We start from the raw sequence: 112710 nt of genomic DNA, 5'->3' as shown, positions 1-112710 counted from the left end.
GCCCGGGGGCCCGGTACCGCTCTGCCGACCGGGAGGGGTGAGACAGCCGTATCGCGGACGGGGTCCGGTACCAGTGCAGGGGCCGGAGCCTGGGCCTGAGCCGACGAAGGGACAGGATCTGTCACCGGGACGGGCCCCGGCGTCGGATCCGGCGCCGGAGCGGACACGGTCTTCGTCAGAGACGGTGGTGCGGCGGCCTCCGGCGCAGGGGAGACAGCCGCTTCCCCGGCCCTGGCCCCTGCCCCAGCTCCGGCGCGGGCCGCACGGACCTCGGCCCGGCGTGCCTCCCGTACCGCCTTCCAGCGGGCCAGGGTCCCCAGGGCCCAGACCGTCAGCACCGCGAGGACCATCAGCTGGCCGATCACCAGGCCCCAGAACAGCCCGTACCGCGGCAGCTCCCCCGCGGGAGTGGCGGGCCAGGCGGCGGGCAGATCCTGGGGTGCCGAGATCAGGGAGCGTACGGCCAGTGGCGCGTTCTCGAAGGTGACGGCCGTGGGCCAGGAGCCGTGGGCCAGGAGGCCCGCCAGGCCCGTCCCGGTCCAGATCAGTACCAGTGCGGAGGCCCCCAGCGCGAGCAGGCCCAGCAGCAGGCCGTCCGGGACGCCTCCGGCGCCCCCCTGACCCGGGCGGCGCTGTTCCGGTTCGCGCATCTCATGCCACCGTCGACTCGGACGACCCGTTGAATCGGGCCGCGCGCTGTTCGGTCTCCCACTCCGCGGCGGCCAAGTCCTCGGACAGCGTGGGTGCCGAGGCTTCCGTCATGGCCCGGTCGGTGAAGACCAGCGGCCGTTCCGCCTCGGTGATCAGATGTTTGACGACCTGCACATTGCCGTTGACGTCCCAGACCGCGATACCCGGGGTGAGCGTCGGAATGATCTCGACGGCCCAGCGGGGCAGCCCCAGCACCCGGCCGGTCGCCCTGGCCTCGTCGGCTTTCTGGGCGTAGACCGTACGGGTGGACGCCATCTTCAGGATCGCCGCGGCTTCCCGCGCCGCCGCGCCGTCCACGACATCGGAGAGATGGTGGACGACGGCGACGAAGGAGAGGCCGAGCCGGCGGCCGAACTTCAGCAGCCGTTGGAAGAGCTGGGCGACGAAGGGCGAGTTGATGATGTGCCATGCCTCTTCGACGAGGAAGATGCGCTTCTTCCGGTCCGGGCGGATCCAGGTGTGTTCCAGCCATACCCCGACGATCGCCATCAGGATCGGCATGGCGATGGAGTTGCGGTCGATATGGGAGAGGTCGAAGACGATCAGCGGGGCGTCCAGATCGATGCCCACGGTCGTCGGGCCGTCGAACATGCCGCGCAGGTCGCCGTCGACCAGCCGGTCCAGCACCAGCGCGACATCCAGGCCCCAGGCCCGTACATCGTCTATGTCGACGTTCATCGCCTCCGCCGACTCCGCCTCCGGGTGGCGCAGCTGTTCGACGATATCGGTCAGCACCGGCTGGCGGTTGGTGATGGTCTCGTTGACGTAGGCGTGGGCGACCTTGAGGGCGAAGCCGGAACGTTCGTCCAGGCCATGGCCCATCGCGACTTCGATGATCGTACGGAGCAGGGCGAGCTGGCCCGTGGAGGTGATCGCGGGGTCGAGCGGATTGAGCCGGATGCCGCCGTCGAGGGCGGTCATGGGGTCGAGCCGGATGGGGGTTATCCCCAGCTCCTGTGCGATGAGATTCCACTCGCCCACCCCGTCCTCGCCCTGGGCGTCGAGGACGACGACCTGGCGGTCGCGGAAGCGGAGCTGGCGCAGGACGTAGGTCTTCTCCAGCGCCGATTTGCCGTTGCCGGACTCGCCGAGGACCAGCCAGTGGGGTGCGGGCAGCTGTTGGCCGTACAGCTGGAACGGGTCGTAGATATAGCCCTTTCCGCTGTAGACCTCACGGCCGATGATCACGCCTGAGTCGCCGAGGCCCGGCGCCGCGGTCGGCAGATAGACGGCCTGCGCCTGCCCGGTGGAGGTGCGCACGGGCAGCCGGGTCGTCTCCACCTTCCCGAGGACGAAGGAGGTGAAGGCCTCGGTGAGGGCGGACAGCGGATCTCGCATCAGGATCAAGGCCCCTAACGGCGGATGCCGGTCGCGAACGGCAAGGTGTTCACAAAGGCCCGGTGGTGCTCGCGGTCGCACCACTCCAGCTTCAGATACGACTTACCGGCCGAGGCCCTGATCGTCCGCTTGTCCCTGGCCAGCGCCTCGGGCGAGCGGGACGACACAGTGATGTACCCGACGAGGTTGACGCCTGCCGCACCACTGGCGAGATCTTCACCCCGCTGGTCGAGCCGTCCGTGCGCGGCGATGTCGCGGGGGTCGACCGTACGGTTCATCTTGGCGGCGCGGCTGGCGTCGGCTTCGTCGTTGGTCTTCTCGGTGAGCATGCGTTCGATGGCGACCTCGGTGGGTTCGAGGTCCATGGTGACCGCGACCGTACGGATCACATCGGGGGTGTGGACGAGGAGCGGGGCGAGGAAGTTGACGCCGACCGGGGTCATCGGCCACTCCTTCACCCAGGCGGTGGCATGGCACCAGGGCGCGCGGGTGGAGGACTCACGGGTCTTGGCCTGGAGGTAGGTGGGCTCCATGGCGTCGAGCTCGGCGGGCCAGGCGTTCCGCTTGGTCATCGCCTGGATGTGGTCGATGGGGTGGTCGGGGTCGTACATGGAGTGCACCAGCGAGGCGAGCCGGCCCTGGCCGAGCGGCTGACGGACCCGGATGTCGGCCTCGGCGAGCCGGGCGCAGATGTCGGTCAGCTCACGGGCCATGACGACGGCCAGGCCCGCGTCCTTGTCGAGCTTGCGGGACTTGGTGGCCGCGCGGGTGGCGCGGGCCATGGCGTGGGCCTCGGCGGCGAGCTCGCGGGTGTAGTGCATACAGGCGACGAGATAGGCGCGGTGCTGCTCGCTGGAGGTGGAGACCATCGACTGGAGCTGGTCGTAGGAGTCGCGCAGCCAGGGGGGGGCCTGGGCGTCTCCGCGCTGGGCGACGTCCTTGGCGTGGGCGTCGGGGTCGGCGGGGAGGGTGCGGGCGAGCATCTGGATGCGGGTGACGAAGCCGTCGCCGTTGGCGACGTGCTTGAGCAGGGTGCCGAAGCGGTCGACGAGGGCTTCCTGGTCCTCGCTGTCGCGCAGTCCGACGCCGGGGCCCTCGATCTCGATGGCGGCGGTGACGGTACGGCGGTCGGCGTGGAGGAGTACGGCGATCTCGTCGGGGCCGAAGGGGGCGGCGAGCCAGTTGATCCGGCCGATGCCCGGGGGCGGGCCGACCTCCACCTCGCGGCCGTCGAGCCGGGTGCCGGCTTCGACGGCGGTGGAGCGGTAGGCGGTGCCGCGGCGCACGGTCCGCTTGAAGCTGCGGTTGATCTCGAACCACTTGTAGAAGGTGCGGTGCTTGTACGGCACGTACACGGCGGCGAGCGCGAGCAGCGGAAAGCCCATCAGCAGCACGATCCGCAGGGTGAGCACGGGGACCAGCAGTCCGCTCATCATGCCGAGGAACCCGCCGGCGACGATCAGGGCGATCTCGCCGGTCTCGCGGTTCTTGCCGACGATCGCGTTCGGCCGGGCCCGGCCGATCAGATAGGTACGGCGGGGCGCGATGGGATGGGAGTGGGTGGTCAACGCCCTCCACCTCCTGTGCTCTTGCGGTTGCTGTGCGGGGTGTTGGTGGCGGGGTTGCCGCTACGCGGCGGCGGGGCGGCGGCTCCCGAGGGGGCGGCCGGTGCGGCGGCGGTTCCGGTGGGGCGGCTGCTGTGGGCGGCGACGCCGCCGCCGATGGGATTGGCGGGGCGGGCGGCGCCTCCGCCGGAGCCGCTGTCGCCTCCGCCGCCGGTGTTGCCCCGGGCGCTGTGGGTCTTGATGCCCTGGGAGACCAGGGCGGCGGGGGAGCTGATGACGGCGGCGGCGCGGTTCTCGACTCCGCCCTGGACGCGGTTGTTGCGGGAGGCGACGATCTCGTCGCCGAAGCCCGGGACGAAGCGGTAGATCATCCCGGAGGCGATGATCGCGAGGATGATGATCGCGAGTCCGGAGACGATCGCGGAGATGCCGTCGGGGTCCTCGGCGTTGGTGAGGGCGCCGGCGAGGCCGAGCACGATGGCGATGACCGGTTTGACCAGGATGATCGCGATCATGATGCCGGCCCAGCGGCGGATGTTGCCCCACATGTTTTTGTCGACGAGTCCGGAGTAGACGACGACGCCGAGGAGCGCACCGACGTAGAGGACGATCGCGCGGATGAACAGTTCGAGGTAGAGGACGCCCGCCGCGACGATGGTGACGAGCGAGACGACGATCTGCATGATCGGTCCGCCGCCGATGTCATTGCCTTGTTTCAGGGCGGCGGAGAAGGTCCCGAAGAACTTGTCGGTGGTGTCGGTGTTCCCGCCGATGATGACCTCGGTGACGCTGTCGGTGGCGGAGACGAGCGTGTAGAGGATCAGCGGGGTGAAGGCGGAGGCGAGGACGGTCAGCCAGAGGAAGCCGATGGCCTCGGAGAGGGCGGTGGTGAGGGGGACGCCCCGGATGGCCCGCTTGGCGATGGCGAGGAGCCAGAGAAGCAGGGTGAGGACGGTGGTGGCGGCGAAGACGATGGCGTACTGGGAGAGGAAGGTGGTGTTGGTGAAGTCGACGGAGGCGGTGGAGTTGACCGCCTTGGAGAGGGTGTCGACGGTCCAGGACGCGGCGTCGGCGCAGGCGCGGCCGAGGGCGGCGAGGGGGTCGGCGGCGCTGGTGGGGTCGAGGGTGGAGCGGCTGGTGCCACCCGGCTCGCCGTCGTTGCAGAAGTCCTGGGCTGGGCCACGAATCAGATCGCACGATCCGTCGCTCTGGCTCGGAGACGGAGACGGGGAACCGGACTGAGTGGGATTCGGGGTGGGAGTCGGAGCCGCTGCCGCCTTGGCGGCCAGGACCACTGCTGATGCCTGGAGGCCGGCGAGTACAGCGGACAGCGACACGGCACGGCGACGACTACCGGGCATAAGTGAACCCTCCGAACTGCTCGACGGCATCGGCCATCTCCTCGGCGTCGGAAGCTCTCTGATCGCGGCCGACCGGCACGGGACCGTCCTTCTGCGTGTAGTCGATGACCTTCCAGTCACCGTCTGTCCACGTCAGCTGGAACGTGTTCGTGTACCAGCTCTGGCTGACCGGGGTCTTGGAGCTCTCGCCCGCCATCCCGAACAGAGCTGAGTACCAGACGGAGACGCGCGCGGTCTCGCGGCTGAAACTCTCGACTTTGGTCCCCAAAGGGTTGAAGCGTGAGACGAAGAGCATGCCGCTCGGGGCTGTCCCATCGGGCTGCAGTCCGATGCCGGTGAGGAATTTCTCGTCGGAGTACACCTGGTCCAGGTCGTCACGGCGGGCATCGGCCACGCTGGGGGCGTAGACCGTGTTCACGATCGGGTCACGCAGACTCTTGTCGTACATCCCGTCGGACCCCAGCGCCACCGCGTAGTTCGCCGCCGCGCTCTGCGCCCCCTGCTCGTCCCGGGCGTATCCGGTGGGGATTCCGCCCGATTTCCCCTTCACCGGCTTTACCCCCGTGGCCGCCGTCGGGTCCGCGCCGCCCGGCTTGGCGCCGGCGGGGGAGTCGCTGTCGTCGCCGCCTCGGTTCGCGAAGGCGATCGCCGCGATCAGGAGGACGATGACCCCCACCACCGCGATCAGTGAGCGGGAGCCCCGGGGCCGGCGGCGGGGGGCGCCGTAGGCGTCGGTGTCCGCGGTGCCGGGGAGGCGAGTGCGGGTCTGGCCTGTGCCGCCGAAGTCGTCGTCCCCGCGGCCGCCCGTGTCGCCGCGGTAGCCGTGGTCGTCGCCGAGGCTCATTTCGCTTGTTTCCCCTCGCTCCGCTGGGGGAGACGTCCTCCCTCAACCAGATGCGGATCCGTGTCGTATGGCTGCGCCGGCTCCGTGTCGCATGACAGGGAGTCATACGACGACGGTAGTCGTGCTGCGTTCCGCGCGGGCGCGGTGTGGTGACTCGACATCAGGGAGACGCAACCTCTGAGGGTGGGCCGGGCACGCGGTGGGGGGAGGGGATGGGGCCGGGGAGAGCGGGGAGGCGCGAGGTCGGGTCAGACGGCCATCCCGTACACGATCGTGAATACGGTCCCCAGTGAGCCGATGATGAAGACGCCGGTCAGTCCGGCGACGATCAGGCCCTTGCCCTGCTCCGCGCTGAAGGTGTCGCGCAGCGCCGTCGCGCCGATGCGCTGTTTGGCCGCGCCCCAGATCGCGATGCCGAGGCAGAGCAGGATGGCCACCGCCATCACCACCTCGATCATCACCCGGGCCTCGTTCCCCAGGCCTCCGAAAGGCCCCCAGTTTGGAGCGATTCCGCCAATGATGGTGGTGATGTCGCCCTTTTCGGCTGCCAGGATCATGTGTAACTCACCGCCCCTGTCGGGTTGTTCGCCGCCCGTGCCCCTCGGCACGGGTCATCGCTCTATCTTCGCTGATGAAACCGCCCGCGTATGCCGACTTGGCGGGTCTCTTTACCCGATCTCCGCACGTATGACCGATCCCGCTGCTCCGGCCTGCGGAGAACAGGGCCAGATCACTGAGAGGGGTTCACTTTCGTCACTCTGTGTATCACGGAGCGTGACTCCGGGCAATGACTGTCGTTGTTCCACCTTTGGGGCGCTACTCACGTTTCGGACGGGTGATGTCCGCTTTGGCGTCCTCCTCCGGTCGGGGCGCGCGGGGTCCCGCCGCCGTGGGTTTCCGGACGGCCGGCGGGGTCTGTTCCGCGCAACGCCTTCCCCCGGGCGGCTCCTTGGATACGTTGTCCGGCGTGACTGGAAACGAGGACATACGCGAGCGGATCGACACCACGCGCCCGCACACCGCCCGTATCTGGAACTACTGGCTCGGCGGGAAGGACAACTACCCCGTCGACCGTGAAGCCGGTGACCAGATACGGGCGATCCATCCCGGCATAGGGGATTACGCCCTCGCTGACCGGCTCTTCCTCGGGCGGGCCGTGCACCATCTGGTCGGCCGCGCCGGCGTCCGGCAGTTCCTCGACATCGGCACCGGGCTGCCCAGCGCCGACAACACCCACGAGGTCGCCCAGCGGACCGCGCCCGACGCCCGGGTCGTGTACGTGGACAACGACCCGCTGGTCCTCACCCATGCGCGGGCCATGCTCACCAGCACCTTCGAGGGCCGGACCGACTATCTCGACGCCGACCTGCGCGATGTGGACGCGATCCTGGAGCGGGCGGCGGGGACGCTCGACTTCTCCGAGCCCGTCGCGCTGATGATGCTGGGCGTGGTGATCTTCGTCGAGGATCACCAGGAGTCGTACGACGTCGTACGCCGCTTCATGGCCGCGCTCCCCTCCGGCAGCCATCTGGTCCTCTCCCATACGATCACCAGCCCGTCGATGCCGGAGGTGGACGCGGCGGTCGCGTTCTGGAACGAGCACGGCACGCCCCGGCTCACCCAGCGCACACCCGCGCAGGTCGAGCGGTACTTCGACGGGCTGGAGCTGCTCGAACCGGGGGTGGTGTCCTGCTCCCGCTGGCGGCCGGAGTCGGCGTCCGGGTCGGGGTCGCCGTCCGGATCGGGGTCGCCGTCCGGATCCGGATCGGGATCGGGGCCGGAGGACGTACGGGAGCGGGGAGCGGCCGAGCCCGACGAGGTGGCGATGTTCGGGGGCGTGGCCAGGAAGCCGTAGGGCCGCGGGAGTCCGGCCGGACGCCCCGGGCCGGAACGCCGTACGGCCGCGGGGCCCGCCCGGCCGGACACCCGATGCCGTCCCCTTCGTCCACCTCCTGAATCACCCTTCCCCCACCTACACTGGCGCAGGGTGCGTACTCCCCAGGGGTGAAGGGCGGTTGACGGTGCGTAAGGCGTGGCTGGTCGTGGTGGTGTCCCTCGGGACCGCCCTGGCGTTTGTCGCACTGCTCGTGATCGGCACCTTCTCCGCAGCCGCCGGGCTCTTCGGCGCGAACGCCGGGACCAAGGGGGCCGTCGGGCTCGCCAAGGGCGCGGTGCCCGCCCGGTATCAGCCGCTGGTGCAGAAGTGGGTCAATCTCTGCCCGGCCATCAACCCCGCGCTGCTGGCCGCCCAGCTCTACCAGGAGAGCGGCTGGAACCCCCAGGCGCAGAGCCAGGCGGCAGCACAGGGCATCGCTCAGTTCATCCCCGGGACCTGGGCCGTGCACGGCGTCGACGGGGACAAGGACGGGGACCGCGATGTCTGGGATCCGTCCGACGCGATTCCGTCGGCCGCCTCATACAACTGTTCGCTGGCCAAATATGTGAAGAAGGCGCCGGGCGATCCCACGAACAACATGCTCGCCGCCTACAACGCGGGCCCGTACGCGGTGATCAAATACGGCGGTGTCCCCCCCTATAAGGAGACACAGAACTATGTGAAGGTCATCCGCACCCTGGAGAAGAGCTTCGCCCGGCCCATCGGGCGGGTCGATCCCTCACGGCAGGCCGCCGGGGCGATCGCCTTCGCCCAGCAGAAGCTCGGCACAAAGTATCTGTGGGGCGGCAACGGCACCGCTGAGCAGGACGGACGCTTCGACTGCTCCGGGCTGACCCAGGCCGCGTACCGCACGGTGGACATCGAGCTGCCCCGGGTGGCCAATGATCAGTACAACGCCGGACCGCATCCCTCCCGTGCGGAACTGCTCCCCGGCGATCTGGTCTTCTTCTCCGACGACCTCACGAACTCCAGGGCCATCCGGCACGTCGGCCTCTATGTCGGCGGCGGATATATGATCAACGCTCCCCGTCCCGGAGCCGTGATCCGCTTCGACAAGATCGACACTCCGGACTACTTCGGGGCCACCCGGGTCACCGAGGACGGCGCGAAATCGCTGCCCACGCTGCCTCCGGCGGCCTGACAGGGTGTTCCGGACGGCCGGCGCGTCTCTGTTGAGTCAAGGCCCTGAGCTGCGGCGACGTATTTCTCTTCGATAACGTCATGGTGATCGTTCAGTGGAGAGTGGAACGCCGGCGGGAGTCAGGCCGTTCCCTGGACGGAGCAGCCGCGCCGGTCCCGCAGCAGTCACCGGACAGTCAGCACAGGCCGGCGGCAGCGGTGCGTCCCGCGATGCGCCGCGACCGTGCCGGAGCGGGCGAGGGCGCGGGCGCACGCAGACATAGAGCAGTTCAGGGCGACGGAAGGCAAGGGGCCGCAGCAGATGGCTGGACTCGCAATGGGGATCCCCCTCGCGGAGCCAAAGGCGGGGCTCTCCCTCGCGGATGCGAGCGGAGGGCCGGGACCCGATCTCAGTCTGCTCTACGACATCAACGGGCTGTCCAAGGCCGCCCCGCCCTGGGTCGACCGCATCATGGGGTTCGTCGGCGAGTACGGAATCATGTTCGGGCTCGTCGTCGTCGGGCTCTGGTCCTGGTGGAGCGTCCGCCGCAGCGGCACCCGCGAGGACTCGATCGCGGCCGTCACCGGACTGGTGTGGGCCCCGCTCGCCGCCGCTGTCGCCGTGGTGGTCAACATCCCCATCCGCGGCTTCGTGGAGAGACCGCGGCCGTTCGTCGACCATGACGGCCTGGAGGTCCTGGTCTCCGGCAAGACCGACTTCTCCTTCGTCAGCGATCACTCCACCATGGCCATGGCGATAGCCGTGGGGATCTTCCTCGCGCACCGGAAGCTCGGCTTCGCCGCGCTCGGGCTCGCGGTCACCGAGGGCTTCCTCCGGGTGTACATGGGAGTGCACTACCCGACCGACGTCATCGGCGGGTTCGCGCTCGGCACGGCGGTCACCCTGCTGCTCGCTCCGCTGGCGATGGCGCTGCTGACCCCGCTGGTGTCCGCGATCGCCGGTTCCAAGGCGGGTGTGCTCGTACGGGCGAAGCGCCCGGGGCGCGGCGGCGGGCGGTCCGGACGGCTGGGCATCCCCGAGCCGAGGGCCGAGGGCCCCGGGCAGAAGGATCTCGCCGCCTGAAGCCGCCTGACAGCCGTCTGAATCTGCCTGAACCTGCCAGGCCCCTCTGAGTCATCGGCCCCCCGCGCACCGCCCCCGAGCCATCGGCCCGGGCGGCGGGTGCACGGGGGGCCGGTTCGTTCAGCGACGGTCGCGACGGCGGTCCCGGCCGCGCCGCTGATGGCGGCGGACGATCACGACTGTGCTCAGGGCGGCCAGCGCTCCCGTCGCGGCGACGGAGAGCGAGCTTTCGATCGGACCCTCCGGCTTCGCGGCGGCGGGCAGGAACAAGGGCGGGGGCCCGGGCGGGGACACGGGCGCGGCGGCGGGAGGGAGGAGGGAGGCGGCACCGGCGGCTGTGCCGAGGGGGAGTACGAGGGTGACGGCCGTGGCCGCGGTGAGCACGGCTATTCGTCCGCCGTGGAGTGCGCGGCGGAATGTGGAGCGCTTCATGGCATGACGTCCTGAGGTCGATGTCCGGTGCGGGTGCGATGCCCGGGGGCGGGGAGTTCTTGTGAACAAGCGCACCGCCTCAGCGGGCGGGAGGCCATCCGGACGCCTCCATACGGGTCATGGCGCCCGCGGACTCCGTGATTCCGTACCGACCGGATTCCGTACCGACCTAGGCGGACCGGTGTGTCAGGGCGTCCGCGCGCGCTCGGTCGCGGGAGCGGCGGGCCGGGCCCGCCCAGCCGCAGGAGCAGCGGGCCACGGTGAAGGAGCCGCGTTCGTCGGTGGTCGTCCGGTGCGGCCCGGGAGTGTCGGCCGGGGCGTCTTGCAGAAGCACGGCACCACGGTACTGGGCAGGGTCCGCAGGGGGATCACCGCGTGACGACGGGCCCCGGTTCTCGTTAGGCGAGACGGGCTGAGGTCCCTGAGAAGCGGCGGTTGTGGTGTCAGGGGGTTGGCGGACGATGGTGCGGCAGCACGGACTCAGGGGCGCGGCGGTCTCCGCCGTCGCCGTACTGGGGGCGATGGCGATGGGCGGCTGCTCGGTGGACGGGCGGGGTGCCGATGAGCGGCCGGCGCTCGGCGGCGTACCGGGGCAGACGGGCCGGGTGGAGCAGGCGGGGCGGGCGGCGGGTGGGCCCGTGGCGGAGGTGCGCGCGGCGGCCGACGCGCTGGTCGCTGCGGGCAGCGCCAGGGCGCGTACGTCGATGGAGACGGCCGCCGGGGGCACCCGGGTGACGATCCGGGGAGCGGGCGGCTATGACTTCGTCCGCCGTACGGGCCGGCTCACGGTCGTGCTGCCCAGCGATCCGGCTGGCGCGGACGAGCACCGTCCGGTGACCGAGCTGATGACGCCCGGGGCGCTGTACATGAAGAACCGGGGCGCGGGGGTGCCCGCCGACAAATGGGTGCGGGTCGATACGACCACGCTGGCGGACGGGAATCTGGTCACCGGCGGCGCGACCGATCCGCTCGCCGCGGCCGAGCTGCTGCGCGGCGCCCGGGAGGTGACGTATGCGGGGGATGAGGAGTTCGAGGGCGCCGCGGTGCGGCACTACCGGGGCGAGGCCGACATCGGGCAGGCGGCGGCCCGGATGGCGACATCGCCCGCGAGGGCCTCGATGGCGGCGGCGGCGAAAGGGTTCGCCAGGGACACCGTGCCGTTCGACGTCTATCTGGATGACGAGGGCCGTATCCGGAAGGTGATCCACCGCTTCAGCTTCAGCCATGGCGGCGGCACGGTCGCGGTCACCTCGACCACGGTGCTCCATGACTTCGGGACTCCGGTCGCCGTACGTCTGCCCGAACGGCAGGACATTTACGCCGGAAGGATCAGGGGCTCAATGGTCCGGACGTGCCATGCGCCGTCCGTTCGTCGCTCCTACGCTAGGAAGTCGGTACCGGCAGGAAGAGGTGAATGCACGTGGCTCCGCCCAGTACGACATTGGTCCAGGACCACGTGGCCCTCGCCGAGATCGAGCTGTGCGGCGATTTGATCATCGCAGCCTCGGCCGCGGACGGGGAACGGCTCAGCTTCGACCGTATCGACGAGGTGCTGAAGGTGGCGGGCGAGCGCTCCGCGCTCCAGGTCCACCAGGGGCAGCAGGTCCAGCAGGGGTGACCACGGCGGGGCCGGGGCGACGGTGCGCCCCGGCCCCAAGCCGGTTCCCGGCCGCGCGCCGGCTCCCGGCCCCAAGCTGGCTCCCGGTCCCGCTTCGCCTCCGGCGGCCCGTCCCGCGATGCCGCCGGAGGCTGAGCGTCCCGGGCGGCTCGGGCGGGCTCAGGTGCGCAGCAGTCGGGCGATGGCCTTCGTCGCCTCTTCCACCTTGGCGTCGATCTCGTCGCCGCCCTTCACGGCCGCGTCGGCGACGCAGTGGCGCAGATGCTCTTCGAGCAGCTGGAGCGCGAAGGACTGAAGGGCCTTCGTGGACGCGGAGACCTGAGTGAGTATGTCGATGCAGTAGACGTCCTCGTCGACCATCCGCTGCAGGCCCCGGACCTGCCCCTCGATCCGGCGCAGTCGCTTGAGGTGCTCGTCCTTCTGCTTGTGGTAGCCGTGGGTGCCGCGGTCCTGGTCGGCGGACGACGCGCAGTCGATGGCTGCGGCGGTGTCCGTGACCGGGGCGCCGGCCGCCTCGGTGGTCGTCATCGGGTCCTCCCGTTGTCCTGCGGTGTGTATCCGGAAAGATCTAACGTCCGGAAAGGTCTGTGTCCGGAAAAGAGTGGTCCACGACGCGAGGCCATATACCCCTCACGGGTATATGTTACCGAACAGCGCGGCATCGGCGCCCGCCCGCGCCGCCGGGCCCCCTGCTCAGCTCTCTGCCCGATGGGCGACACTGAGGAACACCGGTTGGCCGTGGCCGGATGAATGCGCCTAGCATCAGCGTGTCCGAACCCAGAGCCCCCGAGGACTCCACGTGCGATTTCGTCTGACCCCCAGGGAGACGAGCTTCTACGACATGTTCGCCGCATCCGCGGACAACATCGTCACGGGCTCCAAGCTCCTCATGGAACTGCTCGGGGCCGAACCCTCCGCACGTGCCGAGATCGCGGAGCGCATGCGGGCGGCGGAACACGCGGGCGACGACGCCACCCATGCCATCTTCCACCAGCTGAACTCCTCGTTCATCACACCATTCGATCGCGAGGACATCTATAAGCTCGCGTCCTCTCTCGACGACATCATGGACTTCATGGAGGAGGCCGTCGACCTCGTCGTCCTCTACCAGGTCGAGGAACTGCCCAAGGGCGTCGAGCAGCAGATCGAGGTACTGGCGCGGGCCGCGGAGCTGACGGCGGAGGCCATGCCCCATCTGCGGACCATGGACGATCTCACCGAGTACTGGATCGAGGTCAACCGCCTGGAGAACCAGGCCGACCAGATCCACCGCAAGCTTCTCGCGACGCTCTTCAACGGCAAGTACGACGCGATCGAGGTGCTCAAGCTCAAGCAGATCGTGGATGTGCTGGAAGAGGCGGCCGACGCCTTCGAACATGTGGCGAACACCGTGGAGACCATCGCGGTCAAGGAGTCCTGACGCTTGTGGACACCTTCGCTCTGATCGTGACCATCGGTGTCGCGCTCGGATTCACGTACACCAATGGGTTCCACGACTCCGCGAACGCGATCGCTACATCCGTCTCCACCCGGGCACTGACGCCGAAGGCCGCGCTGGCCATGGCCGCGGTCATGAACCTGGGGGGCGCTTTCCTCGGTCAGGGCGTGGCCAAGACGGTCAGCGAGGGGCTGATCGAGACGCCGCACGGCAGCAAGGGGATGGGCATCCTCTTCGCCGCGCTGCTGGGCGCGATCGTATGGAACCTGGTCACCTGGTACTTCGGCCTGCCGTCGTCCTCGTCGCACGCCCTCTTCGGCGGGATGGTGGGCGCGGCGCTCGCGGGCGGCACGGAGGTGATCTGGTCCGGGGTGCTGGAGAAGGTCGTCATCCCGATGTTCGTCTCGCCGCTGGTCGGGCTGGTCGCGGGCTATCTGGTGATGGTCGCCATCCTGTGGATGTTCCGCAAGGTCAATCCGCACAAGGCCAAGCGGGGCTTCCGGATCGCCCAGACGGTCTCGGCCGCCGCGATGGCGCTGGGCCATGGCCTCCAGGACGCTCAGAAGACGATGGGCATCGTGGTGATGGCGCTGGTCATCGCCGATGTGGAGCAGCAGGGCGACGAGATCCCGGTGTGGGTGAAGATCGCGTGCGCGGTGATGCTGTCGCTGGGTACGTACGCGGGCGGCTGGCGGATCATGAGGACGCTGGGCCGCAAGATCATCGAGCTGGACCCGCCGCAGGGGTTCGCCGCGGAGACGACCGGGGCCTCGATCATGTTCGGATCGGCGTTCCTCTTCCAGGCGCCGATCTCCACCACCCATGTGATCACCTCGGCGATCATGGGTGTGGGGGCGACGAAGCGGGTGAACGCGGTCCGCTGGGGGGTCGCGAAGAACATCGTCCTGGGGTGGTTCATCACGATGCCCGCGGCGGCGGCCGTGGCGGCGATGAGCTACGGCGTGGTGTGGCTGGTCTTCGGCTGAGACTGAGGCTGAGGCTCAGGCCGGAGTCCGCCGGGCGTTGTCAGTGCCGTCCCCTACTGTTCCCGTAGGGCGCTGAGGCCGTCCTGGGGCGTCCGTGGCACGGCCTGGGGTCCGGTGCCGGGAGGCGCCCGGCGGGGGTGTGGCGGGTCGGGCGCGGGGTCCTCGGGGGCGGTCGGCGCTCGTGCCCTGGCGGGGATGCGAGTGGGCCCGCCCCCGGGGAGGGAGGGCGGGCCCTTCGTCTTGCGGTGGCACCGCCATGCAGCACCGCGAGACGTTCTCAGAGCGCGGACCGGATCCGCACCGTGCGGCCCCGGCAGCGCGGACCTACCGCGCCCCCGGCCGCCCGGTGGCACGGACCCGGCTCCGCCCCCGGCCGCCGGCGGCATCGGGGCGGTGCTCGTCGCCGGTGCTCGGCGTCGGCGCTCGGCGTCGGTGCTCGGCGTCGGTGCTCGGCGTCGGGGTGCGGGCGTGGGGCTCAGCCGAAGCGGCCGGAGATGTAGTCCTCGGTCGCCTGCACCGACGGGTTGGCGAAGATGCGCTCCGTCTCGTCTATCTCGATCAGCCTCCCCGGCTGGCCCACCGCCGCCAGGTTGAAGAACGCCGTACGGTCCGAGACCCGGGCCGCCTGCTGCATGTTGTGGGTCACGATCACGATCGTGAACCGCTCCTTCAGCTCACCGATCAGGTCCTCGATCGCCAGCGTCGAGATCGGGTCCAGCGCCGAGCAGGGCTCGTCCATCAGCAGGACCTCAGGCTCGACGGCGATGGCGCGGGCGATGCAGAGGCGCTGCTGCTGGCCGCCGGAGAGGCCCGAGCCGGGCTTGTTCAGACGGTCCTTGACCTCGTTCCAGAGGTTGGCGCCCCGCAGGGACTTCTCGACGACGTCCGCGAGCTGGTTCTTCTTGTACGAGCCGTTCAGCCGCAGGCCCGCCGCCACATTGTCGAAGATCGACATGGTGGGGAAGGGGTTCGGGCGCTGGAAGACCATGCCGACCGTGCGGCGCACCGCGACCGGGTCGACGTTGGACCCGTACAGATTCTCGTCGTCGAGCATCACCTTGCCCTCGACCCGGCCCCCGGGGGTGACCTCGTGCATCCGGTTCAGGGTGCGCAGGAAGGTCGACTTGCCACAGCCGGAGGGTCCGATGAAGGCCGTCACCGAGCGCGGCTCCACCGTCATCGAGATGTCCTCGATCGCCTTGTGGGCGCTGTAGTAGGCGGTCAGTCCGCTGACGTCGATTCGCTTGGCCATCTTCTTAGATCACTTCCAGGAGGCCGCGGTCAGCGGCCGGTCTTGGGGGCCTTCCAGCGGGCGATGCCGCGGGCCACCAGGTTGAGGAGCATGACGAAGGCGATCAGGACCAGAGCGGCGGCCCAGGCGCGGTCGTACGACGCCTCGCTGCCGACCCGGTACTGCTCCCAGATGTAGAAGGGCAGTGAGGACTGCGCGCCTTCGAAGGGGTTGGCGTTGATCAGCTGGCTGCCGAAGACCAGCAGCATGATCGGTGCGGTCTCGCCGGCGATCCGCGCGACCGCCAGCATCACGCCGGTGGTGATCCCGCCGAGCGCGGTCGGGACGACCACCTTCACGATCGTGCGCCACTTCGGGACGCCCAGGGCGAGTGCCGCCTCGCGCAGCTCGTTCGGCACGAGCTTGAGCATCTCCTCGGTGGAGCGGACCACGACCGGGATCATCAGGATCGCCAGCGCCAGCGCGCCCATCAGACCGGACGGGCTCAGCTGGAACATCAGCATGATCGAGAGGATGAAGAGACCGGCGACGATCGACGGGATGCCCGTCATCACGTCGACGAAGAAGGTCACGGCCTTGGCCAGCGCGCCCTTGCCGTACTCGACCAGATAGACCGCGGTCAGCAGGCCGATCGGCACGGAGATCACGGTGGCGAGGCCGACCTGCTCCAGGGTGCCGATGATCGCGTGGTAGACGCCGCCGCCCGCCTCGAAGCCCGGCACACCGGCCATGGAGTGGGTCAGGAAGTAGGTGTCGAGCACCTTTATGCCACGGCTGACGGTCACCCAGATCAGCGACAGCAGCGGCACCACGGCCAGGATGAAGCACACCCAGACGACGCTGGTGGCCAGCCGGTCCTTGGCCTGCCGCTTGTTCTCGACCGCCGAGGTCACGGTGTAGGAGATGAGGACGAAGAACAGGGCGGATACCAGACCCCACTGCGTTCTGCTCTCCCAGCCGGCCAGCGCGCCCAGGCCGCAGCCCAGCGCGATCGAGGCGGCGGCGAAGCCCACGGGGGCCCAGCGGGGCAGGGCCCGGCTGCTGAGCGGGGACTTCGGGGAGGGCGGCACGGGGGCGGGCCGGTCCTGTACGGCTGTCTGGCTCATGCGTTGGCCCCCGAGTACTCCTTGCGGCGGGCGATGATGAGGCGGGCCGCGCCATTGACCAGCAGGGTGAGGATGAACAGCACGAGGCCGGAGGCGATCAGGGCGTCCCGCCCGAGCTCATTGGCCTCGTCGAACTTCGCGGCGATGTTCTGGGCGAAGGTGCCGCCGCCCGGGTTGAGCAGATGGAACGAGATCACAAAGCTCGGCGACAGGACCGTGGCCACGGCCATCGTCTCGCCGAGCGCGCGGCCGAGCCCCAGCATCGAGGCGGAGATGACTCCGGAGCGGCCGAAGGGGAGGACCGACATCCGGATGACCTCCCAGCGGGTCGCGCCGAGCGCCAGGGCGGCTTCCTCGTTCATCCGCGGGACCTGGAGGAACACCTCCCGGCTGACGCTGGTCACGATCGGCAGGATCATGATCGCGAGCAGAATGCCCACGGTGAAGAGCGAGCGGGCGACTCCGACCTCGGTCTTCTCGAAGAGGTACGTCCACGCGAAGAACTCGTCCAGCCAGAGGTTGAGCCCTTCGAGGTACGGCACCAGGAAGAGCGCGCCCCAGATGCCGTAGATGATCGACGGGACGGCCGCCAGCAGATCGACCACATACGCGAGGGGCGCGGCGAGTCTGCGCGGCGCGTAGTGCGAGATGAACAGCGCGATGCCCACGGCGATCGGCACGGCGATCACCATCGCGATGACGGAGCTGACGACGGTGCCGAAGAGCAGGACCGCGATGCCGAAGACCGGCGGGTCGCCGGCCGGGTCCCAGTCGAAGGTGGTGAGGAAGTTGCCTTCGTCGGCCGAGATGGCGATCGCGGAGCGGTAGGCGAGGAACCCGGCTATCGACGCCATGATCGCCAGGAGCAGAATGCCCGAGCCGCGCGAGAGGGCGAGGAAGATCTTGTCGCCCGCGCGGCCGGTGGAGGTGCTCTTCTCCGTGGCGACCGGCGGAGCCTGCGTCGGGGGAGGAGAGTCTATGGGTGTGGTTGATGCCATGGTCTTTCCGGTCTGTGTGGGGGAGCGGCGGCTCCCCTGGCGGCGGTGCACCGGAGGGGGCGGCGGGCGGGGGCCGGCCCCCGCCCGCCCGCCCGGGTTACTTCAGACCCGCGACCGTCTCGCGGACCTTGGCGTTGATCTCGGCGGGGATCGGGGCGTACCCGGCGTCGGTGAGGACCTTCTGGCCCGCGTCGCTCGCGGTGTAGGTCAGGAAGGACTTGACCGTGTCCAGCGTCTCCGGCTTGTTGCCGGTGTCGCAGACGACCTCGTACGTCACCAGGACGATCGGGTAGGCGCCGTCGGCCTTGGTGGCGTAGTCCAGTTCGAGGGCGAGGTCCTTGCCCGCGCCCTTGACCTGGGCGGCGGCGATCGCCTTGGAGGCGTTCTCGGAGGTGGCCTCGACCGGGGCGGAGGCGCCGGTGTCGATGCGCACGGTCGGGATGGACTGCGAGGTCGCGTACGAGAGCTCGAAGTAGCCGATCGCGCCGTCGACCTGCTTGACCTGGGCGGCGACGCCGGAGGAGCCGGAGGCGGCCTGGCCGCCGGGGGCGGGCCACTTCTTCTCGGCCTCGTACGGCCAGTCGGACTTCGCGGTGGCGCCCAGGTACTTGCCGAGGTTCTGGGTGGTGCCGGAGTCCTCGGAGCGGTGGAACGCCTGGATCGCCTTGTCCGGGAGCTCGACGTCCTCGTTGAGCTTCTCGATCGCCGGGTCGTTCCAGTTCTTGATCTTGCCGTTGAAGATCTTGGCGATCGTGGCGGCGTCCAGGTTCAGGTCTTCGACGCCGGAGAGGTTGTACCCGATCGCGATGGGTCCGCCGGCCATCGGCAGATTGATGCCCTGGCCGCCCTTGCAGATCTTCTTGGACTCGGTGACCTCTTCGGGCTTGAGCGCCGAGTCGGAGCCGGCGAACCCGACCGTGCCCTGGTTGAAGGCGACGATGCCCTCACCGGAGGAGGACGACTTGTAGTTGATCTCCACGCCCGAGCAGGCCGCCATGTAGTTCTTGACCCACAGGTCCATGGCGTTCTTCTGTGCGCTGGAACCGGATGCGAGCAGCTTGCCCTTCGCGCCTTCGCACGAGATGTCCGAGGCGGCGTTGGTCTTGCCGTCGTTGCCGCCGGTGCTCGCGGCGTTGTCGTCCGAACCACACGCCGTGAGGACCAGGGCGCCGGTGACGGCGAGCGCGCCGAGCGCGGTGGCGCGCAGCCCGTTCTTGCGCTGAAGCTTCACTTTCGGGTGTTCCTTCCAGAAGCCGCCCGGAGGGCGACCGTTGTCGGACGCTCTGTGGCGGCGTGTGTCGGGTGGGGGAGCCGGCCTGTGCCGGTCACCTCGTAAGTCTGAAATTAGGCAGATCAGGTGAAGCTGCCCATGGGGGAGAGTGAACGGGAGGTGAACCGTGTCGGGCGGCTGGGTACCCGGCCCCGACAGGTCCGGACCATGACCGTCCGGTCGCCCCGGCATCCGGGCATGGATGTACGCCTGGGGGGTTACCGCTGGTCGGGGGCGGTACGTATGTGCTCCCCGGCGAGCGGTGGGCCGGCGGGGGACTCATGACGGTCGGTGGTGGGGGTGTGACGAACAGGCATGATTCGCGACCGTACACCGGTTGCCCGGCGGGCTGCTCCCCGGCCATCCGGCGTACGGGGTACGGTCGTTGGCGGTTGAGCTGGCTGAAGTGCAGGCGTTGGTCGCACAACATTCCGGGTGTTGATCGCTCAATATGATGAACCGCCCGGTGGCTCCGGTCGGTCCGTCAGTGGGCGCAGGTCTGTCAGCGGCTGCCGGACGCCGGACGCAGCGTGCTGAGGAAGGCCGTCACCAGATCCCGGTCCCGCGGCTGGGTGGCCCGGGCGCGCGCGGCGGCGGGGGAGAGCCACAGCACCTGGTCGACTTCGTCGTTCGGGATGAAGGACCCGCCGGTGGCCCGTGCCGCCCAGTAGCGGACCTCCTTGGGGCGGCCGTCGACCGGATAGCGGACGGTGGGCAGCTCGGTGCCGAGCGAGCAGGTCGCGCCGGTCTCCTCCAGCACCTCCCGCAGTGCGCCCCGCCGGGCGTCCTCACCGCGCTTGAGCTTGCCTTTCGGGTGCGACCAGTCGTCGTATCGGGGGCGGTGCACAAGACAGATCTCCACCCGGCCGTCGCCGCGCGGGGAGTGCCGCCACAGCACACAGCCCGCCGCCAGCACGACCCGGTCCGCCGTCATCGCGGACGCTCCGGGGACGGGACGACAGGCGGTGCCTTCGCGATCGGAATGGCCGAAACCGCTATCGGGGACACGGAAAACCTCCCTACAGGGCCGCCTGTACCGCGATCGACCCCTGCCAGATCTCCTGGAAGGCGAACCGGGCCGCCTCCACCTCATGACGCTGGTCGGCGTGGAGCACTCCCAGCGCGTACGCCGTCGCCGGGGCGATCCTCGGCGTACGGGCCGCCGCTGCCGCCGCCGCGGCGGCCTCGGACGCGTCCCGGTGCCGGTCCAGCACCTGCCCCGCCCGGTCCAGCACCGGATTCCGCTCCGGGCCCAGCACCTCCAGGGCGTACCGGTGGAGCCTCAGCAGGGTGCGGACCCGGTGCCAGGGCTCGTCCTGGATCTCTTCGGCCGACGCGGTGGCCAGCCCGTTCAGCAGGGCCTCCGCGTTGTACGGATGCCCCGCGCGGGCCAGCGGAAGCGCCGCGACCGCGTCGAGCAGCCGCCGTTCGGCGGCTGCGTCGGCCTCGGCCGGCAGGGGGAGCGCCCCGGCCGCCGGAGCCGGCGGCAGCTCGGACGTGAGGACCGCGACGGCGTCCGCGACCGCGTGGCAGCGGGCGGAGCCCAGCGCCTGGAGCGTCGCCGAGTGGGCCCGGGTCCTGGCCAGGGTCAGCCGGCGCTCCAGCAGCGCGGCGGCGCGGGCCGCGCCCACGGTGAGCGCCCCGCGCCCGGGACCGCCCCCCGCCGCACCGGTACCAGAGGCTGCCCCGGTCCCGGCCCCCGCCTCCGCCCCCGTCGCCGTGCCCGAGAGCCGGGCCAGCGCGTCGAGCAGCCGGTTCAGCCGTGCCGTGGAGGCGTGTTCCTGGGCCAGCGTGCCGGACAGCCAGGACAGCTCGGTACGGAGCCCGTCCGCCCAGACCGGGTCGAGCAGCGGCCGGAAGGTGTGCAGGGTGCCGCCGATCCGCCGCGCGGTCATCCGCAGGGAGCGGGCGGCCTCCGTCGCCGCCGCCGTGTCCGCGCCGGAGTCGCCGTACAGCCGCAGACCGCGCAGGAATTCACCCGCCCGTGCATGCAGATACGCGGTGAGCGCGACCGTGACCGCGACCGCGGCTCCGTCCCCTCCGGCCTGAGCCTGGGCCTGGGCCTGAGCCGGAGGAGATCCCTGCGCGGGGACACGGGACAGATCAGGGCTGTGCACGCCTTCGCCTCCGGGCGTCGATGAGCATCTCCTGGACATTGCGCAGCGGCTGGCCCTCGGGGTCGGTCGCATGGCGGGTCCAGGCGCCGTCCGGGCCCAGATGCCAGGAGGACGTGGAATCGGACATACCGGTCTCCATGAGCCGGGTGAGCGCCGCACGGTGGGCCGGATCGGTGACCCGTACCAGCGCCTCTATGCGGCGGTCGAGATTGCGGTGCATCATGTCGGCGCTGCCGAGCCAGACCTCGGGCTCCCCTCCGTTGCCGAAGGAGAAGATCCGGGAGTGTTCCAGGAAGCGTCCCAGCACGGAGCGTACCCGGATGTTCTCGGAGAGTCCGGTCACCCCGGGGCGGATCGCACAGATGCCCCGTACCCAGATCTCCACCGGCACGCCCGCCATCGACGCCCGGTAGCAGGCGTCGATGATCGCCTCGTCCACCATCGAGTTGACCTTGATGCGGACATAGGCGGGCCGCCCGGCGCGATGGTGCGCGACCTCCTTGTTGATGCGCGAGACCAGTCCGTCGCGCAGCGACTTGGGGGCGACCAGCAGCCGCCGGTAGGTCTCGCGCCGGGAGTATCCCGACAGCCGGTTGAAGAGATCGGAGAGGTCGGCGCCGACCTGCGGGTCCGCGGTCAGCAGCCCCAGATCCTCGTAGAGCCGGGCCGTCTTCGGGTGGTAGTTGCCGGTGCCGACATGGGAGTAGCGGCGCAGCAGCTCGCCCTCCTGGCGTACCACCAGGGAGAGCTTGCAGTGGGTCTTGAGGCCGACGAGCCCGTAGACCACATGGCAGCCCGACTCCTCCAGCTTCCGCGCCCATTTGATGTTGGCCTGCTCGTCGAAGCGGGCCTTGATCTCGACCAGGACGAGCACCTGCTTGCCGGATTCGGCGGCGTCGATCAGCGCGTCGACTATGGGGGAGTCGCCGGAGGTGCGGTAGAGCGTCTGCTTGATCGCCAGTACGTCGGGGTCGCCCGCCGCCTGCTCCAGGAATGCCTGTACGGAGGTGGAGAACGAGTCGTACGGGTGGTGCAGCAGCACATCGCGCTCACGGAGCGCCATGAAGATGTCGGGCGCGGACGCCGACTCGACCTCGGCGAGATCGCGGTGGGTCCCGGCGATGAACTTGGGGTACTTCAGCTCGGGCCGGTCCAGGGCCGCGATCCCGAAGAGGCCGGTCAGATCGAGCGGGCCGGGCAGCGGATAGACCTCGGCGTCGGACACCTTCAGCTCGCGGACCAGCAGATCGAGGACGTACGGGTCGATGGACTCCTCGACCTCCAGGCGCACCGGGGGCCCGAAGCGCCGCCGCATCAGCTCCTTCTCCAGGGCCTTGAGGAGATTCTCGGCGTCGTCCTCCTCGACCTCCAGATCCTCGTTCCTGGTCACCCGGAACATATGGTGCGCGAGCACCTCCATGCCGGGGAACAGCTCTTCCAGATGCGCGGCGATGACGTCTTCGAGGGGGACGTACCGCTGGGGCGACGCCTCCAGGAAGCGGGAGAGCAGCGGCGGGACCTTGACCCGGGCGAAGTGGCGGTGGCCGCTGACGGGGTTGCGGACCACGACGGCGAGGTTCAGCGAGAGGCCGGAGATGTACGGGAAGGGGTGCGCCGGGTCCACGGCCAGCGGGGTCAGCACCGGGAAGATCCGCTGCCGGAACAGGGTGAAGAGGCGTGCCTGCTCCTTCTCGGTCAGATCGGGCCAGCGGATGAGATGGACGCCCTCCTCGGCGAGGGCGGGGGACACATCCTGCTGGAAGGCGGCGGCGTGCCGGGCCATGAGCTCACGTGAGCGGGTCCAGATCAGATCCAGCACCTCGCGGGGCTGGAGGCCGGAGGCGGAGCGGGTGGCGACCCCGGTCGCGATGCGCCGTTTGAGGCCGGCGACCCGGACCATGAAGAACTCGTCCAGATTGGACGCGAAGATCGCGAGGAAGTTGGCCCGTTCGAGGAGCGGGGTCGCGGGGTCCTCGGCGAGTTCCAGTACGCGTTCGTTGAAGGCGAGCCAACTGCGCTCGCGGTCCAGGAAGCGGCCCTGGGGCAGCTCGGCTCCGGAGCCCCGTTCCTCCTCGTACGCGTCGAGGTCCGCGTCGAGGTCGGGCTCCAGATCGGAGACCGTGGCGGCGACGGTATGCGGCCGGTGCGCTGCTATGGAGCCGACGGACGGCTGGGGATGCTGGACCGAGGCCTCGGCGGGCTGCTGACTCATGAACCCATTCTTCCGCGTAGTGGGGAAGAGAGGCGCGTCGGAGCGAGCGGAAGCGATCTTCCCACTGCGGGAGGAGGGTGTGGAGGCGGGCCGAGCGGGCTGCATGGGGCGAGGGTCGCAGCGCTGTCTGAATGGCCGGTGACGACGACATGACGCAGGGGAAGCGGGCGGGGGGCGGAGGGCTGACCTGCGCGGTCGGCTCGGGGGGCCTGAGGCGTCCCGTGCTCACGGGATCTGCGCTCACGGCCCTGTTCTCACGGCCCCGTGCTCAGGCCCCCGCGCCCACGGGATGCTCAGCAGCCCCCTGCGCTCGACATGCCCCGGCCCGGCCCGCGCTCGACACGCCCCGGCCCGCCCCCCGCCTCAGGACTCCGTCCGGTACATCAGATCGACCTCGTGCGTGGTGAAGCCCAGCCGCTCGTACACCGTGACGGCGGGCGTGTTGTCCGCGTCCACGTACAGCATCGCGGTCGGCAGCCCCTGCGCCGCCAGATGGCGCAGCCCGGCGGCGGTGAGCGCCCTGCCGAGCCCGCCGCCCTGGGCGTCGGGGCGGATGCCGATCACATAGACCTCGCCGAGCTGCTCGGCGGCGTGCACCTTCGTCCAGTGGAAGCCGATGAGCTCGCCGTCGCGCTCGGCGAGGAAGAAGCCCTGGGGGTCGAACCACGGTTCGCTCTTGCGGTCGTCCAGATCCCGCTGGGTCAGCGAGCCCTGCTCGGGGTGGTGCGCGAACGCGGCGGCGTTCACCGCCAGCCAGGCGGCGTCGTCCTGGCCGGGGACGAAGGTCCGTACGGTGACCCCGGGCGGAAAGACCGGTTCGGCGATGTCCAGCGGCTCCAGCGACCGGCGCAGCTGCCGCAGCTCGCGGAAGAGGGTCAGCCCGAGCACCTGCGCCAGATGCCGGGCGGCGGACCTCCCGCCGTGCGCCCAGACCCGCAGCCGCTTGCCGGAGGCCGCAAGCAGCGCGCTGCCCAGGGCCCGGCCGTGGCCGCAGCCGCGGCGCGAGGGGTGGACGACGAGTTCGGCCGCGGGGGCCTCGACCGGGTCGACGTCCTCCAGCTGCGCGTATCCGGTCAGCTCCCCGCCGACGGTGAGGAGGAAGTGCCGTACGCCCTCCCGCTTGCCGCCGCGCAACTGGAGCCGTCCCTGTTCCGAGACGGCCTGTGTCCCGTCCGACTCGGCGGCGTCGGCGAGCAGGGCGAGGACGGCCTCCGCCTGCTGGGCCGACAGCTCGTCAAGGCTCTCGATCTCCCTGCCGGGCCCCGGATTCACTGCGTCAGTCGTCATGGGAAGAGCCTACGACCGTGGATGCCGTGCACGGCGGCCCCGCCCCGGCACAACAGTGCGACGGCCGTCTCAATCGAACGGGTGGGCCGTGGCAGAGTGTGGCCGCACACTTACCTACGGAAGGGGAGGCACGCCATGCCGCCGAGGAGCTATCCGACCGCCCGGCAGCGGCGGTTGGGGGCGGAGTTGCGGAAGCTGCGGGAGCGGGCGGGGATGTCCGGCAGCACGGCGGCGGCCTTCCTGGGCGGCGAACGAGCGCAGATCAGCCATATCGAGTCGGGCCGCTACGGGGTCAGCGCCGAACGCGTCCGCCGGCTCGCCGCCCACTACTCGGCGACCGACAAACACCTGGTCGACGCCCTGGCGAGCATGGCCGAGGAGCGGACGAAGGGCTGGTGGGAGGCGTATCGGGGGGTGCTGTCGCCCGGCTTTCTGGACCTCGCGGAGCTGGAGCACCACGCCACCAGCCTCCGTCAGATCGAGATGCTGCACATCCCCGGACTGCTCCAGATCAGGGAGTACGCCCGGGAGTTGATGCTCGGCGGGATCGCCGCGCTGCCCCCGGCCGAGGCGGGCCCGCGGGTCGAGCACCGGATGGCCCGCCGGGGGGTCTTCGACCGCCCGGTGCCCATGGAGTACGAGGCGCTGGTGCACGAGGCGGCGCTGCGGATGCGCTACTGCGCGGGCGGCGTCGTGCGCGAGCAGCTCGACTTCATGCACGAGGTCTCGCAGTGGCCCAGTGTGACGCTGCGCATCATCCCCTTCGAGGCGCAGATCACCGGCTCGGTGCATTCGGCGATGTATGTGGGCGCGACGATTCCGCAGCTGGACACGGTTCAGCTGGACAGCGCCTTCGGCAGTGGCTTCCTGGACGCCGAGGCCCAGCTGGCGCGCTACCGGCTGCTGTTCGACTCGGTCAGGGCCGCCGCGCTCGATCCGGACGCCTCGCGCGCGGTCCTGCGGCGCATAGCTCGGGAACGGTGAGTCGGAACCCATGGGCGAGCGCATCAGCGACCACGTCGGCGACCGGCCGGACAGGCGTGTCACCTGGCAGAAGTCATCGTTCTCAGGGTCGGACGAGAGCCAGAACTGTGTGGAGATGGCGGGCGTCGACGGGGTGATCAAGCTACGGGAGAGCGAGGATCCCGACCGGGTCATCACCATTCCCGTCGAACGGCTCCGGGCGTTCATCCTCGGTGTCAAGGCGGGGGAGTTCGATCATCTGGTCCATTAGGGCCTCGCACGGGGGCGGAGGGGTGAATTTCGGTTGCAACAGTGTGCCGTCCCACTGTTGCACCTCGCTCTTCGTGGCGGTACGGTCGCTGTGTGTCGTCACTCGGGGTCGACTCCCGGCCCCTGCCACCGTGACAGGAGGCGAGACATGCTCGCACCGTCCCACTTGGCGATCTTCGAAGGAACGGATCGGCTTCCGCGTCCGGTCCGCCCGCCGTTGCTGCGCTCCGGCCTCTGGTACGAGCTGCTGCTCCACCATCCCTGCGGCGAGGAGGAGAACGAACGGAGCCCGGAGCCGTGCGAGCTGTCCGCGCCCGGCAGCCCGCGCCAGGCGATCCGTATGCTCCGTGACTCCGTCCGCACCCGGGCCGGGCAGCTGACCTCGCGCGACCGGCACGCGATCCTCGAAGCGCTCGACGATCACAGCGACGACGGACTCTCCGGGGATGTGCAGGCGGTCGCCGCGCTCCACCGGGGGCTGCCGGTCGGGTTCGCCTTCACCGCGCTCAACGGCGAGCATTTTGAATGGTCCGTGCGTCCGGTGAGGTTTCTGACGCTGGTGTGAGAGGTGCGGCAGTCCTCAGCGCCGGTCCTCAGCGCGCGTCCTCGGCCCCGGCTCCGTCGCAGAATTCGGCTTCCACGATGCTCACGGGCATGGCCCAGTCCCCGTTGAAGTTGTACGAGAGCTGTCTGCGGCCGTCCCCGGTGGTGGCGGCCTCGGTGACCGAGCCCACGCCGCGTCCGCCGTGGCCCCACAGCCGGGTGCCGCAGCTCGTCCGGTAGGTGTGGACGCCGAGGCCGTACTCGCTGCCGGGGAGGTAATCCGGGCTGGGCACGGTGGTCTTCATCGCGGTGAGCTGCTTCTTCGGCAGCAGCTTCCCGCCCATCAGCGCGCTGAAGAACCGGTTGAGGTCCCCGGTGGTGGAGATGATGTCCCCGCCCGCCCAGCTCCGGGACCCGTGGATCTCCGTCACGTCCCAGATCTCCGGCGTGTTCTGCCGCGAGAGTTTCGAGTAGGCCCGGCCGCTGGGCTTCGGCAGCTGGGCGCTGTCGCCGGGGTTGGTGGTGTGCCGCAGCTTCAGCGGCTTGATGATCCGCTCGCGGACCTCGTCCTCGTAGCTGTCGCCGCCGACCTTCTCGATGACCATCCCGGCCAGCACATAGCCGGTGTTGGAGTACGAGTGCCGGGCCCCTGGCGCGAAGTCCGGCCGGTGCCCCATGGCCACCTTGATCTTCGTCTCGGGCGACACGGCGTCGTAACGATGCTTCAGAAAGTTCTCGCCCGCGAGGTACTTCTTCGCGTACTCCGGGTCGGAGGAGTAGCTGTAGAGCCCGCTGGTGTGGTTGAGCAGCTGCCGTACGGTGATCTTGCTGCCGTCGTTGCCGTTGCCCCGGACGACCCCGGGGAGATGGCGCTCCACGGTGTCGTCGAGGTCGAGCTCCCCCTCGGCCTCCATCTGGAGCAGCACGGTCGCGACGAAGGTCTTGGTGATGCTGGCTATCCGGAAGCGGTCGTTCGAGCCGCGTGCCCTGCCGGTCTCGCGGTCGGCGACGCCCGACGCGCCCTGCCAGACGCCGTGCGCGTCCCGGGTCCGGGCGAGCGCGCCGGGGATGCCGGCCGCCACCGTGGCGTCGAGCGCCCGCTGGGTGGCCTGGTGCCGCTGCTGCTCCGTGGTGCTGGTGTCGGCCTGCGCCGGGGCGGTGAACACGGCGACGGCGACCGCCGCCGCGGCGATGCCCGCCACGCTGGTACGGGTGAGCTGTCGTGTCGTCATACGGTGCTCCTCTCGTAACGTGTCGTCATGACATCGTGCCCCGGCGGAGGATCTTCGGCGTGTTCTACGATGCGGTCTTCGCGGCGGCCTTCGTCTCGGCCTTCGGCATGGTCTTCAGCGTGGTCTTCAGTGCGGCCCCCGGCGCGGTCTTCGGCGCGGCCTTCGGTTCGGCCTTCGCCTTGGCGCCGCAGAACCCTGCTTCCACCACCCCCAGCAGATCCTTGCCCTCCCAGTCGCCGTTGGTGTTGAAGGCGAGCTGACGGCCGCCGTCCTCGGTGGAGTACGCGACGGAGAGACTGCCGATCCAGCCGCCGGTGTGCCCCCACACCTCGACATCGCAGCTCAGCTTCATCTTCTCCAGCGCGAGGCCATAGCCCGAACCGCCCTCGACGGAGTGCGGACTGAGCGTCTTCATCGCGGTGAGCTGCTTCTCCGGCAGCAGCTTGCCGCGGAGCAGGGCGCGGTAGAACCGGTTGAGATCGTTCGAGCTGGAGATCATGTCGCCCTCGGCCCAGGACTGGGAGGCGTTCTGGCGGGTGACGTCGTAGATCTTGGTGGCCGCGGGGTCCTCGGTCAGCTTGGAGTACGCGCGGCTGCTGGGCTTCGGCATCGCGGAGCTGTCGCCCGGGGCGGTGGTGTGCCGCAGCTTCAGCGGCTTGACGATCCGCTCGCGCACTTCGTGCTCGTAGCTGTTCCCGGTGAGCTTCTCCATGATCAGCGCGGCGAGGACATAGTTGGTGTTGGAGTACCGGAAGCCCGTGCCGGGGGCGAAGTACGGCCGGTGGGTCATCGCCACGTCCACGGCGACCTGCGGCGACCGGTAGTCGTAGCGGTGCTTGAGGAAGCCGTCGCCCAGCATGTACTTCTTCATGTACTCCGGGTCCTGGAGATAGTCGTAGATCCCGCTGCTGTGGTTGAGCAGCTGCCGTACGGTGATCTCGCCGCCGTCGTTGCCGTTGCCGGTCACCGCCCCGGGGAGATGGCGCTCCACCGTGTCGTCCAGGCTGAGCCTCCCCTCGGCCTCCAGCTGGAGCATGACGGTGGCCACGAAGGTCTTGGTGATGCTGGCGACGCGGAAGAGGTCGTTCTTGCCGCGGGCCTTGCCGGTTCTGAGGTCGCCGACGCCCGAGGCACCGTTCCAGACGGCCCGGCCGTCTCTCGTCTGAGCGGTGACTCCGGGGACGCCGCCGGTCACCACGGTGTCCAACGCGCGCTGGACGGCCTGGTGCCGCTGCCGTTCCGTGGTGCTGGTGTCGGCCTGGACCGGTGCGGCGAACGCGGCGACCGCCACCGCCGCCGCGATCCCCGCCGCGCCGGTACGTGCCATGCCTCGTGCTGTCATGCCCTGCTCCTCACTCTTCCCCGCGTTCCGCGGGGTCCGCGGGGTCCGCGGTAGCCGTGCTGGTGCTGCTGGGCCGTGCGGTGTCGGCCTCCCGGCGCTGCCTGGCTCGGGCGGTCCCGGGGGCGACGTGTGACCGTGACCTGACCTCGGATCCCGCCACGAGCCGGCATCGCCTGAAGTGACCGCGCACGGGGGCGCGCAGGTTGACCGCCGTGCCGCCGAATGGCCGAAGACCGATGTTGGCTGAAAAGGGACTTTTAGTGGGAAGTGACAAGGAACGACGGGAGAAGGCAACCAGGTCGTGACCTCATCCCTCTGTCGCGCTACGCGCGTTGACCCTAGGCTGCCGCTCGCAGCCCTCATATCCGCCGCTCAATCAGCAAGGGGAGCGATGTCAGCCAGACCGCACAGGACCGGCCCGTCCGCCAACCGCCGCATACTCACCGCCGTCGCCGGACTGGCCACCGTCGGCGCGCTCGTCGCCGCGATGCCCGCCGGGTCCCCCGAGGCGCGAGAGCGCAGCCACGGCCACGGCCGCACGGTCGATGTGCAGCTGCTCTCCTTCAACGACTTCCACGGAAACCTCCAGCCGCCGTCCGGTTCGGGCGGCCGGGTGACCCACACCAACCCCGATGGCACCACCAGGACCATCGACGCGGGCGGCGTCGAGTATCTCGCGACCCATCTGCGCGACGCGCGCGAGGGCAACCGGTACTCCGTCACCGCCGCGGCGGGCGATCTGATCGGCGCGACGCCGATGCTCTCCGGGCTCTTCCACGACGAGCCCACCGTCGAGGCGCTGAACAAGCTGGACCTCGACGTGTCCTCGGTCGGCAACCACGAGTTCGACGAGGGCGCCAGGGAACTGGCCCGTATCCAGGACGGCGGCTGCCACCCCACCGAGGGCTGCTACGAGCAGGGGAAGAAGTTCAAGGGCGCGGACTTCCCCTATCTCACCGCCAATGTGACCCATGAGAAGTCGGGCCGGCCGCTGCTGGACCCGTACTTCGTCTGGAAGAAGAACGGCGTCAAGATCGGCTTCATCGGGGTGACCCTGGAAGGCACCCCGGACATCGTCAACGCGGAGGGCATCAAGGGCCTGACGTTCGGCGACGAGATCGAGGCGATCAACAAGTACACGAAGATCCTGGAGCGCAAGGGCGTCAAGGCGATCGTCGCGCTGCTGCACGAGGGCGGGGCTCCCGCGTCCTCCTCGTACAACTACGACTGCGACAGCCCCGGCCCCGGCGACGGGATCTCCGGGCCGATCGTGGACATCGCGAAGAAGGTCAGCCCGCAGGTCGACGCGCTGGTCACCGGCCACACCCACCAGGCGTACGCGTGCACGGTGCCGGACCCGTCCGGCAAGCCGCGCACCGTCACATCGGCGGCGTCCGCCGGCCGGCTGTACACCGACACCACGCTGACCTACGACCGCCGGACCAAGGACGTGGTCCGCACCTCGGTGGAGTCGGCGAACCACGTCGTCACCCGCGATGTGCCCAAGGCCGCGGACATGACGCAGCTGATCGACCGCTGGAACACGCTGGCCGCCCCGGTCGCCAACCGGCCGGTCGGCCATGTCTCCGCCGACATCGAGAACCCGGCCGCCCCGGAGCGCCCGCTGGGCAATCTGATCGCGGACGCCCAGCTCGAAGCGCTCGCTCCGGCCGACAAGGGCGGCGCGCAGCTCGCGCTGATGAACCCGGGCGGGATTCGCGCGCCGTTGACGTACACGGCGTCCGGCGCTGAGGGCGACGGTGTGGTGACCTATGGCGAGGCATTCACGGTGCAGCCGTTCACCAACATGATGAATGTGGTCGACCTGACCGGCGCCCAGCTGATCACCGCGCTTCAGCAGCAGGTCAGCGGGGCGAACCAGGGCTCGCCGAAGATCCTTCAGGTGTCCGAGGGCTTCACCTACACCCTGGATATGACCAAGACGGGCGCGGACCGGGTGGTGACCGGCTCGGTGAAGCTGAACGGTGCGGCGATCGACCCGGCGAAGACGTACCGGGTCGCGATGAACGAGTTCCTCTCGGGCGGCGGCGACGGCTTCTCCGTGCTGAAGGAGCACCGCAACAAGGTCGTGGGCGCGTCCGATCTGGACGTGTTCATCGGCTATCTGGCCGCGCACTCCAGCGCGTCTTCTCCGCTGGCCCCGCCGGCGACCGGGCGGATCACGGTCGTGAAGTAACGGCCTCGGCAGTACGACAGCCGGTCCCTGCCCGCTCGGCGGGGACCTCGGCAGTGGGGCGGCGGGAGAAGGCGACCCGCCGCCCTTCCAAAGACTTGCTCTTTGACGTGTACGCGACATAATCCCGTCATGGAGAGCCCCCTGAACCCGCAGCGCCCCGCCGGACGGTCCATGCGCCGGCGCGGCTTTCTCACGGCCGCCGCCGCGCTGACCGCGACCGCCCTCGTCCCCGCGCCCGCCGTGCGGGCGGCGGCCCCCCGCTCGCCCCAGGACTGGATGGCGGGCCACCCCGACGCCACGGCCCTCCAGCGGCTGACCATCCCCGGTACCCATGACTCGGGCGCGCGCTTCGGAGGGTTATGGGCCGAGTGCCAGAACACCACCGTCGCCGACCAGCTGAACAGCGGAATCCGCTTCCTGGACATCCGCTGCCGGATCACCGGCGACTCCTACGCCATCCACCACGGGGCCGCGTACCAGAACATGATGTTCGGGGACGTACTCATCGCCTGCCGTGACTTCCTCGCGGCACGCCCCTCCGAAACCGTGCTGATGCGGGTCAAACAGGAGTACTCCACGGAGTCCGACGCCGCGTTCCGCCGGGTCTTCGATCTCTATCTCGACCAGAAGGGCTGGCGGTCGCTGTTCCGGATCGGCGACGGCATCCCCTCGCTCGGGGCGTCCCGCGGCCGGGTCGTCCTCCTCGGCGACAACGGCGGACTGCCCGGGGTGCGCTACGCCGACAGCGCGCTCTTCGACATCCAGGACGACTGGAACGCCGCGCCCGGCGCCAAGTACCCCAAGATCGAGGAGCACTTCCGCAGAGCGGTCCAGCAGCCGGGCAAGCTCTTCGTCAACTACGTCAGCACCTCCGCACTGCTGCCGCCGCGCTGGAACTCGGACAGCCTCAACCCCCGGACGCACACGTTCCTCGACTCCACCGCGAGCGGATGGCGCGGCCTCGGGATCGTCCCGCTGGACTTCCCCGCCACCCGCCCGGGCCTGGTCGACTCCCTCATCCGCCACAACTAGACGGCCCGGCGCATGCCGCCGCACGCCCCCGCCTCAGAGCTGCGACGGCGGCGGATGCGAGGCCCCCGGCAGCCGGATCACCGCCAGGGTGCCGCCGCCCGCCGCCGGTTCCAGCCGGATCTCACCGCCCGCCTGCTGAACCGTGCGCGCCACGATCGACAGACCGAGCCCCGACCCCGGCAGCGACCGCGCGGAGGAGGAGCGCCAGAACCGTTCGAAGACATGCGGCAGCTCATCGGCCGTGATGCCGGGGCCGTGGTCGCGCACCGTCAGCTCGCCGCCCTTGAGCCGCACCTCGACCGTGCCGTCCGGCGGCGAGAACTTCACCGCGTTGTCCAGCACATTGACCAGCGCCCGCTCCAGCGCCGCGGCCTCGCCCCGGACGTACCAGGGCCCGAGATCGGTCGAGAACTCCAGCTCGGGGCCGCGCAGCCGGGCCCGGGCGAGCGCCGCCTCGGTGATCTCGTGCAGCGCGATCACCGTCAGCGGCCCGCCGTGGACGGCGTCCGGCCGCGACAGCTCCTGGAGATCGCCGATCAGCGACGCCAGCTCGGCCATCTGCGCCTTCACCGACGCCATCAGCGCCTGCCGGTCGGCGGCCGGGATCGCCCGGCCGGTCTGCTCGCTCCGCGCCAGCAGCTCGATATTGGTCCGCAGCGAGGTCAGCGGCGTACGCAGCTCGTGGCCCGCGTCCGCGATCAGCCGGGCCTGGCGGTCCCGCGAGGAGGCGAGCGCGGCGGTCATCGAGTTGAAGGAGCGCGACAGCCGGGCGATCTCGTCCTCGCCGTCCGCGGGGATGCGCACGGTCAGATCCTCCGTACGCGCCACATGCTCCACCGCCTCGGTGAGCCGGTCGACCGGCCGCAGCCCGGTCTGCGCGACCAGCAGGCCCGCCGCGCCCGCGCCGATGACCCCGACGCCCGCGAGACCGGTGAGCAGCAGGGCGAGCCGGTTGAGCGAGGTGCTGATCTCGTCGAGCGGCCGGGACACGGAGATCGCGATCCGGGTGCCGTCCCCGAGCAGCTCCTGGGTGGTGTGCACCCGCACCGGGTCGCCGTCGTCGGTGACGCTGTTGTGCAGGGTGGTCCCCTTGGCGCCCCGGGCGACGGCGATGTCCGTGGGCTGCACCCTGACCGGCTCGGAGTACGGGCTGACGCAGCGGTTGCCGTTGACGTCGATGAGCTGGATGTACGCGAAGGACGGGGAGTTCTTGCGGTCCGTACGCTGCTGGGAGCAGTTGTCGTACGCCTCCTGCACCATCCCCGCCGGGGCGGTGGTGTTACGCAGGGTGTTGTTGAGCTCCTCGTAGAGCTGGGCCCGGGTCAGCAGCCAGGAGACGACGGCGACGGCCGCGACGGCGACCGCGACGGCGGTGGCCACCAGCAGCGCCAGCCGGGATCTCAGGGGCAGCGTACGGAACCGTCCGGTGCGTCCCGTCACCCGTCACCGCCGCCCGAGCGCAGGACGTACCCCACGCCGCGCACCGTGTGCACCAGACGGGGTTCACCGCCGGCCTCCGTCTTGCGGCGCAGATACATCACATACACATCCAGCGAATTGGAGGTGGGCTCGAAATCGAAGCCCCAGACCGATTTGAGGATCTGCTCCCGGGTCAGCACCTGCCGGGGGTGGGCCAGCAGCAGTTCGAGCAGGGTGAACTCGGTACGGGTCAGCTCGACCGGGCGGCTGCCCCGGTGGACCTCGCGGGTGGCCAGATCCATACGGAGATCGCCGAAGGAGAGCACCTCGTGCCCGTAGTCGATCCCGGCGGCGCCGGCCGCCGTGGCGTAGGAGCGCCGCCGCAGCAGGGCGCGGATACGGGCGAAGAGCTCGTCGAGCTCGAACGGCTTGACCAGATAGTCATCGGCTCCGACGTCCAGGCCGGTGACCCGGTCGCCCACGGTGTCACGGGCGGTGAGCATCAGAATGGGCACGGTGGAGCCCCCGCCGCGGATACGGCGGGCGGCGGTCAGCCCGTCCATCCTCGGCATCTGGATGTCCAGGACGATCAGATCCGGGCCGTAGGACTCCGCCTTGGCGAGGGCGTCGACGCCGTCGACGGCGACCTCGGTCTCATAGCCCTCGAAGGCGAGACTGCGCCGGAGCGCCTCGCGGACGGCCGGCTCGTCGTCGACGATGAGGATGCGCTCGCCTTCACGGGGGTCGCCTTCACGGGGAGTCGTCATGACACCAGCCTCGCACGGGCCGCTGTCCGGGTGCGGCTCAGCCGTCGCCGTCGCGGAGATCGCCGAGGACGCTCTTGACGGTGTCGACGGGGATGGCGAAGCCGAGGCCCACGCTGCCCGTGCCGGAGTCGCCCGAGGTGCTGGTGCTGGGGGAGTACATCGCGGAATTGATGCCGATGATCTCGCCGCGCATATTGATCAGCGCGCCGCCGGAGTTGCCCGGGTTGAGGGAGGCGTCGGTCTGGATGGCCTTGTAGGTGGTCCTGGAGTCGCCGGTGTCGCCGTTGAACTCCCGCCCGCCGAATTCGAAGGGCCAGCCGCCGCTCGGCGGCTGACCTCGGCCGGGCTCCTTGGCCACGGTCACATCGCGGTCGACCGCGGAGACGATTCCGCTGGTGACGGTCCCGGTCAGACCCCCGGGGGAGCCGATGGCGACGACTTCCTCACCGACCTTGAGCGTGCTGGAGTCGCCGAGGGTCGCGGCCTGGAGACCCCGGACCCCCTGGAGCTTGACCAGGGCGAGATCAAGGTCGGGGTCGGTGCCGATCACGTCGGCGGTGTGGGTGCTGCCGTCGTTGAGCCGGACCTTGACGGTGTCGGCCCCGGCGACGACGTGGTTGTTGGTGATGACCTCGCCGTCGGAGGTGATGATCACCCCGGACCCGGTGGACTGCCCGGAGGCGTTGTCGGCCTGGATCTCTACGGTGCTCGGCATCAGGGCCTGGGCGACCCCGGCGACGGTTCCTGAGCTGCTGGCGGACACATTGGTCCCGCTGATCCCGTTCCCGCCGCCCCCGCCGGGCTCCCCCGTCACCCGGTCGAGCAGTACGGAGGTGCCGCCTCCGACAGCGGCGGCGGCGATGGCGACGGCGACGAGCAGCGCGACGGGCCGCCTGGCCCTGGCCCGGTGCGGGTGGGGCGGCTGGGCGGGCGGCGGCGGGTAGGCGGAGTCGTATGCCTGGGGGTGGTAGGGCTCGGGCTGGGGCTGCTCGTCGTGGTGGAGGTCCGTCATGGGAACGACTGTCCCGGCCGGAGATGAGAGGAGTCTGAGCTGCCACTGAGAACCGGGCGAGAAGTGCGTAGGGCCCGGATAAGGTCAAATCGCCCTCATGCTCCGGGTCCGCTCGGTATTACCCGGCGTGACCTGCCGGACCGGTAGGGGTCCTGGAAGACCGTCCATCCCGCCCGGCCCGCGTCAGCGGCGACAAGGCGTACAGCTCCCGCCGAGATCGCCGCTGGCTCCGGGCGTGAACGGTGAGGGTCCGCCTGCGGAGGGCAGAGCCCATCGTGGTGTGCTGCCGACGAGGTCAGCTCGGCTGGTCTCCGGTGTAGCGGTAGATCGCGCCGGCGGAGTTGACGCACCACGCGGTGCCGTCGGCGGCGACGCCGATGTCGACGGCGCTGCCCGGGATGTTGGTCCACGGCTTCGCGTCGTGGCCCGTGTACCGGTACAGCGCGTCCGAGGAGTTGACGCCCCAGACGTGGGTCCTGGACCCGGCCGAGATGCGGGACAGGCTGCCGGAGATGTTGACCCAGTCGGTCGAGCTCTGGTCTCCGGTGTAGCGGTAGATTGCGCCGGCGGAGTTGACGCACCACACGGTGCCGTCGGCGGCGACGCCGATGTCGACGGCACTGCCCGGGATGTTGATCCAGGGGTTCGCGTCGTGACCGGTGTACCGGTACAGCGCGTTCGATGAGTTGACGCCCCAGACGTGGGTTCTGGACCCGACCGAGATCGCCGAGAGACTGCCGGAGATGTTCTTCCAATCAGCCATTCATGTGCCCTTCGCTTTGGACTGTCGCAACGGGTACTTGGCGCGTGCCGATGGCATATAAACACCTCTGCATGCCGACGAGGTGCTCGAATAATCTGAAAATGAACGTTTATTTCTGCCCGTTCGACTGGTGTACAAGGTCCGGGTGGTCTCTGCGGTGCATACAAGGCCGAAACTGCCGTAACCCACAAGAGTGATAGGTGGGCATCCCGTTGGCGTCCGAGCTCAGGGTGGCGAAAATAGCCGCCCCGCCACTCCTCCTGAGGGGAGCGACGGGGCGGGCTTGGTCAGGCGCTTGTGTGCTTGGCCAGGGTGACGAGTCCGGCGAAGGCGGTGGGGGAGAGCATCAGCACCGGTCCGGAGCGCCGCTTGGAGTCCCGGACCGGGACCACGCCGGTGTAGTCGTCGGAGATCGATGCCTGCACCCTCTACCGGTGCCATCCGGGCGGGCACAACTTCCAGTGCGCCGACCCGGAGTACGAGGCGCTCCGCACCGGTCCCGCGTACGCACGGCTCGCCGCCGCGATCCACGGCCGCCTGGCCGCGACGGACCGAACCGCCGTCGCCGGTGATCGCATATGAGGCGAGCGACGGCCTGCCGCCGCAAGGGCCCCCGCGAGGGCCCCCGCAGGGACTACCCGCAGCCGCACGACCTCCGGATCACCAGGCCCGAGGGGAACTGGCGCACCCGCTCGCGGCGGGAGCCCGCCAGCCGGAGGCTCTCGTCCAGGACCAGATCGACGGCCGCCCGCGCCATCGCCGGGCGGTCGGAGGCGACGGTGGTGAGCGGCGGGTCGGTCAGATGGGCTTCCTTCACATCGTCGAAGCCCGCGACGGCCAGCTCCCCGGGTACGTCGATCCGCAGCTCCCGGGCCGCCCGCAGCACCCCGATCGCCTGGTCGTCCGTGGAGCAGAAGATCGCCGGCGGGCGCTCCGGGCCCGCCAGCAGCTTCAGCGCGACCTGATACGCCTCGTACCGGTTGAACGGGGCCTTGAAGAGCCGGCCCTCCACCGAGCGGCCCGACTCCAGCATCGCCCGGCGCCAGCCCTCCACATGGTCCGTCACCGGGTCGCCGACCGGCGGCGTCGTGTCCGGGCCGCCGAGGCAGGCGACATACGCGTTCCCGTGCTCCAGCAGATGACGGGTGGCGAGCTGCGCGCCGCCGATGTCGTCCGTGACCACGGCCACGTCGTCCATCGCCTCCGGGCGCTCGTGCAGCAGCACCACCCGGGCGTCCCACGCCTCGATCTCCTGCGCCGCCTGCTCGGTCAGCCCCTGGCTCACCAGGATCAGTCCGGCCACCCGCATGCCGAGGAAGGCCCGCAGATAGTGGACCTCCCGCTCACGGCGGTAGTCGGAATTCCCGACCAGAACCATTTTTCCGCGCTCGGCCGCCGCCTGTTCGACCGCGTGCGCCATCTCCGCGAAGAAGGGCTGCCGAGCGTCCGGCACGATCATGCCTATGAGGTCGGTACGCCGCGACGCCATCGCCTGGGCGACCCGGTCCGGCCGGTACCCCAGCTCCTTGATGGCTGCGAGCACCCGCTCGCGCGTGGCCGGGGCGACCGGCCTCGGTCCGTTGTTGATGACATAGCTGACGACGGCGGTCGAAGTCCCCGCCAGTCGCGCAACATCGTCCCGCGTCACCTTGGCCACGCGCGGCAGTCTACGCGGGGTGACCTACCTCTGGGCAGGGCGTACGGCGGCTTTCTGCTGTTCGGCGGCCTCCTCCGAACGAGCGACGGCCGATACGGCCTCCGCCGCCTCCCGTTCGGCCTTCTCCGGCACCCCGAACCGGTAGCCGACGTTCCGTCCGGTTCCGATGAGGGACTCGTGCTCCGGGCCGAGCTTGGCGCGCAGCCGCCGGACATGGACGTCCACCGTGCGCGTGCCGCCGAAGTAGTCGTAGCCCCAGACCTCCTGGAGCAGCTGCGCCCGGGTGAAGACCCGGCCCGGGTGCTGCGCCAGATACTTCAGCAGCTCGAACTCCTTGAAGGTCAGATCCAGGACCCGGCCCTTCAGTCTGGCGCTGTAGGTCGCCTCGTCCACGGAGAGATCGCCGTTGCGGATCTCCATGGGGGAATCGTCCATGGAGATCTGCTGGCGGCCCATCGCGAGCCGCAGCCGTGCCTCGACCTCCGCCGGTCCGGCCGTGTCGAGGAGTACGTCGTCGATGCCCCAGTCGGCGGTGACGGCGGCGAGTCCGCCCTCGGTCACCACGAGGATCAGCGGACAGCCGGGCCCGGTGGACCTCAGCAGCTGGCAGAGCGACCGCACCTGGGGCAGATCGCGGCGGCCGTCGATCAGGATCACATCGGCGCCCGGGGTGTCGACCAGGGCCGGGCCCTCGGCGGGGGCCACCCGCACGCTGTGCAGCAGCAGCCCGAGAGCGGGGAGCACCTCCGTCGACGGCTGGAGGGCATTGGTCAGCAGCAGCAGCGAGCTCATCGCACACCGCCTGTCTGCGCGCGGTTCGTCGTCTCGGGGTGGTGCACGGTTCGCTCGCCCATTGCGTCGGTTCCTCCTCGGTCCCTGCGAGGACATGGTGCTGCGGCCCTGCTTCGTACGGTTGGTTCACCTGCCTGTAACAACAGGCCGGAAACACAAAAGGACCCGGGGGCTGCTTCGCCCGGATCCTCTTCCGAGCAGAATAACCCACATGACTTCTGAGCCAGCGGGCCGATTTCACACTGTGGACGGTTCCATGGCCCGTTCCGGCTCTAGGTACAAAACTACCCGTACCACCCTTATCGCCGCTGATGGCGTCCGCATCGACGCGGAGTACCGGCCGTCTGCGGAGGGAACCTCCGCCACCGCCGTGGTGCTCGCCCACGGCCTCACCCACTCGCTCGACCGGCCCGCCGTACGGCGGGCGGCAGCCGTGTTCGCCCAGCGTGCGGCGGTGGTGACCTTCTCCTTCCGGGGCCATGGCCGCTCCGGCGGACGCTCCACGGTCGGCGATCGGGAGGTGCTCGATCTCGCGGCGGCCGTGCGCTGGGCGCGCACTCTCGGCCACCCCCGGGTGGTGACGGTCGGCTTCTCCATGGGCGGCTCGGTCGTCCTGCGCCACGCGGCGCTCTCCACGGACGGCCGGGGGCCGGCGGCCGGGACGGACCGGGGGCGTATCGAAGCACGGACGGCGCGGGAGGGAGCGCGCGCCCGGTTCCCCGCCCCCACGGAGGCCGCCACGACCGCCTCCGAGGCCGCCCCGGAAGCCGTCATGGCCGCCCCCGGGCCGGAGCCCTCGGCCCACCCCGACGCCGTGGTCTCCGTGAGCGCCCCCGCCCGCTGGTACTACCGGGGCACGGCCCCGATGCGGCGGCTCCACTGGATGATCACCCACCCGCTGGGCCGCCTGGTGGGCCGCTACGGGCTGCGCACCAGAATCCAGGGCCGGGCCTGGGACCCCGTACCGCTCTCCCCGGTCGCGGCGGTCCCGCTGATCGCCCCCGTCCCGCTGCTGATCGTGCACGGCGACCGCGACCCCTACTTCCCCCTGGACCACCCCCGCGCGCTCGCGGCGGCCGGCCCCGCCGAGCTGTGGATCGAGCCGGGCATGGGCCACACCTCCTACGCCCGCAAGGCGTCGGGGGACCCCCGGAACGCCGACGACGACCGGCTGTTCGCCCGTATCGCGCAGTGGCTCGCTGCCCCGGAGCCGCCCGCCCATGGCCCATGATGGAGGCCGACGAAAGGAGTCGCCCATGCCGGCGGGGACGATCCGCTACTGGGCCGCGGCCAAGGCCGCGACCGGGACGGCCGAGGAGCCCTATGCGGCGGAGACGCTCGCCGAGGCGCTCGCCGAGGCACGCGGGAGGCACCCCGGGGAGCTGACCCGCGTCCTGCTCCGGTGCTCGTTCCTGGTGGACGGCGATCCGGTGGGGACCCGGGACCATGAGACCGTACGGCTTGCCGAGGGCGGCACGGTCGAGGTGCTCCCGCCGTTCGCAGGAGGGTGAACCGCACACCATGAGCAGCGATCAGCAGTATCCGTACGATCCCTACGCGCCGCAGCCGCCGCAGCCGCCGCAGCAGCAGTATCAGGCGTACGACGCGTACGACCCGTACGCCCAGAACCAGGGGCAGTACAGCCAGGGACAGGGGCAGTACGGCCAGGACCAGGGGCAGTACGCGGAAGGCCAGGCCCAGGGCCCGTACGCCCAGCAGGGATATCCGCAGCAGCCCGGCCACCACCAGGACGCCGCCCAGACCTGGGAGGGCGAGACCTGGGACACCACGTACCAGCCCGTCGTCCCGCCGCTGCCGGCCGCCGCCGAGGAGACCGCGTACCTTCCGCCGGTCACCGCCGGCCATCCGCTGCCTCCCGAGGCCCCCGCCGGGCCGTACGCACCGGCCCCGCACCCCGCCCCACAGGCCCCGCCCGCCCCACAGGCCCCCGCCGCCGAGGGCTACAGCGCCCCCACCATGGGCGGCAACACCCGGGTCACCGACGCTCAGCGCGCCCGCGCCGAGGGCCGTTCCCCGATCATCGCCCCGGGTATCCAGCCCGCCGCCCTGACCGCCGTGCTCGCGCTGCTGCTCGCGGCCGGCGCGGCCGTCGGCCCCTTCGGCCTGGTCGTGCCGCTGGTACTGCTCCAGGCCGTCACCGCCGCCGGATGGTTCCGGCTCAACGGCATGTGGCCCGCCCGGCAGGGCATCGCGCTCGCCTTCGCGGGCGGACTGACCGCCGACGCCGTCCTGCTCTCCGTGGGCCGGGAGAACGCCCCGCTCGCCCTGCTCGGCACCCTGGGCGTCTGGGTGCTGATCACCCTCGTGCTCCAGCTCCGCAGCCACGCCGGGGCCGATGAGCGGATGTACGGACTGATGGCCACGGTCGCGTCGGCCGCCCTCGCCGTCATCGCCGCCGGGCATCTCGCGGCGGCGGACGACGCCGTGGTGGTCGGCGCGATCGCGGTCGCCGCCGCCGTCGTGGTCCGCGCGCTGCCGCTGCCGGGGGCCGTGTCCGTCGCGGCGGCGCTGCTCGCCGCCGGATTCATGGGCTTCGTCGCGGGCGGGATGACGGACCTCCCCACCGCCGGGAGCGGACTGCTCGGTCTCGCCGCGGGCGTGCTCGCGCTGGTCGGGCTGCGGGTGGCGAGCTATGACTATCCGTCGCGGTTCGTCCACTTCACGGCCGGGGTGGCGCTGCCGCTGACGGCCGCCGCGCCCGCCGTCTATCTGATCGGCCGGGTCCTGGTCTGAGCCGTCCGGCGTGCCCGCTCCGCTTTCCGCTTCGCGAAGATCATCGACGCCCGGCCGGGGAACCAAACCCCCCGACCGGGCGTCGGTGTCTGAGGACAGGCGTCACAGTCCGGGCCCGGTCTCCGCCGGACTCAGGACCGGAAAGGGGCGCGTAGACGGATGAATCAGGCAGGGGACCTCCGGCCATGCGTGCACTGCGAATAACTCTGATCATCGCCGTGATTCTGGGCGTGGTGTTCACCGCGCTGGACCGGATCGCGGTCAACTTCGCCGAATCCGAGGCGGCGGAGAAGATCAGAACCAGTCAGGGGCTGTCCTCCGCTCCCGAGGTGTCCATCAACGGCTTCCCCTTTCTCACCCAGGTCGTGGGCAAGCAGCTCGACGACGTCGACATCAGCCTCTCCGGCGTCGCCGCCCTCGCGGGCGAGCGGGTCGTGAGGGTCTCCGAGGTCCGGGCGGAGCTCTCCGAGGTGACGATCGACAGCGGCTACACCTCCGCCGTCGCGGCGCGCGCGGAAGGCTCCGCCCGGATCTCGTACGAGGACCTCGCCCAGGCCGCCCCCGAGGGCGCTGTCGTCGGCTACGCGGGCCCCGAGCGGGCCGCCAAGAACCAGGTCAAGGTCACCGGCCCGCTGGTGAAGATGCTGGAGGGCGCGGGCCTGCGGCTCCCGGACACCGCGAGCGCCCTGCTCGGCGACCGCACCGTCACCGCCTACAGCACGGTCGAGATCGCCGGCGGGGACGCGGTCCGGCTGAAGGCCGAATCGCTGCCGGAGCTGCCCGTGCCGGGCTTCGACGCCGATCTGCGCCGGGCCATGGACTACGAGCTGGACATCGAGGGGATCCCCGTGAGCCTGAGGCTGAACCAGGTGACGGCGGACGAGAAGGGGCTGAAGGTCATGGGCACGGGCCAGGGCGTGACCCTGGTCGGCTGACGCCTTCCGCTGTCGTCTTCCGTTGACGGCTTCCGCACGGATCGGGCCGGGCCCTCGTGGGCCCGGCCCGTCGCACATCGGCTCAGGGGCTCAGGGGCTCAGGGGCTCAGGGCGTCAGCCGAAGCAGGCGGCCCCGCCAGGAGAGAAAAACGGCTGATGGCCGCATTCTGAGACGGCTCTGTCCGATGGGCAGAAGATTCCCGGGACGGGGGCCTCCGGGACGCCCGGCGCGACGGCCTCGCCCCGGAATCTGTCCCGCATGGCGGACGATCGCATCTCAATATGCGAAACACCGGTGACATGGCGGCCGACACGTCCCTACGATCGGACGCATGAAGCAGCGACAGGCGGATCTCACGAAGCGGCGGGCAGTCGATCTGTGCCGCGTCGCCGCCATGCTCTGTCGCGCCGTCTGAGCGGGAGCCCTCACCTCTTCCGCCCCCCGGCCCTTCGACCTCTGATCAGGGCCGCCCCCTCGCGGTACGCCGCGTCTGACGCGTATCCGCGTACCTCTTCTTCGCACTTCTTTGCACTTCTTCGCACCAAACCGCCGCACACTGCCCCGGAGGAGAAAAGCATGAGCCGCAGCGACGTCCTGGTCGACGCCGACTGGGTCGAGGCACACCTCGACGACCCTCAGGTCGCCATCGTCGAGGTCGACGAGGACACCTCGGCGTACGAGAAGAACCACATCAAGAACGCGATCCGGATCGACTGGACCAAGGACCTCCAGGACCCGGTCCGCCGAGACTTCATCGACCAGGCGGGCTTCGAGCAGCTGCTCTCCGCCAAGGGCATCGCGAACGACACCACCGTCGTCCTCTACGGCGGCAACAACAACTGGTTCGCGTCCTACGCCTACTGGTACTTCAAGCTCTACGGCCACGACAGCGTCAAGCTCCTCGACGGCGGCCGTAAGAAGTGGGAGCTGGACTCCCGCGACCTGGTCGACGGCGACGAGGTGCCGCAGCGCGCCGCCACCGCGTACCAGGCCAAGCCGCAGGACAGCTCGATCCGCGCCTTCCGCGACGACGTGGTCGCCGCCATCGGCGCGCAGAACCTGGTCGACGTGCGCTCCCCCGACGAGTTCAGCGGCAAGCTGCTCGCCCCGGCGCACCTGCCGCAGGAGCAGTCGCAGCGCCCCGGCCATGTGCCGAGCGCCCGCAACATCCCGTGGTCCAAGAACGCCAACGACGACGGCACCTTCAAGTCGGACGACGAGCTCAAGGCGCTCTACGTCGACGAGCAGGTCGACCTGGCGAAGGACACCATCGCCTACTGCCGTATCGGTGAGCGCTCGGCCCTGACCTGGTTTGTGCTGCACGAGCTGCTCGGCGTCCAGAACGTCAAGAACTACGACGGCTCCTGGACCGAGTACGGCTCCCTGGTCGGTGTGCCGATCGAGCTCGGCTCCGGCAAGTAATTTCTGAACCGCGGACATTTGGAGAGCTGTATGTGTGGAGCGAAGGCCGGCGGCCCCGACGCCTCGACGATCAAGCCCGGTGAGACGACGATCCAGGGCCAGGTGACCCGCGACGGCGAGCCCATCACCGGCTACGTCCGGCTGCTGGACTCGACGGGCGAGTTCACCGCCGAGGTGCCGACCTCGGCGACCGGGCAGTTCCGCTTCTACGCGGCGGAGGGCACCTGGACCGTGCGTGCCCTGGTGCCGGGCGGCACGGCGGACCGTACGGTCGTCGCGCAGACGGGCGGTCTCGCGGAGGTCGCCATCGCGGTCTGAGCGCCGTCGTCACGGTCTGAGCGCCGGGACGCTGCTCTGAGCACCGTCGTCACGGTCTGAGCACCGTCACCGCGATCACGGGCCGCGGCATCGCTTGATCGCCGCGGCCCGCTCGAACGGCCGAAGGGCCGCATCCCCGGGGGTTGGACGCCACTGGATCGGGGTGCGGCCCTTCGGTCGTGCTCACGCCCGTGCCCATGCCGTACGGGGCGCGGGGTACGGCCCCGCCGCCGTACGCTGGAAGCATGTACGCACGGCGACGGCGTGCCTATTTCCTGCTGATGGGCGGATGCCTGTTTCTCTTCGTCTCCGCCTGGGCCGTCGTGCGGCTCTGGTCGGTCCCGGTGGCCGTCGGCATGTGCGTGGTCGCCATGATCATCCCGCCGGTCGCGGCGGTGGTCGCCAATCGGCGGGGGCCGGACGACCGCTGGTGGGACGACCCCTCCGGGGACCCCGAGTCCGATCGCTGGTGGGACGAGCTGGACGGCAAACGCCGCCGCTGACCCGGGGCCGATGTCCGATGCCTGGGGCTCCGGGTCAGTAGACGAGCGCCTGGACGCCGTCCGCCATGATCTCGCTGACGAACACCTGAGCCCCCGCGATGCGTACGCCGTCGAGCACATCCTTCTCCGTGATCTCCCGGCGTGCCGCGCACTGGGTGCACAGGGTGATCTGCCCGGCCGCCTGGATTGCCTCGATGAGATCCGGCAGCGGAGCGGCGTGCGGCAGCGCGAACTCCGCCGCCCGGCCGGGCAGCGCGAACCACGAAGCCTCGCCGGTCAGCCAGAGCGACACCGTCACCCCGCTGGCCGCGGCGACGGACGCCACGGTGAATGCCTGGGAGCAGCGCTCGGGCGCGTCGGCGCCTGCGGTCACCTTGATCACGAGCTTTTTCGCCATGACCGAACTGTAATCCGGGCCCGCCGTGCCTCCGCCGTGCCTCCACCGGTCCGGGGCACGCGCCGTACCTCACAGAGATCACCGGGCCCCCACCCATTAGGCTGGGGCCCGGACCCTGTCCGCAGGGTATTGCCCACCGCATCATCCGAGGAGCACCCCGTGCTTGAGGCATTCTTCGAAGCCCTGCTGGTCCTGGTCTGCATCGGCGTCGCCGCCTTTATGGGCCTGACCGTGAAGAAGCTGTACCAGGGCCAGCGCTGATCCCCGACGCCGTCCCCCCCCCCCGCACCTAACAGATCGCCAGAGCTGACCATGATCGAGATTCCGTCCGACCTGAACCCGGACCTCGTCCCCCTCGCCTTCCTCCTCGGCACCTGGGAGGGCGCGGGCGTGTCCGACTTCCCCGGCTCCGAGAAGTGCAACTTCGGCCAGTCCGTCACCTTCAGCCACGACGGCCGTGACTTCATCGAGTACGTCTCCCACAGCTGGGTGCTCGACGCCGAGGGCAACAAGGTCCGCCCTCTGGAGAGCGAGAGCGGCTACTGGCGGATCGACAAGGACCGCAAGGTCGAGGTCGTCATGGTCCGCGACCAGGGCATCGTGGAGATCTGGTACGGCGAGCTGGCCGACCAGAAGCCGCAGATCGACCTGGTGACCGACGCCGTCGCGCGCACCGCCGCCTCCGGCCCGTACAGCGGCGGCAAGCGGCTGTACGGCTATGTCAAGAGCGATCTGATGTGGGTGGGCGAGAAGTCCACCCCCGAGGTGCCGCTGCGGCCGTACATGTCGGCGCATCTGAAGAAGGTCGTCACCCCGGAGCAGGTCGCGGCCTGGGCCAAGGACCTCGGAGACCTCCCGGACGACGGAATCGCCTTCTTCAAGTAGGCGCTTCCCGGGGCCGCCGCAAGCAGGCCGCCGCAAGCAGGCCGTTTCAAGCAGGACGCCTCAAGTAGGCCGCTTCCCTCCCTGGGCGGTTTCCGCCGCCTGCCTACACTGGGAGCGTGGTGAGCACCGACTGGAAGAGCGATCTGCGGCAGCGAGGCTATCGGCTGACTCCGCAGCGCCAGCTTGTCCTGGAGGCCGTCGACACGCTGGGGCACGCGACGCCCGACGACATTCTCTGCGAGGTCCGCAGAACCGCGTCGGGTGTCAACGTCTCCACGGTCTACCGGACGCTGGAGCTGCTGGAGGAGCTGGGCCTGGTCTCCCATGCCCATCTCGGCCATGGCGCGCCCACCTACCATCTCGCCGACCGGCACCACCATCTCCATCTGGTCTGCCGGGACTGCGAAGGGGTCATCGAGGCGGATGTCGAGGTGGCCGACGACTTCACCGCCAAGCTCCGTGAGACCTTCGGATTCCACACGGACCTGAAGCACTTCGCGATCTTCGGCCGATGCGGCGGCTGCACGGCTGAGGCTTCAACTACCGAGTCGTAGGCTTTCCCCATGGCCACTGTGAAGAGCCCTCTGCTGTCCCAGCCCGGCGCCGTACCCGCCGAGGGAGCCGATGACGGCGTCGCCGCGCACTACGGCGACCTTTTCCGAGAACAGCGCGCCCTCGCCGAAGGCGCCGGCCTGGTCGATCTGTCGCATCGCGGCGTGATCGCCGTGACCGGCGACGACCGGCTCGGCTGGCTGCATCTGCTGCTCACCCAGCATGTGAGCGAACTCCCGGTCGGCGTGGCCACCGAAGCGCTGATCCTCTCCGCCCACGGTCATATCGAGCACGCGCTCTATCTCGTCGACGACGGGAGCACGGTCTGGGCGCATGTCGAGCCCGGCTCACAGGGCGAGATCATCGCCTATCTGGAGTCGATGAAGTTCTTCTACCGGGTCGAGGTCGCCGACCGCACCGGCGACTTCGCGGTGGTCCACCTCCCCGCGGGCTCCATCGCCGAGGTGCCGGACGGTGTGGTCGTACGGGAGACCGCCCACGGCCGTGATCTGTTTCTGCCCCGCGCCGACCTGGAGTCCTACGCCCTCGCGCAGGGGCCGCTGGCCGGGATCCTGGCGTACGAGGCACTGCGCGTCGAGTCCCACCGCCCCCGCGTCGGCTTCGAGACCGACCACCGCACCATCCCGCACGAGCTCGGCTGGATCGGCACCGCCGTCCACCTCCAGAAGGGCTGCTACCGAGGCCAGGAGACCGTCGCCCGGGTGCAGAACCTCGGCAAGCCGCCGCGCCGGCTGGTCTTTCTGCATCTCGACGGCAGCGAGGTGCATCTGCCGGTGCCCGGCACCCCGATCCGGCTCGCCGCCGATGGCGAGGACGGCCGCAAGCTGGGCTTCGTCACCACCTCGGCACGCCATCACGAGCTGGGGCCGATCGCCCTGGCGCTGGTGAAGCGGAACGTTCCGGTGGACGCGGAGCTGATGGCCGGGAACACGGCGGCGGCGCAGGAGACGGTCGTCGAGCCGTGAGCTCCCCGGGGCCCGCCCCGCGTACCGGATCCCCGACATCCGGAAGCCTGCGTTCTGTACGGATCGGGCCGGGCCGGCCCGATCCGTACAGAACGCCTAGATGTCCAGCAGCACCGTGAACGGGCCCTGGTTCGTCAGCGAGACCCGCATGTCCGCGCCGAAGCTGCCCGTCTCCACCCGTGCGCCCAGCGCCCGCAGCTGGGCGCACACCTCATCGACCAGCGGCTCCGCCACCGGCCCGGGGGCCGCCGCGTTCCACGTCGGGCGGCGGCCTTTCCGGGCGTCCCCGTAGAGAGTGAACTGCGAAATCACCAGCAAGGGCGCATGCACATCCGAGCAGGACTTCTCGCCCTCCAGAATCCTCAGCGACCAGAGCTTTCGGGCCAGCTGCGCCGCCTTCTGAGGGGTGTCCTCATGGGTGACCCCCACCAGCACACACAGTCCCTCGCCGATGATCTCGCCGACCGTTCTCGTACCGGCTCCGTCTGTCACGGCGACGCTCGCGCCGTCGACTCTCTGCACCACTGCACGCATACAGACCAACCTATCTGGGGCTGAACGGGTGCAGAGCGCCTGCGTCGGACGGCGGGGGAGTGGCACGATGCACGGAGGCGGTGCGTCCCTGTGGCCCTCCGGGCCCCGGGATATCCCATGCACCGGTCGAGGGGACGGACATACGCTTATGAGCACATCTGGAACCAGGCGGCCGACGGGTCCCGTATCGACTCCGGCGCTCCCGCTGCCGACCGCACCAGCCGTTCCGGTCGCGCCGTCGGTCACCGTGACGGCGACCGCGACCGCCCATCCGCTGCCCGGCGCCGCACCCGGCGTCCCAGCGGCCGTCGCCCACCCTCCGCACTCCCCGCACCCGGTGGCCCCGGCGCACGCCCCGCGCCCCCCGCAGCCGCGCGCCACCGTGGACGCGCTCCCCGACCCCCCGCACCACGATCTGCCCACACTCCGCCTGCCCGAGCTGCGCACCCTGCGCCGGGACTCCCAGCGCGACGAAGCCGACCTCAGCTATGTGCGCCGGCTGCTCCACGGCCGGATCGACATCCTCCGGGCCGAGCTGGCCCGGCGTACCGAACCGCGGACCCCCGTCGTGGACCGGCTCACGGTCGAGCGGCTCTCCGTCGAGCGGCTCTCCGAGATCCTCGCCGACGCCCCCTCCCGGCACCGCGCCTCCGCCCGCCATGTGACGCTCTCCACCCCGCACGGCGAGGAGTACCGGCGGCTGGCCGCCGACATGCTCGCCGATGTGGAGCTCTCCGACCTCGACGCCCGTACGGACGACGAGCTGCACGCGGGCATGGGGCGGCTGATCCGCTATGAACAGCAGGTATCCCGCCGCCGCCAGCTGATCCAGCGCACGGCCGACGATTGCAGTGCGGAGATTGCGCGCAGGTACCGTGAAGGAGAAGCACAAGTAGACGACCTGCTGACCTGAAGCGACCCTTCCGGAAGCGGGTTCCCGCCCGCCCCGGAGGCCGACCATGACCCCTGCCGCAACCGCCATATCCCCGGTCCTCGCCGAGGTCGTACGCTCAGGCTTCGTCGAGGGCCGGCACCGCGGTTCCCTGGTCGTCCTGGCCGCCGACGGCAGTGTGGAGCTCTCCCTCGGCGATCCCGCCGCCCCCGTCTTCCCGCGCTCGGCCAATAAGCCCTTCCAGGCCGCCGCCGTCCTCCGCGCCGGTCTCGACCTGGCCGGAGAGCAGCTCGCCCTGGCCGCCGCCAGCCACTCCGGGGAGCGCTTCCACCGCGATCTCGTCCACACCATGCTCACCGAGCAGGGGATATCCGCCGATGAGCTCCAGACCCCGCCCGATCTGCCGCTCGACCCGGTCGAGGCGGAGCACTATCTCGCGGCCGGCGGCGTCCGGGACCGCGTCACCATGAACTGCTCCGGCAAGCACACGGCGATGCTGGCCGCCTGCGCGCTCAACGGCTGGGACCGCACCTCCTATCTCGACCCCGGTCACCCGCTCCAGCTGCTGACCCGGTCGGTGATCGAGGAGGCGGCGGGCGAGCGGGTCGCCGCGATGGGCACGGACGGCTGTGGCGCGCCCCTGGCGGCGATCAGCCTGACCGGGCTGGCGCGGGCCTTCCGCTCCCTGGTCCTCGCGGAGCCCGGCTCGGCCGGGGGGCGGGTCGCGGACGCGATGCGCGCGCACCCCGAGTATGTGGCGGGCACCCGCCGCGCGGACACCTGGCTGATGCGCGAGCTGCCGGGCACGCTCTCCAAGATGGGCGCGGAGGCCGTGCAGGCGGTGGCGCTCGCCGACGGCCGCGCGCTCGCCTTCAAGGTCGACGACGGTTCGCTCCGGGCGCTCGGCCCGGTGCTCGGCCGGGCGCTCGAACTGCTGGGCGTCGACTCCCCGGTGGTGGGGCGGATCGGGCGGGCCCCGCTGCTGGGCGGCGGCGCGGAGGTCGGGGAGATCCGTACGGCGTTCTGAGCTCAAGGCCGTTGAGCCCGTTCGCCCCGCCTGTCCGAAGCGGCCGTCCGAAGCGGCCGTCCGAAGCGGCCGTCCGAAGCGGCCGCTTCGAATTTAACTTTTACGTACAACCGTTCACCTGTTTAGTGTGTCTGGAATCGGTGAGTCGGCTGACTCACCGATATCCCGGGCACCCCGTTTGGCATGCGCCTGACGCCTCGGAGCCCCCTCAGAACTGGGAAGTACATGCGCACTCGTGCAACCGTCGCCGTGGCTACCGGCGCTCTGGCTCTCACCGCTCTGGCCGTCCCCGCCGCCCAGGCGGACGAGCAGCCCAGCGAGAAGGCCCTGCGCTCGGCACTCGCCGCGCCGTTCGCGGCTGCTCCCGCCGGCAACGGAACGTTCTCCAGCGTCTCGGTCAACGGCGGCAAGCCGGTGGTGCTCGGCGTCTCCGCCGTGAAGACGTTCAACCTCACCTTCAAGGCGTCCGACCGGGACAAGGTCTACGACGCCCTTCCGATGCTGTGGCGCGGCGGCTCCGCCGACAAGCCGGACTTCGCCTACCTGACGGAGTCCAAGGACGGCACGGCGGCCTGTGGCCAGGCCACGACCGTGACCTGCAAGGCCAAGTTCAAGATCAACCCCCAGCACCTGTTCCTGAACGACGCGGCGGGCACGCACAACGTCGCCCTCGCGTCCGTCGACTTCAACGGCTCGATCACCAGGAAGGACAAGGCCAAGACCTTCTTCCTCCAGCGTGCGTCCAAGCTCAGCGTCGACGCCGCCCCGGAGCCGGTCGAGAAGGGCGAGAGCCTGACCGTCAAGGGCACCCTGAGCCGCGCCAACTGGGAGACCCTGACCTACCAGGGCTACACCAACCAGCCGGTGAAGCTTCAGTTCCGTAAGAGCGGTTCGAAGACCTACACCACCGTCAAGACGGTCACCACCGACAGCAAGGGCAAGCTGTCGACCACGGTGAAGGCGACCTCGGACGGCGTCTACCGCTACAGCTTCGCCGGCACCACCACCACCCAGGCCATGAACGCGGTCGGCGACACCGTCGACGTGAAGTGAGCCCCACCGCCCAGCCCGAGGCCCCGGCCCCTTACGGACGCCGTTGAGCGCCTCGACCGGGTGAGCGCGGCGGAGTCCGCCTCCGCCGCGCCCACCCGCCGGCCCGTCCGGCCGGGGTCCGCACCAGGGCCCTGGCCGGACGGGCTTTCGCGTCAGCGCGCCGCGAGCTCGGCGAGCAGCTCGGCGGCGGGCTTCGGGTGGGCGAGCCAGCGCAGATGGCTCCCTTCGAGGGTCCGCACCTCGAAGGGGTTGTCGGGGGTGAGCGCGTCGGCTTCGCGGATCATGCGGTCCTGCATGGCGAGCGGAATGCTGGCGTCGGCGGCCAGGCGCACATAGGTCTTGGGAATCCGGCCCCAGGTCGCAGCCTGTGCCCGGTCGGCGGACGTGCCGGCGTCCAGGTTCTCATCGGGCTGGAAGGTGTTGAGGAACGTCCGGAACTCGTCATCGGTGAGGTCGGCGGAGATGGCCTGCTTGAAGGCGGCGAGCACCGCCGGGTCGGCGGTGCGGAAGTTGGTCCGGAGCAGACCGAGCTCGGCCGGGTTCCCGACGAACGCCGGAGCGATGGCGCCCGGGTCGGTGCCCGCCATCTCCGGCTCGGCGTAATAGTCCTGGACGTTCAGGTCGACCGGGCACCAGGCGGAGACATAGACGATCCGGTCGATCAGCTCAGGCCGGGCGTTGCCGGCCGCGGTGATCGTGATGCCGCCCCTGCTGTGGCCGACGAGGATGGTCGGCCCGTTCCGCTTCGCCCGTTCGAGGACTTCGATCACACGGGCGGCGTTGCCGGCGAGCGTGACTCCCTTGATGCTCCCCGGCTCCACGGCGAGCGCGTTCAGGTCCTGAGGGGCCTGGTAGGCCGCGGGGAAGGTCGCCTCGAACCCATGCCCCGGAAGGTCGACCGCGACCGAGCGGTGCCCGAGCAGGGCGAGCTCGGCCTGGAGCGGCGCGAACGAGAACGAGTTCGCGAACGCTCCGTGAACAAAGACGAATGTCGGTGGAGTCTGCATGTCTCAGCCTCCAACAGGACGATCTTCGGAGCAAGATCAAGCGGTTCAAGAGGGCTTCGGCGTCTCCGGCCGTGGTCGCTCGCGCATGGCCGGGACGGAGCCGTACACGCCTGCGGTGGCCGGGGCCGGGGCCGAGGCCGGGCCGTGGTCGACGGCCGGGCCGGTGCCTGGTGCCTGGTGCCTGCACGAGTCCGGAGAGCGCGGCGAGCACGGCGCGGTGCAGCGGTTCGGCGGTCCAGCGATCCAGCGGTTCGGCGGTCCAGCGATCCAGCGGTTCGGCGGTCCAGCGGTTCGGCGTTCAGCTCGTCGCGGAGGAGTCTCCCGTATTCCCCGTGGCGAGCACATCGGTGATCATGAAGCATGCACCCTGACGACTGGTACCTCACCGAAGACGTCGACGACTTTCTCGCCCGAGCCGGGGAGTTCCTGCGCTCGCGGCCCGGCCCGCACGTCATGCAGCTGACGTGGGCCGAGAGAGTGCGAAAGCGTGGGGCGGACGCGTTCGGCGCCGAAGCCCCCGTCTTCGGCGTGCTGGAGCGAGCGGGCGAGGTCCGCGCCACCTTCTACCGCCTCCCGCCCCGTGTTCTGGGCCTTTCCCCGCTCTCGCCCGAGCAGGCCGACTCCCTCGCCGCCCGCCTGGCCGCCCTCGGGCACTCCCTTGGCTCCGTCAGCGCGGACCACAGCACCGCCACCGCTTTCGCCGGGGCCTGGCAGCGGCACACCGGGGCGACGCCGAAAATCCGCGACACAAGGCTCCGTCTGTACCGCCTCGGCACACTCACCCCACCGGAGCCGATGCCGGCGGGCCGGGGCCGCGTCCTGGGCGAGCAGGATCTTGAGCAAGTCATGTTCTGGTGCGGAGAGTTCGCCAAGGCCGTCGGGGAAGTCGTCTCCATCGACGCCGACTCCTGGGCGAGCACGCGCTACGCCGACAAGCGCTACACGCTCTGGGAGACCCCGGACGGCGCTCCCGTCTCCATCGCGGGCATGAACCCGTTGATCGGCGGCCAGATCCAGGTGGATGTCGTCTACACCCCGGCCGACCTGCGCGGTCGCGGCTACGCGGCCGCCGCGACGGTGGAGGTGAGCCGGGCCGCGCTGGCCGCGGGCGCGAGGGATGTCGTGCTGTTCGCGGACGCGGCCAACCCCACCAGCAACGCCCTCTACCAGCGCCTCGGATATCGCACGCTCGCAGACTGGGGCACGTATGAATTCGCGTGTGCCGAACCGGAAGTCGGCCAGGAAGGCGACAGGCAGGCTGACCGCGTCATCGGGTGACCGCGCCCGCCGAGACCTGATCCGGCTGGTCATCCCTTCTGCATCCGCCGAAGCTGACTGGGGGCGGCAGGAGGGCCGCCCCGGTCTCCGGTCAGCTGGCGGCGAGGAGTTCGAGCGTATCGATCACGCGGTTCGAGAAGCCCCACTCGTTGTCGTACCAGGCGACCACCTTGACGTGGCGGCCGTCGACGCGGGTGAGAGCCGAGTCGAAGACCGCCGAGGCGGGATTGCCCGTGATGTCGGACGACACGAGCGGGTCATCCGAGTACTCGAGTACGCCGGCGAGCGGCCCCTGCGCCGCGGCGCGGTATGCCGCCAGCACGTCCTCGCGCGTCACGTCGCGGGCGACGGTCGTGTTGAGTTCGACGATCGATCCCACCGGAACCGGCACGCGGATCGAGTCGCCCGACAGCTTGCCGTCGAGGTTCGGCAGCACGAGGCCGATCGCCTTGGCGGCGCCTGTCGTGGTCGGCACGATGTTGACGGCGGCGGCGCGGGCGCGGCGGGCGTCGCGGTGCGGACCGTCCTGGAGGTTCTGCTCCTGCGTGTAGGCGTGCACCGTCGTCATGAAGCCGTGCTCGATGCCGGCGAGATCGTCGAGCACCTTGGCCAGCGGGGCAAGCGCGTTGGTCGTGCACGAGGCGTTCGAGACGATCGTGTGCACGGCGGGGTCGTACGCGTCGGTGTTGACCCCGAACGCGAGTGTGACATCGGCGCCGTCCGCCGGCGCGCTGACGAGTACCCTTTTCGCGCCCGCGTCGATGTGGGCGCGGGCGGCCGTGGCCGATGTGAAGCGGCCGGTCGCCTCAAGCACGATGTCGACGCCGAGCTCGGCCCACGGCAGCCGCACCGGTTCGCGCTCGGCGAGCACGGTGATGCGACGGCCGTCCACCACGAGGGCGTCCCCGTCGACAGTCACCGGGCGGCCGAGCCGGCCCGCCGTCGTGTCGTAGGCGAGCAGCCGCGCGAGGGTGGCGGGCTCCGTGAGGTCGTTGACGGCGACGACCTCCAGGCTGCTGTCGCGTTCGAGCAGTGCGCGCAGCACATTGCGTCCGATGCGGCCGAATCCGTTGATGGCGATGCGAGTCATGAGTGGTGTCCCTTGTTCGGTTCGCCATCAGGCTCTCGTGCGGCATCCGCCGGTGACAGCGGCGTGATCGCCACGGTCCGAAAGGATCACGCCACGTGGCAGTGGGCTACTCGCCCTGGGTGAAGGTGCGCCGGTACTCGCTCGGTGTGGTGCCGAGGATGCGCTGGAAGTGCAGCCGCAGATTCGCGCCGGTGCCGAGACCGGCGTCGGCGGCGATCTGCTCGATGCCCCGCTGCGAACGCTCCAGCAGCTCACGGGCCACGTCGATGCGAGCGCGCATGACCCACTGCATCGGCGTGTACCCGGTGTCCTCGACGAAGCGCCGCGAGAACGTACGCGGCGACACCGCCGCATGCCGGGCGAGCACGTCAAGGGTGAGGGGCTCGCCGAGCCGGTGCAGCGCCCACTCGCGGGTGGCGGCGAACCGCTCGCCGAGCGGCTCGGGCACGCTGTACGGCACATACTGCGCCTGACCGCCGCTGCGGTAGGGGGCCGCGACCAGGCGCCGGGCCGCGTGGTTCGACGCGGCCACCCCGAGATCGCCGCGCAGAATGTGCAGGCACAGGTCGATGCCCGAGGCGGCGCCGGCCGACGTCAGCACGCTGCCCTCGTCGACGAACAGAACGTTCTTGTCGACCTGGACGAGCGGACGCTTCGCCGCGAGTGCTCGCGTGTAGTGCCAGTGCGTCGTGGCGCGCTTGCCGTCGAGCAGGCCCGTGGCGGCGAGCGCGAAGGCGCCCGTCGAGATGGCGGCGAGCCGCGCGCCCCGGTCATGGGCGGCGATCAGCGCGTCGACGACGGCCTGCGGCGGGTCGTCGCGGTCCGGGAACCGGTAGCCGGGGACGAAGACGATGTCGGCCCACGCAAGTGCGTCGAGGTCGTGGGCGACGTGGTACGACAGGCCGTCGCCGCCGGTCACGGGACCGGTCGCCGCGCCGCACACCCGCACCTCGTACGGCATGCTCGCGCGGGTCGTGAACACCTGCGCGGGAATACCGACATCGAGAGGCTTCGCACCTTCGAGCACGAGGACGGCGACGTGATGCAGGGGTGAGGCTGGCACGGGGAAGAGGGTACGCAGGGGTGCGGGCGGGGTGCATCAGCCCGGTTCCCAGAGGTGTGCAGGTCCGCCGGAACCGTGTCGGCACGGGCGCGGACATCGCCCGGTTCCGGCATGCGTGACCAGGGTCCGACTGACGCGTCACGGCTCAGCGTGGCGTGTGACACTGTTGCAAGCACTTGCTTGCAATAGTTAGCGGGGCGGGGCACCATCGGGGCATGGCATCACTCAACGTCGGCAATCTCGGTGAGTACCTCCGCGAGCAGCGGCGCAACGCCCAGCTCTCGCTTCGGCAGCTCGCCGACGCCGCCGGGGTGTCCAATCCGTATCTGAGCCAGATCGAGCGCGGGCTGCGCAAGCCGAGCGCGGAGGTCCTTCAGCAGGTCGCCAAGGCGCTGCGGATCTCCGCCGAGACGCTGTACGTGCGGGCCGGGATCCTCGACGAGCGGGACCGGGACGAACTGGAGACGCGGGCGGTCATCATCGCCGACCCCTCCATAAACGAGCGGCAGAAGGCCGTGCTGCTCCAGATCTACGAGTCCTTCCGCAAGGAGAACGGATTCGAGAGCGCACCGGGGACGGACGACCCGAGCGCGCCCCAGCGACCGGACCAGGAGCCGGACGCGGACTCCGGCCCGGAGCCGGAATCGGACACCGCTGTTGACGGCCCCCGCACGGCCGGCGGCAGTGATGCCGGCCAACCCTCACCCTGAGATGCGTTCCAGGAGGACGACAGTCATGGCCATCACCGATGACCTCCGTAAGACGTTCACCGACCCGACCCCCCTCTACTTCGCCGCCGGCACGGCGGACCTCGCCGTCCAGCAGGCCCTGAAGGTGCCCGCGCTGCTCGAACAGCTCGCCGCGGAAGCGCCCGGACGGATCGAGGCCGTGCGCAACGCCGACCCCAAGGCCGTGCAGTCCAAGGTGACCAGCCAGGCCAAGGAGGCCCAGGCCACCGTGCAGGCCAAGGTCACCGAGGTGCTCGGCGGGTTCGACGCCGACTTCAAGAAGATCGGCGAGACCGCTCAGGACCTGGCCCTGCGCGGGGTGGGCGTCGCCGCCGAGTACGCCGTCAAGGCCCGGGAGACCTACGACAAGGTCGCCGAGCACGGTGAGCAGACCGTGCGTTCCTGGCGCGGCGAGGCGGCCGAGGAGATCACCGAGATCGCCGTCGCCGTCGAGCCCGAGCCGAAGAAGGCGGAGCAGGCCAGGCCCACGACGGTGAGGTCGGAGCCCGCCGCGCGGACCCGGCAGGCCCGGATCGCCGAGCCGAGGAGCGAGGCGGAGCCCGCGTCCACCGGAACCGGCGAGAAGCCCGCCGCCCGCAAGCCCGTCGCGCGCAAGACCACCGCCCGCAAGCCGGCCGCGAAGAAGGACACCCCGCCCGTCGAGTGAGGGCGCGGAGCGACAATGGACCGGGCAGCTTCCAGCGTGCCCGGTCCATTCTCCGGGTACCGTGGCGGCGAGGTGCTCCCATCACCCACTAGGCGTAGGCGGTGCTCACGATGTTGCGCGCGAATTTCGAATTCACCCTCTGGCTCGTACTGAACCTGTTCTTCCTGGTCTCTTCGGTGACCGCGCTGATCATGGCCGCGTTCGCGCGGGAGGACGCCTACCGCGCCGCCGACAAGCAGACGAAGGCTTTCTGGCTGGTCATCCTCGGTGTCACGGTCGCGGTGAACCTGTTCGTCTCCATGCTCTTCCTGTCCATCGCCGGACTGATCGCCACCATCGTCTTCTTCGTCGATGTACGGCCCGCGCTGGCGCAGGTGTCCGGCGGCGGCCGTGGCCGGCGCGGCGGATCCAGCAGCGACGGCCCCTACGGCCCGTACAACGGCGGCCGGTAACCGCCGACGCCGTCAGCCCCTGCTCAGCAGGAGCACCGCCACATCGTCGGTCAGCTCCCCGCCGTTGAGCTCGCGCACCCGGGTCACCGCCGACTCCAGCAGCGCCTCCCCCGCCAGGCCCGCCGTCAGCTGTTCATTGACCACGTCCAGCATTCCGCCGTCGCCCAGACGCTCCCGCGCATCCGGGCCCGAGCGCCCCTCGATCAGCCCGTCCGTGTAGAGCATCAGACTCCAGGCCGGGCCCAGCTCCACCTGCCGTCGCGGCCAGCGGGCCCGCGGCAGCAGCCCCAGGGCCGGCCCTCCGCCCTCGTAGGGAAGCAGCCGCGCGCTCCCCGGGCCGCTGGTGAGCAGCGGGGCCGGATGGCCCGCCAGCGACAGCCCCGCCCGCAGACCGTCCGGCGCGATGTCGACCGCGCACAGCGTCGCGAAGATCTCCTCGCTCTCCCGCTCATGCTCCAGCACCTGCTGAAGCGTCGAGAGCAGCTCGTCCCCGCTCAGCCCCGCGAGGGTCAGCGCCCGCCACGCTATCCGCAGCTCGACGCCGAGCGCGGCCTCGTCCGGGCCATGGCCGCAGACATCGCCGATCATGGCGTGGACCGTGCCGTCCGGGGTGCGGACCGTGTCATAGAAGTCGCCGCCGAGCAGCGCGCGGGAGCGGCCGGGCCGGTAGTGCGCGGCGAATCGCAGATCCGAGCCCTGGAGCAGGGGGGTGGGCAGCAGCCCGCGCTCCAGCCGGGCGTTCTCCTGGGCGCGCAGCCGGGACTCGGCCAGCTTCCGCTGGGCGGTGTCGGCGCGCTTGCGCTCCACCGCGTACCGGACGGTGCGGCTCAGCAGCCGCTCGTCCAGTTCATCGCGGAAGAGATGGTCCTGCGCGCCCATCCGCACCGCGTCGGCCGCGCGCTCCGCGTCGCCCGAGGAGGTCAGCGCCAGTACCGCGTGCCGGGGCGCGAGCCGCAGCACCTGTCTCAGCGGGGCCAGCTCGTCGCCGTCCGCGCCGCCGGGGAGCGCGAGATCGACCAGAACGCAGTGGACGTCGTCGGTGAGCAGCCGCTCGGCCTCGGTGAGATTGCGCGCGCTGCGGATGCGGACCCGGGAGCCGCCCGTGCCGCCGGGCAGCTCGGGGAGGGAGAAGGCGCCTGTGGGGTCGTCCTCGATCACCAGCAGGGTGAGGTCACCGCCGGCGGCGCTTCGTGTGGCGCTCTCCGCGACCGGCGCGCTGCGCTGTCGCGGTACGGGTGCGGGTACGGGCATGGGTCCGGGTTCCTTCCCTCCCCCCGGGTATGCGGCGGGGACGACGGTCTACACCCCCGCCAGTCGGGGACCCTAGCGGCAGCCTCCGCCCCGGTGGAATGAGCGGGGGAGGGTGAAGAGCCCATATGACGGGCATCGGGGGGCACTTGGCGCTCGACTCATGACGAACATCACGCCTCCGGCGACCCCGGGTCGCCATGCGGCTACAGCAGGCGACCGGTCAGCCGCCCGGGCGGACGACGCCGAGGATCTTCATGGAGCCCGCGCCCGCCGTGGTCACATTCCGGCCCGGCCGCGGCGCGTGCACGATCGTCCCGTCGCCTATGTACATCCCGACATGGCTCGCGTCCGCGTGGTAGACGATCAGATCGCCGGGTCGCAGGTCGTCCACCGGCACCCGGGGCAGCTGCCGCCACTGCTCCTGCGAGGTGCGCGGTATGGTGCGCCCGGCCGCCGCCCATGCCTGGGAGGTCAGTCCCGAACAGTCGTAGGAGCCGGGGCCCTCGGCACCCCACTGATACGGCTTGCCCAGCTGCGCCGTCGCGAACTCCACCGCCTCCGCGCCCCGGCCGGTGGCCTCTCCGCCCGTCCCAGCGCCCGTCTCCGCGTCCGCCTTCCCGGCCGTGTCGCCCAGCGCGCCGCTCTTCAGCCACTCGGCCTGCGCCTCTGCCGCCGCCTCGCGCTCCAGCTCCCGGATCCGGTCCCGCTCCTCCTTCTCCAGCCGGTTCTCTATCTTCTCCGCGGCTGCGATCTTGGCTTTGATCTCCTTCTTGGCCTTGGCCTGCTTGACGCGGCTCGCCTCCAGCTTGCGCCACTGGGCGCTCGCGTCACTGGTGTAGGACTCCAGCTCGGACTGGGTCTGCTCCAGCTCGTCCAGCAGATCCTTGGTGGCCTTCATGCCCTGCTGGACCCTGTCGATCCCGTCGAGGAAGAGCCGGGGGTCGTCGGTGAGCGCCAGCTGGGCCCCCGGCGGCAGTCCGCCGCCCTGGTACTGGGCGCGGGCCGTCGCCCCGGCGAGGTCCTTGAGGTCTTCGATGCGCTCCTGGCCATCGGCTATCTCCTGCGCCAGCTTGACGATCTCGCTCGACTGCCGCTCCGCCCGCTCTTTGGCGAGGTTGTACGCGTCCGTCGCGGAGACGGCCTGGTGGTAGAGGTCCTCTATCCGCAGCCGCACCTCGTCGAGCGACTTCTCCGCGGCGCCGTCCGGCGGCTCGGGCGCGGCCGGGGTCCGGGGCAGCAGCGGCGCCTCGGCCGGGGCCGCGGGGGCGAGGGGGCTCGCGAAGGCGGTGCCGGGGGACGCCAGCACGGTCAGGGCGCAGACCAGGGTGATCGCGGCGGTGGCACAGCGGCGTCGGTTCACGACTCCCCCTCCATCGTTAGCTGATTTACCGTCAGTAACTTATGGGCGCTGACGAGATGGTGCCACGGCACGCTCCAAAGCGACAGGGTCCGCCGGCGGATCCTCCCCACGTGCAATTACGAACAGAGCGCCCCGGGCGTTCCCGATGCACGCCCTCTTCACCCGGACGGGTGGAAACCGGGCACGCTACCCGGAGCGGGGGGCGAGCGCCGCCCAGTCGACCGTGACCTCTCCCTGCCGCCATCTCCGCCGGTCGTCCTTGAGCGGCCAGTCCGCCGCCAGCTCCCGTACCGCCTTGATCCAGCGCTGCCGCGCGCCGAGCGAGGCGTACGGCGCCGCCGCCGCCCACGCGCGGTCGAAGTCCCGCAGAAACGCGTGCACCGCCTCGCCCGGGACATTGCGGTGGATCAGCGCCTTCGGAAGCCGTTCCGCCAGATCGGAGGGGCGGTCCAGGGAGCCGAGCCGGGTCGCGAAGGTCACCGTGCGCGGGCCCTCGGGCCCCAGCGCGACCCACACATGCCGCCGCCCGACTTCGTCACATGTGCCCTCGACCAGCAGTCCGCCCGGCGCGAGGCGTCCGCACAGCCGCGCCCAGACGGCGGCGACCTCGCCCTCGTCGTACTGCCGCAGCACATTCGCCGCGCGGATCAGCGTCGGCGGGCCCGCCACCGGAAGCTCGAAGCCGCCGTGGCGGAAGCTCAGCCCCTCGCACTCGTACGGCTTCGCCGCCGCGACCCGCCCGGGGTCGATCTCGATGCCGACCACCTCGCAGCGGGGGGCGGCGGTGCGCAGCTGCCGCATCAGTTCGAGGGTGGTCCAGGGGGCCGCGCCGTATCCGAGGTCGACGGCGACCGGCCGGTCGCTGCGGCGCAGCGCCTGGCCGTGTGCGGCGGCGATCCAGCGGTCCATCCGGCGCAGCCGGTTGGGGTTGGTCGTCCCGCGGGTCGGAGTGCCGACGGGACGGGTCATGCCAACGAGCGTAAGCGCTCCCGGCCCCTGCCCCGCCGACCGACCCCGGCCCCCGCCCCGGCTCAAGCCCTGCACCGGACTGCCCCCGCCCCGGACCTCCCCGCCAGGGACGGATGCCGCGCCCCCCTTGGCGCGAGGGCGGCGGGAGGGGGCCACCCTGCCCTGCGCGGGCCCTTGTCGGGGGCCAGCCCCCGAACCCCCGCGCCTCAAACGCCGGCGAGGCTGAATTTGGCTCCCCGCTCCTCAATCTCCCCCAGACTTCGTCCGGGGGGACCCCCAAGGGGCTGGTTCTGCCGGGATAGACGGCGGGCGGGTTGAGGTCTCATGGGAGGGGGCCGCGCAGGGGTGGTGCCGGGACGTAAAACGTGATTTTGTGGCGCAAAGGAGGCCCGCCATCAAACAGGGACTGGAAACGCGCCGTAAATCATGAGTCCCGGCACCACCCCGGAGCGGCCCCCGGACCCCAGCACACCGCCGCCCAGCCCGAAGCACCCCGAAGCCCCCGGCCCACCCCTGAGCGCCCCCCGACCGTAATGATTTGGCAAACTGACGAAGTGCGGGAAATGGAAGCGCGGACTCCGCTGTTGAGTGCCGGTGGAGAGAAGGCCCTGCCCGACTCGCCCCACCCAGAACCCCGGCCGTGCGCATCGCCGGAACGAGGAGGAACGCCGACGTGAGCCAGTACGGCCAGTACGTCTCCCGCCTCGGCAGCGGCTTCGCCGCGCCCCGGATCCGGTTCCCCGGCGGCCAGCGCAAGCCCCGCCGGATCGCCATGCTCAGCGTCCACACCTCCCCGCTGCACCAGCCGGGCACCGGCGACGCGGGCGGGATGAACGTCTACATCGTCGAGCTGGCCTCCCGGCTCGCCGCCATCAACATCGAGGTCGAGATCTTCACCCGCGCCACCGAGGGCGGACTCCCCTCCTCCGTGGAGCTCGCCCCCGGCGTTCTCGTACGCCATATCGACGCGGGCCCCTACGAGGGCCTCGCCAAGGAAGACCTCCCCGGCCAGCTCTGCGCCTTCACCCACGGGGTGATGCGGGCCTGGGCCCGCAGGCGGCCCGGCCACTACGACCTGGTCCACTCCCACTACTGGCTCTCCGGCCATGTCGGCTGGCTCGCCGCCGAGCGCTGGGGCGTGCCGCTCGTCCACGCCATGCACACCATGGCGAAGGTCAAGAACGCCTCCCTCGCCTCGGGCGACACCCCCGAACCCGCCTCCCGGGTCATCGGCGAGACCCAGATCGTCAACGCCTCCGACCGGCTGATCGCCAACACCGCCGAAGAGGCGGATGAGCTCATCCGCTTCTATGACGCCGACCCCGCGAGGGTCGCCGTCGTCCACCCCGGGGTCAATCTCGACCGCTTCCGCCCGGCGGACGGCCGCGCCGCGGCGCGTGCCCGCCTCGGGATCCCGCAGAACGCCTTCGTACCGCTCTTCGCGGGCCGGATACAGCCGCTGAAGGCCCCCGACATCCTGCTCCGCGCGGTCGCCCGGCTGCTGACGGACCACCCCTCGCTCCGCTCCCGGGTCCATGTTCCGGTCGTCGGCGGCCCCAGCGGCAGCGGTCTCGCCCGCCCCGAGGGCCTCCAGAAGCTCGCGGCGAGCCTCGGGATCGCGGATGTCGTCCACTTCCAGCCGCCGGTGGCCCAGGAGGCGCTCGCCGACTGCTTCCGCGCCGCGTCCACGCTGGTGATGCCCTCGTACAGCGAATCGTTCGGCCTGGTCGCGATCGAGGCGCAGGCCGCGGGCACCCCGGTGGTGGCGGCCGAGGTCGGCGGCCTCCCGGTCGCCGTACGCGACGGGGACACCGGAATCCTCGTCGCCGGCCACGACCCGGCCGACTACGCGCGCGCCCTGCACCGGCTGATCGCCGACCCGGCGCTCACCGCCCGGATGGGCGAGAAGGCCGCCCGGCACGCCGAGTCCTTCGGCTGGGACCGGGCCGCATCGGCCACGGCGGACGTGTACGCCGCAGCCCTGTGCGAACACCGCCGCCGGGTACGCTCGGTCCATGTCTGACGTACGGCAGTCGCCCACCCAGATCATCGAGCGGGCCCTCACGGACGCGGATCTCGAATGGGAGAGCCCGGAGCCCGGGTCGTACGCGGTCAAACTGCCCGGCACCCGGAAGCTGTCGACGACCTGTTCCCTGCGCGTCGGCGCGCACTCCCTCTCGGTGAACGCGTTCGTCGTACGCCACCCCGACGAGAACGACGCGGCGGTGCACCGCTGGCTGCTGGAGCGGAATCTGCGGCTGTACGGGGTGGGTTACGCGATCGATCATCTCGGCGACATCTATCTGACCGGCCGGCTCCCGCTCTCGGTGATCACCCCGGAGGAGCTGGACCGGCTGCTGGGCTCGGTTCTGGAAGCGGCCGACGGGGCGTTCAACACCCTGCTGGAGCTGGGGTTCGCGAGCGCCATCCGGAAGGAGTACGCCTGGCGGGTGTCGCGCGGAGAGTCCACCCGCAATCTGGACGCGTTCACCAGCCTGACCGGCAAGGGGCGGCAGCCCGGGGAGCCCACCGGCTGACGGGCCCGGGTAGACACCGGCCCAACCCGGATGGACACCGGCCCAACCCGGATGGACACCGACCCGGATAGCCACCAGCCCGGATCCCCGCCCGTCGCGGGCAGCTCCTCGTACCCCCGTCGCCCGCCCCCTTCCCGTGCCCGCGACCACATGGCATGCTCGCGCCCATCGACGCACATATGAACGCTGTTCATATCCGTGGAGGTGAGGCTCATGGAGAGAGACCGGCGCTCCGCAGGCGGACGCACCCCGCTCGCCAGACGCACCCTGCTCGGCGGCGCCACCGCCGTCGCGACGGCATGGATCACCGGCGGCCCCGCTGCCGCCGCCGCCCGGACGGCGCCGGGCCCAGCCAGCCGCCCGGGCCCAGTCGCCCGCCCGGCCCCGGCCGCCGCCGCTCCGGTGAGCTCCGCCCTCTGGCGCGAGTATCTGCGCACCCCCTTCACCCACCCCCAGATCCCCTTCGTGGGCCGGGCGGGCAGTCGCAGCCGTGCCCGCAGACCCCGTACCGTCCGCGCCCTCGACTACGGCGCGGACCCCAGCGGCTCCACCGACTCCGCCCCCGCCCTCAACCGCGCCATCGCCGACGCCGGCGAGCGCGGCGGCGGCACGGTCCTGCTGCCCGCCGGCGTCTACCGCATCGACGATCTCATCCGCATCGGCCACAGCAACGTCGTCCTCAAGGGCGCGGGCAGCGCCCGCACCAGGCTGTACGCCACCAAGCACCTCACCGAGCTCATCGGCCCGTACGGCAGCCGGTACGGCGGAGACAAATCGTCCTGGTCCTGGGCCGGCGGGCTCATCTGGCTCTGCCCCCGGGACCGCTGGGCCGCGCTGACCGACGCCATCAGGGCGAAGGACTGGCCCTTCGAGGGCTGGACCGGCAATGCGCGCGACGCCTGGCGCACCCTCACCACCGTGCGGCCCGCGCGTCGCGGGGACCGTGTCATCACCGTGCGCGACCCCCGGGCGGTGCGCCGGGGGCAGCTGGTCCTGCTGCGGATCGCCGATGACGCGGACCACACCCTGCTGGAGCACATGGCGGGCGGCGGGCCGGGCCCCGAGGCGTATCACTGGGCCGACAAGACCAAGCTGACCAGCTATGTCCCCTATGAGTGGCCGGTGCGGGCCGTCTCCGTCCAGGGGAACGAGATCACCCTCGAACGGCCGCTGCCGCTGGATCTGCGGCCCGAATGGGACCCCCGGCTGGTCACCCCCGTCACCCCGCTCACCGACTCGGGCGTCGAGGGGCTGACCCTGGAGGCGGTGGAGACCCCGCAGTCCCCCCACCTCCTGGACAAGGGCTACAACGGCGTCACCTTCCAGTGCGCGTACGACTGCTGGGCCGAGGACGTCACCGTCCGCCACGCCGACAACGGCTTCGGGCTGGTCGCCGCCTCCGCGTGCACCCTGCGCCGGACCCGGGTGGAGGGCCGCGGCTCCCACCATCCGTACTTCTGCCGCGAGGGCGCGCACGACAATCTCATCGAGGACTTCGTCATCGCCCAAGCGACGGTCCCCGCTCCCTCGGGCACTCAGCTGCACGGGATCAACGTCGAGGGACTCTCCAGCCATAACGTCTGGTCGCGGGGGGTGATGGAGACGGGGACCTTCGACACGCACCGAGGGATGCCGTTCGCCAACGTCCGCACCGAGGTCACGGTGAACAACGAAGGACGCCATGGCGGCGACGCGAGCGCCGGACCGCTCTACGGTGCCCGCTTCACCCACTGGAACATCACCGTCACCAATGGGCGGGCGGGGCTGGTCAAGATCGACGAGGTCGCTCCGTACAGCGCGACCGTCGCCATCTCCACGGTCCGCGAGTTCGGCCAGATCGACAAGCCCGACTTCACCGGGGCGCTGAACTCCCGGCTGGAGGCGTACGGCACACCGGACGGCGTCTGGCCGCGCAATCTGTACGAGGCGCAGCGCGCCCTCCGGCTCGGCTGACCCGGCTGGGCCGTCGGGGCTGGCTGGGCCGTCGGGACTTCCCCCCTCTCCGGGTGTGCGCGAGGCCCCGGAGAGGGGGAGAATCCCGGCATGACCGACATTTCGGGAAGGGCTGGAGATGCGATGGGCCCCGGCCCGACCGCGGCTGACCCATCGGCAGGACCCACCGGACCCACGGGCCCTGCCCGACCCACGGGCCCTGCCCGACCCACGGGCCCTGCCCGACCGGCGGGCGGCTCCGAACCGGCGGCGGCGTGGGGCGGTGCGAACGGTCCGGCCGCGGCGCGAGGCGGGACGAACCAGACCCTGGCGCTCGCGGCGATGATGTTCGCCGTGGCGATGACCTTCATCGACCAGACCGTCGTCTCCATCGCCGCCCCGGACATCACCAGCGAACTCGGCCTCACCTCCGGCGGCATCCGCTGGGTCGTCAACTCCTATCTGCTCGCCCTCGCGGCGTGCTTCGCGCTCGGCGGCAGACTCGCCGACATCCATGGCCACCGCAGGGTCATGCTGATCGGCACCCTGATCTTCGTCATCGCGTCGGTGCTCTGCGGCTCTGCCCCGGCGGGGAGTTCCGCCCAGACCTGGATGATCACCTTCCGGGTGGTTCAGGGGGTGGGCGCCGCGCTGCTGTTCCCCGCCGCGCTCGCCGTGGTCGTCGCGGTCTTCCCGGTGGAGCGCCGGGGCCGGGCCCTCGCCCTCTTCTTCGGCCTCTCCGGCGGTCTCACCGCGATCGGCCCCCTGCTGGGCGGCCTGCTCACCGCCTGGACCTGGCGGGCGATCTTCTGGGTGAACGTCCCGGTCGCCATGATCGCGATCACCCTGACGGTGCTGGCCCGGATCCCCGACACCGTACGGAGGGAGCGCCTGGATCTGCCCGGCGCCGCGCTGGCGGCCTGCGGCATGGGGCTGAGCGTGCTGGGTCTTCAGCAGGCATCCGAATGGGGCTGGGCCGCCACCGCCACCTGGGCCTGCATCATCGGCGGCCTCGCCCTGCTGGCGGTCTTCTGCTGGTACGAACTCCGCTTCCCACGGCACCCGCTGATCAAGCTGAGGGTCTTCCGCGACCGGGCCTTCACCGTCGACACGGCGGTCCTCTTCTTCGCGATGCTCGCCTTCGTCCCGCTGTTCTTCTTCGCCTCGGTGTACGCGCAGGTCTCGCTCGGCGAGTCGCCGAGCGGGGCCGCGCTCTATCTCCTCTACTTCTTCCTCGGCTTCGTCTTCGCCTCCCAGGCCGGCGGCCGGATGCTGGACAAAAGGGGGGCCCGGCCGCCCATGGTGCTCGGCGCGGCGCTGGGGACGGCCGGATTCGCCCTGTGGGCGGTGAAGCTGACGGATCTGTCCATCGGGGCCCAGTGGCCTTACGTGGTGCTGGCGGGCGCGGGCATCGGCTTTCTGCTCGCTCCGGCGTCGACGGACTCGGTGAACCGGGCGATCGACGCGTCCTACGGCGAGGTCACCGGCATCACCCAGACGACCCGCAACTACGCGGCGGCGGTGGGGCTCGCGGTCTACGGGACGGTGCTCAGCCATGTCACGGTCGACCGGGTGGGGCAGACGCTTCAGTCGCGGGGCGTGTCCGAAGCGGCGGCGAGGGACGCGGCGCACGGGATCGCCCGGTCGGTCTCGGGGCACGGAGAGCGGGAGGCGACGGGGAAGGGGGCGGGGGAGGGGCCGGTGGCCGCCGGGCTCCGGGACGCGGAGCAGGCGATCCGGCTGGACTTCGCCGAGGCCAATCAGTGGGTGCTCTACGGGATGGCCGCCGCGCTGGCCGCCGCTTTCCTCTGCGCGCTGGCGCATCCCGGGACGAGAGTGACGGAGGTGCCGCCCCTCGGGCGGTGACTCAGACCTGTTCGGCGACCGCCTGCCGCTCCCCGCCGCCCTGGCCCTGCACCTGCACCGCCGCACCCTCGGTCGCCGTGCCCTGGACCGCCGTGCCCTTGGTCCCCGGGCCCTGCACCGCCCCGCCCGGCCCGGAGTCGGCTTGCCCCGAGACCTCGTCGTCGTCCCGCGAGAGGTTCCGCATCAGCGCCCAGTACCCGAGCCCGGCCACCGTCCCCAGCGCGGCGCACATGCCCCACAGCCACGCGGAGCCGAACCGGTCGATGACGAAGCCCGCCGCCAGCGGTGCGATCAGCGTGGCGACCGACCAGGTCATGGTGTACATGCCCTGATAGCGGCCCCGGCCGTGCACCGGGGAGAGCCGGACCACCAGACCGGTCTGCGTCGGCGCGTTGACGATCTCGGCCAGCGTCCACACCACCACGGTCAGCGCGTAGAACCCGATCGACCCGGCGAAGGCGGTGAGCCCGAAGCCGTACCCCGCGAGCAGCGAGGAGATGATCAGCAGCCGGCGCGGATCGCGGTGCTCGATGAAGCGGGTGACGGGGATCTGGAGCACCACGATCAGCAGACCGTTCAGCGCCATCACGGTGCCGAAGTCGGAGGCGGAGAGTCCGTCCGCGCCCATCGCCAGCGGCACTCCCACATGGCCCTGCATGAAGATCAGCGCGATCAGGAACGACAGTCCGACCACGCTCATGAACCGCCCGTCGCGCACCACGGTCATCAGACTGACCTCCGCCGCGCCGTCCCCGGCCGTCCCGGTCTGCTCCGGCCGGGACTCGCGCACCTTGACGAAGACCAGGATCGCGCAGAGCAGCGTCATGGCGGCCTCGCCCAGGAAGCCCGCCATATAGCTGTACTCGGCGATGAAACCGGCGGCGATCGCGGAGACCGCGAAGCCGAGGTTGATGGCCCAGTAGTTGAGCGAGAACGCCCGCACCCGGTCCTCGGGACGGACGATGTCCGCCATCATCGCCTGCACGGCGGGCCGGGAGGCGTTGGTGGCCATGCCCACCAGACAGGCCACGGCCGCGATCGCCACCGGATGGTGGACAAAGGCGAGCGCGGCCACGGACAGCGCCGTGGAGGTCTGGGCGATCAGCAGCGTGGGCCGCCGCCCCAGCCGGTCGGCCATCACCCCGCCGCCGAGGGAGGAGACCACCCCGCCGAGTCCGTACAGGGAGACCACGAGCCCCGCGTACGCCGCGGAATAGCCCTGGTCGGAGGTGAGATAAAGGACCAGGAAGGTGGCGACGAAGCCCCCGAGCCGGTTGACCAGGGTGCTCGTCCACAGCCACCAGAACTCGCGGGGCAGCCCCGACACGCTTTCCCGAACGGCGCGGCGCAGACCGGCGACAGGCATGGATCCCCCCAGGACCTTCAGCAGATAATGTAAGTGGCACAGCTAGAAATCGAGCATTACATATGCCTCGGCTGGGGGGCTAGTCGATTGACGCGGACCGTCAAACGGAACAGGGCTCGAACGGAGACCGCACACCCGTCCATTAGGCTCGGACGCATGGCCGACGCACCGTACAAGCTGATCCTCCTCCGCCACGGCGAGAGCGAATGGAACGCGAAGAACCTGTTCACCGGCTGGGTGGACGTCAATCTCACCGAGAAGGGCGAGAAGGAGGCGGTCCGCGGCGGTGAGCTGCTCAAGGACGCCGGTCTGCTCCCCGATGTGCTGCACACCTCGCTCCAGCGGCGGGCCATCCGCACCGCCCAGCTCGCGCTGGACTCCGCGGACCGCCACTGGATCCCCGTCCACCGCTCCTGGCGGCTGAACGAGCGCCACTACGGCGCGCTCCAGGGCAAGGACAAGGCGCAGACGCTCGCCGAGTTCGGCGAGGAGCAGTTCATGCTCTGGCGCCGTTCCTACGACACCCCGCCGCCGGCCCTCGCGGACGGCACGGAGTTCTCCCAGAGCGACGACGCCCGCTACGCCACCATCCCGCCGGAGCTGCGCCCGCGCACCGAGTGCCTGAAGGACGTCGTCGTCCGGATGCTGCCGTACTGGTACGACGGCATCGTCCCGGACCTGCTGGCGGGCCGCACGGTCCTGGTCGCCGCCCATGGGAACTCGCTGCGTGCGCTGGTCAAGCACCTCGACGGCGTCTCCGACGAGGACATCGCGGGTCTGAACATCCCGACCGGCATCCCGCTCGTCTATGAGCTGGACGCCGACTTCAAGCCGCTCAAGCCGGGCGGTACCTACCTCGACCCGGACGCCGCCGCCGCAGCCATCGAGGCCGTGAAGAACCAGGGCAAGAAGAAGTAGCCCCACTCTCCGGTCGAGCCCCCTGCCCGTGGATCCCCGCAGGCAGGGGGCTCATCGCTGCCCGGGTACGGGCGGCTCGGACGCCGGCCGGGTCAGTCCAGCGGTCCGTCGGCCAGTACTCCGTGCCGGAAGGCGGACCACTCGTCCGCGGTGAAGCGCAGGGGCTGTCGCCCGGGGGACTTCGAGTCCCGGAGCGCTATCGCGCCCCCCGGCAGCCGGGCGATCTCGACGCATTGAGTAAGGCTGTAGGAGCTCTTCGTCCACACTGCGTGTGCGAGGTCCGTGGCGTCCATCGATTCCTCCTGGGGTGGGTGCCGGGGAGATGGCTGCCCCGGAGCAGCCCTCCGAACCCCGGAAGCCCGCACTCCGGCGGCTCCGTCCGGTGGGACGGAGCCGCCGGACACTTCCTCGCGGCTACCCGCAGCCCCCGCCGCACTGGCAGGACCCGCCCGACTGGCAGCCGCAGCTGCACCCCGGTCCGCAGGTGCAGCCGCTGAGCAGCGGCAGCGGAACAGGCTCCGCCGGGGTCTTTCGCTGGGTGGCCTTTGTGGGGGATTCAGTCATATGTCCCTCCTGGTGAGCGTATGGTCCGTACGGGGCGTTGATCCGCACGCGGTGCACAAGACGCACAAGACGCGCACGGTGCACAAGGGTGTACGGGGCGTACAGGACGTGGCGTAGGGGACGTACGGGACGTGCGGAAGGCGTCCGCACGGCGTCGGAGCGGGACGGGCTCCCTGCCCGGCTGTACGGGACGGGTGCGCACCGGGCGTACGGGACGGACAGGGCGTACGGGCGCGCGCGACCGCCGCCCCCGCCCATTCCACGCCTGCCGCGACGGGCGCGTCAACAGCGCGCGGAGGCACGCCGCCGGTCGCCGGAATCCGGCCGCTACGCGCCCTCCACCGAATTCGTCGACTGGATCTCGTCCGCGTGCTCGCCCGTCACCAGATAGACCACGCGCTTCGCCACCGACACTGCGTGATCGGCGAACCGCTCGTAGTAACGGCCCAGCAGCGTGACATCGACCGCCGTCTCGATGCCGTGCTTCCAGCGGTCGTCCATCAGATGCTGGAAGAGCGTGCGGTGCAGCAGATCCATCTCGTCGTCGTCCGTCTCCAGCTGAAGCGCCAGATCGACGTCCTTGGTGATGATCACCTCCGCGGCCTTCGCCATCAGCCGCTGTGCCAGCTGCCCCATCTCCAGAATGGTGGCCTGGAGATCGCGGGGCACCGGGGACTCCGGGAAGCGCAGCCGGGCGAGCTTCGCCACATGCTGGGCCAGATCGCCCGAGCGCTCCAGATCGGCGCTCATCCGCAGCGAGGTCACCACGATCCGCAGATCCGTGGCCACCGGCTGCTGTCTGGCGAGCAGGGCGATGGCCCGTGCCTCCAGGTCGTGCTGGAGATCGTCCACCCGCTGATCGGCGGCAATCACATTTTCGGCCAACTTCAGATCGGCGTCGAGCATGGCCGTGGTGGCGCGTCCTATCGCCGACCCGACCAGCCGGGCCATTTCGACCAGACCCTCGCCGATCGAGTCGAGTTCCTCGTGGTACGCGTCCCGCATCGAGTTCCCTTTCTACCTGTGAACAGAGGTCCGGGTGGGCTCTCGGACCCCCACGCTCCCACGGTCCGTCCGGAACACGTCCTGCGCCTCCCGGCCAAATGAACCGGTCTCATCCCCTCGGTGAACTCTGGGCGACGACTGCCGGGGGCGCGGCCCGATCGGTGGTGAGCATGTCCGTGGCCACGCATAACCTGGATGCATGGACGTGAACGCGGCAGTCGCCGCTGTGGCTGCGATCGCCGGTCTGCTGACCGGCGTGATTGCCATGCTGGCGTTCCGCTGGAGCGAGCGGGAGCAGCGCAGACCCACCCGCAGCTCGCTGCACACGGACGCCGTGCTCCCGCCCGGAGTGGACACGGTGCTCTCCGTGCTGCGCTCCTCCGCGGTGGTCCTCGACGAAGGCGACTCCGTGGTGAAGGCCAGCTCCGCGGCCTATGCGCTCGGCCTGGTCCGTGGCGGAAAACTGACCGTCGAGGCCATGCTTCAGATGGCACGTGACACCCGCCGTGATGGAGAGATACGCCAGGTCGAACTGGACCTGCCGCGCCGTGGCACCGGCCGGGGCGAGGCCCTCGCCGTCTCCGCGCGGGTCGCCCCGCTCGGCTCCCGGCTGGTGCTCCTGCTGGTCGAGGATCTCACCGAGGCCCGCAGGATCGAAGCCGTACGGCGCGATTTCGTCGCCAATGTCAGCCATGAGCTCAAGACCCCGGTCGGCGCGCTCTCCCTGCTCTCCGAGGCGGTCATGGACGCCTCCGACGACCCCGAGGCGGTCTCCCGCTTCGCGGGCCGGATGCAGATCGAGGCGACCCGGCTCACCAATCTCGTCCAGGAGCTGATCGATCTCTCCCGGGTCCAGAACGACGATCCGCTGGAGGACGCCGAGCCCGTCCGCGTGGAGGAGCTGGTGGCCGAGGCCATCGACCGTTCCCGGCATCCCGCCTCCACCAAACAGATCACTATGGCCAGCGGAGGCGCCTCAGGGCTGTATATCTGGGGTAATCGCGGCAAACTCGCCGCGGCCCTGGGCAATCTGGTGGAGAACGCCGTGAACTACTCCCCGGCCCGCACCCGCGTCGGCATCTCCGCCCGCCGGATCGCGATGCCGGGCACCAGCGGCGTCACCCAGCCGAGAGGCACCGCCGGACTGATCGAGATCGCCGTCACGGACCAGGGCATCGGAATATCCGAGAAGGACCGGGAAAGGATCTTCGAGCGGTTCTACCGGGTCGATCCCGCCCGCTCCCGTGCCACCGGGGGCACCGGCCTCGGCCTGGCGATCGTCAAACATGTGGCCGCGTCGCACGGTGGGGAGGTCACGGTGTGGAGCACCGAGGGGCAAGGGTCCACGTTCACCCTGCGCCTTCCGGAAGCGGGCTCCACGCGGGACCGTGCGTCCACCGGCTCCGACCAGGCGCCCGGTGACCACGCGCCCGCCGGCCAGACGTCCGCCGACCGGGCTCCGGACCTTGGGCCCGATCCCGGGCCCGATCCCGACTCCCGCTCCGACGACGGCCCGGATCCCGTATCCGGGCCGGACACGGTCCCCGACCCAGCCTCAGCCTCAGCCCCAGGTCCGTCCCCCCACGGCGGATCCGGCGACCTCCCGGCTCGCGACCACCGCGACCGGCCGCACCACACCGATCCACCCACCGACATCCCTGCCCCGGAGGTCCTTCCGTGACCCGAGTGCTCGTCGTCGAGGATGAGGAATCCTTCAGCGACGCCCTGTCCTACATGCTCCGTAAGGAGGGTTTCGAAGTCGCCGTGGCGACCACGGGCCCCGAGGGGCTCGACGAGTTCGAGCGCAACGGCGCCGACCTCGTACTCCTCGATCTGATGCTCCCCGGTCTGCCCGGCACCGAGGTCTGCCGCCAGCTGCGCGGCCGGTCCAATGTCCCGGTGATCATGGTCACCGCCAAGGACAGCGAGATCGACAAGGTCGTGGGGCTGGAGATAGGGGCGGACGACTATGTCACCAAGCCCTTCTCCTCGCGGGAGCTGGTCGCCCGCATCCGCGCGGTGCTGCGCCGCCGCGGGGAGCCGGAGGAGGTCACACCGGCCGCCCTGGAGGCCGGACCGGTCCGGATGGACGTGGACCGCCATGTGGTCACCGTCTCCGGCGGCAAGATCGATCTCCCGCTGAAGGAGTTCGACCTGCTGGAGATGCTGCTGCGGAACGCGGGCCGGGTGCTCACCCGGATGCAGCTCATCGACCGGGTGTGGGGCGCGGACTACGTGGGCGACACCAAGACCCTGGACGTCCACGTCAAACGTCTGCGCGCCAAGATCGAGCCGGACCCGGGGGCGCCGCGCTATCTGGTGACGGTGCGCGGGCTCGGCTACAAGTTCGAACCGTAGAGACACCCGGGCCCGCCCCGGCCGGCCGTTCGGCGGGCCCTGAGGACGGAGCATGAAGAAGCGGGGCCCCGCCGGATCTCCGGCGGGGCCCCGCTTCTGTCTCCAGGCCGGGACCGGCTCGCGGTCCCGGCCTCGGATGTCAGTGGGCGGTCTCGCCCTCAGCGCCGGTCTCGGTCTCGGCCTCGGTGCCGGTCTCAGCGCCGGTCCCGGTCTCAGCCTCAGCCCCGGCGTCGGTCTCGGACGCCTCGCCCTCGCTGCCCGGACGGCCGCTCGCCGCCTTCGAGGCGGCCTCGGCGGGCTTGCCCGAAGCGCCGGGCGACTGCGCCGTGGCCGGCGGCGTCGGCAGGCTGCTCGGACCGAAGTCCTTGAAGTCGCCGGTCGCGGGCATCACGAACGACTTGAGCTCCACATCACCGGTCTCGCTGAAGCGGAAGACCGTCTTCTGCACCCCGCCGATGTTCTGCGTCAGCGCCGTACCGTCGTCGATCACCGCGGTGGCGTTGCCCTTGCCGCCGATGACGATGGAGCCCAGCGCGGGCACGATCAGCGGGCCGGAGCCCTTCGCGGGGGAGAGCTTCACCGCGCCGGTGCCGCCCGGCAGCGTGATCGACTCGATGGTCTGGTCCTTGTCGCCCTTGTTGAAGACGGTCGCGGAGACGACCGCCGGGCCCGCGGTCCCGGCCTCCGGCTGGGTGATCACATTCGCGTTCTGGACGCTGATCGTGTCGACCGTCACCGCTGCGGTGTCCGGCTTGACGCCGAGGGACTGCGCGTTGTTGCCCGCACCGCAGGCGGTGAGAACGGTGAACGACAGCACGACGGCGGTCACGGCGAGGGCGCCGCGTCGAAGGCCGGGGGCGCCCCCGGACGGAGTTTGGGGGAGGCTCACGACGGCGGCATCTCCTTGTCGTACGGACTGGCGGTGGACGGGTCGGTCGAACCGGCGCAATGTCGGCCCGGTCCGCGTCAGTTCGCGATACCGTCCGAGATCACTTCAGTTCGCGGACAGATTACAGAGCCGCCGCTCCGCACTCGCACCCGACCCGCCCCTTCGAGCCACGGCGGCGCGCGGCGCAACTCCCCCGGGCGTCCGTGCGGCTGTCCGCGATGCCTTCCTGCCGTCTTCCGGAGGTCTTCCCCGAGGTCTTACCCGCGCTGTTCCGCCGCCGTTCCCGCGCCGTTCTCCGAGGTCTTCTGCACCGTCTCCCGCGCCGTCTTCCGAGAGTCGTTCAGTACACGTCACACGGAAGTCATGGTGGAAGTCACGGCGAAGTCGCGCCAGAAGTCCCGTCCGGAGTTCTGCCCGAAGTCCTGATGTCGCCGTTCGCCGCTCCGCGCGCTTATCGCGGTGATCAATTTCCCGGCCGTCCCGCGCATTCCGTCGATATCTTCGGCGTGACTTCGTTGATCAATTCCAGATTCTCCGCCACGAGCGTCCGGACGGGTGACCGACCGCCGAACGGAGTACGGGAAGTTCACCGCCGCGAACCCGGCAAATCGGGACGTTCGCCCATGCGGAGAGGCCCCTCGGCGGGTGTATCGTCCCCGATTCCCTTCCCCTGCGTAACCGCTCCCACCTGCGAATACCGTCTTCCGGATGCCGTCCGCAGCACGTCCCCGTTGCTGTTGTCAAGCCCCGAGATATGCCCTGACCTGCGAAAACGCCATTCAGAAGAAGCTGTATCCGTGTTACCCTGGATAGCCACGGAAGGGGTACCTGTCACATGACGTTCAAGGTTGGCGACACCGTGGTCTATCCCCATCACGGGGCCGCGCTGATCGAGGCCATCGAAACTCGCCAGATCAAAGGCGTGGACAAGACCTACTTGGTGCTCAAGGTCGCCCAGGGCGACCTGACGGTTCGTGTGCCGGCGGACAATGCTGAGTTCGTCGGTGTGCGGGATGTGGTCGGCCAGGACGGGCTCGACCGGGTCTTCGAGGTGCTGCGCGCGCCGTATGCCGAAGAGCCGACGAACTGGTCGCGTCGCTACAAGGCAAACCTGGAGAAGCTCGCCTCGGGCGATGTCATCAAGGTCGCCGAAGTCGTGCGCGACCTGTGGCGTCGTGAGCGTGAGCGTGGGCTTTCCGCAGGTGAGAAGCGGATGCTCGCCAAGGCTCGCCAGATCCTGGTGAGCGAGCTCGCCCTCGCGGAGAACACCAACGAAGACAAGGCCGAGGCTCTTCTCGACGAGGTCCTCGCGTCCTGACGCATGACGCACCAATGCCGCGGTGCCCGCTGACATGCCATGATCATCTTTGACCATGGAACTGTCGCCGGGCGCTGCGGCATGTTCATATCCCACGCACAGGGGCCCCTGACACAGCAGCACCTGACCCCTGTGGTGTGCCGGGCCCGGGCGGCTGGCGCAGACCAGTAGTCACGGAAGGGTCCGTCAAGGCGTCGCGCCCGGCACGCTGTGGCCATACCCATGTCGGCCGAGGAAACAAACCTGCCGGAGTGCAACCGATGACAGACGAACCGCTCCCGCCCCGCACCGCGGCCGTGATTCCGGCCGCCGGCCGAGGCGTGCGACTGGGGCCCGGCGCCCCCAAAGCGCTCCGTACGCTCAACGGAACCCCCATGCTCGTACACGCCGTACGCGCCATGGCGGCGTCCAACGCGGTCTCCCTCGTCGTGGTCGTCGCACCGCCCGACGACACCCCCTCGGTGAAGAGCCTCCTCACCGACCTCGCGCTGCCCGACCGCACCGAGGTCGTCGTGGTGCCCGGCGGCGACACCCGACAGGAGTCCGTCCGGCGCGGGCTCGACGCGCTCCCCGACGACATCGGCGTCGTCCTCGTCCATGACGCGGCCCGCCCCCTCGTCCCGGTGGACACCGTCGACGCCGTCATCGACGCCGTACGCGACGGAGCGCCCGCCGTCGTCCCGGCGCTGCCGCTCGCCGACACCGTCAAAGAGGTGGAGCCCGGCCGTGGCCCCGAGCCCGTCGTCGCCACCCCCGAGCGCGCCCGGCTGCGCGCCGTGCAGACCCCCCAGGGCTTCGACCGCGCCACCCTGCTCCGCGCCCATGACGCCATCGCGGCCGACGGGGAGGGCGCGACCGACTGCGCGGGCATGGTCGAGCGGCTCGGTGAGCCGGTGGTCGTCGTGCCCGGACACGAAGAGGCGTTCAAGGTGACCCGCCCGCTCGATCTCGTCCTGGCCGAGGCCGTGCTCGCCCGCAGGAGGGCCAACGATGGCTTCTGACCTCCCCCTGATCCCCCGTACCGGCATCGGCACCGATGTCCACGCTTTCGAGCCCGGCCGCGAGCTGTGGTGCGCCGGACTGCTCTGGGCGGGCGAGGACGGACTCGCCGGGCACTCGGACGGCGATGTGGCGGCCCACGCGGCCTGTGACGCGCTCTTCTCCGCCGCGGGCGTCGGCGACCTCGGCGCCCACTTCGGCACCGGCCGCCCCGAGTGGTCCGGCGCGTCCGGGATCACCCTGCTGACCGAGGCCGCCCGGATCGTGCGCGCCGAGGGCTTCGGCATCGGCAATGTCGCCATCCAGGTCATCGGCGTACGCCCGAAGATCGGCAAGCGGCGGGAGGAGGCCCAGCGGGCCCTGAGCGCGGCTGTCGGCGCGTCCGTGTCGGTGTCGGGGACGACGACGGACGGTCTGGGGCTGACCGGCCGGGCCGAGGGCCTCGCCGCCATCGCCACGGCACTGGTCTTCCGCGCCGGCGAACCGGGCTCCCCCGCGAACCGCTGAACCGCGCGGTGGCGGCGGGCCGGGCCCCGCTTGAGTACGCACGGGCACGGGCACGGGCCGTCAGCCGTACGGGGGACGGCCCGTGCCCGTGCCCGCGGGGCCGCCCGCCTTATGAGCGCGGGACGGCTGAAACCCATGAGGGCGGACGGAAATAAGCGCCGGGTGTGGCGTGGTTCACCGTGCGGGTACTGGTTATCCCGATCGGTCAATGATCAGTTCACGCTCAGCCACCAGAAAGGCCGCACTCATGTCTGCCGCACTCTCGGACGAGCTCAAAGCGCTGCTCGACAGCCCCGTCTTCGTGAACGTCGCCACCATCCAGCCCGACGGCAGCCCTCAGGTGTCGCCGGTCTGGGTCAAGCGCGACGGGGACGATGTGCTGATCTCCACCACGGTCGGCCGCCGCAAGGAGAGCAATCTGCGCCGCGACCCGAGGGTGACCGTGGTCGTCCAGCCCTTCGACGCGCCCTACACCTACGCCGAGATCCGCGGCACGGCCACCCTCACCACCGACGGCGGCCAGGAGCTCATCGACGAGCTGGCCCTCAAGTACACCGGCAAGAGGTACGCGGACTTCAACCCCGCCGCCGCGGAGGACGCCCCCCGGGTCGTCATCCGCATCACCCCGCGCAAGGTCGTCGGCCGCGTCTGACCGCCGCACCGAACCATCCGCTTTCAGATGGTTCCGACCGCTTCGCGGCTCTCCGGGGTTGCGGCAGACGCACAATCTTCGCCCCGCGGTCGCGAAGGGTCGCGGGGCACTGCTATGTGCCCACTACCCTTGTTGCGTGACTATTCGCCTGTACGACACCAGCGCCCGGCAGATTCGTGACTTCACCCCGCTCGTGCCGGGCTGTGTCTCGATCTACCTGTGTGGTGCGACCGTGCAGGCCGCTCCGCACATCGGGCACATCCGGTCGGGACTGAACTTCGACATCATGCGCCGCTGGTTCGACTACCGCGGCTACGACGTGACCTTCGTACGGAACGTCACGGACATCGACGACAAGATCATCCGGAAGTCGGCCGAACAGGGCCGCCCCTGGTGGTCCATCGGCTACGCCAACGAGCGCGCCTTCAACGACGGCTACGACGCCCTGGGCTGCCTCCCGGTCACCTACGAGCCCCGCGCCACCGGCCACATCACCGAGATGGTCGAGATGATGCGCGGCCTCATCGAGCGCGGCCACGCGTACGAGGCGGACGGCAACGTCTACTTCGACGTCCGTTCCTTCCCCGGCTATCTCCAGCTCTCCAACCAGGACCTGGACGAGCTGCGCCAGCCCTCCGGGGAGGGGGAGACCGGCAAGCGGGACCCGCGCGACTTCGCCATGTGGAAGGCCGCCCGGCCCGGCGAGCCGAGCTGGGAGACCCCCTGGGGCCGCGGCAGGCCCGGCTGGCACCTGGAGTGCTCCGCCATGGCCCACAAATACCTCGGCGCCGCCTTCGACATCCACGGCGGCGGACTCGATCTCGTCTTCCCGCACCATGAGAACGAGATCGCCCAGGCCAAGGCGTACGGCGACGACTTCGCGCAGTACTGGGTGCACAACGCCTGGGTCACCATGAGCGGCGAGAAGATGTCCAAGTCCCTCGGGAACTCGGTCCTCGTCTCCGAGATGGTCAAGCACTGGAAGCCCATCGTCCTCCGCTACTACCTGGGCACCCCGCACTACCGGTCGATGATCGAGTACAGCGAGGAGGCGCTGCGCGAGGCCGAGTCCGCGTTCGCCCGGATCGTCGGCTTCATGCAGCGCGTCTGCGAGAAGGCCGGCGGGCCGGTCGAGCCCGCCGCCGAGGTCCCGCTCGCGTTCGCCGAGGCCATGGACGACGACCTCGGGGTGCCCCAGGCGCTCGCGGTCATCCACACCACGGTCCGCCAGGGCAATTCGGCGCTGGCCGCCGACGACAAGGAGTCGGCCGTCGCCCGGCTCGCCGAGGTCCGGGCCATGCTCGGCGTCCTCGGGCTCGACCCCTTCGACCCGCACTGGGCGGGCGAGACGGACGGCGGCGAGGATCTCCACGGCGCGGTCGACACGCTCGTACGCCTGGTCCTCCAGCAGCGCGAGGCGGCCCGGAGCCGTAAGGACTGGGCCACCGCGGACGCCATCCGTGATCAGCTCCAGCAGTCCGGGCTGGTCATCGAGGACGGCCCCGACGGCCCGCGCTGGACGCTCGGCCCCCGCTGAGCAGCGACGAATGTGCCGCCCGGCCATCCGGGCGGCACACTGTCATACGTACACACATACGAGGATTCAGGAACAGGTAACAGTCATGGCCGGGAACAGCCAGCGCAGAAACCGCCGCACGTCCAACAAGAAGGGCGCGCAGGTCGGCAGCGGTGGCAAGCGACGCCGCAGCCTTGAGGGCAAGGGTCCGACCCCGCCTGCCTCCGCCCGCAAGGGACACGTCAAGAGCCGGGTCGCCAACGCCAAGGCCAAGCAGGCCGCCCGCAGGCCGGTCGCCCGCCGGGGCGGCAAGGGCACCTCGGAGATGGTCGTGGGCCGCAACCCGGTCTTCGAGGCGCTGCGCGACGGCGTGCCCGCCACCATGCTCTACGTCCAGCAGTACATCGACAACGACGAGCGGGTGCGCGAGGCGCTCCAGCTCGCCACCGGGCGCGGCAACCTCCACATCATGGAGGCCCCCCGCCCCGAGCTGGACCGGATGACCAACGGGCTCAACCACCAGGGCCTGGTGCTCCAGGTCCCGCCGTACGAGTACGCCCACCCCGAGGACCTCGCCGCGAGCGCCGCCGACCACAACGAGGACCCGCTGATCGTCGCGCTCGACGGCGTGACCGACCCGCGGAACCTGGGCGCCGTCGTCCGCTCCGTCTCCGCCTTCGGCGGCCATGGCGTCGTCGTCCCCGAGCGCCGCGCGGCCGGGATGTCCGCGGGCGCGTGGAAGACCTCCGCGGGCACCGCAGCCCGTACGCCGGTGGCCCGCGCCACCAACCTCACCCGCGCCCTGGAGTCGTACCAGAAGGCCGGGCTCACCGTCGTCGGCCTCGCCGCGGACGGGGAGCACGAGGTCGGCGACCTCGAAGCGCTCGGCGGCCCGGTCGTCATCGTCATCGGCAGCGAGGGCAAGGGGCTGTCCCGTCTCGTCGGCGAGACCTGCGACTACCTGGTGCGCATCCCGATGCCCGGCGGCGCGGAGTCGCTGAACGCGGGCGTCGCGGCCGGAGTGGTGCTCTACGAGGCGGCCAAGCGCCGCGCCTGAGGGCCCGGCCCCGCCGGGGCGCGAGGGTCCGAGGGCCCGCCCTCGCCGGGGCGGAGGACGGGGCGCGGGAGCGTACGCCGGGGCGGTGAGGGGCGCGGGAGCGCGCGTACGGAGCGTGGACACCGCGCCCGGGCACCGCTCCCAAGCCTCTCACCAGCCTTGACGGGTCTCGGACAGATAGGGCCCGTCAGAGCAGTGTCCAAACCCCATGTCACTCGGTTAGATGAGTGTGGACACCAGAACGCCCCGGCCCGGGTTCGATGATCAGCCTGCGCTGAGCATGATCAAGGTTGACTGCGACCCCGCGCAGGTCATCGTGAACCACGCCAGCTTCCGGGTACAGCTCGCCCAGCGCCCGCGCCCCTTGCGGGCCGTCTCGCAGACGGCCCGCATCCCCACCGTCGGCGCGGGCGGGGCGGTGGTCCGGCGGCGGGCGCCCGTCGTCTGGAGCGGCAGATCGGCGCCGGGCGACGCGGGGGCCACCGGTCTCCTCCAGGCCGTCCGCGACAACACCGCCACCGCTGATCGCGCCGGATACGCGGGCTATGACACCGGCGCGACCCAGGTGATCCCCCGGGTCCAGCTCGCCGGGGAGGGCGCCGGCGTACTCGACGACACCGCGCCGAACCCGCTCGTACCGGCCCCGGGCAGACCGCTGCTGCCGCCGATGCGCCAGGCGACCGGCGCGTACGACGGCATGTACCCGTCCTCCGGACCCCGGGAGCGCTACTCCGACGACCCGGCCGCGTCGGCCGACCCGGCGGAGCTGGACGACGAGAGCGCCGACGACGGCCGCCCCCAGCGCCACGGCAATGACGCGGTACGCCACGCCTACTACCCCGGCCGCCGGATGAACCTGGGCGTGGTGCTGCTGCCGCTCCGGGTCTTCCTCGGCTTCATCTCGATCTACGCGGGCATGGGCAAGCTCTGCGACCCCGTCTACTTCGACGGCGGCGAGCGCGGCTCCATGGTGGTGTGGCTCAACTCCCTGGACCCATGGGCGCTCGCCGAACCGCTGCGCGCCTTCGCGCTCTCGCACCCGGTGGGCGCGGGGCTGACCGTCGCCTTCCTCCAGGTCGTCGTCGGGGTGCTCACGGTCCTCGGGCTCTGGCAGCGGGTCGCGGCCGTCGTCGGGGCGCTGCTGTCGGCGGCGCTGATCCTCACGGTGAGCTGGAAGACCGTGCCGGCCTATGACGCGCCGGACATCATCTATCTGGCCGCCTGGTCGCCGCTGATCATCGCAGGTGCGCCGGTCTACTCGATCGACGGGCGGCTCGCGGGGGAGGCGTGGCGCAAGCTCGGGCCGCGCTCCGAGCTGTGGCAGCTGCGGCAGCGGGTGCTGCGGCGCGGGGCGGTCGTGGCGGCGGTCGTCGTCGGGCTCACCCTGCTCATCGGCTCGATGCTCGGCGGGGCCGTGCGCTCCACCGAGATGGTCACCGTCCCGGGGCCCGACCAGGCGCCGACCAACCATCTGCCCGGTTCCTCACTGGAGCGGGACAAGCCGTCCGGCGGGCGCAGCTCCTCGGGCCCGAGCGGCGCGGGCGAGGACAAGCCGTCCCCCTCGGTCAGCAGCTCCGGCACCCCCGAGCAGGGACAGTCCACGGCCCCGTCCACGGGCCGGCCGGCCCAGGAGACCGGTGACACGGGCGTGGGGCGGCCCAGCCAGACCCAGGGCACGGGCAGCGGCCGGCAGCAGCCCGCCCGCTCCGAGCCGGCGCAGCAGCAGCAGGCTCCGCCGGCCGCGGGTTCCGATCCGGCGGTGAGCGGCACGGGCAGCGGCGGCACCGGCAGCGCGCCCGGCGCGGGCTCGGAGAGCGAGAGCTCCACGGGCGGCGCCTCGGGCGGCAGCGGCTCCTCGGGCGGCGGCAAGGTGATCGGCGGCCTGCTGGGCTGACCTGCACGGCATGGGTGGGGCGGCTCCGGAGGTCCGGGGCCGCCCCACCCGTGTGTTCGTCGCGTGTTCGCGGGACCCGGGGGCGGCCGTATGCGCCCCTGAGAGCCGCTGCTCGGCGGCTGAGCCCCCAGGGGAGGGTCCGGGGTCCGGGGAGGTCCGGGAACGCGGCTAGACGGGCGGGGCGGCGGCTGACAGCTCGCGTGCGGCCTCGGTCAGATCCTTCGCGGTGTCGATGGCCCGCCAGTACGCGCCGTTCGGCAGCGGGAAGCCCGCGAGGCGGCGCTCCCGTGCCAGGCCCGGGAAGGTGGTGCGTTCATGGTCGCCGCGCTCGGGCAGCAGATCGGTGAAGGCCGCGGAGAACACGTACACGCCCGCGTTGATCAGATACGGCGACGGCGGCGACTCGATGAAGTCGGTGATGTGCCCGAAGGCATCGGTCTCCACGGCGCCCCAGGGAATCCGGGGGCGGGCGAGCGCGAGGGTCGCGACGGCGTCGCGCTCGGCGTGGAAGGCGGCCATCTCGCGGAGCGAGAAGCGGGTCCAGATATCGCCGTTGGTGGCGTACCACGGGAGTTCGGGGTGGGGCAGGCGGGCGGCGGCGTACTTGAGGCCGCCGCCGCGGCCGAGCGGCTCGGATTCGACGACGGTGGTGACCCGCAGCGGCAGTTCGGTGCTCTCCAGCCACTCCTGGAGCACTTCGGCGAGATGGCCGCAGGAGACGACGGCGTCGGTCACGCCCTCGGCGGCCAGCCAGGAAAGCTGATGGCCGATGATCGGGGTCCCGGTCCCCGGGATCTCGACCATCGGCTTGGGGCGGTCGTCGGTGTACGGGCGCAGCCGTGAGCCCTGGCCGCCCGCCAGAACCACGGCCTGCGTCGGATACGTAGGCGTATGCATGCCGTGAACGATATGCGGCGCGGGCCGCGCGGCCTCTCAGCTGCTCTGGGTCTGCTGGGCGACTCCGGTGGCGAAGGAGGTGTCACAGACGGGCTTGGAGTGGGCCTGGGCGCGGGTGGGCCCGAGCCGGTCGACGGCGGCGCGGCCGAGGGCGCGGGCGATCGACATGCAGTGCTGGGCGAGCGACGGGCGGGCCTCCACCTCGCGCTGGAGGTGGGTGAGGGCGGCGGAGGGGCTCTTCTCCTGGAGTTCGGTCAGGAGCCGGTCGCGCAGCACGTCCTGCGGTGCGCGTGACGTGGCGCGTACGGAGACGTTCTCGGAGGAGGCGGTGAGCATCTGCGACTCGCCGGCCTGTCCGGCCCACGGGACGCTGGTGACCGCGAGGGTTCCGGAGAGCACCAGGACGACGGGCAGAACGAGGGCGAGAGTGCGGCCGATTCGGCGTGCTGTGTGGGTCACGCGAGTGAGCGTAGCGGGCAGTGATGATTTGGCGACATTTAGTCACTCACGTGGGGGACAGTTCTCGACCGTCTTTCGAATCGCGGGTTGACGGATGGAGGCGAAATGCCCGTAGTGGAGGTTTATTTGACCGTGAACGCGGAACGGCCCCGCGGGATCGCGGGGCCGTTCCATGGGTCGCGCCGACTGTCTCCCGGCTGTCCGCCGGTGACTGCCGGGTGCGTGCGCGTCAGTCGGTGAGGCGCTCGCCGGTGGAGGTCGCGAAGACGTGGAGCTCGTCGGGGCGGGGCACGACGTGCAGCGTGGCGCCCTTCTGCGGCACGGAGCGACCGCCGACCCGGACGACCAGGTCCTTCTCCGCGCCGCCGACCTCGGCGGAGCCGTAGACGAAGCCGTCGGAGCCCAGCTCCTCGACGACGTTGACCAGGACGGCGAGACCGGCCGGGGCGTCCGCGGAGTCCTTGGAGAGCGACGTGGCGGCGGCGCCGCCGTGCTCCAGCACATCGAAGTGCTCGGGGCGGATGCCGACGGTGACGGTGGTGTCACCGCGGTCGGCGGCGGCGCTCAGGGCGTCACGGGAGACCGGGACGACGCTGTTGCCGAACTTCACGCCGCCGTCGGTGATCGGGACCTCGATCAGGTTCATCGCGGGGGAGCCGATGAAGCCGGCGACGAAGAGGTTGGCCGGGCGGTCGTACATGTTGCGCGGGGAGTCGACCTGCTGGAGCAGACCGTCCTTGAGCACGGCGACCCGGTCGCCCATGGTCAGGGCCTCGGTCTGGTCGTGGGTGACGTAGACGGTGGTGATGCCGAGCCGGCGCTGGAGCGAGGCGATCTGCGTACGGGTGGAGACACGCAGCTTGGCGTCCAGGTTGGAGAGCGGCTCGTCCATGAGGAACACCTGCGGCTCCCGGACGATGGCACGGCCCATCGCCACACGCTGCCGCTGACCGCCGGAGAGCGCCTTCGGCTTGCGGTCGAGGTACGGGGTCAGGTCGAGGATCTTCGCGGCCTCTTCGACCTTCTTGCGGATCTCGGCCTTGTTGACACCGGCGATCTTGAGCGCGAAGCCCATGTTGTCGGCGACGCTCATGTGCGGGTAGAGCGCGTAGTTCTGGAACACCATGGCGATGTCCCGGTCCTTGGGCGGCAGATGCGTGACATCGCGCTCACCGATGCGGATGGCGCCGCCGTTGACGTCCTCAAGCCCGGCGAGCATGCGCAGGGAGGTGGACTTGCCACAGCCGGAGGGACCGACGAGGACGAGGAACTCCCCGTCCGCGATCTCGATCTCCAGCTGGTCGACGGCGGGCTTCTCGGAGCCCGGGTAGATCCGGGTCGCCTTGTCGAATGTGACGGTAGCCATGGCTGTGTGTCCCCTCACCGGCAGGAACGTGCCGGACGATCCGAGTAAAGGATTGGTGTAGTCCACTCGTGCGGACTGATGGTGACGCTACCCGGCGATTTCTGATCTGTCAGTAACAGGAAGGGAACGAGATCGGGGGGTGGGACGACGCGGCGGTTTGGTTACACTGCTACGGCTGCCTCCTTAGCTCAGTTGGCCAGAGCAACGCACTTGTAATGCGTAGGTCGTCGGTTCGAATCCGACAGGGGGCTCGGCTGGAAGCCAGGTCAGACCCCGTCTGACCTGGCTTTTCTCATATCCGGAGGGTGTTTCGGGGGCGTCGTGGCCTCGCCGGTTGGTGCTGCCTGGTCCAAGGGGAGCGCAAGGGGAGCGCATGTGCGCGGCGGCGGTGCGGCGGGGAGCGCGGGGGATGCCACCGATCCGCCCGGGAACAGTCCGGTGGCGCTCGCCGACGAATGGGCCGGTTTTGTGGAAACGCTCCAAGGCTGACTCGTAGGGTGGAGTCGTGGCAGACGCGAAGGACTCCGTTCCGTTCAAAGCCCTGGTCGCCCAGGCGAGCGCTGTCTTGCTGACCCATGGAGTCGAGGTGGAACCGACCGCCGTGCACGGCGTCGTCGCCCACCTTGTCGAAGGCATGGCCAAGCGCGTCAACATGGACGAGGAGGAAGCCGTCCACCTGGTGACTCCCGAGGCCGTCGCCGACGTCATCCTGAAGGCCACCGCCCACAGAGAAGAGGGAGCTGCCCCACCGCACGCGGTCCGACCGGTCCGGATCGATGACCGCACGGTGAACGTACCCGTCGAGTCACTGGGTCACCTGGTCATGGCCGCCTCACAGGCTGGCAAGTACGCCACCCTCAACGGCGACGGCCCGGCGGCAGCGCACCTCATGGACATCGCTACAGAGATCGGCGCTGCTCTCGTGAAGCGTCATCGCGAAGGGGCCGCCGAGGTTCCCGTCGGAGTGTTCGCAGAACTCGCGGAACTCGTGGACTCGGTCGCCGACCGCGTAGAGGCAGAAGGCTGGAGTATCTGCCCCTGCGGGGAGATGCACGGCCAGAACGAGGTGAACTCCGGAACCGTGCCGGTCATGCGTCACCACGTGGCGCTGGCTCTCCGACTCGCTGAACGGGCTTCGGACTAGTGAACCTCGGGGGGTTCCAGGTCGCTCGGTGGGCGTCCCTGAGTACCTGAGAACCCACCCGGATCCGCCCCGGCCAGGCTGGCGACGGTCTGTCCGACACCCGTATGTCACGAAGGGACGTCGGCCTCGCCCGGGTTCCAGTAGTTCCCGCCGAAAAAACAACGCTAAGGAATAATCCGCAGGTCAGCGCGCGGGTTCCATCGCGGCCTTCTGCTCGTCGTGCTCGCGCAGCATCCGCATCACAGTCGCCGGAGCGGGGTGCTGGCCGCGCTTCTTTCCGGTGCGGATGACGAGGCGGGAGGCGACCTCGCGCAGCGAGAGGTGTTCGTCGTCGCGCAGCCGGAGCGCGGTGGCGAGCATGTCCTCGTCGGAGACCTTCGTACCGCCGATGGCCTTGCCCTTCGTACGGGCGGTCTCCTGGCCTTCGAGGGTCTTGTCGCGGATGTAGTCGCGTTCGGACTCGGCCATGGCGGCGAAGAACGCGAACAGGGCGGCCCCGTGGCCGGCGGGATCGTGCTTGCCGGCCAGCGGGCCGGTGAGGAACTCCAGCTCGATCTCGGCGTCGCGCAGGTCTTCGGCGACCTTGAGGAGTTCCAGGGCGCCGCGTCCCAGCCGTTTCATCTCGTGTACCACGAGCGTGACCTTTGCCCCCAGTGAGCGGTACTCGCGGGCGGCGGCGAGGGCGGCCTTCATCTCGGGCCGCTCGCGCACGCGGGTGCTGATTTGTTCATGGAACAGCCGGTGCACCTGGGAGGCTTCGAGGGCGTCGACCTGGGACTGGATCTCCTGGGTGCGGGTGGAGACGCGGGCGTACCCGAGGCGGATCTCCATCGGGACGGAGGGCGCCGCGAGTTTCTGCACTGGCAGGGCCTGCCAGGTTGAGCCGGGATGCCGTACGGCCGGGGTGGCCACGTGCAGTTCGGAGCGGAGCGCGGGGACGAGCCGGAAGCGGGCGGTGTGGTACTTGAGCGCGACCTTGCCCGCGGTGGTCCGGCAGGGGGAGCCGGCCGGGGCGGTGCAGGTGGACATCGGGCACGGGCTGGCTTCGACGAGCTTATGCGGGTCGGTGATCACGCCAAATCGTTTCACGAGTGCGTTTCACCGACCAAGAGGAAGGAAACGACTGTTGAAAAACACGGTGGCCTGCGGGAACGTCGGTCGGACGCGGTGCTGCAACAGGGACCACCTATGAAACACACGCCAACCGCGCGATGTGGCCGGCTCCGGGCTCATGACACATGGCTGAGTTCCCGGAAGGCGGCTGGCTCGGTGCTGGTCCGGTGACGTTCCGCCATGGGAGGATTCAGGAACGGTGATAGCGCGCCAGCCGGTCGGAATAGGGAGACACATGTCCGAGTCCACACCCAACTCGAAGGGTCCCGCCCAGGTGCAGATGTCGCCCGAGTCGGTGGTGACACCTGCGGAACCGGTACTGGTACCGGTCTCCGAAGTCGACCCCGAGGACGTGGCCACGCTGGCGCTGGAGTACCGCGACGGCCGGCCCGTGATCGTCGCCAGCGGCGGAAAGTTCATCCCGGCAGGGCTCAAGGTCGTGACCGGGGACGGCGAAACCGGGGTGGCCTACAGGAGCAGCCACACGGACCAGGACAAGGCAGTGCTGACGGCGCTCATGGCCCTGAATATCGTCATCCGGACGGCACCCAACGAGAGGTATCCCTTCTCCGCTTGACTCTGCCGGTCACTGCCCCTCCTGCCCGTGCCCCTGGTCCCGGCCGTACGCCGGGACCAGGGCACGGGGGTTTCACCAGTGGAGTCGGTGGAGGGTGCCGGCGTTCCAGGCGAGGGCGATTCCGTGCAGGGCGCTTCCCCGGGGGGCGTCGTAGCCCAGGGAGCCGTTCTCGTCGAAGAAGTGGGTCGAGAGGTACCCGGCCTGGGGAGAGTGGCCGGAGAGGAAGATGCGTTCCCGGGGGAAGTCGTGCACTCCGTAGGCGGCGACGGCGCCGTGGGGCGGCATGGTGCCCCTGTGGTCCCGCACGATGTGGTCCTGCTGGGGCCGCCAGTCCGTCCCGGCGAGGGAGCAGCTCACGACCTTGTAACTGTTGGGGGCGTTACCGTCGGGGACTCTGTCGGGGTAGAACACCCAGATCCTGCCCTTGAACACCACCGCGGCCGGGCTGCCCAAGGCGTTGACCTCGCGGTAGGTGACGAGGTCGTACCAGCCCTGCGTGTTGTCGGGGTTCATGTGGCTGATTCTGATCCATCTGTTGTCGATCCAGACCATGGTCATCGCCCCGTTGACCGTGATGAAGGCGCATTCCTGGCTGTACCCGACGTAGCCTTCTCGCACAGGGCCCACGAGCCGCGCCGTGCGGGGGTCGATACGGGCGGTGAAGCGGTAGCTGCTGACCCAGGTCAGGAACAGTTGGCCGTTGTGGGTGCCGATGTTCACCGTGCTGTTGGCGCGGACGACCGCGCCGGCGTCGTCGCGGACGGCGAGGGGTTTGGCCCAGTGTTCGCCGTCGTAGTGGGTCAGCTGGATGATGTGGGAGGAGTCCTTGTAGGCCACGTAGAGGGTGTCGACCCACTTGTCCTTGATCTCCACGTCCGAGTCCAGGCGCTCGCGCAGGGTGGTCATGGAGGGGCGGCTCGCGGACACCAGGTGGGGGATCTTCACCGGGGTGGACCACGTGTCGTTGTAGAAGATGGAGTGGCTGAGCCCGGTGGCGATGACCGGGCCGAAGGAGACCTCGATGGTCAGGGTGTGCTTGCCCCCGCCGCCGCCGTCGAAGACCAGGTCGGAGCGTCCGCCGTTGGTGGCCGCCATACGGGCCAGGGCGGCGCGGGTGTAGGCGACGGTCTTCTCGGCGACGAAGTCGTCCTTGTTCAGGGACATGATCCAGTTGACCAGGGCCGAGGCCGCCGCCACCAGCGCCAGGAACACCGCCTCCCAGGTGGGGCCTTCCTCCAGCGCGGCCTCGGCGAAGGTGCGGGCGATGTCGGCAAGGACCTGGCGGACCTCATTGGGGCTGCTGTGGTCGGCCTCCCAGACCTGGATGTTCCCGGCCATGAACTTCTCGGCCGCGCCCTTGAACAGGTACGCGTCCGTCCCGAAATCGCGCACGGTCCCCGTGGAGATGCCGCCGTACTCGGGAGACAGGACGACGATCTGCGCCTTGGTGTCACCGGCCGCCGCCGACATCCAGTAGATCTCGTCCCTGCCCTCCTCCCCGGACTCGCGGTCGCACCGGAACTTCACGAACCGCACCCGCGCCTCGTAGACGTCGTCGACCTCGAACTCGGTGCCCTTCACCGGCGCCCCGGTGACCACCACCACGTTCTCCTCACCGGTGAGGACCCCCCGGCCCAGGTCCTCGACCGTGACCCGGCGCACGGTGGGCAGGTCCGCGACCTCGGCGTCGATCGCGGGCAGCAGTGCCCGCACGTCCTCGACGCCGACGCCCTCCCTGAGGGACCGCCGCGTGATCAGCGGGGGGAACAGGGAGTCCGCGCCCGCGCGGGAGGCGGGCTCGGCGTAGACCCGGCCGAACTCGGCCAGGGTCTCCTGGCCGAACAGGAAGGCGAACTGGTCGGTCAGCCGCTTCTCCAGCGGCGTGAGTTCCAGGCCCTGCTCGCGGCGCGCCGCACCGTGCAGGAGAGTCCCGATCAGCACGTTCGCCGCCGGGCTCTGCCGTAATCGCCGGCCCTCGCGCGAACCGGCTCCGGTGCCGGACAACTGCTCGCGCAGCCGCGCGACCCGTTCGTCCGGTGTGAGAAACGTGGACATGCGGCCTCCCGACCGTGGTCACCGGCATGACACGGCCCCACACCGGGAACCGGGCACCGCGAGGCGAACCCGGCGTGAACCCGGGACCCCCGCGAAGCCCGCCGCCGCGGCGCGAGCCCTCCGCTCACCGTAGGACCCGCCGTCACCTCATGCAGCCGAACATTCACAGGCGGCCGGAAACCGTCCCGTGATCACCGAGATCACCCCAAATCAGAAGAAGCCTCGCGGGCTTAGCGTTGTTTTTTCGGCGGGAACTACTGGAACCCGTCGCCCAGAGGCTGCGTGGGAACCTGCAACAGAGCGGAGTCGGGTTCACCGGTTGAGCCGGTGGGCGATTCATCCCGGGTGGCCTGCTGCTGCATCACCACCTGAAGCTGCTGAGTAAGAAGCTTGATCGACTGGGATTGACTCTTGTGGGCTGCCGCGCTCTTTTCGAGGTGCCCGGCAATCAAGTGCGCGCTCCACTCTGGGGAGTCGGTGTCAAGGGCTGATTCCTTGAGGGCTTCGAGATCCACGGTGTAGACGAGGGGCTCGATCGGGCCAAACGGGCCAACTGCCTCAATCCTGAACTCGTAGACCAACGGAAGATCCGAGTTGTAAAGGCGGTGACTCACGTCCATCACGAAGGGGAGTCGCCGCTTCGGCGGCAGGGTGGCAATCGGACGGCCGACCGCGCGTGCGAGGATCGCAGCTCTCTCCGCCCCCAAGGTTGTCTCCAGCGGGGGATCCACAGTGATGCGTACGTCACGCGCAGGGGTCTGGCCGATGTTTTCAACGACCAGTACCAGCAGCGAGGACCCCGGGATCCGGGGGCGAATGTCCACGATGACATATGGCTCTGCCTGCTCGCGCTGGGCCTTTACCGTGAGGGCGTTTGCTTCGGCTACGGCTCTCGCCTGGCGGACGAAAGCCGGGCCCGTTTGACGGGCCCGGCTATGTCCGCTGCTGTGGACTAGGCAGGCGATTTGCCCTGCGCACCTGCTCCGCAGGAGCACTCGCAGCTACAGCGAAGCGAAGCTCCGATCGCGGTAGCGGCACGTGCCGCTCGCTGTCCGATGACCGAGCGGATTGCGCTGGGTGCCCGGGGGACGAGCTTGACCACGGCTTCGGCGGCTTCGCGGGCGAGGTCATCGAGGACGGACTGGTAGATGTCCCGGGTGATGCGGGTGTCGCTGTGGCCGAGGGTCTCGGAGACGACCTTGATGTCCACGTCGGCCGCGAGCATCAGGGTCGCGGCACCATGGCGGAGGTCGTGCAGACGGATGGGTGGGAGGCCGGCCTCGGCGACGAGGCGGTCGAAGAGGTCCGAGATCTTCCCGGGGTGCAGCAGGGAGCCGTCCTCTTCGGTGAAGATCCGGCCGGTGTCCTGCCAGGCAGTGCCCCACTTGGCCTTCTCAGCGTCCTGGATCACCCGCCGGGCCTCGACGCTCTCGACGGTCTCCGTGTCGAGGGCGACGACCCGGATGCCGCTGTTGGTCTTCGGCAGGCCCTCGTGGACGTCCCAGCCATCCTGGACGAGTTGGGTGGCGATGGTGAGGGAACGATTCTTCGCCGAGAAGTCCGTCCAGCGCGGGGCGCAGCCTTCACCTCGCCGGACGCCCCGGAAGGCGAGTAGCCGCCACATCGCCTCCAGACGGTGGCCCAGAATGTGGTCGAGGAAGGTTCCGAGCTGCTCCGGGGTCCAGACCATGACCGGGGAGGGGCGCACGCCGGTGCGCTTCCACTCGGCGATCCGTTCGTCGGTCCAGAGCAGGGCCTTGGGCTTGGTGCCGGGCAGTAGTTCGACGTGCTCGGCGGCGTTGTAGCCGGAGGGCAGGATGCGCTGGCCGATGGCGACGTTGAGCGCGGCTCGCAGGGTGTCGCGGATGTGGTGCTGGGTGTTGACACTGGTGCCTCGGCGGAAGGGCGGCATCTCGGCGATGGCGGCCTTCATCGCATTGCGCCGGGCGCGGTTCTCGGCCCCCTTCCAGGGGATCTCCTTCAGCTCGGCGAGGGCGGCCCGGCGCTGGGTGTTCTGCTCCTGGATCTCGATGTTCCGCTCGTTGATCGCGTCGAACATCCGGTTCAGGTGCTGGACCGTGAGCTTGTCGAGGCGTATCTCGCCCAGGTGTGGCTTGAGGTGGACGCGGATGTCGACCTCGTACCGCTTGTAGCCGCCGACGCGCAGGCTCTTCTTGCCGCCGAGCCACTCATCGAGCCACTCGGCGACGAGCGTCCGCGCGTTGAGGGGCTGCCCAGCCTTCAGCCGCTCCCGCGTTGTGTCGTAGTCCGGGAGGACATCCTTGCCCGCAGCGCACTGCTCCAGCATGTCGCTGACGGCGAGGAGGCCCTCGGGGTCGTCCTCGTCGGGGATGGCGAGCAGGGCCCGGACCTTGGCGAGTTCCTTGGTCGCGTCGGTCGAGGACGCGAAGCCGGAGCGCCGGAACTCCCGGCGGGTCCCATCCGGTCGGTTGACCAGCTCGTGCCGGATCGACCAGGTTCCGTGCCGCCGGTTGGACAGCTTCGGGCATGTACTGCCCCAGTTCTTCCCCGTCTCGGGATTCCGGCAGGAGCAGCGCCGCGTGGCCGTGCCGCCCTGGGCGGTCTTCGTACTCAAACCCGGCCCTCCCCAGAGGACTTGTCGATGACGGCCACCTCCGGCGGAAGGCCGGGCGGGACCAGGTCGCGCTCGCGCATCCGCTCACGGAAGGCGTGCAGCTCGCGCCGGTCCTCCCGGGCCAGCTCCTCGTACGAGGCGACAGTCTCCAGGAGCACATCCCTGCGTCCGGCGTCGGTGGCGAGGGCGGCCTTGCGGCGGCGCTCCTTCGCCATGCGGGCAGAGGTGAGTGCGGTGGCGACGGCGTCGCTGTGGGCGCGGAAGAGGTCGAGGACCTCGCGGGAGGAGCCCTCCGGGGCGGGCTGGTCGAGCCGGGTCTCGCCGGTGAACCACGCCAGCCCGTCCCAGGTCGGGACTTCCTGGCCGGGGAGGACCTCCACCATGCCTTCGGCGTCCAGTGGGAACATGAGGGTGACGGGAGGGACTCCGTACACCTTGGCCAGGACCAGGAACTCCCCGAGATCCACCGAGGTGCGTCGGCCGAGTTCGAGGTTGGTGATCGTGGTCTTCGGGACCGGCAGACCCAGGTCGGTACATGCCGCGGACGCATCGGCGACGGTGAGGCTGGCGGCCTTCCGCGCCCGGCGCATCTGCGAGGCCACCCGGGCGGTGAACGCGGGTGCCCAATCGTTCGTTGTCATGCATGCAAGTTACGCACGGGAAAGGTGTGGCTGCAACATCCGTGATACAGATTCTGCCGTCAGGGCAATTCTGGTGATCGGAACACATCATGGCTGCACAGGGCACTGTCCGAGGGATGACCCGTGAGGAGCTGCTCGCCCTCCCCGTGGCGGTCGATCTCGACACCGCGAACAAGGCCCTCACCATCGGCCGCAGCACCGGCTACGCCCTCGCCAAGCAGGGCGACTACCCGGTCACGGTCCTCCGACTCGGCAACGCCTACCGCGTCGTCACCGCCGACCTCCACCGGCTCCTCGGCGTCACGCCAGAGCTGGCTGCCGGACCGGCCGAGTGGTGCGTGCAGGGGGCGTCGTCGTGATGGCCCAGGTTCAGGGGTCACCCTGTAACAGGAGCCGTCACTTGGCCCGGCCGCTCAAGCCGGCCCCTGTCCGGTTATCCCACCGCCTCCCAGCGCCAGGGCCGGGGGCCCCGGCGCCCCCGGACACAGGCGAGCCGGTACCGTGCTTGCTGGAGCGCGCCCGAGTTCTGGTCGGCGGTCTGAAGGGCGAAGGTCACCAGACGAAGTTCCCTCACCGCTCGCATGACCGGGTATCCGTCCCACGACCGGACGTCGTACCCGTACGCGGTACAGAACCGGCGGTACTCTTCTTCGGAGAGTGTGCCGAACGTGTCCACCGCGATCGCGGTCGAGGTGAGATCCCACTCCCGCATCCCCAAGGACACCCGCTCAAAGTCCAGAAGGTACCGTCGGCCGTCTTCCGTGACGGCACAATTTCCGCCCCAGGCATCGCCGTGGATCACGCACGGAGCCTGTCCGGCTGGGAGCCCCACCCATGCGTGCTGGAGTTCGCCGAGACGGGCAGTGAGGAACCGCCGGTCGTCTCCTCCTATGCAGCGCGCTGCGGCGATCCGTTCGGCGACCCGCACGAATGGGTCCATCAGGCCGAGCGGAACGGTGCTGGGTGGGGGAAGGTCGTGCAGGCGGCGGAGGAGCGGTGCCAGGTCGGCCGGCGTTCCGCTCTGGTGGGGTGGCAGTTCTTCCCAGAATGTCGCTGCACGCCCGGCGGCATGCACAGGTTGTTCCAGGTCCAGGGGGCGTACGGCCGGCACCTTCTGGGTGGCGAGCCATCGTGTGACCGCTACTTCGCGGGCTGCCGCAGCGGACTGGCCCGCACGGGCGATACGCAGCACGATGCCTTCCGGAAGACGCCAGAGGTCGTTCTCGGCGAGGCGTATCGGCACCGCCCCGTTGGAGGACAACCCGGCGGTCAAGGTGACCTGCCGCAAGACCTCGAACGGTGCGTCGTGGGAAGTGGAGTCGGGTCTCATGCCCGGACAACAGCCCCGATACGCCTGCGCAGCTCGATCACCTCTGGGGACCTGTGCCGTGCCGACGCCAGCGAGAGCGCCCGGACATCATCGGCTGCCCGCTTGGAGCGGAGCCTCCCGACCTCGTTGAGCGCCCGGTTCGCGGTGGCCACAGCCTCGTGAGGATCCCCGGTCGACATCATGAGCGTCGCCAGCTTCGTGCCGGAGAACGCCCGGGAGCGCACGTACGCGTTGGTATGACCATTGACCGCGGTCCGCAATCGCTCCGCTGCCTCCCGGGGGCTCTGTCCGGGCAGGAGGGCGATGTCGAACAGCGCGTGACCGGTGTCGCCGTAGTGCTGAGCGTGATCGTAGAACGACATCCAGACGACGTCCTCCCCCGGCCGTGCCCGGCTGAACGCGTCGTCGGACCGGCCGATGGCGGCCAGCGCTTCCTGCCGCTTCTCCATCTTCGCCCAGGCACGCGCTCTCGCGTTGTGCAGCATGGCCTGCTCACGGGGGGTGAGCCGGTCAGCGCGCACCAGCCCGTTCTCTGCATGGGTCAGACCGGTGTTCGGGGATCCGAGCCAGATGTCCTGGCGAGCCAGTACGTTGAGGGCCCGCGCCCGAAGGTGCCAGTTGTCGGCGGCCTCCGCGCAGTGCACGCCAAAGGTCACCAGCCGACGAGCGTTGTCGTGTTCGTAGGCATCGAACGCCGAGGCTCCGATCGTGATGGCCAGCCGCCCGACCGCTGTGAACAGGTTCTTCTCCAGGGCAGGCGGGCATTTCACGCTGAGCAGATTCCTCGCCCAGTTCAGGTGGCCGACAGATGCCTCCCGGACCATGCCGCCGCCACCGTGCAAGTTGTCCCATCCGGCGAGGGTCGTGGCGGCAGCATCCACCTGTTCGATGTCTTCGGCGTGGACAGTTTTGGGAGGGGGGCTCTGGCCAGCCTTCGGGATCAGGCTGGTGAAGGGAATCGGAATCAGAGCGGCTGCACCGCTCATGGCGAAGGCACGGCGTTCCACGGGAGGCACTCCATCCAGACGGGTCGATCGGTCCGACTCCAGGATGCCCGGGACCCTCAGCTCGACGCCGTCCACCGATTCTGTGCAGCCGGAGTTGTCCGCATCAGCACGGCACTTGTCCGCTTCCACTCGGCTCCACAGCCGACGTAAGGCACCGCCGGCGTCGAGTACCTCGTCAAGCCGGCCAGCCAGGGCGGTGTCGCACGGGCGCTCGTTCTTCTCGATGCGTTCGATGGTCGTACCGCTGAGGTTGACCAGCTCGCCCAACTGCCTTGACGACAGCTTCCGCACCCGTCTCCAGTTGCGAAGCTCTACGCCCCACCAATCGCGCGTGGACTTCAGATCATCCAGCCGTTTCGGCTTCTGTGGCATTGCGTGCCTCCGAGCGACCTGATGCGGACAACATCCTGAGCTTCACCTTGTCCGCATCGCCGAACGATTCCACACTTCCCGGTTCTGGTACTGCCCGCCAGACCTTCACGGCCAACCGATGGGGCCGGCTCGACACCCGGCCGACGAAGCCCGGTCCGGGGTTCCAGGCGGCCGGGCCGGGCTACGAGCGTTCAGGCGGTCAACGTCAGCGCGGGTGGAGCGCGCCTGTGCGTACCGCAGAAGTGAAGGAGGCCCATGGACCACGAGCGATGCCGACCATGGGGCCCCCGGGGACCTTGGAGTCCCGGACGAGGACGACCTCTGGCACGTTTGTCGCGCACTCGACGCACTCGTTCTGGGGTGAGGCGCTGTAGCTGCTCTTGAACCACTGGGGCTTGGGCTGTTCCACTGATCTTCCTCAGTTCCGGTGTCGCAGGTGGGACTTGCTGGCCTCGGCGATCATGGCAGCCGAGGAGACAGGATCCAGCGCCTCGTGGCGCAGGAACGCTATGGCGCTGGCGAACTCCTTACGGGCCTGATCCTCTTCAAGGACCAGAGTGCCGACCTGGTTCTCGACAAAGGTGACGTCCAAGGACGGATCGGAGCCGCCATACACGATGAAGCTGTTGACTGCGGCGGTGCAGATGCCAGCCGAGAAGGGCAGAACCTGGATGGTGATGTTGGGTTCGTGCCCTCGCTCCAGCAGGTAGCTGAGCTGGGCGGACATGACGTCTGGGCCACCCACTGAACGCCGGATTACGGCCTCGTCCAGCACCACCTGATATCGGGGCGGGCTGGCGCGATCGAGGATCTGCTGGCGCCGTCTCCTCATGAACAGGTACTCGTCGAGGGCCTCGTCGGACAATTCGTGTCCTGGGGTCGCCTTGATCGCTCTGGCGTACTCCATGGTCTGCAGCAGCCCCGGGATCACACCCACCGTGTGCTGGCTGATCCGGGTGGCCTCGTCCTCCACGGCGATCAACAGCCGCATAGGTTGAGCCAGCTTGCCCGCGTAGGGCACCCACCAGCCATCTTTGACCTTGGAGTTTTTCGCCAGGTCGACCAGGGCTTCCCGCTCCTCGGCCGGGGCTTCGTAGGCGCGGCAGAGCATTTCGACGTGGCCCCAGCGAACGTTCCCCTTGGCCCGCTCATACCTGCTCACCGTTGCCTTCGAGAGACCGGCGAGTTCTCCGGCACGCTCGGCGGTCATGCCTCGCTGCTCTCGCAGCGCCAGCAACCTGAAACCGAGCTGTCGCCGCCGAGCTGTCGGCTCGTCCTCCTCGGCCGGCCTGCTCTGAGGAGTCTCCTTGGGCGGTCTCGTCATGGCCATGCTCCCTTGGTGAGTGCAGCAAGTGTTGCCGCTGGCCTACGGCAGCCACAAGGAAGTTACACGGCGGAACAACCGGGTGGGCGGGCCCGGCATATTCACGGAACGGCCATGCGGACACTTCCAGTGTGAGCGTTACAGGGAGAGAGATCCCGATGCCATACTCCAACCCGATCACTACCGGAGGCAGTTGATCCGAAACTCCGGGTGATCGTGATGTGAGGTGTGTCGCTCCCACGACGAGGACGTTCGCGATGGATTCCTTGACCGGCTCCGCTGCTTACCCTGAGGGGGCCGCCGTGACCCTGCGAAGGGCTGTTGCAGCGGCTGTTGTCTCTCCGCCGCGTCCTTCAACCGGTTGCCATGCCGACGAGTTCGAGTGGCACCACTTCGCAGCCGGCGAGGTGATCGGCTCCCCAGGACGTGCACCGTTTCCCCGATGCGCCGTATCGGTCCTGAAATCTGCACCCGCTCGCCTGATTCGTCCTCACGCCCACCTGCTGGGAGAACGCTCATGACGAAAGGGCTCCCCCCTGCGGCGAATCGTTCGGCCGCACTTCACAGCTTCACCGTGGGCTTCGCCCCCGCCGAGTACCGCGTCCGGCAGATGCGGCGGATCACCTACGCCAACCTCTGCCACTGGGGCCTGGACGACTTGACCGACGCCGCGACGCTGGTCGTCTCCGAGCTGGTCACCAACGCGATCCAGCATGCCGGCGGGGGCCCGGTCTCGCTGTCGGTCGAGCACCATCCCTGTGAACTGCTCGTCGAGGTTACCGACGGAAGCCAGGTCGTCCCTGTTCCCCGCCAGGCCGGGGACGACGACGAGAGCGGGCGTGGGCTGTTCCTGATCGCCGCCATGGCCGAGGCGTGGGGTGTGAGCGAAGACGGAGGGACGAAGTGGTGTTCCCTCCCCCTCCCCACGGACAACTCCCGGCGGTCGGCATGACAGCCGTGCCCACGGCCCTCGATGACCTGCCCGTGCGGGACGCGGCGGCTGGGGCACGGCGGGTCGAGCCCGCGCGGCCCGCCTCCCAGGATCTCCTGTTGAAGCTGACCAGCAGCTTGCGGAAGTCCTTCATCGAGGAGGGCGTGGAGGACGTTCTGGAACGGATTCTCGGCTGGGGCGCTGAGGCGCTGTCCCCGGAGGAGACCAGGAACCTTGTCCGCAGTCTCCGTGCTTGCCTCTGGCCGCTGGTGACCGGTGCGCTGCACGACACGAAGGGCCGTCCGGACGACGTCCTCCGTCAGCTCGTCAAGGCGGCGGTCCGGCTCGACGCCGAAGGAGGCAAGGAGGGATTCATGCCGACCGAGTCGCACGCGCGTCTCCTGGCCTCGCTCGTCAGCGACCTCCTCGACCGCGCCGGCGACCCGGAAAGCGAGGGGTCGAAGTGAAGGAACTCCCGCGTACGTACTGGTGTCACCTTGACGAAGCTGCCCCGGGGACCGTCCGGACCCCGCTGTCCGGCGGCACCACCACAGCCTCCGGGGAAGCCGTCCAGTGGGTGCGCGACTCCGTGCGTACGGTCGCACCGCTCCTGGGCCGGGAGGACTTCCACACGGTCTGGGGATGGCTGGGCGACCATCCGGCTGCTGACGCTGCGGTGATCGCGCTCCGCCAGGGCCAGCCCTACACCTTCACGACCGCGACGCCCGGGGACGGACGGCTGAGGTGGACCGTCTACCCGGTCACCGTCCTCCCGCTCGCGGACACGGGATGCCTCCCACCTCCTGCGCCTTCGCACACGTCCCCCGTCTCTCACCCCGGCACCACCTGGAGCACCGCGTGAACGTATACGCCTCCCACCCTCGCCCAGGCGAGTCGTCCCTTCCCGGGGCGATCAGGGACTTGGACACGGTGTGCCGGGAAGCGGGTCTGCTCCTCGCGGTCAGTCCCAGCGTCGATGACCCGAAGGCCAGGGTCGAGCTGGGCACCGTCAATGAGGAAACGGTCGTTCAGCTGACGGGTCTGCTGCGCACGGGCATGAAGCGCGCGTACGAAACGGTGGACGGGCTGCGTCGGGCGCTGGCCGCCCATGATCTGGAGACTCCCGGCTTGGGGCTGATACACCGGGAGATAGTGCTCGGTGATCTCACCGTGCCGACTTCGGAGCGCCTGGCTCAACTTCTGGGAGCGCCTCCGCAGGAGTCGCGGTCGGCCTTGGATCTGGACGACTGGCCGGAGGCGGAGAAGGTCGTCGCACGCCTCCACGAGGCGTTTCGCAGTGCTACGGGGATCACGTTCCTCGACCTGCTGTTCCACCCCGAATGCCTCCGCTGCGGGAAGACGCCCGTCATTTCCACGGGCCCCATCCCCCTCAAGGCCGCCCGCCGGCTGCTGCGTGCCCTGGAGTACGGGGGCAGCCGATGATTCCGCCGCTCGATCAGCCGTTCATCGCCAGGGATCTCCTGCACCGGGCTGCCACGGCCCGCCGGCACCGCCACCAGCTCTTCCGGTCCCAGCTTCCTGCCGCTGAGGCCGGACAGGCGCGGCACCTCGATTACACCAACTCCCAGGTCTTACGGCGGATCGTCGCGGAACACGGCTGGCCCACCCCGACCCTGGTCGGCGGGGCGGCGGTCTTCGCCGCGTGGGAGATCGCCCTGCACGCCGACCCGATGGCCGACTTCCAGCGCCTGGCGCTGAAACTGCTGGTCGGCGCCGTCGAACGGGGGGAGGCGACTGCGCAGCAGTGGGCGCACCTCCACGACCGGTGCGCGGTCAACGCGGGGGACCGCCAGCTCTACGGCACCCAGTACCGCATGGGCCAGGGCGGTCCGGAGCCGGCGCCTGTCCAGGACCCCGAGCAGCTCGATCTGCGCCGTGCCACGGTAGGTCTGCCGCCGTACGCGCAGGCACGGAGCACCCTGCGGCGCCGTCTCGGGTGGGCTCCGCAAACCGAACCGGCCCCCGGACACGGGTTACCCGATCTCGTCGCGGAGCTGGCGGGGGTGACGGCATGACGACGACTCCCTGCCCGGTGGAGCTGGAGCAGCTGGGTCCCGACCACTTCTCCCGTGCCCGGGCCCCCAGGGTGTACGAGGTGCTGCTCGGCGGGACCGAGATGTACCAGTGCGACCGGGACACGGCCCTCGACCTCTACATGGTCGCGGCCTGGGTGATGCTCGCCGCCCGGACGAACCGCTGGTTCACCGAGGTGGCCACCGAGACCGTGCTCCGCCTCGGTGTCCGGCAGTTCCTCGACCTCGGCTGCGGCCTGCCGAACCGACCCGACCTCCACCAGCTCGTGCCCGAGGGCTGCCCCGTCGTCTACACCGACCGCGACCCCGGCGTTCTCGCCCACGCGAAGACCCGGCTCGACCCCGGCCCGCCGTACAGGACGACCGTGGTGGCCGCCGACCTGCTGGACATGGAACGGCTGCTCGCCTCGCCGGAGGTGACCGGGGCGTTCGACCTCTCGCAGCCGATCGCGGTCACGGTGCACGACGTGCTCCCGTGGAACACGGACGGCACCGCGATCACGGACGCGATGGCCGCCCTTCGGGCCTGGCTGCCGGTGGGCAGCACCTTGTCGATCACCCACCTCACCCCCGACCTCAACCCCGGCCAGGTGCCCGAGGTCGTCTCCGTCTACGAGCGCCACGGCATCGCCGTCCGCCCGCGCAGCCGCGCCGAGGTCAACGCCTTCTTCGGCGATTTCACCCACCTCGGCGCCGGGCTCGCGCCCGTGAGCCAGTGGTCCGCCCACGGCTCGAACGTCCGCCACTTCAACCCGTACCCCGCCCGCGCCTCCGACGCCCCGGCGTTCGCCGGCATCACGGTCAAGACCGACCACAGCCGCCGCTGACGGCAGCCGTCCGCGCCTCTCGAACCGCCGCCCCGGGCCCCGGCTGACGCAGGTCCCGGGCCCTCGGGCGGCACTCATCCTCACTCTCTCGACCCGTAAGGAACTGGATTGTCCACGCTCACAGTGCACTGCTGGAACCTGGAACAGAACGGCAAACAGGACCCGGCCCTGCGGCAGAAGGCCCACGAACTCCTCGCCCTGGACAACCCCGCTCTCGTGCTCCGCCAGGAGATGCCCGGCGCGGACGACGACGGTGCCGCGGTCATGTACGAGCTGGAGGACGTCCTCGGGATGCGGGGCTGGCTCGGCCCCCGCTCCTGCACCGCCGTCTTCGCCGACCAGAAAGTGTTCCGCACCGTACGGGAATGGCCCCAGACCGGCCCCATGTGGGTGCTGCCGCCGACCGCACTCACGATGCGCTACCTGCCCGCCGGCTGGAACGCCCTGCCCCTGGTGGTCGGCTCGTTCCACCTCAACTACGCCTCCGGCACGACCCGGCTGGCAGAGGCGGAGTGGCTCACCACCTGGGCCGACAAACGGTGGACGACCCCGGGCGGCGAGACCGTACGCATCCCGGCGCTCCTCGGCGGGGACACCAACAGCTACCCCGAGCCCAGCGGACTGGACGAGCCCGCACTCCCGGCCCTGGACGCCATCCGCGACGAACCGCACCGGGCCAACCGCTCCTACCACTCACCGGACGGACGGCGCATGGACACCCGTCCGGACGAAGTCCTCTACACCGCAGGACTCCACGACGTCGCCCAGCACCACGCCGACCGGCCAGGGGGAAGCGCCGACGCCATCGCCCCCACGGTGGACGCCTGCGAGACGCACGGCCCTGAAGCCCGGATCGACCGCGTGTACGTCACCGCCGAGCTGCTGCCCGCCGTCACCGACGTGGACGTCATCCCGGTGCCTCTGGTGATGTCGGATCACCACGTCCTTCGGCTCACCCTGGATGGTGACCTCCTCGCGGACATCCTCAACCGGCAGCCGGTCGGCTCCCCTTCCTTCGCCAGGTGAGGCGGACAGAGATGGAACATCCGTACCAGCCAATGCCCGGCACCCACCCGACGACTACGGTCGCGGCCGGCGTGATCCTTCAGAACGGACGCCTCCTGCTCGTCAAACGGGCCGTGCCCGAAGGATCGCTCACCTGGCAGTTCCCGGCCGGAAAGGTCAAGCAGGGCGAATCCCCCGAGGAAGCTGTCGTACGGGAGGTGAAGGAGGAGACCGGCCTCGCCGTCGCCGTCACGGAACAGCTGAGAGAGCGAATCCACCCGGCGACCGGCGTCCGCATCCTCTACTTCGCCTGCGCGATCCGGTCCGGCACCGCCCACCGCGCGGCCCCCGACGAAGTCGCGGACATCAACTGGGTGCCTGTCCGCGACGTATTCCACTACATCCCTGACGGGCTCTTTCTGCCTGTTCAGCAGTACCTGTGCACCACCACCGGCCATCCGGAACAGGCAGCCGCGCCGGGCGGCTCGACGCCCAAGAACGGGCCGGTTCGGGGGCGGTCTCCTGGGGAGCCGCGGTGATTCCGGCAATGGGGCAGGACCACGAATCACGATCGGTAGGGTGACGAAGTGACTACGGTACGAGACAAGAACATTGATGAGCAAGCGGCCTCGTTGCGGGCGGCCATGGTGCGTGAGCTGCGCGATCTGGGGGCGATCACCTCTGACTCCGTCGCTGGCGCGGTGGCCGTTGTGCCCCGGCATCTGTTCGCCGTCGGTGAGCCGCTGAAGGCCGCGTACGCCGCCAACCAGGCCCTGGTGATCAAGCGGGATGAGGACGGAACGGCCCTCAGCTCGCTGTCGGCCACGCACATTCAGGCGGTGATGCTGGAGCAGGCCGGGATCGAACCCGGCATGCGGGTCCTCGAAGTCGGCTCCGGCGGCTACAACGCCGCGCTGATCGCCGAACTCGTCGGCAAGAACGGTGCGTCGATCTCGGTGGACATCGACGCGGAGATCGTCGAGCGCGCCCGGAAGTGCCTGGACGCGGCGGGGTACGAGCAGGTCGAGGTCGTGCAGGCGGACGCCGTCGCCGGGGTGCCGGGGCTGGCGCCGTTCGACCGGATCATCGTGACCGCCGGGGCCTGGGACATCCCGTCGGCGTGGCTGGACCAGCTCTCCGAGCGCGGCCGGATCGTCGTCCCGCTCCGGATGCGCGGGCTCACCAGGTCGATCGCGTTCGACCGGACCAGCGGCCCGGAAGCGGAGCTGGTCAGCGACAGCTACCGCCTGTGCGGCTTCGTGCCCATGCAGGGGGCCAGCGCGTACACCGAGCGGCTCGTCCACGTCACCGAGGGCCTCGCGCTGCGGGTCGATGACCAGAAGCAGGACTTCGACATCGACGCCCTCGCCGCCGCCGTGCGCTCGCCCCGGCTTGAGGTGTGGTCCGGCGCGGCCTTCGACCTGCCGGACGAGCTGGAACTGTTCCTGGCGACGAACACGCCGGAGATGGTGATGCTCCACGGCAGCAAGGACCTGGTCGATCAGGGCCTCCTCGCGCTGTCGGTGACGCGCGGCGTCCCGGCGCTGGTCAGCGGGGGGAGCTTCGCCTACCGCACGAAGCGGCCGAATGAAGAGACCGGCGGCTTCGAGAGCGGCGTCCTCGCCCACGGTCCCGACGCCGAAGAGGTCGCCGCCCGCTACGTCGAGCTGCTGCGCCGATGGGCGTCGGACCACCAGCGGCGCGGCGCGGCCCGGATCGCGTACCGGCCGATGCCCGCCGGCACGGCTGAACCGTCCCAGGGGGTTGTGGCGAAGCGGCTCGGAACCGTCGCCTTCTCCTGGACATAGGCTCCCCGGCCCCTGCGGCATCGTCACGGGGGCACGGGGCATTCGCACCACCCAACTATCAGGGAGGTTGTTGTGTCCGTACAGCAGATCGAAGACGCGGCGATAGCGCCGCACCCGCAGAACGCGGGCGAGGAGGAGAGCTTCGAGAACTGGGACCTGGATGTCTCGATCGTGGAGTCCGGCCCGTCGGCCGACCGGCTCATCCGGATGACCGACGACGGCTGCGGTGTGACCTGCCAGTCCGCCTGCTCGACCACCTGCCCGTAGCAGGCCCGAAGGACTGAACTGCGGTGCCCGGCCAGCTTCGGCCGGCCGGGCACCGCGCTCCACGAAGGGGAGTTGCCGGTGTACGCGCACGTCGATGCCCTGCTACTGCGGGCCGGGGCCTGGGCTCCGGACGATCTCGTCCAGCCGTGGCCCGACCCTGGCGGAGACGCGGAATCCTGGCGGGCGTGGCTGGAGCGAACCCTCCGGATACCCGGCTTCGCGGACGCTCTGGAACAGGCCAGTCCTGTGCTGGCCCGCCGTGTCCGGGACATCCGCGATGAACAGAACCTGCCCGAACGCGCCGTACGAAAGGCGACGTTCGCCGTCCTGCGGTATCTGCTGCGGGCGTCGAGCCGGGCCACCCCGTTCGGCTTCTTCGCCGGGGTGGCACCCGTGCGCTTAGCCGACACGGTGACCGTGCGCATCGGTTCCGGGCACCGGGCCGTCGGCAGGCCCGATGCCGTGCGGCTGGCCACGGTGATTGAACAGTTGGAAGCAGATCGCGCCCTGCTACCCCACCTGAGGGTGCAGACCCATGCGCTGGTGGCCGAGAAGGGCGGGCACCTGGTGCTCGACCACCGGGGCACCGGCAGCTCGGGCGGCGCCCCGGTCCGCGTGCAGGTCCGTGCCACCCCGCCCGTCACCTTGGCCCTGGGCGCGGCCCGCCACCCCATCCGGGTCGCGGACCTCGTTGCCAAGTTGGCCGGCGACTTCCCCCGCGTGCCCGCTGAGGTCATCGGCAAACTGCTGGCGGATCTGACCGCCCAGCGCTTCCTGGTCACGAACCTCCGCGCCCCGATCACCACGACGAATCCGCTGAACCACCTTCTGAACGCCCTCGACGCGGCTGAAGCGGAGAACATCCAGCCGGTCACCGCCACCGTCGCGCAGCTCCGGTCCTTCACCCACGCTCTGGACCGGCCCCACACCGCGTCTCCCGAGGGCGGAGAACACCGTGACCGGCTCACCGCCGAGATGCGGAAACTCGCCCCCGGCTCCGGGCCGGTGCTCGGCATCGACCTGCGGATCGACGGGGAGGCGACGGTCCCGACCGCGGTCGCCGACGAAGCGGCGCGGGCCGCGACGGCACTCGTACGGCTGGCCCGGCACCCGTTCCTCAGCAGCGGCTGGTCAAGCTGGCACGGCCGCTTCCTGGAACGGTACGGCCCGCGCGCCGTGGTTCCGGTCCTGGACGCGGTGGACGGCGACGCCGGCATCGGCTACCCGGCCGGGTTCCTCGGCGGACCGTCCGCCCCGGCGAGCGCCCCGCTGACCGAGCGGGACGGGAAACTGCTCGTGCTCGCGCAGAACGCCGCCCTGCGCCGTCAGCACGAGATCGCGGTGGACGACGCCGTGATCACCGCCCTCACGACGATGGGCCCCGACACCGCTGTCCAGCCGACGACGGAGCTGATCGCCCGCGTCAACGCCCCCAGCCCCGATGCCCTCAAGGACGGGGAGTTCACGCTCGCGGTCACCGGGGTGTCTCGTACCACCGGGACGGTGACCGGACGATTCCTCCACCTCCTCGACGCCGAAGACCGCGACCGGATGGCGAAGGCGTACGCGACGGCGGCGAACGCGACCGACGGTGCCCTGCCCGTACAGATATCCGCGCCCCCGCTCCACGCGGCCACGGAGAACGTCGCCCGCGTCCCGGCGATGATGCCCGCGATCCTCGCCCTGGGCGAGTGCCACGATCACACCGGGGAGCAGGTGCTCCTGGACGACATCGCGGTGACCGCCGACGTCCACCGCCTCTACCTGGTCTCACGGTCCCGGCGGTGCCCGCTGGAGTTCGTGACCCTCAACGCGGTGGAGCCGGTCCACCGCACCCACCCGCTGGTCAGGTTCCTGACCGAGGCCACCCACGCGATGAGCGCCCCGTGCGCGGTCTTCGACTGGGGAGCCGCGACGGCGCTGCCGTTCCTCCCCGCGCTGCGCTACGGCCGCACGATCCTGTCCCCGGCCCGGTGGCTGCTCACCACCGCCGACCTCGCCGCCCGCGATACGGACCAGCCCCAGTGGGACGAGTCCCTGGTCGCGTGGCGGGAGCAGGTCGCCGTCCCGAGCACGGTGTACGCGGGCGACGGCGACCAGCGCCTCCGCCTTGACCTGGACGAGCCCGCGCACCGGGTGCTGCTGCGCGCGCAGGTGCAGCGTTCGGGCACTGCCGTGCTCCGCGCGGAGGCGGCCCCGGACGCGGGGTGGATCGGCGGGCGCCCCCACGAGCTGGTCATCCCTCTCGCCCGGACCGGCCGGGGACGGAGACCACCGTGGTGGCTGGACGGCGAGCCGGGCACGGTGGACGAACACGGTCATCTTCCCGGCTGCGACGGGCGGTTCCTCGTCAAGCTCTACGCCCGTCCCGAACGCCACGGCGACATCCTGCGCCGACTGTCCGAACTGCTCGCGGGACTCGGCGGCACGACACGGTGGTGGTTTCTGCCCTACCGCGACCCTGACGAGCATCTGCGGCTCCGCCTCGTCGTACCGGTCGGCCATGCTGCCGACGCCCCCGCCGTGATCGGCGGCTGGACCCGTGCACTGCGCCGGGCCGGGCTGCTCTCCCGGGTGCGGTGGGACACCGACTTCCCCGAGACCGCCCGCTTCGGCGGTGCCACGGCGATCGACGCCGCCGAGGCGTTCTTCGCGGCGGACTCCGAGGCCGCCGCCGCGCAGATCGCGTCCAGTGCGGCTAACGGCGGCCCCGCCGCCCAAGCCGTCACCGCCGCCAGCATGCTCGACCTCACGATCGGCCTGATCGGAAACCCCGCCGACGCGATGGCCTGGCTGATCGACCACGCCCACACCACCAGCACTTCCCCCGCCCGCGACGTCTATGAAGAGGCGGTGAGCCTGGGTAATCCGTACGACCACGGCGCCCTGGCCCGGCAGCCGGGTGGCGAGCGGATCGCCGCCGCTTGGACTCGGCGGCGCGACACCCTGGCCGACTACCGGGCCGTACTCGACACCACAGACACGGCCCACGTGAACGTCCTCCTGCCCGAACTGCTGCACCTGCACCACACCCGCGTCGCCGGGATCGACCTCGACGCCGAAGGCCAGTGCCTGCACCTCGCCCGCGCCGCCGCGCTGAGCTGGACCGCACGAGGAAGGACCCGCTCGTGAGACCGATATCGAAGGCGCTCACCGCCGCCGACGCCCTCGCCACCGAACTGGCCGACCCGCGCCTCGCCGGGCCTGAAGCCAGCAGCGGCCGGGCCTGGCCGCAGTCCCTGGCCGGTGGCGCGGCGGGCATCGCCCTGCTTCATGTCGTACGGGCCCGCACCGGGCACGGCGACTGGGACACCGCACGCACCTGGATCTCCCGGGCAGCCTCCGACGACCTCACCGCTGCTGCCAACGCGGGCCTCTACCTCGGCGCCCCGGCCCTCGCGTTCGTCCTGCACACTGCCGCAGGCTCGACCGGCCGCTACCGCAAGGCGCTGGAGAAGCTGGACGCCGCCACCATCTCGATCACCCGGCGCCGTCTGGCCGAGTCCCACGCCCGTATCGACCGTGGCGACCGCCCCGTGATGAAGGAGTTCGACCTGATCCGCGGGCTCACCGGGTTCGCCGCACACCACCTCGCCCGCCACCCGGACCACGAGATCACCGCCGACACGCTCGCCTATCTCGTACGGCTGACCGAACCCCTCCCGGACTGGGACGACGCCCTGCCCTCGTGGTGGACCGACGTCTCTCCCAGCGGCGAGCCGACCCCGGACTTCCCCGGGGGCCACGGGAATTTCGGACTGGCCCACGGCATCGGCGCGACCCTGTCCGTGCTCTCGCTGGCGCTCCTGCGCGGTGCCGACGTTCCCGGGCTGGCCGACGCCGCCGGTCGGATCTGTGCCTGGACCGACCGATGGCGGCAGGGCGACGACACCGAACCGTGGTGGCCGGGGTTCATCACGGCTGGCCAAGCGGCCGGTGGGCGCATCGAATCGGCTCTCCGTCCCCGGCCCTCCTGGTGCTACGGCGTGGCGGGCACCGCCCGCGCCCAACAACTCGCCGGTCTCGCACTGGGCGAGCCCGCCCGCGTCCGCGCCGCCGAGAACGCGATGCTCGCCGCTCTGCACGACCCGGCCCAACTGGACCAGGTTCCCGAAATCGGGCTGTGCCACGGAACCGCCGGCCTGCTCCACGCCGCGTGGCGGATGGCCGACCTAACCGGAAACCCGGCCATCGCGGCGGAGCTGCCGCAGATGACCGACCGGCTGACGGCCGCGCTCAACCGGTCCGACCGGGCCCCCGAACTCCTCGACGGCACCGCTGGAGCGGCCCTGGCCCTGCACACCGTCGGCACTGGAACCACCTCCGCCCCGCACTGGGACACCTTCCTCGCCCTGGCCTGAACCCCTGGAGACGACATGGACAGCCCCACGTGGCAGCAGGTGAACATCTCCTTCCCCGACTGGACCCGTGCCGAGCACACGGCCCTCAAGCACCTCGCCCCGACCGTGTTCGCCGCCGAGGACGACGGCGCGATCACCGCGTGGTTCCACATCCGCAAACGCCCGTGCTGGCGCCTCCGCTACCTGCCGTCCACCGATGCCGGCTCGCAGATCGGCCGGTTACTGGACGTGCTGACCACTGCCGGCCACATCACCGGCTGGACTCCCATCGTCTACGAACCCGAGATCCACGCCTTCGGCGGAACAGAAGCCATGGAAACGGCCCACCGCTTCTTCCACCATGACAGCCGCGGACTGCTCACCTATCTCCGCGACGGGGACCAAGCCGCCGGCGGACACCGGCGGGAGATATCCCTCCTGCTGTGCAGCGCCCTGATGCGCGCCGCCGACCTGGACTGGTACGAGCAGGGCGATGTCTGGGCACGCGTTGCCGCCCACCGCCCCCTTCCGGTCGGCCGGCGGAGCACCGCCCGGCAGCGCACCGCCGTGCAACGGCTGATCACCGTGGACGCGGATTTCCAGACCTGCGAGAACGCACTCCTGGCCCGCACCAGGGAGTGGGCCCGTGCCTACACCACCGCCGGACACGAGCTGAGCAGCCTCACCGCCGCCGGAGCCCTCCACCGCGGACTCCGCGACGTCCTCGCCCACCACGTGATCTTCGCCTGGAACCGTCTCGGCCTGCCCTACGCCACACAGGCCGCTCTCGCCGCCACCGCCAAGGACGTGGTCTTCGGGCCCAATCCCACCACCTACGACAAGGCTTCCCCGGCGACCACGAGCGCCGGCGCTCCCGACCCCGCCCAGTCTCGCCGCTGACGGCGTCGACCCGCTCACCCACAGGGGATCCATGCACCCGAACGACCCCATCGCTCAGCGCTTCCCACTCGTCGCCCGGCCTCGCCCTGCCTGCCCGCCGCTCACCGAACGCGTCCACGCACTGCTCGACCTCGCCCGGACAGCGGCACGGCAGAACGATCCGACGCGAGCCTCAGCCGTCTACAACCAGTCGGCCCTCCTCGCCTCCGACCTCGGCCTCCCCACCCTCGCCAGAGACCTGTGCCATCGGCACGCCGACGCCTACCTCCGTGCCTGTCCGCTCCCCGGACAGAGCGCCATCCGGGCACTCGAACCCGTCGTCAACCTCGCCCGCCTCCACATCCGCGCCGGGAACGGAGACACCGCCCGACAACACCTCCTCACGCTGTACGAAGCCGTCAGCACGAACACGGACGCACAGATCGGCAGCATCGCCGTCCCCGCCCGCCTGACCGCGACGACGGAGGACCGCCGCAAAGTCCGGACCTGGCTGTGGACGGTCCTCCTCGCCGACGGAGCACGGGCCCTCACCGCCCAAGGCCGATGGAACGACGCGCTCACCCATATCGAGGAACACCGTGGCGTGGGCAAGCGGATGCTCGACGGACGGCAAGTCGCCGTCCTCGCCGCGCTCACCACGGACGACCCAGCCCACGCCGCTGACCTCCTCCACGGCACCACACCCGGCGAACCCTGGGAACAAGTCGTGACGGCATGCCTCACCGCGCTATGCCATCGAGCCGCCCAGCAAACCGCTGACCTCGATGTGGAAAGCCTGGTGGGCATGTACAAAAGCCTGGAGCCCAACCCCGGCACGGCCGTCTTCAGCAGCCGTCTCGGGCTGACGATCTTGGACGTCATCGGGGCCGACACCGCCACCGCCCGTCGCGTCGCAATTGAACTGCACCGCCGGGCGACCAAGCAGAACGACGGATACGCCGCCCTTGAGAATCTGCGGCATCCCCTCTTCAACGCCCTCGTCACCGAAGGACAGCAAAGGGACTGCCGAGAGATCCTGGACGCGTGCGCCCTCGGGGCTGGAAGGCTTCCCGACGAGTTACGCGAACTGCTCATGGCGGCGGCGGGTACGAGCGACCGTACGATCCGAAGGACTGTCCCTGTCCGCCAACGCCGGTAAAAACCCTGGTGCATTGGTACCCCGCCGCCTGGTGTTCCCTCCTTCGGACCCGACGGCGGTCTCCGCCCGCGTCAGCTCGCCGCCGACGGGCCCGTTGAGAGTCCATCCGGCAAGCAGTCCAGCCTTCGTGAGGGGCGGGCCCCTACGTCAGCGGCACCAGTGTGTTCCAAGAATGGGCCAGCTCGTCTTGGATCCCGGCCAATGTCTCCGCGCGGATCCGTGCCTCTCGGAGCTGAGTGTCGCAGGCGCGAGACGCATCGAAGGGATCACTGGGAAGAGAGGCCCGGAGGACGAGCTTGTACTCGACCAGGGTGCCGCCGGTGAACTCCGTCGGCCGGAGTTCTCGAAGGAGGTCGGCGGCGGAGGTCTCGGAGAAGTACCACTCGCCGTCCTGGTGGCGAGTGGTACGGATGACGCTTCCGGTGTCCGGGGCCAGGACGAGGTGGCAGTCGTCTCCGCCGAGCAGGGTGCCGAGCAGCGGCAGGGGCACAGCCCGGGGGCCGGCCAGTTCGACGGCCTCGGCGGGGGTGGCGGTGAGGCGGGGGCTCGCGGTGGGCTCCGCAGCGGCGAAGGGCAGGCCGGGCCAGAGCACGGAGGGGCGTTCCTGTGTGCGGTCGGTCGGTTGCCCGCTCACGGCACCCTGGGCGGTGTCCTCGTCGGTTCCCGCCCAGGTGATCACGGTGGCACGGGCCCCGGGGAGGGAGGCGGGGAAGAGGACGTGTGAGATGACCTCGATGGGCTGGTAGTCCATGGAGGGCAGGGCCATCTTGAAGAGGTGGCCGTCGCGGGACTCGGAGACGGCCGCGACATCGGTGTCCCAGAACCGGCCGCAGACGGGGTCGGCCTTCACGTCGGTGATCAGCTTCGACAGGTCGGTGTCGTGCGGGTAGCGGGTGCTGGCGTACCGGAGCAGCTTGACGTACTCGGCGGCGTGGTGCTGCCAGTCGACGTACTGGAAGCGGGCCTCGTGGCTGAGCATGGCCCAGCGGATGAGGTTCGCGCCCGGTTCCCGCACCCAGGGCCACAGGGCGGCCATGGCGGCGTTGTAGCCGATGATGTTCCACACCCGGTCGGTCAGATAGGCCGGGTTCGGAAGCTGCTGGTCCAGCAGCATCTGGAGATCGCGCCGCACGGTCGCGCTGCCGAACGAGTCCGGGATCGTGGTCAGGGCGCCGTCGAGGAGGGCGAGGACCAGTGCCTGGTGTTCGTCGCGGCCCAGGAGCAGGGTCTTCGCCAGGGCGTCGAGGACCGCGCGGTCCGTCTTGGGGCGGGCGCCGTTCTCCAGGTTCTGGTACCAGCCCCGGCTGCGGCCGATGGCCTCCGCGACCTCCGCCTGTGACAGAGGTCCGCCCAGTCCCAGCTTCTCCCCGGCGACCGCGCGCCAGGCACGCAGTAGGCCGGGGTGCCCGAGGAGCTGTCCTGGGGACAGCGGCTCGGAGCTGGTGTCCGGGCAGGGCGCGAGGGCGCCGTCGACCATGGGTTCCTCCAGGGGTGTGGGGGATGCGGGCCCGGGGGTGTCCGGGCGCACGGAAAAGGGCGGGAGCACTTGTGGTGCCCCGCCCTACGTGTCAGTAACAGAGTAAAGGATCTGCAAAGCGATCTTGAAATGGGCGGTGGGGGAATTGACCAGGCGCCTCATCTCTGGTGTTGTTCGACATTGAACCAATGTTCAGCTTTGGCCGAGTGGCGATCTTGTTGATTGCAGGGCGAACCGGACATTGGTATGACTTATTCGCGGGCGTGCTCAGGTTTTTGAGCACGCCCATTTTTCTGTGCACGCACCCCGCGTCTCCGGCGTCGCCAGATTGACGATCTTGGCATTTGGTTCCACGCTGCGTGGATAAATAGGCCGACAGTAAAGGGAATTGGAGTTACCGGCAGGTTCGGGATGCTGTCTGTTTTTTCCCTGCGCTGTGCATCTGTACCCGGCTTATGGGGCGTTGACGGGGGGATGAACCGCCGTTTAAATCCAAAGGGCCCGGTGATCAGCGGGGCAGTCAGCGGACCGGGAGGGCGAGAGAGATGAGGCGTGGCGTCGTCCCCTGGGCGCGACCGCCGGCCCCCTGCCCGGCCGTGCTGGCGCTGGCCACAGCCCGGCCCGGCGCCTACTCGCGCACCGGGCCGCCGTCGGGCCCCTTCCGCTGACACGGTCGCGGGGGGACCCGGACCAGTTCCGCACTTCGCGGCGAACGAGGCTTCCCGGAAGGCCCGGCGCGTGTCCGCAACCCCGGCTGGAACGCCTGCTCGGAAGCACCTTCCAGGCATAGATGTCGTGTTGGTGTCGATGCGCCCGAACACCCTCTGTGCGCTGGAGTGTTGGGCGGGGTGTGCATATGTTGTTGTTCCCGGCAGCGACGGCCGGGCAGAACAAATGAGAAGAGGGGGGGATGAGGGTGAACGACCCACCGCCACAAGCCGGGGAAACGGAAACGG

110 protein-coding genes, 1 tRNA gene and 2 pseudogenes (1 of these 113 running past the window's edge) are annotated in these 112710 nt (G+C 70.3%); 62 read left to right on the top strand and 51 right to left on the bottom strand.

Annotated features, from left to right (window positions below; translation table 11 throughout):
* The 6 genes from FF041_RS33340 to FF041_RS33315 form a co-directional block, all read right to left on the bottom strand.
* On the bottom strand, positions 1-650 hold the 5' end (the start) of the coding sequence (locus FF041_RS33340) for a P-loop NTPase family protein (protein ID WP_153526186.1). The gene continues 919 nt to the left of window position 1, outside the view; the window shows 650 of its 1569 coding nt (coding positions 1-650); the start codon lies at positions 648-650; its stop codon lies beyond the left edge, outside the window.
* Position 651: 1 nt separating this feature from the next.
* A complete protein-coding gene (locus FF041_RS33335) occupies positions 652-2049 on the bottom strand; it encodes an ATP-binding protein (protein ID WP_153526185.1) in 1398 nt (465 codons plus the stop codon).
* Positions 2050-2063: 14 nt separating this feature from the next.
* Positions 2064-3617, bottom strand: coding sequence for an SCO6880 family protein (locus FF041_RS33330; RefSeq protein WP_153482059.1), 1554 nt, complete (start codon positions 3615-3617; stop codon positions 2064-2066).
* A complete protein-coding gene (locus FF041_RS33325) occupies positions 3614-4975 on the bottom strand; it encodes a hypothetical protein (protein WP_153526184.1) in 1362 nt (453 codons plus the stop codon). The genes FF041_RS33330 and FF041_RS33325 overlap by 4 nt, the downstream gene beginning before the upstream one ends.
* The gene (locus tag FF041_RS33320; RefSeq protein ID WP_153526183.1) at positions 4965-5819 is read right to left on the bottom strand and encodes a hypothetical protein; all 855 of its coding nucleotides are present in this window, start codon (positions 5817-5819) and stop codon (positions 4965-4967) included. Before FF041_RS33320 ends, FF041_RS33325 begins: the two co-directional genes overlap by 11 nt.
* Positions 5820-6067: 248 nt before the next feature.
* Positions 6068-6376 (bottom strand): hypothetical protein, encoded by a 309-nt coding sequence (locus FF041_RS33315; RefSeq protein WP_153482055.1) that lies wholly within the window; start codon positions 6374-6376, stop codon positions 6068-6070.
* A 401-nt stretch (positions 6377-6777) separates the two neighbouring features.
* Between FF041_RS33315 and FF041_RS33310 the strand changes: the two genes are divergently transcribed.
* The 3 genes from FF041_RS33310 to FF041_RS33300 all read left to right on the top strand — a co-directional run bounded on the left by FF041_RS33310 (position 6778) and on the right by FF041_RS33300 (position 9919).
* Positions 6778-7674, top strand: a complete 897-nt coding sequence (locus tag FF041_RS33310; RefSeq protein ID WP_228388801.1) for an SAM-dependent methyltransferase — start codon at positions 6778-6780, stop codon at positions 7672-7674.
* Between the two features lie 166 nt (positions 7675-7840).
* Positions 7841-8857, top strand: coding sequence for a C40 family peptidase (locus tag FF041_RS33305; protein ID WP_323393433.1), 1017 nt, complete (start codon positions 7841-7843; stop codon positions 8855-8857).
* Positions 8858-9157: 300 nt separating this feature from the next.
* A complete protein-coding gene (locus FF041_RS33300; protein ID WP_407698220.1) occupies positions 9158-9919 on the top strand; it encodes a phosphatase PAP2 family protein in 762 nt (253 codons plus the stop codon).
* 120 nt (positions 9920-10039) lie between these two features.
* Here the strand turns inward: FF041_RS33300 and FF041_RS33295 are convergent, their stop codons facing one another.
* Both FF041_RS33295 and FF041_RS33290 read right to left on the bottom strand, forming a co-directional pair.
* On the bottom strand, positions 10040-10351 hold the full coding sequence (locus tag FF041_RS33295; protein ID WP_153526180.1) for a hypothetical protein: 312 nt from the start codon (positions 10349-10351) through the stop codon (positions 10040-10042).
* A 169-nt stretch (positions 10352-10520) separates the two neighbouring features.
* On the bottom strand, positions 10521-10685 hold the full coding sequence (locus FF041_RS33290) for a hypothetical protein (RefSeq protein WP_153526179.1): 165 nt from the start codon (positions 10683-10685) through the stop codon (positions 10521-10523).
* A gap of 127 nt (positions 10686-10812) precedes the next feature.
* Here FF041_RS33290 and FF041_RS33285 point away from each other — a divergent pair.
* Positions 10813-11685: pseudogene (locus FF041_RS33285) on the top strand (hypothetical protein); the annotation flags it as partial.
* 80 nt (positions 11686-11765) lie between these two features.
* Complete coding sequence (locus FF041_RS33280) at positions 11766-11969, top strand: hypothetical protein (RefSeq protein WP_153526178.1); 204 nt, start codon at positions 11766-11768, stop codon at positions 11967-11969.
* A gap of 159 nt (positions 11970-12128) precedes the next feature.
* Here the strand turns inward: FF041_RS33280 and FF041_RS33275 are convergent, their stop codons facing one another.
* Positions 12129-12497, bottom strand: coding sequence for a metal-sensitive transcriptional regulator (locus FF041_RS33275; RefSeq protein WP_153486589.1), 369 nt, complete (start codon positions 12495-12497; stop codon positions 12129-12131).
* A 271-nt stretch (positions 12498-12768) separates the two neighbouring features.
* On the opposite strand from FF041_RS33275, the gene FF041_RS33270 reads away from it, so the two are divergent.
* Together FF041_RS33270 and FF041_RS33265 are read left to right on the top strand one after the other, a co-directional pair.
* Positions 12769-13389: a DUF47 domain-containing protein gene (locus FF041_RS33270; protein ID WP_323372310.1), complete on the top strand. Its 621-nt coding sequence runs from the start codon at positions 12769-12771 to the stop codon at positions 13387-13389.
* 5 nt (positions 13390-13394) lie between these two features.
* Positions 13395-14393 (top strand): inorganic phosphate transporter, encoded by a 999-nt coding sequence (locus tag FF041_RS33265; protein ID WP_323372309.1) that lies wholly within the window; start codon positions 13395-13397, stop codon positions 14391-14393.
* A 475-nt stretch (positions 14394-14868) separates the two neighbouring features.
* Here the strand turns inward: FF041_RS33265 and pstB are convergent, their stop codons facing one another.
* From pstB to mshD, 8 genes are all read right to left on the bottom strand, one after another.
* The gene (gene pstB, locus FF041_RS33260; RefSeq protein ID WP_153526177.1) at positions 14869-15645 is read right to left on the bottom strand and encodes a phosphate ABC transporter ATP-binding protein PstB; all 777 of its coding nucleotides are present in this window, start codon (positions 15643-15645) and stop codon (positions 14869-14871) included.
* A gap of 29 nt (positions 15646-15674) precedes the next feature.
* Positions 15675-16751 carry a phosphate ABC transporter permease PstA gene (pstA, locus tag FF041_RS33255; protein ID WP_153526176.1) on the bottom strand — a complete coding sequence of 359 codons (1077 nt, stop codon included), beginning with the start codon at positions 16749-16751 and terminating at the stop codon, positions 15675-15677.
* Positions 16748-17749, bottom strand: a complete 1002-nt coding sequence (gene pstC / locus FF041_RS33250; RefSeq protein ID WP_153526175.1) for a phosphate ABC transporter permease subunit PstC — start codon at positions 17747-17749, stop codon at positions 16748-16750. Before pstC ends, pstA begins: the two co-directional genes overlap by 4 nt.
* A 97-nt stretch (positions 17750-17846) precedes the next feature.
* Positions 17847-18980, bottom strand: coding sequence for a phosphate ABC transporter substrate-binding protein PstS (gene pstS / locus FF041_RS33245; RefSeq protein WP_323393428.1), 1134 nt, complete (start codon positions 18978-18980; stop codon positions 17847-17849).
* A gap of 541 nt (positions 18981-19521) precedes the next feature.
* The gene (locus FF041_RS33240; RefSeq protein WP_153486583.1) at positions 19522-19953 is read right to left on the bottom strand and encodes an NUDIX hydrolase; all 432 of its coding nucleotides are present in this window, start codon (positions 19951-19953) and stop codon (positions 19522-19524) included.
* Positions 19954-20038: 85 nt separating this feature from the next.
* The gene (locus FF041_RS33235; protein WP_323393426.1) at positions 20039-21136 is read right to left on the bottom strand and encodes a CHAD domain-containing protein; all 1098 of its coding nucleotides are present in this window, start codon (positions 21134-21136) and stop codon (positions 20039-20041) included.
* Positions 21123-23348, bottom strand: a complete 2226-nt coding sequence (locus FF041_RS33230) for an RNA degradosome polyphosphate kinase (protein ID WP_153526173.1) — start codon at positions 23346-23348, stop codon at positions 21123-21125. Before FF041_RS33230 ends, FF041_RS33235 begins: the two co-directional genes overlap by 14 nt.
* A gap of 363 nt (positions 23349-23711) precedes the next feature.
* Positions 23712-24635 (bottom strand): mycothiol synthase, encoded by a 924-nt coding sequence (mshD, locus tag FF041_RS33225; RefSeq protein WP_153486579.1) that lies wholly within the window; start codon positions 24633-24635, stop codon positions 23712-23714.
* A gap of 135 nt (positions 24636-24770) precedes the next feature.
* Here mshD and FF041_RS33220 point away from each other — a divergent pair, with 135 nt between their 5' ends.
* The 3 genes from FF041_RS33220 (at position 24771) to FF041_RS33210 (ending at position 26433) form a co-directional block, all read left to right on the top strand.
* Positions 24771-25619, top strand: coding sequence for a helix-turn-helix domain-containing protein (locus FF041_RS33220; RefSeq protein ID WP_153526172.1), 849 nt, complete (start codon positions 24771-24773; stop codon positions 25617-25619).
* 10 nt (positions 25620-25629) lie between these two features.
* Positions 25630-25869, top strand: a complete 240-nt coding sequence (locus FF041_RS33215) for a DUF397 domain-containing protein (protein WP_153526171.1) — start codon at positions 25630-25632, stop codon at positions 25867-25869.
* Between the two features lie 147 nt (positions 25870-26016).
* A complete protein-coding gene (locus FF041_RS33210) occupies positions 26017-26433 on the top strand; it encodes a hypothetical protein (RefSeq protein WP_153526170.1) in 417 nt (138 codons plus the stop codon).
* A gap of 28 nt (positions 26434-26461) precedes the next feature.
* Here FF041_RS33210 and FF041_RS33205 read toward each other — a convergent pair whose 3' ends face one another.
* Positions 26462-27643, bottom strand: a complete 1182-nt coding sequence (locus FF041_RS33205) for a serine hydrolase domain-containing protein (RefSeq protein ID WP_153526169.1) — start codon at positions 27641-27643, stop codon at positions 26462-26464.
* Positions 27644-27707: 64 nt separating this feature from the next.
* The gene (locus FF041_RS33200; RefSeq protein WP_153526168.1) at positions 27708-28985 is read right to left on the bottom strand and encodes a serine hydrolase domain-containing protein; all 1278 of its coding nucleotides are present in this window, start codon (positions 28983-28985) and stop codon (positions 27708-27710) included.
* Between the two features lie 391 nt (positions 28986-29376).
* Here FF041_RS33200 and FF041_RS33195 point away from each other — a divergent pair, with 391 nt between their 5' ends.
* Both FF041_RS33195 and FF041_RS33190 read left to right on the top strand, forming a co-directional pair.
* Positions 29377-31182 (top strand): bifunctional metallophosphatase/5'-nucleotidase, encoded by a 1806-nt coding sequence (locus FF041_RS33195; RefSeq protein ID WP_153526167.1) that lies wholly within the window; start codon positions 29377-29379, stop codon positions 31180-31182.
* Between the two features lie 171 nt (positions 31183-31353).
* Positions 31354-32214, top strand: a complete 861-nt coding sequence (locus FF041_RS33190) for a phosphatidylinositol-specific phospholipase C (protein WP_153526210.1) — start codon at positions 31354-31356, stop codon at positions 32212-32214.
* A 33-nt stretch (positions 32215-32247) separates the two neighbouring features.
* Here FF041_RS33190 and FF041_RS33185 read toward each other — a convergent pair whose 3' ends face one another.
* The 7 genes and pseudogenes from FF041_RS33185 to FF041_RS33155 form a co-directional block, all read right to left on the bottom strand.
* Positions 32248-33654, bottom strand: coding sequence for a sensor histidine kinase (locus FF041_RS33185; RefSeq protein WP_323393423.1), 1407 nt, complete (start codon positions 33652-33654; stop codon positions 32248-32250).
* Positions 33651-34400 carry a response regulator transcription factor gene (locus tag FF041_RS33180; protein ID WP_153526166.1) on the bottom strand — a complete coding sequence of 250 codons (750 nt, stop codon included), beginning with the start codon at positions 34398-34400 and terminating at the stop codon, positions 33651-33653. The genes FF041_RS33185 and FF041_RS33180 overlap by 4 nt, the downstream gene beginning before the upstream one ends.
* A 37-nt stretch (positions 34401-34437) precedes the next feature.
* Positions 34438-35412, bottom strand: coding sequence for a S1C family serine protease (locus FF041_RS33175; RefSeq protein WP_153526165.1), 975 nt, complete (start codon positions 35410-35412; stop codon positions 34438-34440).
* A gap of 295 nt (positions 35413-35707) precedes the next feature.
* On the bottom strand, positions 35708-36175 hold the full coding sequence (locus FF041_RS33170; protein WP_228388800.1) for a tectonin domain-containing protein: 468 nt from the start codon (positions 36173-36175) through the stop codon (positions 35708-35710).
* 287 nt (positions 36176-36462) lie between these two features.
* A pseudogene (locus FF041_RS33165) lies at positions 36463-36573 on the bottom strand (DUF397 domain-containing protein); the annotation flags it as partial.
* A 236-nt stretch (positions 36574-36809) separates the two neighbouring features.
* Complete coding sequence (locus tag FF041_RS33160) at positions 36810-37832, bottom strand: LacI family DNA-binding transcriptional regulator (protein WP_323372304.1); 1023 nt, start codon at positions 37830-37832, stop codon at positions 36810-36812.
* A 24-nt stretch (positions 37833-37856) separates the two neighbouring features.
* Positions 37857-38624, bottom strand: a complete 768-nt coding sequence (locus FF041_RS33155) for a response regulator transcription factor (RefSeq protein WP_153526164.1) — start codon at positions 38622-38624, stop codon at positions 37857-37859.
* Between the two features lie 211 nt (positions 38625-38835).
* On the opposite strand from FF041_RS33155, the gene FF041_RS33150 reads away from it, so the two are divergent.
* The 8 genes from FF041_RS33150 to FF041_RS33120 all read left to right on the top strand — a co-directional run bounded on the left by FF041_RS33150 (position 38836) and on the right by FF041_RS33120 (position 44557).
* Positions 38836-39855, top strand: coding sequence for an alpha/beta hydrolase (locus FF041_RS33150; RefSeq protein ID WP_153526163.1), 1020 nt, complete (start codon positions 38836-38838; stop codon positions 39853-39855).
* A 25-nt stretch (positions 39856-39880) separates the two neighbouring features.
* Positions 39881-40135, top strand: coding sequence for a MoaD/ThiS family protein (locus FF041_RS33145; RefSeq protein ID WP_153486559.1), 255 nt, complete (start codon positions 39881-39883; stop codon positions 40133-40135).
* Positions 40136-40145: 10 nt separating this feature from the next.
* A complete protein-coding gene (locus FF041_RS33140; protein WP_153526162.1) occupies positions 40146-41378 on the top strand; it encodes a hypothetical protein in 1233 nt (410 codons plus the stop codon).
* A gap of 185 nt (positions 41379-41563) precedes the next feature.
* Positions 41564-42313 carry an LmeA family phospholipid-binding protein gene (locus FF041_RS33135; RefSeq protein ID WP_194292277.1) on the top strand — a complete coding sequence of 250 codons (750 nt, stop codon included), beginning with the start codon at positions 41564-41566 and terminating at the stop codon, positions 42311-42313.
* 332 nt (positions 42314-42645) lie between these two features.
* Complete coding sequence (locus tag FF041_RS40655) at positions 42646-42729, top strand: putative leader peptide (protein ID WP_350807544.1); 84 nt, start codon at positions 42646-42648, stop codon at positions 42727-42729.
* Positions 42730-42890: 161 nt separating this feature from the next.
* Positions 42891-43736, top strand: coding sequence for a sulfurtransferase (locus FF041_RS33130; RefSeq protein ID WP_153526161.1), 846 nt, complete (start codon positions 42891-42893; stop codon positions 43734-43736).
* A 30-nt stretch (positions 43737-43766) separates the two neighbouring features.
* Positions 43767-44054 carry a DUF1416 domain-containing protein gene (locus FF041_RS33125; RefSeq protein ID WP_153486555.1) on the top strand — a complete coding sequence of 96 codons (288 nt, stop codon included), beginning with the start codon at positions 43767-43769 and terminating at the stop codon, positions 44052-44054.
* Between the two features lie 197 nt (positions 44055-44251).
* Positions 44252-44557, top strand: coding sequence for a DUF3099 domain-containing protein (locus FF041_RS33120; protein ID WP_153526208.1), 306 nt, complete (start codon positions 44252-44254; stop codon positions 44555-44557).
* Between the two features lie 34 nt (positions 44558-44591).
* On the opposite strand, the gene FF041_RS33115 is transcribed toward FF041_RS33120, so the two are convergent.
* Positions 44592-44954 (bottom strand): DsrE family protein, encoded by a 363-nt coding sequence (locus tag FF041_RS33115; protein WP_153486552.1) that lies wholly within the window; start codon positions 44952-44954, stop codon positions 44592-44594.
* A 312-nt stretch (positions 44955-45266) separates the two neighbouring features.
* Between FF041_RS33115 and FF041_RS33105 the strand changes: the two genes are divergently transcribed.
* The 3 genes from FF041_RS33105 (at position 45267) to ygfZ (ending at position 47377) form a co-directional block, all read left to right on the top strand.
* Complete coding sequence (locus tag FF041_RS33105) at positions 45267-45839, top strand: FABP family protein (RefSeq protein WP_153526160.1); 573 nt, start codon at positions 45267-45269, stop codon at positions 45837-45839.
* A 116-nt stretch (positions 45840-45955) separates the two neighbouring features.
* Positions 45956-46393, top strand: a complete 438-nt coding sequence (locus FF041_RS33100) for a Fur family transcriptional regulator (protein WP_323393419.1) — start codon at positions 45956-45958, stop codon at positions 46391-46393.
* 9 nt (positions 46394-46402) lie between these two features.
* Positions 46403-47377, top strand: coding sequence for a CAF17-like 4Fe-4S cluster assembly/insertion protein YgfZ (ygfZ, locus tag FF041_RS33095; protein WP_153526159.1), 975 nt, complete (start codon positions 46403-46405; stop codon positions 47375-47377).
* 96 nt (positions 47378-47473) lie between these two features.
* On the opposite strand, the gene dtd is transcribed toward ygfZ, so the two are convergent.
* Positions 47474-47911, bottom strand: coding sequence for a D-aminoacyl-tRNA deacylase (dtd, locus tag FF041_RS33090; protein WP_153526158.1), 438 nt, complete (start codon positions 47909-47911; stop codon positions 47474-47476).
* A gap of 148 nt (positions 47912-48059) precedes the next feature.
* On the opposite strand from dtd, the gene FF041_RS33085 reads away from it, so the two are divergent.
* The 3 genes from FF041_RS33085 to FF041_RS33075 all read left to right on the top strand — a co-directional run bounded on the left by FF041_RS33085 (position 48060) and on the right by FF041_RS33075 (position 50883).
* Positions 48060-48824, top strand: coding sequence for an RsiG family protein (locus FF041_RS33085; protein WP_194292276.1), 765 nt, complete (start codon positions 48060-48062; stop codon positions 48822-48824).
* 46 nt (positions 48825-48870) lie between these two features.
* Positions 48871-49830 (top strand): asparaginase, encoded by a 960-nt coding sequence (locus FF041_RS33080; RefSeq protein ID WP_153526157.1) that lies wholly within the window; start codon positions 48871-48873, stop codon positions 49828-49830.
* Positions 49831-50055: 225 nt separating this feature from the next.
* Positions 50056-50883 (top strand): calcium-binding protein, encoded by an 828-nt coding sequence (locus FF041_RS33075; protein WP_194292275.1) that lies wholly within the window; start codon positions 50056-50058, stop codon positions 50881-50883.
* Between the two features lie 152 nt (positions 50884-51035).
* Here FF041_RS33075 and FF041_RS33070 read toward each other — a convergent pair whose 3' ends face one another.
* Positions 51036-51890, bottom strand: a complete 855-nt coding sequence (locus FF041_RS33070; RefSeq protein WP_153526155.1) for an alpha/beta fold hydrolase — start codon at positions 51888-51890, stop codon at positions 51036-51038.
* A 360-nt stretch (positions 51891-52250) separates the two neighbouring features.
* Here FF041_RS33070 and FF041_RS33065 point away from each other — a divergent pair, with 360 nt between their 5' ends.
* Positions 52251-53168, top strand: coding sequence for a GNAT family N-acetyltransferase (locus tag FF041_RS33065; protein WP_153526154.1), 918 nt, complete (start codon positions 52251-52253; stop codon positions 53166-53168).
* A gap of 91 nt (positions 53169-53259) precedes the next feature.
* Here the strand turns inward: FF041_RS33065 and gap are convergent, their stop codons facing one another.
* Positions 53260-54258 (bottom strand): type I glyceraldehyde-3-phosphate dehydrogenase, encoded by a 999-nt coding sequence (gene gap / locus FF041_RS33060; RefSeq protein ID WP_153526153.1) that lies wholly within the window; start codon positions 54256-54258, stop codon positions 53260-53262.
* A 106-nt stretch (positions 54259-54364) separates the two neighbouring features.
* Positions 54365-55321, bottom strand: coding sequence for a GlxA family transcriptional regulator (locus tag FF041_RS33055; RefSeq protein WP_323372301.1), 957 nt, complete (start codon positions 55319-55321; stop codon positions 54365-54367).
* Positions 55322-55536: 215 nt separating this feature from the next.
* On the opposite strand from FF041_RS33055, the gene FF041_RS33050 reads away from it, so the two are divergent.
* The 3 genes from FF041_RS33050 to FF041_RS33040 all read left to right on the top strand — a co-directional run bounded on the left by FF041_RS33050 (position 55537) and on the right by FF041_RS33040 (position 57168).
* Positions 55537-56031: a helix-turn-helix domain-containing protein gene (locus tag FF041_RS33050; protein ID WP_153486537.1), complete on the top strand. Its 495-nt coding sequence runs from the start codon at positions 55537-55539 to the stop codon at positions 56029-56031.
* Between the two features lie 25 nt (positions 56032-56056).
* Positions 56057-56716 (top strand): hypothetical protein, encoded by a 660-nt coding sequence (locus FF041_RS33045; protein ID WP_153486536.1) that lies wholly within the window; start codon positions 56057-56059, stop codon positions 56714-56716.
* Positions 56717-56826: 110 nt separating this feature from the next.
* Positions 56827-57168: a DUF2516 family protein gene (locus tag FF041_RS33040; RefSeq protein WP_153526152.1), complete on the top strand. Its 342-nt coding sequence runs from the start codon at positions 56827-56829 to the stop codon at positions 57166-57168.
* Between the two features lie 12 nt (positions 57169-57180).
* Here the strand turns inward: FF041_RS33040 and FF041_RS33035 are convergent, their stop codons facing one another.
* From FF041_RS33035 to FF041_RS33025, 3 genes are all read right to left on the bottom strand, one after another.
* Positions 57181-58419, bottom strand: coding sequence for a PP2C family protein-serine/threonine phosphatase (locus FF041_RS33035; protein WP_153486534.1), 1239 nt, complete (start codon positions 58417-58419; stop codon positions 57181-57183).
* 220 nt (positions 58420-58639) lie between these two features.
* Positions 58640-59779 (bottom strand): C40 family peptidase, encoded by a 1140-nt coding sequence (locus FF041_RS33030; protein ID WP_323393411.1) that lies wholly within the window; start codon positions 59777-59779, stop codon positions 58640-58642.
* Between the two features lie 186 nt (positions 59780-59965).
* Complete coding sequence (locus FF041_RS33025; protein WP_153526151.1) at positions 59966-60748, bottom strand: class I SAM-dependent methyltransferase; 783 nt, start codon at positions 60746-60748, stop codon at positions 59966-59968.
* 673 nt (positions 60749-61421) lie between these two features.
* On the opposite strand from FF041_RS33025, the gene mshA reads away from it, so the two are divergent.
* The 4 genes from mshA (at position 61422) to FF041_RS33005 (ending at position 67083) form a co-directional block, all read left to right on the top strand.
* Complete coding sequence (mshA, locus tag FF041_RS33020) at positions 61422-62771, top strand: D-inositol-3-phosphate glycosyltransferase (protein ID WP_323393409.1); 1350 nt, start codon at positions 61422-61424, stop codon at positions 62769-62771.
* Complete coding sequence (locus FF041_RS33015; RefSeq protein WP_153526150.1) at positions 62764-63285, top strand: type III secretion system chaperone family protein; 522 nt, start codon at positions 62764-62766, stop codon at positions 63283-63285. Before mshA ends, FF041_RS33015 begins: the two co-directional genes overlap by 8 nt.
* A 213-nt stretch (positions 63286-63498) precedes the next feature.
* Positions 63499-65238, top strand: coding sequence for a glycosyl hydrolase family 28-related protein (locus FF041_RS33010; RefSeq protein WP_153526149.1), 1740 nt, complete (start codon positions 63499-63501; stop codon positions 65236-65238).
* A gap of 324 nt (positions 65239-65562) precedes the next feature.
* Positions 65563-67083 carry an MFS transporter gene (locus FF041_RS33005; protein WP_267133251.1) on the top strand — a complete coding sequence of 507 codons (1521 nt, stop codon included), beginning with the start codon at positions 65563-65565 and terminating at the stop codon, positions 67081-67083.
* Position 67084: 1 nt separating this feature from the next.
* Here the strand turns inward: FF041_RS33005 and FF041_RS33000 are convergent, their stop codons facing one another.
* Positions 67085-68449, bottom strand: a complete 1365-nt coding sequence (locus tag FF041_RS33000; protein WP_194292274.1) for an MDR family MFS transporter — start codon at positions 68447-68449, stop codon at positions 67085-67087.
* Between the two features lie 156 nt (positions 68450-68605).
* Here FF041_RS33000 and FF041_RS32995 point away from each other — a divergent pair, with 156 nt between their 5' ends.
* Positions 68606-69367 carry a phosphoglyceromutase gene (locus FF041_RS32995; protein WP_153526148.1) on the top strand — a complete coding sequence of 254 codons (762 nt, stop codon included), beginning with the start codon at positions 68606-68608 and terminating at the stop codon, positions 69365-69367.
* A gap of 92 nt (positions 69368-69459) precedes the next feature.
* Here FF041_RS32995 and FF041_RS32990 read toward each other — a convergent pair whose 3' ends face one another.
* Positions 69460-69660: a DUF397 domain-containing protein gene (locus FF041_RS32990; RefSeq protein WP_153526147.1), complete on the bottom strand. Its 201-nt coding sequence runs from the start codon at positions 69658-69660 to the stop codon at positions 69460-69462.
* A gap of 598 nt (positions 69661-70258) precedes the next feature.
* A complete protein-coding gene (gene phoU, locus FF041_RS32985) occupies positions 70259-70936 on the bottom strand; it encodes a phosphate signaling complex protein PhoU (protein WP_153487234.1) in 678 nt (225 codons plus the stop codon).
* 199 nt (positions 70937-71135) lie between these two features.
* On the opposite strand from phoU, the gene FF041_RS32980 reads away from it, so the two are divergent.
* Positions 71136-72617: a sensor histidine kinase gene (locus tag FF041_RS32980; protein ID WP_153526146.1), complete on the top strand. Its 1482-nt coding sequence runs from the start codon at positions 71136-71138 to the stop codon at positions 72615-72617.
* Positions 72614-73294: a response regulator transcription factor gene (locus tag FF041_RS32975; protein WP_105869119.1), complete on the top strand. Its 681-nt coding sequence runs from the start codon at positions 72614-72616 to the stop codon at positions 73292-73294. Before FF041_RS32980 ends, FF041_RS32975 begins: the two co-directional genes overlap by 4 nt.
* Positions 73295-73433: 139 nt before the next feature.
* On the opposite strand, the gene FF041_RS32970 is transcribed toward FF041_RS32975, so the two are convergent.
* Positions 73434-74183 carry a hypothetical protein gene (locus FF041_RS32970; RefSeq protein ID WP_323393404.1) on the bottom strand — a complete coding sequence of 250 codons (750 nt, stop codon included), beginning with the start codon at positions 74181-74183 and terminating at the stop codon, positions 73434-73436.
* An 835-nt stretch (positions 74184-75018) separates the two neighbouring features.
* Between FF041_RS32970 and FF041_RS32960 the strand changes: the two genes are divergently transcribed.
* The 7 genes from FF041_RS32960 (at position 75019) to FF041_RS32930 (ending at position 82126) form a co-directional block, all read left to right on the top strand.
* Positions 75019-75501: a CarD family transcriptional regulator gene (locus tag FF041_RS32960; RefSeq protein ID WP_003953493.1), complete on the top strand. Its 483-nt coding sequence runs from the start codon at positions 75019-75021 to the stop codon at positions 75499-75501.
* A 260-nt stretch (positions 75502-75761) separates the two neighbouring features.
* Positions 75762-76502 (top strand): 2-C-methyl-D-erythritol 4-phosphate cytidylyltransferase, encoded by a 741-nt coding sequence (gene ispD / locus FF041_RS32955; protein ID WP_153487236.1) that lies wholly within the window; start codon positions 75762-75764, stop codon positions 76500-76502.
* Positions 76492-77007 carry a 2-C-methyl-D-erythritol 2,4-cyclodiphosphate synthase gene (ispF, locus tag FF041_RS32950; protein WP_153526145.1) on the top strand — a complete coding sequence of 172 codons (516 nt, stop codon included), beginning with the start codon at positions 76492-76494 and terminating at the stop codon, positions 77005-77007. Before ispD ends, ispF begins: the two co-directional genes overlap by 11 nt.
* A 247-nt stretch (positions 77008-77254) precedes the next feature.
* Positions 77255-77659 carry a PPOX class F420-dependent oxidoreductase gene (locus FF041_RS32945; RefSeq protein WP_153526144.1) on the top strand — a complete coding sequence of 135 codons (405 nt, stop codon included), beginning with the start codon at positions 77255-77257 and terminating at the stop codon, positions 77657-77659.
* A 136-nt stretch (positions 77660-77795) separates the two neighbouring features.
* Positions 77796-79196 (top strand): cysteine--tRNA ligase, encoded by a 1401-nt coding sequence (gene cysS / locus FF041_RS32940; protein WP_323372449.1) that lies wholly within the window; start codon positions 77796-77798, stop codon positions 79194-79196.
* Between the two features lie 85 nt (positions 79197-79281).
* A complete protein-coding gene (gene rlmB / locus FF041_RS32935) occupies positions 79282-80232 on the top strand; it encodes a 23S rRNA (guanosine(2251)-2'-O)-methyltransferase RlmB (protein ID WP_153526143.1) in 951 nt (316 codons plus the stop codon).
* A gap of 223 nt (positions 80233-80455) precedes the next feature.
* Positions 80456-82126 carry a DoxX family membrane protein gene (locus tag FF041_RS32930; protein WP_194292273.1) on the top strand — a complete coding sequence of 557 codons (1671 nt, stop codon included), beginning with the start codon at positions 80456-80458 and terminating at the stop codon, positions 82124-82126.
* Between the two features lie 168 nt (positions 82127-82294).
* Here the strand turns inward: FF041_RS32930 and FF041_RS32925 are convergent, their stop codons facing one another.
* From FF041_RS32925 to FF041_RS32915, 3 genes are all read right to left on the bottom strand, one after another.
* Positions 82295-83023 (bottom strand): nucleotidyltransferase family protein, encoded by a 729-nt coding sequence (locus FF041_RS32925; RefSeq protein ID WP_153526142.1) that lies wholly within the window; start codon positions 83021-83023, stop codon positions 82295-82297.
* A gap of 36 nt (positions 83024-83059) precedes the next feature.
* A complete protein-coding gene (locus tag FF041_RS32920) occupies positions 83060-83482 on the bottom strand; it encodes a hypothetical protein (RefSeq protein ID WP_323393401.1) in 423 nt (140 codons plus the stop codon).
* A 229-nt stretch (positions 83483-83711) separates the two neighbouring features.
* Positions 83712-84848 carry an ABC transporter ATP-binding protein gene (locus FF041_RS32915; RefSeq protein WP_153526140.1) on the bottom strand — a complete coding sequence of 379 codons (1137 nt, stop codon included), beginning with the start codon at positions 84846-84848 and terminating at the stop codon, positions 83712-83714.
* A gap of 177 nt (positions 84849-85025) precedes the next feature.
* On the opposite strand from FF041_RS32915, the gene FF041_RS32910 reads away from it, so the two are divergent.
* Positions 85026-85099: transfer RNA gene (locus FF041_RS32910), tRNA-Thr, on the top strand.
* A gap of 254 nt (positions 85100-85353) precedes the next feature.
* On the top strand, positions 85354-85992 hold the full coding sequence (locus tag FF041_RS32905) for a hypothetical protein (RefSeq protein ID WP_194292272.1): 639 nt from the start codon (positions 85354-85356) through the stop codon (positions 85990-85992).
* 183 nt (positions 85993-86175) lie between these two features.
* Here the strand turns inward: FF041_RS32905 and FF041_RS32900 are convergent, their stop codons facing one another.
* Positions 86176-87021: a recombinase family protein gene (locus tag FF041_RS32900; RefSeq protein WP_153526139.1), complete on the bottom strand. Its 846-nt coding sequence runs from the start codon at positions 87019-87021 to the stop codon at positions 86176-86178.
* 358 nt (positions 87022-87379) lie between these two features.
* Between FF041_RS32900 and FF041_RS32895 the strand changes: the two genes are divergently transcribed.
* Positions 87380-87682 (top strand): hypothetical protein, encoded by a 303-nt coding sequence (locus FF041_RS32895; protein WP_153526138.1) that lies wholly within the window; start codon positions 87380-87382, stop codon positions 87680-87682.
* A 72-nt stretch (positions 87683-87754) separates the two neighbouring features.
* Here the strand turns inward: FF041_RS32895 and FF041_RS32890 are convergent, their stop codons facing one another.
* The 4 genes from FF041_RS32890 to FF041_RS32875 form a co-directional block, all read right to left on the bottom strand.
* Positions 87755-89737, bottom strand: coding sequence for a hypothetical protein (locus FF041_RS32890; RefSeq protein WP_153526137.1), 1983 nt, complete (start codon positions 89735-89737; stop codon positions 87755-87757).
* A gap of 254 nt (positions 89738-89991) precedes the next feature.
* The gene (locus FF041_RS32885) at positions 89992-90561 is read right to left on the bottom strand and encodes a hypothetical protein (RefSeq protein ID WP_153526136.1); all 570 of its coding nucleotides are present in this window, start codon (positions 90559-90561) and stop codon (positions 89992-89994) included.
* A 128-nt stretch (positions 90562-90689) separates the two neighbouring features.
* A complete protein-coding gene (locus FF041_RS32880; RefSeq protein WP_153526135.1) occupies positions 90690-92333 on the bottom strand; it encodes a tyrosine-type recombinase/integrase in 1644 nt (547 codons plus the stop codon).
* Complete coding sequence (locus FF041_RS32875) at positions 92330-92974, bottom strand: helix-turn-helix domain-containing protein (protein WP_153526134.1); 645 nt, start codon at positions 92972-92974, stop codon at positions 92330-92332. Before FF041_RS32875 ends, FF041_RS32880 begins: the two co-directional genes overlap by 4 nt.
* An 89-nt stretch (positions 92975-93063) precedes the next feature.
* On the opposite strand from FF041_RS32875, the gene FF041_RS32870 reads away from it, so the two are divergent.
* Entirely contained in the window at positions 93064-93333 is a 270-nt protein-coding gene (locus FF041_RS32870; protein ID WP_153526133.1) for an integrase, read from the top strand.
* A 74-nt stretch (positions 93334-93407) separates the two neighbouring features.
* On the opposite strand, the gene FF041_RS32865 is transcribed toward FF041_RS32870, so the two are convergent.
* The 4 genes from FF041_RS32865 to FF041_RS32850 all read right to left on the bottom strand — a co-directional run bounded on the left by FF041_RS32865 (position 93408) and on the right by FF041_RS32850 (position 97007).
* The gene (locus tag FF041_RS32865; protein ID WP_153526132.1) at positions 93408-94304 is read right to left on the bottom strand and encodes a phosphotransferase family protein; all 897 of its coding nucleotides are present in this window, start codon (positions 94302-94304) and stop codon (positions 93408-93410) included.
* Positions 94301-95683: a helix-turn-helix domain-containing protein gene (locus tag FF041_RS32860; protein WP_153526131.1), complete on the bottom strand. Its 1383-nt coding sequence runs from the start codon at positions 95681-95683 to the stop codon at positions 94301-94303. Before FF041_RS32860 ends, FF041_RS32865 begins: the two co-directional genes overlap by 4 nt.
* A 205-nt stretch (positions 95684-95888) precedes the next feature.
* Positions 95889-96092 carry a DUF397 domain-containing protein gene (locus FF041_RS32855; RefSeq protein ID WP_323393394.1) on the bottom strand — a complete coding sequence of 68 codons (204 nt, stop codon included), beginning with the start codon at positions 96090-96092 and terminating at the stop codon, positions 95889-95891.
* Positions 96093-96101: 9 nt separating this feature from the next.
* Positions 96102-97007, bottom strand: a complete 906-nt coding sequence (locus FF041_RS32850) for a helix-turn-helix domain-containing protein (protein ID WP_153526200.1) — start codon at positions 97005-97007, stop codon at positions 96102-96104.
* Positions 97008-97524: 517 nt separating this feature from the next.
* On the opposite strand from FF041_RS32850, the gene FF041_RS32840 reads away from it, so the two are divergent.
* The 14 genes from FF041_RS32840 to FF041_RS32775 all read left to right on the top strand — a co-directional run bounded on the left by FF041_RS32840 (position 97525) and on the right by FF041_RS32775 (position 110277).
* Positions 97525-97959 (top strand): ATP-binding protein, encoded by a 435-nt coding sequence (locus tag FF041_RS32840; protein ID WP_153526130.1) that lies wholly within the window; start codon positions 97525-97527, stop codon positions 97957-97959.
* Positions 97956-98405 (top strand): DUF6415 family natural product biosynthesis protein, encoded by a 450-nt coding sequence (locus tag FF041_RS32835; RefSeq protein WP_153526129.1) that lies wholly within the window; start codon positions 97956-97958, stop codon positions 98403-98405. Before FF041_RS32840 ends, FF041_RS32835 begins: the two co-directional genes overlap by 4 nt.
* Entirely contained in the window at positions 98402-98800 is a 399-nt protein-coding gene (locus tag FF041_RS32830; protein WP_153526128.1) for a hypothetical protein, read from the top strand. Before FF041_RS32835 ends, FF041_RS32830 begins: the two co-directional genes overlap by 4 nt.
* Positions 98797-99381 (top strand): hypothetical protein, encoded by a 585-nt coding sequence (locus FF041_RS32825; RefSeq protein WP_228388798.1) that lies wholly within the window; start codon positions 98797-98799, stop codon positions 99379-99381. The genes FF041_RS32830 and FF041_RS32825 overlap by 4 nt, the downstream gene beginning before the upstream one ends.
* Complete coding sequence (locus FF041_RS32820; protein WP_153526127.1) at positions 99378-99974, top strand: DUF6624 domain-containing protein; 597 nt, start codon at positions 99378-99380, stop codon at positions 99972-99974. Before FF041_RS32825 ends, FF041_RS32820 begins: the two co-directional genes overlap by 4 nt.
* Complete coding sequence (locus FF041_RS32815; RefSeq protein WP_153526126.1) at positions 99971-100819, top strand: SAM-dependent methyltransferase; 849 nt, start codon at positions 99971-99973, stop codon at positions 100817-100819. The genes FF041_RS32820 and FF041_RS32815 overlap by 4 nt, the downstream gene beginning before the upstream one ends.
* A 108-nt stretch (positions 100820-100927) precedes the next feature.
* Positions 100928-101845: an endonuclease/exonuclease/phosphatase family protein gene (locus FF041_RS32810; RefSeq protein WP_153526125.1), complete on the top strand. Its 918-nt coding sequence runs from the start codon at positions 100928-100930 to the stop codon at positions 101843-101845.
* Positions 101846-101856: 11 nt separating this feature from the next.
* Positions 101857-102363, top strand: coding sequence for an NUDIX hydrolase (locus FF041_RS32805; RefSeq protein WP_153526124.1), 507 nt, complete (start codon positions 101857-101859; stop codon positions 102361-102363).
* 48 nt (positions 102364-102411) lie between these two features.
* Complete coding sequence (gene fxlM, locus FF041_RS32800; RefSeq protein ID WP_323393391.1) at positions 102412-103632, top strand: methyltransferase, FxLD system; 1221 nt, start codon at positions 102412-102414, stop codon at positions 103630-103632.
* Positions 103633-103704: 72 nt separating this feature from the next.
* Complete coding sequence (locus tag FF041_RS40470) at positions 103705-103899, top strand: FxLD family lanthipeptide (protein ID WP_323393389.1); 195 nt, start codon at positions 103705-103707, stop codon at positions 103897-103899.
* 78 nt (positions 103900-103977) lie between these two features.
* A complete protein-coding gene (locus FF041_RS32790; RefSeq protein WP_323393387.1) occupies positions 103978-107031 on the top strand; it encodes a lantibiotic dehydratase in 3054 nt (1017 codons plus the stop codon).
* The gene (locus FF041_RS32785) at positions 107028-108260 is read left to right on the top strand and encodes a lanthionine synthetase C family protein (RefSeq protein WP_323393385.1); all 1233 of its coding nucleotides are present in this window, start codon (positions 107028-107030) and stop codon (positions 108258-108260) included. Before FF041_RS32790 ends, FF041_RS32785 begins: the two co-directional genes overlap by 4 nt.
* Before the next feature lie 15 nt (positions 108261-108275).
* The gene (locus FF041_RS32780; protein WP_153526121.1) at positions 108276-109139 is read left to right on the top strand and encodes a thiopeptide-type bacteriocin biosynthesis protein; all 864 of its coding nucleotides are present in this window, start codon (positions 108276-108278) and stop codon (positions 109137-109139) included.
* A gap of 31 nt (positions 109140-109170) precedes the next feature.
* The gene (locus tag FF041_RS32775; protein ID WP_153526120.1) at positions 109171-110277 is read left to right on the top strand and encodes a hypothetical protein; all 1107 of its coding nucleotides are present in this window, start codon (positions 109171-109173) and stop codon (positions 110275-110277) included.
* 142 nt (positions 110278-110419) lie between these two features.
* Here the strand turns inward: FF041_RS32775 and FF041_RS32770 are convergent, their stop codons facing one another.
* A complete protein-coding gene (locus tag FF041_RS32770) occupies positions 110420-111754 on the bottom strand; it encodes a helix-turn-helix transcriptional regulator (RefSeq protein ID WP_153526119.1) in 1335 nt (444 codons plus the stop codon).
* Positions 111755-112710 lie beyond the last annotated feature (956 nt).

The sequence above is a fragment of the Streptomyces jumonjinensis genome (assembly GCF_009600885.1).
In the GTDB taxonomy this organism is placed as follows: Bacteria; Actinomycetota; Actinomycetes; order Streptomycetales; family Streptomycetaceae; genus Streptomyces; species Streptomyces jumonjinensis.
Note: the sequence above shows the minus strand (reverse complement) of the source record. Positions and strands in the feature narration are given on the sequence as shown.

What these genes read in the sequence shown, in the direction of transcription:
- dtd (WP_153526158.1), bottom strand. Translation starts at nt 47,911, where the DNA reads ATGCGTGCAGTGGTGCAGAGAGTCGACGGCGCGAGCGTCGCCGTGACA.
- FF041_RS33015 (WP_153526150.1), top strand. Translation starts at nt 62,764, where the DNA reads ATGTCTGACGTACGGCAGTCGCCCACCCAGATCATCGAGCGGGCCCTC.
- pstC (WP_153526175.1), bottom strand. Translation starts at nt 17,749, where the DNA reads ATGGCATCAACCACACCCATAGACTCTCCTCCCCCGACGCAGGCTCCG.
- FF041_RS32915 (WP_153526140.1), bottom strand. Translation starts at nt 84,848, where the DNA reads ATGGCTACCGTCACATTCGACAAGGCGACCCGGATCTACCCGGGCTCC.
- FF041_RS33125 (WP_153486555.1), top strand. Translation starts at nt 43,767, where the DNA reads ATGTGTGGAGCGAAGGCCGGCGGCCCCGACGCCTCGACGATCAAGCCC.
- FF041_RS32900 (WP_153526139.1), bottom strand. Translation starts at nt 87,021, where the DNA reads ATGTCCACCTGCACCGCCCCGGCCGGCTCCCCCTGCCGGACCACCGCG.
- FF041_RS32865 (WP_153526132.1), bottom strand. Translation starts at nt 94,304, where the DNA reads ATGAGACCCGACTCCACTTCCCACGACGCACCGTTCGAGGTCTTGCGG.
- FF041_RS32995 (WP_153526148.1), top strand. Translation starts at nt 68,606, where the DNA reads ATGGCCGACGCACCGTACAAGCTGATCCTCCTCCGCCACGGCGAGAGC.
- FF041_RS33040 (WP_153526152.1), top strand. Translation starts at nt 56,827, where the DNA reads ATGTTGCGCGCGAATTTCGAATTCACCCTCTGGCTCGTACTGAACCTG.
- FF041_RS33175 (WP_153526165.1), bottom strand. Translation starts at nt 35,412, where the DNA reads ATGACGGACCTCCACCACGACGAGCAGCCCCAGCCCGAGCCCTACCAC.
- mshD (WP_153486579.1), bottom strand. Translation starts at nt 24,635, where the DNA reads ATGACGACTGACGCAGTGAATCCGGGGCCCGGCAGGGAGATCGAGAGC.
- FF041_RS33000 (WP_194292274.1), bottom strand. Translation starts at nt 68,449, where the DNA reads ATGCCTGTCGCCGGTCTGCGCCGCGCCGTTCGGGAAAGCGTGTCGGGG.
- FF041_RS33045 (WP_153486536.1), top strand. Translation starts at nt 56,057, where the DNA reads ATGGCCATCACCGATGACCTCCGTAAGACGTTCACCGACCCGACCCCC.
- FF041_RS32835 (WP_153526129.1), top strand. Translation starts at nt 97,956, where the DNA reads ATGACAGCCGTGCCCACGGCCCTCGATGACCTGCCCGTGCGGGACGCG.
- FF041_RS33140 (WP_153526162.1), top strand. Translation starts at nt 40,146, where the DNA reads ATGAGCAGCGATCAGCAGTATCCGTACGATCCCTACGCGCCGCAGCCG.
- FF041_RS33180 (WP_153526166.1), bottom strand. Translation starts at nt 34,400, where the DNA reads ATGACGACTCCCCGTGAAGGCGACCCCCGTGAAGGCGAGCGCATCCTC.
- FF041_RS32820 (WP_153526127.1), top strand. Translation starts at nt 99,378, where the DNA reads ATGATTCCGCCGCTCGATCAGCCGTTCATCGCCAGGGATCTCCTGCAC.
- FF041_RS33150 (WP_153526163.1), top strand. Translation starts at nt 38,836, where the DNA reads ATGACTTCTGAGCCAGCGGGCCGATTTCACACTGTGGACGGTTCCATG.
- FF041_RS32780 (WP_153526121.1), top strand. Translation starts at nt 108,276, where the DNA reads ATGGACAGCCCCACGTGGCAGCAGGTGAACATCTCCTTCCCCGACTGG.
- FF041_RS33050 (WP_153486537.1), top strand. Translation starts at nt 55,537, where the DNA reads ATGGCATCACTCAACGTCGGCAATCTCGGTGAGTACCTCCGCGAGCAG.
- FF041_RS33145 (WP_153486559.1), top strand. Translation starts at nt 39,881, where the DNA reads ATGCCGGCGGGGACGATCCGCTACTGGGCCGCGGCCAAGGCCGCGACC.
- FF041_RS32875 (WP_153526134.1), bottom strand. Translation starts at nt 92,974, where the DNA reads ATGACAACGAACGATTGGGCACCCGCGTTCACCGCCCGGGTGGCCTCG.
- rlmB (WP_153526143.1), top strand. Translation starts at nt 79,282, where the DNA reads ATGGCCGGGAACAGCCAGCGCAGAAACCGCCGCACGTCCAACAAGAAG.
- FF041_RS33135 (WP_194292277.1), top strand. Translation starts at nt 41,564, where the DNA reads ATGCGTGCACTGCGAATAACTCTGATCATCGCCGTGATTCTGGGCGTG.
- FF041_RS33205 (WP_153526169.1), bottom strand. Translation starts at nt 27,643, where the DNA reads ATGACGACACGACAGCTCACCCGTACCAGCGTGGCGGGCATCGCCGCG.
- FF041_RS32925 (WP_153526142.1), bottom strand. Translation starts at nt 83,023, where the DNA reads ATGCATACGCCTACGTATCCGACGCAGGCCGTGGTTCTGGCGGGCGGC.
- FF041_RS33280 (WP_153526178.1), top strand. Translation starts at nt 11,766, where the DNA reads ATGCACGTGGCTCCGCCCAGTACGACATTGGTCCAGGACCACGTGGCC.
- FF041_RS32775 (WP_153526120.1), top strand. Translation starts at nt 109,171, where the DNA reads ATGCACCCGAACGACCCCATCGCTCAGCGCTTCCCACTCGTCGCCCGG.
- ispD (WP_153487236.1), top strand. Translation starts at nt 75,762, where the DNA reads ATGACAGACGAACCGCTCCCGCCCCGCACCGCGGCCGTGATTCCGGCC.
- FF041_RS32870 (WP_153526133.1), top strand. Translation starts at nt 93,064, where the DNA reads ATGGCTGCACAGGGCACTGTCCGAGGGATGACCCGTGAGGAGCTGCTC.
- FF041_RS33010 (WP_153526149.1), top strand. Translation starts at nt 63,499, where the DNA reads ATGGAGAGAGACCGGCGCTCCGCAGGCGGACGCACCCCGCTCGCCAGA.
- FF041_RS32850 (WP_153526200.1), bottom strand. Translation starts at nt 97,007, where the DNA reads ATGACGAGACCGCCCAAGGAGACTCCTCAGAGCAGGCCGGCCGAGGAG.
- FF041_RS33240 (WP_153486583.1), bottom strand. Translation starts at nt 19,953, where the DNA reads ATGACGGCGGACCGGGTCGTGCTGGCGGCGGGCTGTGTGCTGTGGCGG.
- FF041_RS33170 (WP_228388800.1), bottom strand. Translation starts at nt 36,175, where the DNA reads ATGGCTGATTGGAAGAACATCTCCGGCAGTCTCTCGGCGATCTCGGTC.
- FF041_RS33295 (WP_153526180.1), bottom strand. Translation starts at nt 10,351, where the DNA reads ATGAAGCGCTCCACATTCCGCCGCGCACTCCACGGCGGACGAATAGCC.
- FF041_RS33320 (WP_153526183.1), bottom strand. Translation starts at nt 5,819, where the DNA reads ATGAGCCTCGGCGACGACCACGGCTACCGCGGCGACACGGGCGGCCGC.
- FF041_RS33065 (WP_153526154.1), top strand. Translation starts at nt 52,251, where the DNA reads ATGCACCCTGACGACTGGTACCTCACCGAAGACGTCGACGACTTTCTC.
- FF041_RS33275 (WP_153486589.1), bottom strand. Translation starts at nt 12,497, where the DNA reads ATGACGACCACCGAGGCGGCCGGCGCCCCGGTCACGGACACCGCCGCA.
- FF041_RS32960 (WP_003953493.1), top strand. Translation starts at nt 75,019, where the DNA reads ATGACGTTCAAGGTTGGCGACACCGTGGTCTATCCCCATCACGGGGCC.
- FF041_RS33105 (WP_153526160.1), top strand. Translation starts at nt 45,267, where the DNA reads ATGATCGAGATTCCGTCCGACCTGAACCCGGACCTCGTCCCCCTCGCC.
- FF041_RS33025 (WP_153526151.1), bottom strand. Translation starts at nt 60,748, where the DNA reads ATGACCCGTCCCGTCGGCACTCCGACCCGCGGGACGACCAACCCCAAC.
- FF041_RS33035 (WP_153486534.1), bottom strand. Translation starts at nt 58,419, where the DNA reads ATGCCCGTACCCGCACCCGTACCGCGACAGCGCAGCGCGCCGGTCGCG.
- FF041_RS33005 (WP_267133251.1), top strand. Translation starts at nt 65,563, where the DNA reads ATGTTCGCCGTGGCGATGACCTTCATCGACCAGACCGTCGTCTCCATC.
- FF041_RS32860 (WP_153526131.1), bottom strand. Translation starts at nt 95,683, where the DNA reads ATGCCACAGAAGCCGAAACGGCTGGATGATCTGAAGTCCACGCGCGAT.
- FF041_RS33315 (WP_153482055.1), bottom strand. Translation starts at nt 6,376, where the DNA reads ATGATCCTGGCAGCCGAAAAGGGCGACATCACCACCATCATTGGCGGA.
- FF041_RS33155 (WP_153526164.1), bottom strand. Translation starts at nt 38,624, where the DNA reads ATGAGCTCGCTGCTGCTGCTGACCAATGCCCTCCAGCCGTCGACGGAG.
- FF041_RS33070 (WP_153526155.1), bottom strand. Translation starts at nt 51,890, where the DNA reads ATGCAGACTCCACCGACATTCGTCTTTGTTCACGGAGCGTTCGCGAAC.
- FF041_RS33300 (WP_407698220.1), top strand. Translation starts at nt 9,158, where the DNA reads ATGGCTGGACTCGCAATGGGGATCCCCCTCGCGGAGCCAAAGGCGGGG.
- FF041_RS33190 (WP_153526210.1), top strand. Translation starts at nt 31,354, where the DNA reads ATGCGCCGGCGCGGCTTTCTCACGGCCGCCGCCGCGCTGACCGCGACC.
- FF041_RS32945 (WP_153526144.1), top strand. Translation starts at nt 77,255, where the DNA reads ATGTCTGCCGCACTCTCGGACGAGCTCAAAGCGCTGCTCGACAGCCCC.
- FF041_RS32930 (WP_194292273.1), top strand. Translation starts at nt 80,456, where the DNA reads ATGAGTGTGGACACCAGAACGCCCCGGCCCGGGTTCGATGATCAGCCT.
- FF041_RS33080 (WP_153526157.1), top strand. Translation starts at nt 48,871, where the DNA reads ATGACCCCTGCCGCAACCGCCATATCCCCGGTCCTCGCCGAGGTCGTA.
- FF041_RS32840 (WP_153526130.1), top strand. Translation starts at nt 97,525, where the DNA reads ATGACGAAAGGGCTCCCCCCTGCGGCGAATCGTTCGGCCGCACTTCAC.
- FF041_RS33200 (WP_153526168.1), bottom strand. Translation starts at nt 28,985, where the DNA reads ATGACAGCACGAGGCATGGCACGTACCGGCGCGGCGGGGATCGCGGCG.
- FF041_RS33120 (WP_153526208.1), top strand. Translation starts at nt 44,252, where the DNA reads ATGCCGTACGGGGCGCGGGGTACGGCCCCGCCGCCGTACGCTGGAAGC.
- FF041_RS32980 (WP_153526146.1), top strand. Translation starts at nt 71,136, where the DNA reads ATGGACGTGAACGCGGCAGTCGCCGCTGTGGCTGCGATCGCCGGTCTG.
- FF041_RS33215 (WP_153526171.1), top strand. Translation starts at nt 25,630, where the DNA reads ATGGGCGAGCGCATCAGCGACCACGTCGGCGACCGGCCGGACAGGCGT.
- FF041_RS32770 (WP_153526119.1), bottom strand. Translation starts at nt 111,754, where the DNA reads ATGGTCGACGGCGCCCTCGCGCCCTGCCCGGACACCAGCTCCGAGCCG.
- FF041_RS32805 (WP_153526124.1), top strand. Translation starts at nt 101,857, where the DNA reads ATGGAACATCCGTACCAGCCAATGCCCGGCACCCACCCGACGACTACG.
- FF041_RS33220 (WP_153526172.1), top strand. Translation starts at nt 24,771, where the DNA reads ATGCCGCCGAGGAGCTATCCGACCGCCCGGCAGCGGCGGTTGGGGGCG.
- FF041_RS40655 (WP_350807544.1), top strand. Translation starts at nt 42,646, where the DNA reads ATGAAGCAGCGACAGGCGGATCTCACGAAGCGGCGGGCAGTCGATCTG.
- FF041_RS32815 (WP_153526126.1), top strand. Translation starts at nt 99,971, where the DNA reads ATGACGACGACTCCCTGCCCGGTGGAGCTGGAGCAGCTGGGTCCCGAC.
- ygfZ (WP_153526159.1), top strand. Translation starts at nt 46,403, where the DNA reads ATGGCCACTGTGAAGAGCCCTCTGCTGTCCCAGCCCGGCGCCGTACCC.
- FF041_RS33335 (WP_153526185.1), bottom strand. Translation starts at nt 2,049, where the DNA reads ATGCGAGATCCGCTGTCCGCCCTCACCGAGGCCTTCACCTCCTTCGTC.
- pstB (WP_153526177.1), bottom strand. Translation starts at nt 15,645, where the DNA reads ATGGCCAAGCGAATCGACGTCAGCGGACTGACCGCCTACTACAGCGCC.
- FF041_RS33325 (WP_153526184.1), bottom strand. Translation starts at nt 4,975, where the DNA reads ATGCCCGGTAGTCGTCGCCGTGCCGTGTCGCTGTCCGCTGTACTCGCC.
- FF041_RS32990 (WP_153526147.1), bottom strand. Translation starts at nt 69,660, where the DNA reads ATGGACGCCACGGACCTCGCACACGCAGTGTGGACGAAGAGCTCCTAC.
- phoU (WP_153487234.1), bottom strand. Translation starts at nt 70,936, where the DNA reads ATGCGGGACGCGTACCACGAGGAACTCGACTCGATCGGCGAGGGTCTG.
- pstA (WP_153526176.1), bottom strand. Translation starts at nt 16,751, where the DNA reads ATGAGCCAGACAGCCGTACAGGACCGGCCCGCCCCCGTGCCGCCCTCC.
- ispF (WP_153526145.1), top strand. Translation starts at nt 76,492, where the DNA reads ATGGCTTCTGACCTCCCCCTGATCCCCCGTACCGGCATCGGCACCGAT.
- FF041_RS32890 (WP_153526137.1), bottom strand. Translation starts at nt 89,737, where the DNA reads ATGTCCACGTTTCTCACACCGGACGAACGGGTCGCGCGGCTGCGCGAG.
- FF041_RS33085 (WP_194292276.1), top strand. Translation starts at nt 48,060, where the DNA reads ATGAGCACATCTGGAACCAGGCGGCCGACGGGTCCCGTATCGACTCCG.
- gap (WP_153526153.1), bottom strand. Translation starts at nt 54,258, where the DNA reads ATGACTCGCATCGCCATCAACGGATTCGGCCGCATCGGACGCAATGTG.
- FF041_RS33075 (WP_194292275.1), top strand. Translation starts at nt 50,056, where the DNA reads ATGCGCACTCGTGCAACCGTCGCCGTGGCTACCGGCGCTCTGGCTCTC.
- FF041_RS33230 (WP_153526173.1), bottom strand. Translation starts at nt 23,348, where the DNA reads ATGAGTCAGCAGCCCGCCGAGGCCTCGGTCCAGCATCCCCAGCCGTCC.
- FF041_RS33195 (WP_153526167.1), top strand. Translation starts at nt 29,377, where the DNA reads ATGTCAGCCAGACCGCACAGGACCGGCCCGTCCGCCAACCGCCGCATA.
- FF041_RS33210 (WP_153526170.1), top strand. Translation starts at nt 26,017, where the DNA reads ATGCTCGCACCGTCCCACTTGGCGATCTTCGAAGGAACGGATCGGCTT.
- FF041_RS33115 (WP_153486552.1), bottom strand. Translation starts at nt 44,954, where the DNA reads ATGGCGAAAAAGCTCGTGATCAAGGTGACCGCAGGCGCCGACGCGCCC.
- FF041_RS33130 (WP_153526161.1), top strand. Translation starts at nt 42,891, where the DNA reads ATGAGCCGCAGCGACGTCCTGGTCGACGCCGACTGGGTCGAGGCACAC.